This is a genomic window from Acidisoma sibiricum (assembly GCF_057837225.1).
The window spans coordinates 2554249-2667081 of sequence record NZ_CM174445.1 but is presented as its reverse complement, the minus strand read 5'-3'; the positions used below and the strand labels follow the sequence as shown (position 1 = coordinate 2667081).

Genomic DNA, 112833 nt, shown 5'->3' with positions numbered 1-112833 from the left:
CCTCCCCCCGCTCCGATGCGGCGCTCTTCGCGGTCGCGCTCGGTCTGATCACGCTGCTGCGGCTCACGGTCGCGGCGGTGACGCCGGTGTCGCCCGACGAGGCCTATTACTGGCTTTGGGCGCAGGCGACGGCGGCGGGCTATTACGATCATCCCTTCATGGTCGCTGTCTGGGTGCATATCGGCACCGCACTCTTCGGCCAGACGGCCCTCGGCATCCGCCTGCTGGGGCCCGTCAGCGCCGCCCTCGCCTCGCTCCTGATCCTCGATGCCGCACGCCGCCTTGGGCTTGGCCGTGGCTATGCTGCCGCCATCCTGCTCAATGCGACGCTCATTTTCGGCGCCGGCAGCGTGCTGATGACACCGGATGCGCCGCTGCTGTTTTTCTGGATTCTGACGCTTTGGGCGATGGCCCGAATCGTCACCGGCGGTTCCGGGTGGTGGTGGCTCATGGCGGGGCTGGGCGCCGGCCTCGCACTCGACAGCAAGTATACGGCCGCCTTGCTGCTGGCCGGCATCGGCCTCTGGCTGCTGCTGACGCCCGCCGGGCGCCGCTGGCTTTGGCGCGATCTGCGTCCCTGGATCGGCCTCCTTGCGGCGCTGCTGCTCTTTCTGCCGGTCATTCTGTGGAACGCCGACCATCACTGGGTGAGCTTCGCCAAACAGGGCGGCCGCACGGCGGATTTCCACCCGGCCCGCGCCCTGCAGTTCCTGGGCGAGCTGATCGGCGGCCAGATCGGGCTCGCGACCCCCATCATCTTCGCGCTCTGCATGGTCGGGCTTTTGCGCGTGACGGTGCAGACCTGGCGGACGCGCGCCCCCGCCCCCAGCCTGCTGGCCGCGCTGGGCGTGCTGCCCGCTGTGGTCTTCCTGCAGCATGCGCTGGGCGACCGGGTGCAGGGCAATTGGCCCGAAATCCTCTATCCCGCCGGCGTCATCGCCGCGGCCGGCCTGCCGGCTTGCGCACGCTGGCTAAAGCCCGGCGCGATCCTCGGCTTCGCACTCACGCTCCTGGTCTATGTCCAGGCGATCGCGAGCCCCCTGCCGCTCGGCGGCGTCAGCGACCCCACCATCCGCCTGCTCGGCGGCTGGCATAAGCTCGGCAGCGTGGCCGAACTTCACGCCCGGCAGATCGGCGCGCGCTTTATCGCGGTTGACGAATACGGTCTCGGTTCGGAACTGGCGCTACGCCTGCCGCAGTCGATGCCGCTGCTGGCCGACGACCCCCGCTGGCAGTATTTTTCACTCCCCCACCCGGCCACGGCCGCGCTGCCGGAGGGAAGCACGGGTCTGCTGATCCGCACCACCCGGCGGCGCGATGCGCCTGACGCCACGCCCTGGACCAGCATCCGCGCCATTGGCACCATCGCGCGCGGCCGCAATGGCCGGGTCGGCGAGACCTATACGCTCTATGCCGTCATCCTGGGCCCGCTCGCCGCCACCCGTCTCGCCCGCCTTCCTACCGGAGCATCACCGTGACTGACCGTCTGCCCATGATCGAGGATATCCTGTCCGCCCGCGCCCGCTGTGGCGCGCGTCTGCGCCATACGCCGCTGCTGCGCAGTGCCGTGCTGGATCGTGCGGTGGGCGGCAACGTGCTGCTGAAAGCAGACAACCTCCAGCATACCGGCAGTTTCAAGCTGCGTGGCGCCATGAATGCCGTGCTGTCCCTGATCGAGCAGGGCCATAAGGGCGGCATCGTCGCCTTCTCCTCCGGCAATCATGCCCAGGCGACGGCTTATGCCGCGGCCGCCGCTGGCCTGCCCGCGACCATCTTCATGCCGGCGGATGCGCCCGCCATCAAAACCCGCCTGACCAAATCCTGGGGCGCGCGCGTGGTGCCCTTCAACCGCCTGACGGACGACCGCGAGGCGCTCGCGGGCGCGGAATGCGAAGCGACCGGCGCCGCCCTCATCCCGCCCTATGACCATGCGGACGTCATGGCCGGCCAGGGCACGGCGGGGCTGGAGATTGCGGCCGATGCGGCGGCTGAGGGCCTTACCATCGACGCGCTGCTGGTGCCCGTCAGCGGCGGCGGCCTGCTGGCAGGGGCCACACTCGCGGTGCAGACGCGCTTTCCCGGCGCCAAAACCTATGCGGTCGAGCCTGAGGGGCGCGACGACATGCGCCGCTCGCTGCTGTCCGGGCAGCGGGAGGTGAATGGTCCAGGCGGCTCCACGCTCTGCGACGGCTTGCTGTCACCCAGCCAGGGCGTGCTGACCTTCGCGGTTAACAAGGACCGTGTGGCGGGCGGCATCGTGGTGACGGATGAGGCCGTGCTGCGCGCCATGGCCTTCGCCTTCCTGCATCTGAAACTCGTCCTGGAACCATCAGGCGCGATCTGCCTCGCGGCCCTGCTCTCCGGCGCCTTCGACGGGCGGGACAGGACGACGGCCATCATCCTCTCGGGCGGCAATGTCGATCCCGAGACATTTGAGCGCGCGCTCGCCTATACCGATAGCGTCTGAAAAATTCGGCGGAACACCCTGGTGCCGCGATCATGGACGAGGACGGCAAGACAACGTCATTCGCGGACTTGTTCCGCGAACTCACCCGCTATAGCACCCAGATGGCCGGTGGGGCCGCCACGGGGGTAGACCCGCGTCACGAGTACGCGGGTGACGCGGTTAGGCGAGCGATTCCGGTTGAAGTCGGACATGCGCTAGCCGTGCGCAGCCAGCTCATTGACCATCCTGCCGTTGGGATAAAGCGGCACGATCCTGGACGTCTGTCTCGGCGCTGAACGCGCTACATGGTTTGATAGTTCAAAACTGGCGACCAGCTCAGCCAGTGCCGCGGCCTGCTCACCCAGAGACATGGCCGCGGCCGAAGTTTCCTCGACCATGGCGGCGTTGCGCTGGGTAACGCCGTCCATCTCGTTCACCGCCGTCGTCACTTCGGCAATCGCCGTGGATTGTTCCTGTGTGGACGCCGCCATTTCCGAAATGATCTGGTCGATCTGGGCGATCTTTTCGGCAATCACGCCAAGGGACGCGCTGGTATCCGTCACCAGCCGTGCCCCCTGCTTGACCTGGCCCGAACTTGTACTGATCAGGGCCTTGATCTCCTTCGCCGCCTCCGCCGAACGCTGCGCGAGCGCCCGCACTTCGGAGGCAACCACCGCGAAGCCCCGCCCCGCCTCTCCAGCGCGGGCGGCTTCAACCCCGGCATTGAGCGCCAGCAGATTCGTCTGGAAGGCAATCTCGTCGATGACGCCGATGATCTGGTTGATTTTGGCAGAGCTATTTTCGATATCGGCCATGGCGCTCGTCGCCTGGGCCATGACGGTGCCGGAATTGCCGGCATCCGCCTTGGCGCCGTTGGCCGTGCCGCTTGCCTCCTTGGTATTGCGGGCGCCGCGCTGCACGGCACTGCTGATCTCATGCAGAGCGGCCGCCGTCTGCTCAAGGCTCGCGGCCTGCTGCTCGGTGCGGCGCGACAGATCGCCCGATGCCTTCGCGATCTCGGAGACGCCCTCGTGGATCGTAGTCGTGGCGTCCGACAGCTGCAGCATCGCAGCCTCGACCTGATTCATCGAGGTATTGAAATTCACCTTCAGCGTCTCAAACGCCGGTGCGAAGGTCTGCGTGATGCGATGCGTCAGCTTCTTGTCCGCGAGCTTGGCCAGCCCCTCCGCGACCGCATTGACGGAGATGACGCGGCCGGTCGTGACGGTTGCGAATTTCACGATCTTATAGACCCGGCCAGCGAGGTCAAAAATCGGATTGTAGGAAGCTTCGATCCAGACGGGCGTGCCGTCCTTGCTCAGGCGCTTGAACTCGGCCGCGACGAACTCCCCACGGTTGAGCTTCTCCCAAAAGGATTGGTAATCCGCACTGGCGACGAAGTCGGGCTCGACGAAGATGCGGTGATGCCGGCCGACGATCTCATCCAGCCGATAGCCGAAGGCATTGAGGAAGTTGTCATTGGCCGTCAGCACGGTGCCGGACGGGTCGAATTCAATGATGGCCTGGGCGCGGGAAATCGCCGTTACCTTGGCTTCGTATTCGGCATTGCGCAGCTTCGTCTCTGTGACGACGCTCGCGATTTTGGTCACACCGCGCACCCGGCCCCGCCCATCGCGAACCGGGTTATAGGACCCCTGAATCCAGACTTCTTTTCCGTTTTTGCCAAAGCGCTGAAATTCTTCGACGAAGAATTCGCCTTTGCGCAGCCGGTTCCAGAACTCTGCATAAGGTTGGCTCTGCGCATAGGCGGGATCGACGAAGATGCTATGGTGTCGGCCACGGATTTCCTCTTCCGCATAGCCCATCGCGTCGCAAAAGATCTTATTGGCGCTGAGAATTTTGCCTGTGACGTCAAAGTTGATGATCGCCAGAGAGCGATCAAATGCCTGGAGCGTGCGCGAGGCATTCACGCCGGAACCAAAGAAGCCCATGGGTCACCCGATAGAGTTGGCCGACGTTATGGTGCCATAACGATTAACCGGTCCCTAATGGCCTGGTGAGCCTGCGCGGAACAGCGCGGAATGTTCTGCAACGTCCCTGTCAGCCGTCCTCTGCCCAAAAAGAAAGGGCGGCCATCGGTGGTACCGGTGGCCGCCCTTTTGTCCACACAGGGAGGTTAAAGCTCTCCCTCCGGGCGCTTGTGGAATTCCAGCGGCGGCAGGCGGAAGATTTTCACCCGCGCCCATTCCCGCATGTATTGGAAGCAGGCGTAGAGCATCGGGATCACGAAGATACCGACGAAGCTTGCCGCCAGCATGCCGAAGAAGACCGGCGTGCCGACCGAGCGGCGGCTGATCTGCGCCGCCCCCGTCGCAATCACCAGCGGCACCAGGCCGAGGATGAAGGCGAAGGAGGTCATCATCACCGCGCGGAACCGCAGGCGCGCGCCGGCCACCGCCGCTTCCTGGATGGGCACGCCCATCTCGCGCTGCTCCTTCGAGAACTCGACGATCAGAATGCCGTTCTTGGCCGCGAGCGCGATGAGTGTGACGAGCCCGATCTGGGCATAGAGGTTCAGCGGCAGCTGCGTCACCAGCAAGCCGATGAACGCGCCGACGCCGGCGACCACCACCGAAATCAGCACCGACATCGGAATGGTCCAGCTCTCGTAGAGCGCCACCAGGAACAGGTAGGCGAAGAGCACGGCGAAGGCCAGAACCACGCCCGTCTGCCCGCCGGCCTGGATTTCCTGATAGGCCGTGCCGGTCCATTCATAGCTGTAGCCGGACGGCAGAACCTTGTCGGAAATCTCCGACATCGCCGCCAATGCCTGGCTGGAGGACACGCCCGGCGCGGGCGAACCGTCGATGGTGATGGAGCGGACGTTGTTGTAGCGCGTGATGACCTGCGGTCCGGTGATTACCCGCATGGTCGCCAGGCTCCGCAGCGGCACCATATTGCCGCCCGCATTGCGCACATAGACCTTCCATAGCGAGGAGAAGTCGTTGCGGTCGGAGGACTGGCTCTGCACGTTCACCTGCCAGACGCGGCCATAGAGGTTGAACTCATTGACATAGTAGCCGCCCATCGTCGCTTCGAGCGCGGTGAAGATGTCGCTGATATTCACGCCCAGGGCCTGCGCCTTGTCACGGTCGATATCGAGATAGATCGAGGGGTTCGCGGCCGAGAAGGTCGAGAAGACGCGGCTCAGGCGCGGATCGGTATTGGCCGCCACCAGCAGGCTGCCCAGCACGGAGGACATATCCTGCGGGTCCTGCCCTTCCAGCGCGTCCAGCTGATATTCAAAGCCGCCGCCGGTCGAGAGGCCGATGATGGGCGGTAGATTGAACGGAAAGACGGTCGCGCCCATGATCTGCTGCGACAAGCCGAACATGCGGCCGATCAGCGTCTGCACATTGTTCGCAACCCCCGGCCGGTCGGCGAAGTCCTTCAGTCGCGCAACCACGAAGGCGCCGTTGGGCTCCGCCGCACCGTCAAGAATGGAATAGCCGACGATCGAGATGGTGTGCGCCACCTGCGGCATCTGTTTGAGCATGCCGGCAACGCGATCGACCACTTCCTGGGTGCGGTTGATGGACGCACCGTCCGGCAGTTCCACGGCGGTGAAGAAGGCGCCCTGATCCTCTTCCGGCAGGAAGCCGCCCGGAGTGCGGCCGGCCAGGAAGACCAGCACGCCGACACCGATGAGGATCACCGGCACCACGAGGATCGCGAAACGCACCAGCCGGGCCACGACATTGCCGTAGCCGTTGCGCACGCTGTCGATGCCGCGGCTGAGGCGTGAGAAGGGACCCTTGCGCGTCGCCTTATTGGTGACGGGCCGCAGGAACAGCGCGCACAGCGCCGGTGACAGCGTCAGCGCATTGGTCGCCGAAATCAGCATGGTGCAGCTGATGGTGACGGCGAACTGCTTGAACAGCTGTCCCGACAGGCCGGGAATGAAGCCCACCGGCACGAAGACCGACAGCAGCACGAGGGAGATCGCGATAATCGGGCCCGTGATCTGCCGCATGGCGATTTTCGTCGCCTGCCGCGGGTCCATGCCGGGATTTTCCTCCATCACGCGCTCGACATTCTCCACCACCACGATCGCGTCATCGACGACGACGCCGATGGCGACGACAAGTGCCAGAAGCGAAATGGTATTGGCCGAATAGCCGAGAGCCACGAGGAAGGCGAAGGCACCGACCAGGCTGACCGGCACGGCCAGCGTCGGAATGATGGTCGCGCGGATATTGCCGCCCAGGAACAGGAAGACGACGATCACGACCAGGATGAAGGCTTCGACGATGGTGCGGATAACCTCGTGGACCGTTTCGTTGACGAAGTCCGAGGTATCGTAGATGACGCCGGCCGACAGGCCTTTGGGGAAGTTCTTGCGCAGACCGGCGATGGTGTTCTTCACCCGCTGCGCGGTTTCCACCGCATTGGCGCCGGGTTCGAGATAGATGCCGATGCCGAGCGAGGGCGCGCCATCGAGCTGATCCTGGGTCGCCAGGCTTTGGGCGCCCAGCGCCACCCGCGCCACGTCGCGCACGCGCAACACCGATCCGTCGCTGTTCGCGCGCAGAATGATCTTGCCGAATTCCTCGGGCGTCGACAGACGGCCCTGGGTCTGGATATTGAGCTGGAACTGTTGGTTATGGCCGATCGGCTGGCCGCCGATGATGCCGACGGCGGCCTGCGTGTTCTGCGCCTGGATGGCGTTGATCACGTCGGTCGGCGACAGGCCGAGCTGGGTCAGACGGTCGGTATTGAGCCAGACGCGCATCGAGTAGTTCTGCGCACCGAACAGGAAGGCCTGTCCGACGCCCGGCGTGCGCGACAGCACGTCCAGCACGTTGATGGTGATGTAGTTCGAGATGAAGAGCGGCGTCAGCGATTTGTCGGGGCTGGAAAACAGCACGAACTGCAGAATCGCCGAGGATTTCTGGCGTAGCTGGACGCCTTCTGCCTGCACCTCGGTCGGCAGCTGCGACAAGGCGGCGGCGACGCGGTTCTGCACGTTGACGACGTCGATATTGGGATCGGTGCCCAGCGCGAAGCTGACCGTCAGGCTGTAGCTGCCGTCATTGCCGCTATAGGAGCGCATGTAGATCATCTTGTCGGCGCCGACGATCTGCGCCTCCAAGGGCTGCGCCACCGTGGCTTCGACAACGGCCGCAGATGCACCCGGATAGCTCGTCGTGACCGACACCTGCGGCGGCACGATATCGGGGAACTGCGCAATGGGAATGCGCGTGAGCGCGATCAACCCCGCAAGCGAAATGAGGACCGCGATGACAATCGCCAGTCGCGGTCTATCGATGAAGACGGATGAAATCATGGCGGGGCTTCTGTTCCTGCCTTAGTCGGCTGACCCGTCGCCATTGGCGGACGGGGGCATGACAGGCGCCTGATAGGGGACGGGCTTGACCGGCGCGCCGGGATGGACGCGCTGCACGCCGTCGGCCACCACCTGCTCCCCGGCTTTGAGACCGGTGCTGACCACCGCCAGCAGCGGATCGGGCGACTGGCCCATGGTGATATTCCGGCGCTCAGCCACGTTCTTCGCGTCGATAACATAGACATAGAAGCCCTGCTGGTCGGCCAGCACGGCGGCGCGCGGAATGGTAATGCTCTGAACCGGATCGGTGGACTGCAGGATCACGGTCACGAACCCGCCATCGACCAGCGTGCGATTGCCGCCGGCATCACTCGCGGTTCCACGCGCCGGATTCGGGATCGATGCGCGCAGATTGATCGTATCGGTTGATGAACTGACCGAAATATCGCTGAAATCGATCTTGCCCGACTGGTCGTACATCTGGCCGTTCGGCAGGCGCAGCTTCACGCTGAGCTTGTCCAGGCCGCCCTTGCCTTCGCCCACCAGCTTCATCGCATCGACTTCAGACACCGGAAACAGAACATATTCCGGGTCTTCACTGACGACGGTGACGAGCGGCGCATCGGTGAAGGCCACGACATTGCCGGGATCGGTGGAAATGCCGATGCGCCCGTCGATCGGGGAGCGGATGGTCGTATAGCCGAGGTTGATCTGCGCGGTCTGCAACTGCGCTTCCGCGACCAGAAGCTGACCCTGGCTCTGGCCCTGGGTCGCGACATCGGTATCGACGGTCGAGCGCTGACCCGCCGGCGTATTGAGCAGGGTGGCCGAGCGGCTGAGATTCTGCTTGGCGTTTTTCAGCGATGCCTCGGCCTGGATAACGGAACCCTGGGCCTGCAGCACGGCCGCCTGATAGGGTGGCTGCTCGATCAGGAACAGCTGCTGGCCCTGCTTGACCTCGTCGCCTTCCTTGAAGTCGCGCTCTTCCAGCAGGCCGGTGACGCGGGCGCGGACCGTTACCTTGCTGACGGCCTGGATACGGCCGACATATTCATTGGACTGGTAGATCGGTGTCACCGCGGCTTTGGTGACACCCACGGCCGGCGGGCCGCCCGGCCCCATCTGGGCGCGGGCAGCGGTCGCGCCGCCCGCCAGAAGGCCTGCGAAAACAATCGCGGAATAGGGGAGTCTCATCAGGTGTTCCTGGCTGGAGCCGTCGCTCTGGCGGGTGCGTCAAAGGAGAGCCGATCGCGATGGAGAGACCATGACGGATCGTTCATCATATTTGTGAGGCTTGCTTAACGGTCGGTCAACCTCGCCTTCGCACCGCACCATAGGCCCCGGTTTCCGGGCGATTCCCGCGAAGCAATTGACGGGCTGGCGGGATACGGGGAAAAGCCCCTCGAGAGGCCGCTTCGCGGCTGAGACTTATACACCAAGGGTATGAGACTTATCCGTACCCCGCCTGACGAAAGGTGCTTCGATGCAGCGCGTTTTCTCCGGGATTCAGCCCTCCGGCATCCCCACGCTCGGCAATTATCTCGGGGCGATCCGCAACTGGGTGGCGCTGCAGGCCGATCATGACTGCCTTTATTGCGTCGTCGATCTGCACGCGATCACCACCTGGCAGGACCCGGAGGGGCTGCGCCGCCAGACGCGGGAGATGGCGGCCACCATCATCGCCTGCGGCATCGACCCCGACCGCCACATCCTGTTCCAGCAATCCGCGGTGCCGGCCCATGCCCGCCTCGCCTGGATCTTCAACTGCGTCGCCCGCATCGGCTGGCTGAACCGCATGACCCAGTTCAAGGACAAGGCCGGCAAGGACCGGGAAGCCGCCTCCGCCGGGCTTTATGTCTATCCGAACCTGATGGCGGCGGACATTCTGGCCTATCACGCGACCCGCGTGCCGGTGGGCGACGATCAGAAGCAGCATCTGGAACTGGCGAACGACATCGCGCAGAAGTTCAATCACGATTACGGGGTCAGTTTTTTCCCCCAGATCCAGCCGCTGATCCTGCCGGAGGCGGCCCGCGTCATGAGCTTGCGCGACGGCAGCAAGAAAATGTCGAAATCCGATCCGTCGGACCAGAGCCGCATCAATCTGAGTGACGATTCCGAGACCATCGCGGGCAAGGTCCGCCGCGCCCGCACCGATGCGGAGCCGCTGCCGAGCGAGGCCGCCGGGCTGGAAGGCCGGGCCGAGGCGCGCAACCTCGTCGGCATCTACGCGGCTCTGTCGGGGATGAACCAGGCCGCCGTGCTGGCGCAGTTCGGCGGCCAGGGTTTTTCCACATTCAAGAATGACCTGGCCGATCTTATGGTTGAGAAGCTCGGGCCGATCGCCGCCGAAACGCGCCGTCTTCTGGCCGAACCCGGCCATGTCGACCGCATCCTCTTCGCGGGTGCCGCGCGGGCCGAGGCGATCGCCAATCCGATCGTGGCCGAGGCCGAGCGGCTCGTTGGCTTTCTGCAACGGCCAGCAGTGTAATTTGGTCCAGGGATAGGCTATTGGGCACAGACATGGACGCGCACCCTTCCCCCTTCCCCGCCAGCCCCCGCACGGCCGCTTTGTCGCGCAAAACGTCGGAGACCGAGATCACCATCAGCCTCAACCTGGACGGCACCGGCCAGGTCAGGACCGATACCGGCATCGGCTTCTTCGACCACATGCTGACGGCCCTCGGCCGCCACGCTCTGTTCGATCTGGAAATCCAGGCGAAGGGCGATCTGCATGTCGACGACCATCACACGGTCGAGGATGTCGGCATCGTGCTCGGCCAGCTCATCCTCAAGACGCTGGGCGACAAGCGTGGCATCAGCCGCTACGGCCAGTCGCTGCTGCCGATGGATGAGGCTCTGGTCGAATGCGGGATTGATCTGTCGGGCCGCGCCGCCCTCGGCTGGCAGGTCGCCTTCACGGCTGAGAAGATCGGGACTTTCGATACCCAGCTGGCAGAGGAATTCTTCCGCGCGCTCTCCGCCAACGGTCTGTTCAACCTGCATCTGGTGCAGAAGGCCGGACGCAACGACCATCATATCGCCGAAGCCTGTTTCAAGGCGACGGCGCGCGCTTTGCGCATGGCGGTGGCCATCGACCCCCGCCAGGCCGGCGCCATCCCCTCCACCAAGGGTTCGCTGGCCGGATGAAGGTCTATACCGCCCATCTCCGCGCCGGCAGGATGCCGCATCTGGTGCGCGAGGGCTTCTCCCTTGGCGCCTTCCTGTTCGGCCCGCTCTGGCTTTTCGCCCACCGCGCCTGGATCGCCGGCATCATCGCCCTCGCTATGCTGCTGGGCATTCTGAGCCTCGGCAGCGCCCTGCCGGGCAGTGCCGCGCCCGGCCTGTTGGTGATCGCCTATGCGGTCCTGCTTGGCTGCAGCGGGCGTGACCTGCAGCGCTGGTCGCTCGGCCGCCGCGGCTTCGCCGAAACCTATGTCGTGGCCGGCCGCAACGCCGAGGCCGCCTATGGCCGGCTGCTCGCCCGTGACCCGGCCCTCGCCGGGGAGGATCTGCCATGAAGGTCGCGGTGGTCGATTACGGCAGCGGCAATCTCGCCTCCGCCTCGCGCGCCGTGCAGCTGGCGGCCGACCGCGCCGGCATCGCCGCCGACGTTCTGGTCACCAGCGATCCGGCCGCGATCCGCGCCGCCTCCCGCATTGTGCTGCCCGGCCAGGGTGCTTTCGCCGATTGCATGGGCGGGCTGGACGCCGTGCCCGGCCTGCGCGACTCGCTGCAGGAAACGGTCGATGGCGGCACGCCCTTCCTCGGGATTTGCGTCGGCATGCAGTTGATGGCCGAGCGCGGCCTCGAATACGGCGCGACCGACGGGCTCGGCTGGGTCCATGGCGAGATCACGCGCATCAATGCGCCGGGTTTGCGCCTGCCGCAGATGGGCTGGAACGCGCTGGAATTCGCGCCCGGCGCGCATCCGCTGCTGGACGGTCTCTCGCCCGGCGACCACGTCTATTTCACCCATAGTTTCGCGCTCAGCGACGGAAAGCCGGATGAGATTCTGGCGACCACGGATTACGGCGGTCCCGTCGTCGCCATGGTCGCCACCGGCAATCGCGCCGGCACGCAGTTTCACCCGGAAAAAAGCCAGGAGGTCGGATTGACCATCGTCGGCAATTTTCTGCGGTGGAGACCATGATCATGGGCAATGAGAGCAGCGGCGAAAAGACCCCGCATCGGTCCCTTCCCCAGGCCAAGGCGAAACTGACGGTCGAGCGCATCACCAGCTTCAACGAGGAAGATCTTCTGGCCCTGTGCGAGGCGACAGACGCCGCCATTATCGAAGGCGGCGGCTTTGGCTGGGTCACGTCGCCGGGCCGCCAGGTGATGGAGAGCTATTTCAAGGGCCTGGTTCTCGTGCCCGAGCGCGAACTCTATGTCGGGCGCGCCGACGGCATCATCGTGGGCTCCACCCAGCTCGTGCGTCCGCCGCGCAATAACGAGGCCCAGGCCATGGCCGCGACGCTGACCCAGACCTTTGTCGCGCCCTATGCCCGCCGTCTGGGCCTGGCCCGCCTGCTGGTGACGCGGGCCGAGGAGCGCGCGCGCGCCATGGGCTATCAGGTCCTCAATCTCGATGTGCGGGAGACCCATAGCGGCGCCATCGCCCTCTATGAGCAGCTTGGCTTCCAGCGCTGGGGCACCCATCCGGCCTATGCCAGGATCGGCGGACAGCTGATTGCGGGCGCCTATTTCTACAAGCTTTTGCAGCGGAAGAGCTGAGACCGGACCATGACCGCCCTTGCCCTCTACCCGGCGATCGACCTAAAGGGCGGCGCCTGCGTGCGGCTGCGCCGCGGCGACATGGATCAAGCGACCGTCTATGGCGATGATCCCGGCGCCCAGGCGCGCGCCTGGCAGGAAGCCGGCTGTGCCTGGCTGCATGTCGTGGATCTCGACGGCGCCTTCGCCGGCCGCTCGGTTAATACCGCGGCTGTGCAGTCGATCCTCGCGGCCGCGACCGTCCCCGTGCAGCTGGGCGGCGGCATCCGCGACATCGCGTCCATCGAAGCCTGGCTGGCGGCTGGCGTCAGCCGTATCATTCTTGGCTCCATCGCGGCCAAAAACCCGGATCTGGTGCGCGAAGCCTGCCGCCTGTTTCCCGGCCGCATCGCCGTCGGCATTGACGCGCGCGACGGGTTCGTCGCGACCGAAGGCTGGGCCGAGACCTCCACCGTTTCGACCGAAGCGCTGGCCCTGCGGTTTGAGGATGCGGGGGCGGCCGCGATCATCTTCACCGATATCGGCCGGGACGGCATGCTGAAGGGGCTGAATCTCGACGCGACAGCCGCCCTCGCCCGTGCAGTCACCACGCCCGTCATCGCCTCGGGCGGTGTCGGCAGCCTCGCCCATCTCGAAGCGCTCCGCGCCATCGCGGACCAGACGCCGGGCATCGCGGGCGTCATCGTCGGCCGCGCGCTGTATGACGGGCGCATCACGCCGGGCGACGCACTCCGCGTCCTTGGCTGACGACGCCGCACGGACCGAGGCCACGAGCGCTGTCGTTCAGCGCTGTCACGAGGCCTGGGCGCGGCGTGACGCGCAGGGCGTGCTCGCCTGCTATCATCCCGATATCGAATATTTCGATTACTTCCAGAACCTTATGCTGACGCTGCCGCAGTTGCGGGACTATGTGTCCCGCAGCATGCCCGCGGCACCGGCGGCCTATCTGCACCACCGCGACCGCATCCGCGCCGATGGCGACACGGCCTTCATCCAATATGAAATCGCCGTCCCGGTCGGCCGCGGCATGGCGCGGTTCCATGCCAGTGAGGCGGTGACCGTGCGCGACGGGCTGATCTGGCGCATTCGCGAATATGCCACACCGTCCCGCACCGATAGTCCGGTCCCCGACCGCACGTCCGTCACGCCGCCCGCACAAAGGCTTGGCCTTTCGGCCCGGCAGCTCGGCCAGATGGCCGCCGATCTCGACGCTTATTTTGACGGCCGCAAACCCTATCTCGATCCCGCGCTGGATCTGCCGCTGGTCGCGCGGGAGACGGGCTATACCCGCAACCAGATTTCCTTCCTGCTCAATCAGGTCCTGGGGGTGAGCTTCTACCAGTATGTCACGCAGAAGCGGCTCGCCCGGGTGCGAGCGGCGCTGGATGCGGGCACAAGCGGGCCGATGGAGGCCCTGGCCTCTGCCGCCGGCTTTAATTCGCTCTCTTCCTTCTATCGCGCCTTCCGCCAGGAAACGGGCCTGTCGCCGCGGGCCTATCTCCGACAGGAACGGTGAAGACGCTGCTGCACACTCTCAGGCCCGCAGTTTAATCCGTCATACCCGCGACAGCGGGTATCGTGTTGCACGTCACGAGCGGCACCTCGCCGAAAATGGCGCTTCGCCATCAGGAGACGCCCGCTTGCGCGGGCATGACGGTCTGGGACTATCAATTCCCACCGAAGTTCACGCAAATCCACCGTCCACCGCCTGCTGTCAGATCGGCACCTGCTTGGCATCCGCGCCGCCTGAGCCCGGCGCGGGCGATGATTGCGGCGCAGAGTGTGGCGCCGGTGTATCCCCGCCCGCGGCTGGCGCCTTTTTCCATCGATCCGGGTTCCAGGTCGCATCATCCGCATCGAGGTTTTTGTCGATACTGTCGATCACCTGGCGGATGGACTTCGCGTTGACGCTCGCGCCAGGCAAGGCAATTTGCATGAACAATTCGGTCTTGTCGCCATCTTCCGGGTGCAGCGAGAAGAATTCCGGCACCGAATCGTTTTCTTCCAAAAGCTTCTGCATATTCACCTGCGCCATCTGCGCCGCGGTATATTCGTAGACCAGCGTATAGACCCACAGATAGGTCTTATCTTCTGACTGGGCAAAATCGATCGTGTAGTCATAATATCCGTGGACTTCGATATAGAAATGCCCACCCGTCGGCGAGAGATGCGTCACGTAACCCATGCTTTCCAGAATCTTCCGGTAGGGTTTCAGCGCCGCACCTGCGGGAGCATTGACGCCCGTCTGGGCGGCGGCCAGGCTGGGTGACCCCGCAAGGCCGAAGGCACCAAGGGCAAGCGCACAGCAGGCTGCTGAGAATGATGGGATCATTGCACACGTACTCCGTGGATCTGAACAGGCAGAGGAGTAAATCACGGTTCTGCGAAAACGTGAGGGTGCGACGGATTTGTGAAAGAGCATCAACGACACGACTTGCGGCCATATAACGCCTTCGTGAACAGTGGGAGCGGATATCCCTCCGGGCACGCTGCGACGACAGGCCGGCGGCCGGGCGCTAAAACGTCGATCGATACGCGGGGGCGCAGCGGGGAAGACGTCGGTGGCGGACTGGAAAAACATCAGCCTTTGGACATCCCAACTCGATGACGCCTTTGCCGCGCGCCCGGCGCTCGCGGCTGAAATCACAGTCGATGTTGCGATCATCGGGGCCGGCTATACCGGCCTCTGGACCGCCTATTACCTCAAGACCCGCGCACCCAGCCTGCGCATCGCCGTGCTGGAAGCCCAGACCGCAGGCTTCGGCGCCTCGTCGCGCAATGGCGGCTGGGTCATCGGCGGCCTGCTCGGCGAAGATCGCCTGGTGGGCGGTCTGGCCGAACCCCGCCGCCGGGAAAGCTGGTCCCTGCTGCACGCGATCCCCGATGAAGTGGCGCGCGTTACCGCGGCCGAAGGCATCGATTGCGACTTCCGGCAGGCGGGCATGCTCTATTGCGCCGCGCGCTACCCCGAACAGGAAACCCGCCTCCGCGCCTATCTCAGCAGCCTGCATCATGAAGGCCTGACGGACGCCGACTATCGCTGGCTGTCTCCGGCCGAACTCGCGTCCCACGTGCGGATTGCGGGTGCCCTGGGTGGACTCTTTTCCCCCCATTGCGCGACCATCCAGCCAGCAAAACTCGCCCGCGGCCTCGCCCGCGCGGTCGAACGTCTGGGCGTCCCGATCTACGAAAAGAGCGCCGTCACGGACTGGCAGCCGGGCCTGCTTCGCACTGCGGGCGGACAGGTCAAGGCTGACTGGATCGTGCCGGCGGTCGAAAGCTTCGCCGGCACATTGCCGCCGCTGGGCGGTGCATCCCTCGGGCGCTACCAGCTGCCGGTCCATAGCCTCCTGGTCGCGACCGAACCGCTGCCGTCGTCGGTCTGGGACAGGATAGGCCTCGATCAGGGCCAGGCTTTTGGCGAATACAGCCGGCAGGTCACCTACGGCCAGCGCACGCGGGACAACCGGCTGGTCTTCGGCGCCCGCGGCGGCTACCGCTTCGGCGGCCGCATCCGCCAGGATTTCACCCTGACAGAGGCCGAGATCGCCCTCAGGCGCGGTTTGTTTGCCGATCTTTTCCCGGAACTCCGCGATGTCCGCATCACCCATAGCTGGGGCGGCAATCTGGGCATGGGGCGGCGGTTTCAGGCGCATATGCTGGCAGACCGGCACAACCGCATCGCGCTCGCCGGCGGCTATGGCGGCGAAGGCGTGGGCGCCACCAATCTGGCCGGCCGCACGCTGGCCGACCTCATCCTCGGCCGCGACACGCTGGAAACGCGCCAGCCCTGGGTCATCCAGCACCGGCCCGTGGCGCAGGCCCTGACAGCCTGGGAGCCCGAGCCGCTGCGCTGGCTCGGCTACAATGCCATCGTCCGCAGCTTCGGCCACGAAGACAGCGTGCTCGCCAATCCGCGAACGCCGCCCTGGCGCCGTCGCATGGCCCAGACCCTGGCCGAGCGCATGGAAGCGCTCATGACCTGGAAAATCGGCTGACCCTCGCCGCACCCGAAAGGAAGACCATGACCATCAGCCATATCAAAAGCGCCCTCGCGGAGACGCTCAGCACGCCAAGCCCGGTGGGTTCACCGGTCGGCGAACCCGTGGCCCATGTCAGCTACAAGGAATGGGACCGCGCCGATGCGGTCGAAACCGGCATCTGGGAATGCACGCCCGGCCGCTGGCACCGTGCCGTCAAGGATCAGGAATTCTGCCATTTCATTGCGGGCGCCGGCACCTTCACGCCGACGGGCGGCGCGCCTATTGCCTTCAAGGCCGGCGACGCCTTCATGATGTCGGAAAACACTACCGGCGTCTGGGATATCCAGGAGACCGTCCGCAAGACCTACGTCATCATCAAGCGGTGAACGTGCGTCTGCTGCCGCATGCCTCCCCCGCCATGATCGCAACGGGCCAATAAACGGCCCTTAATCTTTCCGATGCTAGGTGACCGGCCCGGCGTTATCACGGCCCCGTGATGACGCCGGGCCTCTGCGATTCCTGTCCGCATGTCACGCGAGCATCCGTCATGACCGTCACTCTGACCAAAACCGCCTTCGCGTCGTCCGGCGCGCAAAGCGTGGCGCTGTCGACCGTCCTGTCCGTCACCAATGACGGCAAAGATCCGACCTACCTCATCATCAACGGGCTGGACCGCAACGAATATACGGCATCCAGCACCGGCAAGCTGGGTACGCTGGCCGGGAATAATGCGGTCGCCCGCTTTACCCAGGGAAATGATGATGGACGTGGCCTCGGCATCGTCTTCACCTGGAACGCGGCGACCGGCAGTTACGTCAATGCCACCTATGGCAACCTGCTCAATCTGACGATGAATACCTCCGCCAGTCCCAATGAACTGGCCGATCTCAGCGTCTACGGCACCAATAGCCAGACCGCCGTCACCGCCTACGGCGCCTATCTCAGCGACGCCGGCAGCATGTGCCAGCTGTCGGACACGGCCTCTGCGCCGTTTGCCTATCTCGGCACCGCGAGTTTCGCGACGCAAAGCGTGGGCGCGCCCTCACCCGCCACGCAGCCGATCCAGGCCACGCCGAATTCGATCTGCGCCACGGCGATGAAATTCATCGGCGCCACCTGGAACATTGACGGATGCTGGGTCTTGGCCAGCACGATCGATGCCGAGGCCGGCGCCGCACTCCCGGTCTCCAGCTCCTTCGCGGCGATTCCCGGCCAGCCGGGCGGCGAGTGGAAGGTCGCCTATAACGGTCCGGTCTCGGCGAATGCCAACTGGCAGTCCCTGGTGCGGGCGGGCGACCAGGTGGCCCTCATTACGGCCAGCGGATCGGGCCATATCACCACCGTCGTCTCCGGCGCGGGGACGAGTGCGCAGCTGGTCGACAACATTGACTACGGCAGCAATTATGTGAATGACAGCACCGGCAACGATCTGACGATCGCCCCGGCCCACAGCGTCTCGCAGGAATTCCCGGGCGCCAGCCCGGCCAATGTCGTCATCTACCGTCTTGATACGCCAACTATCACCGTCGTCTCCGCAACGCAGACGGTGGCGGCGAGCGCAAGCGTCGCTTTTGCGGGTCTCTTCTCAGCCAGTGACTGGGCCGGCACTGCCGTCACGGCGTATCAGGCCTATGAGACGACGGCGGCCGACAGCCTGGTCGTCAACGGCATTGCCTGCACCACGGATACGTCCGCCACCGCCTGCGCCACCGTCTCAAGCCTTTCGGCGCTGGGCCTCCTCGCCGGCACCACGGCGGGCACGGATACGCTCTATCTGCGGGCACTGAATGCGGGCGGCTATTGGGGCGATTGGACCAGCACCACGCTGACGGTCAGCGCTGCCAAAGTAGCCGCACCCCCGACCCTCGTCGCCCAGACGCCGGCGCTCACCGTCTCTGCGGGACAGGCCGTCACCTTTTCCACAATCGGCGTCTTCCGAGACCCCACCGGCGCCGCCCTGACCGAGACCGCGACCCTTGCCTCCGGCGCGGCCCTGCCGAGCTGGCTCAAGTTCAATGCCGCCACCGACCGGTTCAGCGGCACCGCGCCGATCACGCCGCAGACGCTCAGCCTGAAAGTCACCGCCACCAATCCAGGCGGACAAAGCGCGTCGGAGGTTTTTTCGCTCTTTATCAAGCAGCCGGCAGCCACCAGCGGCGCGGGCGCGGGCCGCCAGACCATCCTCGCGGGCCTGCAGCGCGAATGGGCCGGCGCTGCGACCAGCGGAGACATGGTGCGGACGCAATGGACCGTCACGACGGGTATGCTGCGGGGGACGGTCCCGGTTACGGGTGCCACGTCCGATCCATTCGGCGCGGAGTCACAGCGGCCGGTCGGCTTCTGGCCGGATCTGCATCACGCCTCAACCGCGCCGCTCGGCGATAACGGCCTGTTCGGCCTCCACGCCTGACGTCTCGGCCTAGTCCGCGCCGGGCAGCAGCGTCACCACAGGCGCGCTCGCCCGCGCCGCAGCGATGGTCGCATTGGTCCAGGAAACCTGCCCCACCGTGCCGCAGACCGGGCAGGCAGGATGCCATGCCTCCTGCTCGGCCGAACAGGAGGCGCAGCGCCAGCGCGGATCGGGTGCCGCCGTCTGGCTGCGCCGCAATGCCTCATGGGCCGCGAAGGTCGCCGCCTCACCGCCGCCCGCGGCGGCGTCCGCCTCCTCGATATCGGCGAGCAGCACCCAGACGCGCCGCTGATCCAGCCCCGCCGCGACGGCCGCCTGGGCTTCCCGCCGCGCCTGCCCGGTCAGCTTCGCGGCAAGCGCCGCCTGGGCCAGGAGAAAATGGCTTTCGCCATGCTCCGGGTTGCACTTGGCCAGCTTATCGGCGGCCCTCAATCGGGCCATCGGATCACGCTCGGTCTCCAGATAGAAGGCCGCCAGATCCGGGTGCGGTCCGCGCGTCCAGGCCTTCTCAATAATGCCGTCGGCTTTCCGCTTCTCACTCGCCGCCCGCAGCCGGCTGGCATAGGCGATGGCCGCCGGCGCCAGGCTCGGGTCGGCCGCAAAGGCGTCGCGCGCCAGGCGCAGTGCCTGGGCGGGGTCGCCGGAGGCATCGGCCGCGGCGGTCGCAATCACGGCACGCGGCGCTTCCGGGCCCGCCAGCGCCAAAGCCTCGGCCCAGGCGCCGGTGCGGAGCGCCAGGCGCGCCCGTTCCGCGCGCAGCCAGGGTGCGCCAGGATGGGTGAGTTCGGCGCGGCGCGCGAGGTCGGCAGCCAGCGTCCAGTCTTGGGCATCCAGCGCCTGGCGCAACAGCCCGCGCAGGCCGAGAAAGGCTGAATCGGATTGCTCCGCCAGGCGCCGGTAGCTCGCGTCCGCGACCTCCGGCTTGCCCGACAGCCGCGCGGCCTCGGCCGAAATCAGCAACGCCATGGAGGATTGCGGCAGCAGACGCAGCGCGCGCTCGGCCTCGCGCTGGGCGGCCTTGGGGTCGGCAGCGGCCAGCGCGGCGAAAGCGCGGGTCACCGCGCGGTCGCCCTGGCGCAACTGACGCTGATGGCGTCCGCGCCCAAATCGGCCGGGGGCGGAGACGATCGTCGCCAGCAGACGGATGACGCCATACAGCAGACCGAACAGGACCAACGCCGCCAGCAGCACGATGGGCACCGACGCCGCGAAGGTGAATGTGCCGATGGTCGCCGTAATGTCACCCGGCAGGGTGCCCAGGCCAAAGGCCACGGCCAGAAGAATGACTGCCAGCAGGAGAAAGCCGATAACGCGGCGCATCAGCCGGCCGCCATCTGCGCCAGGGCCTGACGCGCATCGATCAGCGATTGCGCCTGCGCGATCCAATCCGCCATCGCGGCAGCAGCCGGTCCCTGCAAGGTCTTCAGCACCGTCACGGCTCCCGGCAGATCACCCGCCACCAGCAGGCGCTGGGCATGGGCAAGCACGCCGGCGGTCGGGTCACCCACCAGCACGCGGTCACCCTGCCGCACGGTCACCAGAGTCTGCACGCGCAGCCAGATATTCCGCCAGAAGCCGCGATTGTCGATGGCAGGTCCCCCCGCCTTCGCTGCCGCCTGGGCGGCATCCGGGTATGACAGAACCAGCGCCGCTTCCGTCGGCGGCGCGGCAGTCGCGAAGCGCGACAGGGCGGCGGGCGCGTTCGGGATGTCACCAAGCGGTGCCCCGGCGCTCAGCGCGGCCTCGACCCGCAGCAGCCGTGTGAGGCGGTCGGACTGAGCTGACAGCTGGGGCAGTGACTTTGTGCTTTGGGTCAAGGATTGCGCCTGGGTATCCAAGGCGCCGATCTGGCTTTTCAGCCCGTCCAGCTGCTGGCGCAGGGCATCGGCATCCGACCCTTGCTTCTGCGCGACGGAATCGAGCCGGGACGAGAGTGTCGCCACCGCGGATGCCGAGGGCATGGTCTGCGCGGCCTGTGTCTGCGCCGCCTGCAATTGAGCGAGCTGGGATTTGAGCGCCGCGATCGCGTCATCCGTCCCCGCCACAGGCTGGACGGAGGGCGCGGACAGCGCCGGGGCAGCCGCGGCCGCCTGGCCGCCGCCGCCCCACGAATTGGCTGGCAGGTTCGCGATCGCCTCATGCAGGGCGGCCACATCGGCGCGCTCCCGCGTGTCGAGCGCATAAAGGGCCGATTGGACCGAGGAGACTTCGGATTTGAGCGCCGCGACCACGCCGCTCTGATCGGGCGGGATCGGCGGCATCGCGGGCATGGGCAAAGGCCGCGTCCACAGATACGCTATGCCACCGGCCAGGATGACAAAGCCCGCCAAAGTCAGCAGCGGCAGCAGCCGCTGGCGGTCATCAGCCCGCGCGGGCTGAGACGGCGGGACTGTCTCGCCGACGGGCCTGGCCGCTTGCGGCAGGGTGTCAGACGGGCCGGTTTCGGGCCGCGGGGTGATTTCGGTCTCGTCAGTCATTCAGAAGGGCCAATACCGCTTTCTCAGTGGGTTGCATTGCCACATGGATCGCCGCCCAGGGCAAGCCTTTGACCGCATCCGCGACGACCGAACTGATCGCTGCCAGCTTGAACCGCCGAAGTTCCTCGGTCAGCCTCGCCGCGATGCAGACGCGCTGAAAGCAAAGTGCGGTCTCGCGCGAAAAGAGCAAGACCCAGCCGTCCGCGCCGGAGGCGAGCAGACTGGCTGCCGCCGGCGGCAGCGCGACCACAGAATGCGCCGCGTAGACTTCTTCTTTTAATACTGCAAAACCAAAGGCTTGGAGAATCGTCTTTAACCGTTCCCCCTGATTGGCGCCCGTGGCCAGCAGAAGCGGCAGGCCATCCCGCGGCAAGTCCCGGATGATGAATGCTGCAAGATCCTCAGCTTTGCCGCCAGCGCTCTCAACCTGGGTGAACCCCTGGGCGCGGGCGGCGGCGGCGGTCGCATCCCCCACCGCATAAAGCGGCAGGGCGTGATAGAGCGCTGGCAGAGCCGGCAGGGCCTGCTGGCTGGCCACCAAAACGCCGCGCAGGCTTTCCGGCGCCGGCAGGGTTCGCACAAAGGTTTCCACGCGCAGCAAGGGCGACACGATCGGCTGAAAGCCAAGATGTGCCAGGCGTTTGGCGGTCGCCGTGGCGCCAGGCTGCGGCCGCGTCACGAGGATCGGGACGGGCATGGGCGTGCTATGCCTTAGTCGAGGAAAATATCAGAGGGGGACTGGCGGCGTAGCTCTGCGCCCAGACTGCGGCCCAGCGCCTCCGCCTGGCGCGGATGGCCATGCGCCTCGGCGCGCAGCAGGAAAGACCCGTCTTCCCGTGCCACCAGGCCGGTCAGATGCAGCACCCCGTTGCACAGCCGCGCATAGCCGCCGATCGGCGTGCGGCAGGACCCGTCCAGCGCTGCCAGCAAGCCGCGTTCGGCCGACGACACGGCGCGGGCATCGGGGTCTTCTATCGCTGCCAGCAATTCGCGCAATTCAAGATCGTCTTCCCGCACGGTGACGCCGACGATGCCTTGGCCCGCGGCCGGCACCATGATTTCCGGCTCGATCACCACCGCTGCCTCATGAGCCAGGCCCAGACGGCGCAAACCCGCCAGCGCTAGCAGACTGCCGTCAAACTCGCCCGATTTCACCCGGCCGAGGCGCGTCTGCACATTGCCGCGGATAGTACGGACCGTCAGATCCGGCCGGGCATGCAGCAGCTGCGCCTGACGGCGGACGGAAGCCGAGCCGATGATCGCGCCCGCCGGCAGTGTGGCAAACGGGTCCAGCGGATCGGGCCGTTCCACACTATCGTTCAGGATCAGCACGTCGCGCGCATCCTCCCGCTTCAGCGTGCAGGCCAGTACGATACCCGGTGGCAGGTCGGTTTCCAGATCCTTCAGGCTATGCACGGCGAAATCGATGCGACCGTCGCTGAGTGCCTCATGAATTTCTTTTGAAAACAGTCCCTTGCCACCAATATCTGTCAGCCGCTTATCCAGAATGCGGTCGCCTGTGGTGGTGATGATATGCTCCTCAAAGACATTCAAGGAGTCGAGCACCGGACAGAAGCGGCTCAGCTGCACCTGGAAAGCCCGCGTCTGCGCCAAAGCGAGCGGAGATCCGCGTGTACCGACACGCAGGGGCAGCGTCCGGCGATGGGGTTTTACGCGCGGTTCATGCGATAAAACGTCTGGAGACCTCATTTGCGCGTGGTAATGCCAGACTTGTCCAAAGAAAAGACTATTGCACTGCACACCGGCCCTGACCGTAGCGCGAATGCTATGATGCATCCGGGTCCGCTGCTGGCCATCGAAAGCTCCTGCGATGAGACGGCGGTCGCCATTCTGGCGGCCGACGGCCGGGTCATTACCGAGCATGTGCTGAGCCAATTCGCCGATCACGCGGCCTTCGGCGGGGTGGTGCCGGAAATTGCCGCGCGCGCGCATCTTCTCCATCTGCCGGCGCTGGTCGGACACGCGTTGGCCCAGGCACAGCTCTCCAGCGGGGATCTCAGCGCCATCGCCGCCACCACGGGCCCGGGGCTGATCGGCGGCCTGCTCGTCGGTGCCGGTTTCGGCAAGGGCTTGGCGCTTGCGACGGCCAGGCCCTTCATCGCCGTGAACCATCTGGAAGGCCATGCGCTAACGGCTCGTCTGCCAGGGCTGGTGCCCGGGGGCCTTGCCTTCCCTTATCTCTTGCTTCTGCTGTCCGGTGGCCACTGCCAATGCGTCGCGGTGGAAGGGGTCGGCCGCTACCGGCGGCTTGGCGGCACCATCGACGACGCCGTCGGCGAGGCCTTCGACAAGGTCGCAAAACTGCTCGGCCTGCCCCTGCCCGGCGGCCCTGGCATCGAGCGTCTGGCAGCACAAGGCAATCCGACCGCCTTCCCCTTTCCCCGGCCTCTGGCCGGACGTGCAGGCTGCGATTTCAGCTTTTCCGGCCTCAAAACGGCTGTCGCGCAGGCGGTCGGCACACTGCCATCTGGCGCCATTGCGGCGGCAACCGCGGCCGATATCGCCGCGAGCTTTCAGGCGGCGGTGGTCGATGTGCTGGCAGACCGCGCGGCCCAGGCGCTGAAGGCCCTGCCGCAGGCAACGGCCCTCGTGGTGGCGGGCGGCGTCGCCGCCAATCTCGCCATTCGCGCGGCCCTTCAGCAGACCGCCGGGCGCCATGGCATTCCCATGGTCGCGCCGCCGCTGCGCTACTGCGGGGATAACGCCGTGATGATCGGCTGGGCGGCGCTGGAGCGGCTGCGCGCGGGTCTCGCGACGGACGGGATTGATCAGCGTCCGCAGCCGCGCTGGCCGCTGACGGAGCTGTCGATGCATAGTCCCGAAAACGTGAGAGCACCGATCTAAATTTGCCGCAGAAACATTGCTAACAATTAATAAGGCCATGCTTACATCCTGTCAGGACAATCGCTTGCAACAGGATCTTCGCGCGTCATGGCCATGGTTTTTCGCGCCCGTCTGCGCCGGTCCGCCGCTGCTATTGCGCTGATCGGCGGACTGTCGGGCTGCGCCGATGCGATCACGCTGCCTGAGCCCAATACCATCGTGGATGACATTTTTGGGCCCCGTGATCTGAAAGCCCATAACCCGGTCGTCGCCCCCGCTCAGCCTGCGCCACCCGCCGCCAATGCCGCGCCCGTAGCCCCCATGATCGTGGGCGGCGCGGCGCAATCCTTCAATGTCATGCGCCCGGCCCTGATCGGAGCCCGTGTCTATGACGCCAGTTACACAGAACCGTCTGCCGGGACCGATACAGAGCTGCTGTCTCCGCCCCAGGTCGCAGAGAATGCCGCGCTCGTGAGGGCTGCCCTGGCCGCGGAGGTGCCGCATGCCGTCACCCTGTCTGCTACGCGCCAGGATCAGCTTATCGGCCTGGCCAAAACCATGGCTGAGGACAGCAACTTCATCATCCGCCGGCCGCAGCTCGTTCTGATTGTCGATCGTGCGCTGAAGGGACAGACGCTGTCCCTGGCGCTCGCGAAACCCGATGGCGACTGGCAGATTCTGGGCACGCGGTCGGTCTCTACCGGCAAGCCCGGCCGCAAGGAGCATTTCAAGACACCCGTGGGCGTATTGCTCAATGACGGGTCGGAACTCGGCTACCGTGCGCAGGGCACCTATAACGAGAACCATATCCGCGGCCTCGGCGTGAAAGGTATGCGGGTGTGGGATTTCGGCTGGCAGACCAGCGATGACTGGCGCACGCCAGGCGCCACCATGCAGGTGCGGGTTGAGATGCATGCGACTGATCCGGCCGTGCTCGCGCAGCGACTGGGCCGGGCCGATTCCGAAGGCTGCATCCGTGTGCCCGAAGCGGTGAACCGCTTTCTGGATCGCCACGGCATTATCGACGCCGATATCGAAAAGCTGGCGCGGACCGATGCCGGCTATCGCGCCCTGCTCTCCCGCTATTTGACGCCGACGCCGCTGGCCGGCGACGCCGTCATCGTGGTCGATAGCGGAGAGCCATGGATCAAGCCCTTTCCGCCAGCGACGACCCTGTCGCTGAGCGGCTAGCTCATAGGCTCAGACGCCGTGGCGCAGCGTCAGCCGGGCCAATTCAGCGCGGACAAGGCGTTCGACGATGGCAGGCAGGTTTTCATCCAGCCAGGATTTCAGCAGCGGACGCAGCTCGGCGCGGACAAATTCCTCCATAGTCGGTGAGGATGAGACCGGCTGCAGCAGCGCCTGACGCTCCTCGGCTAGCCTCCGCAGAAGCGCATCAACCGATGCGGCGGCGGCGGCGGCGGCGGCCGGGGCCAACATATCTTCGATCGCCTGGGCGGTCAGACCGGTGATGAGCGGGGTCGCGGCCGTCTCACTGCCAACAGTCTGCTCTGCCCTGTCCTCGGTGTCTCGCTCCACGGGAAGCGCATGGTCGATAGCAGATTCGTGGGCGACAACGTCCACAGGGTCTGGCGCGAAAAGGGTCGCGGCAGGTGCGGCAGCCGGTTGCACCACCATGCTGTCGTCCAGAACCAGCACGCTTTCAGACTCGCCCACTGCCTCGGCCGGCACGGCGGGAAGAACGAAGGACGACACCCGCGGACCATCTCCCCCGCCCGCATCCTTCAGCCGCGCTTGCTCATCCAGCATAATCCGCCGGATGGAGGCGAGGATGTCGTCCATCGATTGTTCTGGCTGCGGGCCTTCGTCCTCAGCAGCGGTCATGGGCTTTCCCGTCGAATGCGTGCCGTGTGCGGCGGTTACTGGTTATCGTGGCTCAGGTTGTCCGAGGGGCTGCCATTGGCATCACCCACCGAATTGGCAGTCGGATCGCCGGTGCCGGCCCAGGCATTCTTGACGGCGTTATAATAGTTATTGTCGTCATACAGCGGCACATTGAGCCCGATATCGCGCGCTGTCAGGCGGCCCATCGCCGAGCCCACATTGTAGGACGCGGTGACCAGGCTGGCGAGATTCTGCACCAGCGTGACCTGGGACTGCAACAGCAGCTGCTGGGCGTTCAGGACATCCAGCGTAGTACGGCTGCCAACGATCGCTTCACGCTCGGTGCCGTCCAGCGCAATTTCGTTGGCGGCGATTTCCGCCCGCGTGCTGCTGATCGTCGCGCGCGTGGCAACCAGCGTCTCCCAATACTGCTCGGCGTTCTGGATCGCCGTGCGGCGCTGCAAATCGACCTGCTGCCGGGAATATTCACGCTCCTGCACGGCCTGCCGGATGCCGGCATATTCCGACCCGCCCTGATACAGCGGGACGGTCAGCGACGCCAAAATCTCAGCCCCATTGGAGACGTAGTTTGCTTCGGACTGATTGATCTGCTTGTAGAGCTGGCCCTGGATCGAGAGCTGCGGCATCAGCTTGCTCCAGGCAAGATCAACACCGTCGGAGGCCGCCGCCTGGCTGAACAACGCCTGCACGACCAGCGGATTATTGGCGGCGGCATAGGACGCAACCTGATGCTTGTTTTGCACAGGCAAAGCGAGCGGCTGCGGCGGCGTCAGATGCTGCGGCTCCAGCCCCACGACAGCGCGAAACTGCGCGCGCGCCGTTTGCAGATTGCCACGTGCCGTCTGCACCTGCGCCTCGGCCTGGGCCAAGGCGCTCTCGCTTTGCGCGACGTCGGTGCGGGTGATTTCACCGACCGAAAAACGGTCCTGGGTCGCCTTCAGCTGTTCCTTGAGCACCTGGGCGTTGTTGATGGACAGCGCCAGCAACTGCTGGTCCTCGATCACCGTGACATAGGACTGCACCACGTTGGCGAAGACCGTCTGCTCGACATTGATCAGATTGGCGCGTTCGGCCATGACCTTGTTCTTGGCCTGAGCGACCGTCGCCTTGGTGCCCCCGCCATTATAGATATTTTCCGTAATCTGGGCTGAGAGCGATGCGGCGTCACGATTTTCGGTGACCGTCGTGCTTTGCGATCCACCGGTCAGCGAGGATGTGCCGCCGGCCACGACATTGCCCTGGATATAACCGGCCGTGCCCTGCAGCGTGACGGTCGGGCGCCAGCCCGCGAGGGCCGTCGGCACGTTTTCATCGGTCGCCCGCAAATTCGCCCGCTCGGATTGCAGCGTCGGGTTATTGGCATAGGCCGCCGCCAGCGACTGGTCCAGGGTCTGAGCTGCCGCCGGCACCGCCGTGGCAAGAAAGCCCAGACCGATCAGAATGCTAATGCGTGAAACCATGAACCCCATTCCAATCTTCGACACCACCCTGCCAGAGCAAGGATGCCTCTCGTTCTAGACTAAACGGCAAGGCGGGCAGGATGACCAGCCCCTGGGCAGGGGCAACATGCCTGAAACGCGACCGCACGACCAGCGTCCTTGCGACATTTTACCGCAAGATCAAAGGCCAACGTCACGGGTTTGCAAAGATCCGAACCCGAGCCGGGTGATGAGTCACATCATCCGCTGCCGCGCCGGCGCTCAGAATTCAAATTCAGGCACGCGCCCGAAGCCCGGCAATGGCGCCGTTGTGCAATCGAAAGCAGGGGTCAGCGCCAGAGCCTCGCCCTGGCGCTCGCCGATGACGGCGACACCGGTGGAGAGGGCGCCGGGCACCGATTGCGACGCGCGCACGGTGACCAGGCGGCCCGCACCAGGCCGCAGATGCAGCGCCAAGCCCGCGGGAATGGCCGCGACCATGCCCTCGATGAAAATCCCGTCCCAGGCCTGGACACCCGGCAGCTCCGCCGCCGGGTCGCCCAGCTGGCTGGTGATGCTCAGACCCAGTGACTGGTGAGCGGCGCGCCCGGCCGCCAGCAATGTCTCATCGGAATCGAGCGCCGTGACCCGGGCGCCGCAGGCCGCCAGAACGGCGGCCCCATAGCCGACCCCGGACCCGATGACGAGGATACGCTCACCGTCCACGGGGGCCAGCAACTGTGCCAGCCGGGCGAAGGCCAAGGGCGCCATCAGCACCCGGCCGCCGCCGAGGTCCACATCCTGATCGGCATAGGCGAGTGCCGCGAGATTGGCGGGCAAAAACTGTTCGCGCGGGATGCGGCGCATGGCATCCAGCACACCGGCATGGGTCACCCTTGTGGGACGAAGCTGGCTATCAACCATGAACTGCCGCGCCGTTGAGAAAGAAAGTGCCGTGCTCGCCATAATCTCCACCGCGCTCCAAGCCTTACGTGGCGGGCAACATAGCGGGCCGCGGGGCACGCGCCAAGCAGGCAGGCCATTCCTGACCGTGCAGAGGCGGGCTTGACCAACCGAACCGGTGTATGGATAAGCCGCGTCAGGCGCACCATGGTCCCGTGGCAGAGTGGTGATGCAACGGACTGCAAATCCGTGAATCCCGGTTCGATTCCGGGCGGGACCTCCAAAGGCCGCGCGCGCCGCGGTCCCCAGGCCGCGTCTGGCCGCTATGCCCGGAAAATCATTGACTTTTTAGCCTCTGACCAGCGATACCGCGCTGCAACGTTACCGGATGATTGGCACCGGCCAGTGGCTTTTTCGAGCCTTCCGGCGATTTTCCGTGTAATCACATCATCGGCGCTGGATATCCGGCATCGGTCCCATCACGACCCAAGACCACCACAGGATCAGATCCTCTTTGTCTCTTCACGCAGCGCCTTCGACCGACGCAAACACCCAAGGGGCCGCCGCGGCCCCTGATGACACGACCCATGCCGCGGCGCCTGCCCCGGCTGACACCGTGTCCGCAGACACCGTGCCTGCCACGGATGACGTAGCAGCGCCGCGCACCACCTTCGCCGATCTTGGCCTGTCGGACGATCTGCTCCGCGCCATCATCGAAAAGGGCTATATCCACCCGACGCCGATCCAGGAACAGGCGATTCCGATCGTCCTCCAGGGCCGTGACGTCATGGGCGTCGCCCAGACCGGCACCGGCAAAACGGCAGGCTTTACACTGCCGATGTGCGAAATCCTCTCCGGGTCCCGCGCCCGGGCGCGCATGCCGCGCAGCCTGATCCTGGAACCGACCCGCGAACTCGCCCTTCAGGTCGCCGAGAACTTCGTTCAATACGGCAAATATCTGAAGCTCACCCACGCGCTTCTCATCGGCGGCGAAAGCATGTCCGATCAGAAGGAAGTTCTCATGCGCGGCGTGGACGTGCTGATCGCCACCCCCGGCCGGCTGATCGACATGTTCGAGCGCGGCGGATTGCTGCTGAGCGATACCCGTATCCTCGTCATCGACGAGGCGGACCGCATGCTGGACATGGGCTTCATCCCCGACGTCGAACGCATCGTCGCCATGCTGCCCTCGACCCGGCAGACATTGCTGTTCAGCGCGACCATGGCGAAAGAGATCCGCCGGCTGGCCGATGCCTTCCTGCAGAATCCGAAAGAAATCCGTACGACCGCCGCGGCCTCTGTCGCGACCACCATTACCAGCGGCCTGGTCATCGTCGAAGAGGCCGACAAGCGGCGCGCCCTGCGCCAGTTGATCAAGTCCGAGGAAGTGCAGAACGCGCTCATCTTCTGCAACCGCAAGCGCGACGTGGACATCCTCTACAAGTCCCTGCAGCGCCATGGCTTCAGCGTCGGCGCTCTGCATGGCGACATGCCGCAATCCGCCCGCTTCACGACGCTTGAGAAGTTCCGCGCCAATGAGCTGCGGCTGCTGGTCTGCAGCGATGTCGCCGCCCGCGGCATCGACATTGGCGGCCTCAGCCACGTCTTCAACTTCGATGTGCCGCATCATTCCGAAGACTATGTCCATCGCATCGGCCGCACCGGCCGCGCTGGCCGCGAAGGCCGCGCCTTTACCTTCGCGACTCCGGCTCAGGCGGAAGCGGTCGCCGCGATCGAGAAGCTGACCGGCAAGACGATCCCGCATATTCAGGTCGAAGGCTTCGCGGCGCTGGAATGGGCCGAAGGCGGCGACCGGGGTGGACGCGGTCGTGGCCGCGGTCGCGGCAAAGATGCCAAGCCTGCCGCTGACGCGGCCGCGGCTGCGCCGCCGAAGGGGCGCCAGAGGACGAAGGAAAAGCCCGCCGCTGCGGAAGCCGTGCCAGAGGCGGCCGTCGCTGATAAGGTCCCGGCAGAGACCCGTCAGGCCGAACCGCGCCAGCCTGAATCGCGGAAAGCCGAGCCGCGCCAGGCCGAGCCTCGTCACGCCGCCGAGCCGCGGGCCAAGTCCGACCGTCATGAGCGCAGCGATGCTGCGCCCCGCCGCGATCGGGGTAATGATCTTGGCCCCTCCGTCGTCGGCTTCGGCGACGACATTCCGGCCTTCATGCTCAGCCGGCGCCGCAGCCAGGGTGTCGCTAGTCTCGACGCGCCCGATTTCGTCGTTGTCGAGGATGTGGCGCGGACCGACGCGCCCGAGAATGGCGCGTAGAGCCGCCCAGGGTCTGCCGCCGCCTGTACCCTCTCAGTTAGAACATAACGCCATGACGATTGGTTCGGACGCGCCGACCTTCACCGCCCGCATTCACGGCATCGGCGCGGATGGGGACGGCCTCTCTCGCATGGCGGACGGGCGCGCGTTGTTCCTGCCTTTTACGCTCCCCGGCGAAAGCGTCGAAGCCAGGCCGGTGATGCGGCATGGCAAGGGCGTTGCCGGCATCGCCGAAACCATTCTGGAGCCCAGTACCGAGCGCGCCGAGCCTCCCTGCCCCCATTTCGGCATCTGTGGCGGCTGCACCCTGCAGCATTGGCAGGACGAGGCGATCGCGCGCTGGAAGACCGGGGCGCTGGTGCAAGCGCTGGAACATGCGGGATTCTACAATCCCGCCGTAACACCCATCCATACCACGGCGCCGGGCAGCCGCCGCCGGGTCGATCTGGCCATCCGCAAACAGGCCGGCATCGCCATCATCGGCTTCCATCAGGTGCGCTCGGATACGATCGTGCCGATCGAGACCTGCGTCGTCGCAGACCCCGCGATCGTCGCCATCCTCCCCGCACTCCGCTACCTCGTGCCGCGGCTTGAGGCCATCCATCGCGATGCGAGCTGCATCATCAACGCGCTCGACAGCGGTCTTGACCTGCTGCTGCGGGTCGATGCCGAGCTGACCGCCGGTGACCGCCGGCTGATCGCGGCCTTTGCGGCCGAGCACCAGATTCCCCGCATCGCCTGGGGCCTGAAGGACGGTGTGGTCGAGATCGCCGCCCAGCTGTCGCCTGTGCGCATCGCCTTGTCGGGCGTCGCCGTGCCGCCGCCGCCCGGTGGCTTCCTGCAGGCCACGCCCGACGGCGAGGCAGCCATCATCGCAGCCGTTCTGGCCGGGCTGCCGGACAAGCTCAAACCCCGTGACCGCATCATCGAGCTGCATGCGGGCTGTGGCACCTTGACCTTCGCTCTGGCCCGCCGCGCGCACGTCATCGCCTATGAGGGCGATGGGGTGGCGGTCACCGCCTTGCAAAAGGGCGCCAGCGACGCCGGGCTGCATGGTCCGGTCATGGCCCATAAGCGCGACCTCATGCGCCAGCCGCTCCTGCCGACCGAGTTCAAGGATGCGGCGGTCGTCGTGCTTGATCCGCCCTTTGGTGGCGCGCTGCCGCAGATCGAGGCGATCGCGGCGTCCACCATCACCCGCGTTATCTATGTCAGCTGCAATCCCCAGGCCCTGGCGCGTGACGCGGCCGTGCTGCACAGGGCCGGATTTGCCCTGGTTTCGGCTGCGCCGGTCGATCAGTTCCTGTGGTCCAGCCGCCTCGAAAGCGTCAGCGTCTACACGCGCGCCGCGCCACCCAGGGCCCGTGCGCGTCCGCCACGCTGACCGATCGGTCAGTGAGCGCAATTCCGTGCATTGACGGCGCCCTCTCCCCATCCCAAGAGTTATCGCCATATGCACAGCGGGCGATGACCGATCTCGGTATTACCCGCCTGCCCTCACCTGCTTGCCAGCAGAACTCAAGGACTTCGCCCCTGCAGCCCATTGAGAGAGCCGGATGGCCGCGCCCGATCTAGCCGAAGCCCGCGCGGTCTATCGGCTGGACCATTGGCGGGAATGCCCGGATTGCGGATTGCTCTCCGCATTGCCCGACATGGAGCCCGGCCTGGTCGCGGAATGTCCGCGCTGCCATAAGACGCTATGGCGGATGCTGCGCGCGCCCTTCAGCTTTTCCATCGCCTGCGGCATGGCGGCGGCGCTGTTCTATGCCTTCGCGCTGGTCGCCCCCTTCCTGGAAATCTCGGCCTATGGCCGCTTCCAGCTGGCACGCCTGGAAACCGGACCTGACGCCTTGATGGGCCAGGGCTATCTCGTGCTCGGGATGCTCGTTCTGGCAGTCACCGCGATCTTTCCCGGCATCAAGCTCGGCATCATGCTGACGACGCTGATCGGACTGGAAACGGGGTTCGTGCCCCCGCGCATCTCGATCGCCCTGTTTCGCATCTATCACCGCATCACCCCCTGGTCGATGATCGACGTGTACCTTCTTGGCTTCATGGTGGCCTATACGCGGCTCATCGCCATTGCCCATGTCAGTCTCGATACGTCGCTCTATGCGCTCATCGGCCTGATGGTTTCGATGGCCGCGGCGGACGGCGCGCTGGATCATGAAGCGGTCTGGCGCGGCCTGGAGCGCGCCGATCTTGCCGCCGACGTGCGCTATCGGCGCCGCCACCCGAAAGTCAAACTCGGGCCGACCCCGGCCGAGCAGGAAGCCGCCGAACCGCAGGTGATCGGCTGCCACACCTGCCATCTGGTCAATCATGCCTCCGCCGGCGGCCATTGCCGGCGGTGCGACACCGTGCTGCATCCTCGCAAGCACGACAGCACCTCCCGCACCTGGGCCTTCCTGATCTCAGCGGCCTGCCTTTACATCCCCGCCAATATTTACCCGGTGATGATCATCACCCAGCTTGGCCAGACCCAAAGCTTCACCATTTTCGGCGGCATCAAAGAACTGATCGATTACGGCCTGTGGCCCCTGGCCGGATTGGTCTTTCTGGCCTCCATCACCATCCCGATCGCCAAGCTCATCACGCTCGGGTTTCTGCTTCTGCAAACGCAGCGCGGACGGGTGACGCAGCTGCGCGGTCGCACGCGCGCCTTCCGCGTGATCGACTTCATCGGCCGCTGGTCGATGATCGACATCTTCATGATTTCGATTCTCGTGGCGCTGGTGCGTTTCGACCAATTCGCTCAGATCAAGGCCGAGGTCGGCGCCCCCTGCTTTGCCGCAGTGGTGGTGCTGACCATGTTCGCGGTGATGACATTCGACCCCCGCACCATGTGGGATGTGGCGCGCGGCCAGACCGTCGCCATCCCGCCGGTCGGTCCACACACGCCCGCCTCTCCCCCGCCCGTGCCCGCGCCCGAAAAAGGCATGGACGCCAAGGATGCAACTGCATGACCGACCCTGACCACCCGCCACGCGTCGACGACCAGCCCGCTCAGCCGGCCATGCCACCGCCACCGGTGCATATCCGGCGGCGGCATTTTTCGTTCGTCTGGATCATCCCGATTCTGGCGGCGCTCATCGCCATCTATCTGGGCTACCGCACGATCATCGAGCAGGGGCCGCTCGTCACCATCACCTTCAGCACGGCGCAGGGCCTGGCGGCGGGACAGACCCAGGTCAAATACAAGGCCGTGGCCCTGGGCACGGTCGAGAGTATCGATCTCAGCCCTGATAACGAGCATGTCGTGGTGCGCGTGCGCATGAACAATCTGGGCACCCGCTTCCTGACCAACCATGCCCGCTTCTGGGTGGTGCGTCCGCGTTTCTCGGTGACCAATCTCTCAGGCCTCGATACCCTCGTCTCGGGTGCCTTCATCGGCGTCGATCCCGGCAGCAATGGCGGCCGCTACGAGACCCATTTCAAAGGTCTGGAAGAGCCGCCAGGCGTGCGCTCCGACGTCCCCGGCAGCACCTATGTGCTGCGGGCGAATACCATCGGATCGCTGTCCAGCGGTTCGCCCGTCTTCTACCGCGACGTCGTCGTGGGTGAAGTGCTGGGCTATGATCTCGGTGACGGCATCGGCCCCGTGACGGTCAATATTTTCATCCGCGCGCCGTATAACAAGCTCGTCAAGCCGCAGAGCCATTTCTGGAACTCCTCAGGCCTGTCGCTGGGCTTCCAGAATGGCGGCTTTCACGTCGAGGTGCAGAGCCTGGAGGCGCTGCTCGCGGGCGGCGTGACCTATGATCTGCCACCGGACGCGATCAGCGCGGATGCAAGCCCGAACAACGCGACCTTCCACCTTTTCGACAACAAGGAAGATGCGGATTCCTCGGGCTACTCGCATAAGGTCGAGGCCGTCGCGTATTTTGAGACCTCAGTCGCGGGCATCAGCCGCGGCACGCCGGTCACGATCTTCGGCATGCAGGTGGGTGAAGTGACGGCCGTCAAGCTTCTGGTCGATCCTGGCACGGGCAAGGCCCGTGTCCGTGTGGCGCTGGAATTGCAGCCCGAGCGGGTCTTCAGCGACTCCGAATTCCCCAAGGGTCTGGACCCGCTGGTGGTGCTGCAGCACATGGTCAATGCGGGGCTGCGCATTTCCATCGCCAGCAGCAATTTCATCACCGGCCAGAAGGAACTGGCGCTGACCATCGATGCGCATGCGCCGCCGGTCACGCTGACGCGGGAGGGTGACGCCATCCTGCTGCCGAATTCAGACGGCAGCGGCGACCCGCTGACCGCGCTGTCCACCATCACGGCCAAACTCTCCGCGATTCCCTTCGAGCAGATCGGCGACAATCTGAACAAGCTGCTGGTGACGTCGAACAACACCCTGGGCGGCGAACAGGTGAAGAAGGCGATCGCGTCGCTGTCGGAGACGCTGCAAAGCGTCCAGTCCCTGGTCGACAACACCAATCGCGGCCTGCAGCCGACCTTGAAGCAGCTGCCGGTGATGACGGCCAATCTGAACGCGACGCTGCGCGAGGCGAACCAGACGCTGGGGCAGCTCAGCCGCAGCTATGGTGGCAATTCGGACTTCTCCCGCAGCCTCGGCCAGCTGCTCTCCCAGGCTGACGGCGCGCTGCGGTCGGTCAAGGAACTGGCGGATTATCTGGATCGCCATCCCGAAGCTCTCATTCTCGGCCGCACCGGCCATGCGACAGGTGGACAATGATGCCTCCACGCCGACAGTTTCTTTGTCTTGTTCTGGGCGCCGCGCCGCTGGCGGTGGGCCTCAGCGGCTGCGCCTCGGCCGATCCAAACTACTACCGGATCGGCGCGGTGCCTGGCACGGCGGTGGCCGGCGGGCCACCTTCGGTTGAGGTGCGCACGATCAGCATTCCCGGCTATCTCGACCGCGCCGGAATCATCAAGCGATCGCAGGACTTCAAGCTTGATATCCATAGCAACGATATCTGGGCCGAGCCCCTGGCCGATATGCTGCAGGCGACCATGGTGCAGGATTTGTCGACCCGGCTGACGGGCACGACCGTCATCGGCTCGGGCGGCTCGATCGGCGCCAATGCCAATCTGCTGATCGAGATCAACGTGCTGCGCTTCGATCCTGACAGTTCCGGGCAGATGATACTGCAATTGCAGGTCGGCCTGCGCGACGGGCAAAGCATGACGCTGCTCGCCACCCGCAGCATCCAGCATCAGGCATCCGCCGGCAGCCCGGTGGTCTCGGCCATCGCCGGCAGCATGAGCACACTATGGGGACAGGCCGCGGATGATATTGCGGGTTTCCTGGTGCAGAGCTGGGCCACCCATCCGCCCGCCACCGGCACCGCCGGCTGATGACGGCGCGCGCCCTGGCAGAGGCGGTCGGGCCCGATCATGTCGTGCCGGCCGCCGCTGTCACGGATCTGCTGTCGGCAACCGGCCTCGCCGATATCGACGCGCTGATGCTCGCCTTCCTGCCCGCAGCGCAGCACTTGGCACGCCCGCCGATCTCCCGTTTCCATGTCGGCGCCGTGGGTCTCGCGGCTGAGACCGGGGACCTCATCTTCGGCGCCAATGTCGAGTTTCCGGCCGCCGGGTCGGGCGACACCATCCATGCCGAGCAATTCCTGTTCACCCGCGCCTATCACCGCGGCGTCACGCTCGCGCGTATCGCGGTGTCGGCCCGGCCCTGCGGCCATTGCCGTCAGTTCATGAACGAATTCGCCGGGCGCGAGAGGCTCACGATCCTCGATCCAGGCGGTGACCGCCAGTCTCTCGCGACCCTCCTGCCCTTCAGCTTCGGCCCTGCCGATCTGGGACAGATCGGCGCTGGCCCCGACAGTGGCCAAAAGCTGGTCATCACGGAAGACGCGCTGGCGGTGGCCGATACCGCGACGCTCGCTGCCCTTCGGGCTGCGGGGGAGCGCGCCTATACGCCCTATAGCGGCTGCCCGTCCGCCCTGCTGCTGAAGCTGGCGGACGGCCGCATCGTTACCGGCAGCGCCATCGAGAATGCCGCCTATAATCCCGGCATTCCGCCGGTCCAGGCGGCCCTGATCAATCTGATCGCGAAGGGTGGCGATTACGCCGCTATCGAGACGGCACTCCTCGGGGCCGTTCCCGGCGGCGGCTTCGACCACTTTGCCGCGACTGCACGGCTGCTTTCGATCATTGCGCCAGGCGCATTGCTTGAGACGCTGTCCTGGCAGCCGGCCCAGTCCTCCTGACGCCGCCGCTCTGATATGAAGGCGGTATGACCGCGCCATTCTGGAAGACCAAGACGCTTGACGAGATGACCCAGGCAGAATGGGAATCGCTCTGCGATGGCTGTGGCCGCTGCTGTTTGCACAAGCTGCGCGACGAGGAGACGGAGGCCCTGTCCTTCACCAATGTCTCCTGCAGGCTTTTGAACAGCGAAGACTGCCACTGCACCGATTATGCGAACCGCTTCGCGAAGGTGCCAGACTGCGTGCAGCTGACGCCCACGGTCCTGCGCGACATCGATTGGCTGCCGCCCTCCTGCGCCTATCGGCTGCTGGAGGAAGGCCAGGATCTGCCGGACTGGCACCCTCTCGTCAGCGGCACCTATGAGACCGTTATCTCCTCCGGCGCCTCGGCCGCCGGCCGCATCGTGAACGAGCGTGACGCGGGACCGCTGGAGCATCACGTCGTCGATTGGCCTGGACATTTGCCGCGGGTGCCCCGCCGCAAGCGCGCCAAGGGTTGAGGGCCGCCGAAGTCAGCATGTCATGAACCTGGACGCCACTCTATCCTGGAGGCGCCTGTTCGCGCCGCCCTATGGTGCGTATCTCGCGACCTTCAGCCTGGGCTCGGCGCTGTACGCCTTTGCGGCCTTTCTGGTCTCGGCCTGCATGCCCTCGGCCGTGCAGGTGCTGGGCCATCTGACGCTGATCAGCTGGAGCTTCACCTTCTATCTGATCGCCGCCATCGTGGCCGGCATTCTCGCCTCTCCCCTCAAATGGCGTCTGGGCACGCCCACCGTGCTGCAGGGCGCGGGACTCGCCTATCTGGTGGGGTCACTCGCCTGTGGCCTCGCACCCAATATCTGGACCCTGCTGGGCGGCCGCGTGCTCCAGGGCCTGGGCGAAGGTGCCGTTTCCAGCATCACCTATATTCTGATCCCGGAAGTCTTTCCGCCGCTGATGATCCCCGCGATCTTCGGCATCGAGGCCACGATCTGGGCCGCAGGGTCGCTCGCAGGCCCCGTCATCGGCGGTTTCCTGACCCAGGCGATTTCCTGGCGGGCGGCTTTTCTGGTCGAGATTCCGCCCATCCTGCTCTTCATGGGCCTGGTCTGGGCGGTCATCCCCGAAGGTGGACAGCGCAAGGAAGCCGCGCATCGGATTCCTGTTCTGCGGGTCGCTGGAGTCGCCTTCGGCATCCTGCTGCTGGCACTCGCCGCGATCGAACCCGGCCTCTATCCGCGCCTGGCCAGTCTGCTCCTGTCCATGCTGGTCCTGGCGGCAGTGGCGCGGGCCGATCTGGCGTCCACCAACCGGATGCTGCCGCGCGGCGCCTTCTCATTGCGCAAGCCGGCGGGCCTTGCCTTCTGGGTCGTGCTGCTGCTGCCCGCCGCCCATACCGGCCCCGGCACCTATGCCATCCTGCTCATCGAGAAGGTGTGGGGCTATGACCCGCTGACGGCGAGCGTTTTGGGCGCCGCCATGGTCGCCTTCTGGGGCGGCGTCGGTCTGGCCGTCAGCCATGTGCCACCGCGCTTCACGCGCATCGGCCTCTGGCTCGGTCCCTGCCTGCTCGCCGCCGGTCTGGGACTGGGATGGATCGGCATGGCGCATGCGACGCTCTGGATCGTGCTCGTCGGCCAGGCCATCGTCGGCACCGGCAACGGTTTCTGCTGGGGCGTGCTGAGCCAGGTCATCATGACGGGGTCGGAAGCGGCCGACCGCGACCGGGCCTCGGCGATGCTGCCCTCCGTGCTCTCGGCCGGGCTCGCCATCGGTGCGGCGCTCGGCGGCATCGCGGCGAACGCCGCCGGTCTCGCCGAAGGCGTGCCGCGTGCGACGGTCATTCAAGCCGGGACCGCCTGCTTCGCGGTCGCGACCATCGTCGGCCTGCTGGCGGCCGCAGCCAGCCTGCGCCTCGTCATTGCGCAACGCAGTTCGCTGTAAACCCACGACTGATACTGCGGCGCACAAAACGCCTCGATCTGGCCATCAAGCCGCGCTAGGTGAAGGAATATCGCCTTCCCCGGAGCCGCGCGTCTTGAAACTATCCCCTGCTTTGCTGGCTTTGGCTGCCGCCGCCTTCGGCATCGGCACCACGGAATTCGTCATCATGGGCCTGCTGCCGGAAATCGGACGCAGTCTGAGCGTCTCGATCCCCCAGGCCGGGCAGCTCGTATCCGGCTATGCCCTGTCGGTCACGCTCGGCTCGCCCATCATGGCCGTGCTGATGAGCCGCTTTCCCCGCCGCCAATCCCTGCTGACGCTGATGGTCATCTTCGTGCTCGGCAACTGCCTCTGCGCGCTCGCCGGCAGCTATGAGACGCTGATGGCGGCACGCATCTTCACCGCCCTCGCCCATGGCGCCTTCTTCGGCATCGGCGCCATCGTCGCCGCCGACGTCGTGCCGAAACATCAGCGCGCCCTGGCGATTTCGCTCATGTTTTCAGGGCTGACACTCGCCAATGTGCTCGGCGTGCCGCTCGGCACGCTGCTCGGCCAGGCCTATGGCTGGCGCATGACCTTCTGGGCGGTCTGCATCATCGGTGTGGTCGCCTTCGCTGCCCTCTTCGTCTGGGTGCCGGCCGTGCGGCAAGGCCGGCGCATGAAGCTTCGGCGCGAATTGCTGGCGATCGTCCATCCCCAGGTGCAGCTGGCCATGGCGACCAGCACGCTCTGCTCGGCGGCCCTGTTCACGGTCTTCACCTACATCACCCCCCTGCTGGAACATGTCACCGGCATCTCCCCGCATGGCGTCAGCATCGCCCTGCTGCTCTTCGGCGTCGGCATCACGCTCGGCAATCTGGCCGGCGGGCGCGCCGCCGACTGGCGGCTGATGGCGGCGATCGTCGTCATGCTGTGTTCGCTGATCGTCATCCAGGCGCTGTTCACCTGGACCAGTCTGAGCCCGGTGCCGGCGATCATCACCATGATGATCTGGGGCGCGCTCGCCTTCGGCGTCGCCTCGCCGCTGCAGATGCGGGTGGTCGATCAGGCGCGGGCTGCCCCCAGCCTCGCCTCCACGCTCAATCAGAGTGCCTTCAACCTTGGCAATGCCATGGGCGCGCTGTTCGGCGGCCTGATGGTCTCAGCCGGCATTTCCTACCGCTACCTGCCCTGGCTGGGGTCGGGCCTCAGCCTGATGGCGCTTGGCACGATCGTTGTCGCGATCTGGCTGGAGCGACGCACCCAGCAGCGCCGGCAGGACCGCCGCGTGATGATGCGCGCGTCGTCGGCCGCTGCTGCCACCATCAGCGACGGCGGCATCTGAGCGGCGCAAACAAAAAGGCCGGCCCCATCCGGGACCGGCCTTTTCAATCGTCATGACCGCGGCAGCGATCAGGCGGCGATGCGCGCCGTCTCGGCGCCCGTGGTGATCTGCTGGCGGCGATCGGCGATCTGCGCCTTCATCGACTTCTGCAGCTTTTCAAAGGCCCGAACCTCGATCTGGCGCACCCGCTCCCGCGAGATGCGGTAGCGCTGCGACAGATCTTCCAGCGTCGTCGCCTCTTCGGTCAGGCGGCGCTCAATCAGAATATGCCGCTCGCGCTCGTTCAAGCTCTTCAGGGCGGTCGCGAGCAGCGCCTTGCGGTCGGTCAGCTCCTCGCGGTCGGCCAGCATATCCTCCTGGCTGTCGCTGTCATCGACCAGCCAGTCCTGCCACTCGCCCTCGCTATCGGCGCGGACCGGCGCATTCAGGCTGTGGTCGGGCGCGGACAGGCGGCGGTTCATATTGACCACGTCCTGTTCGGGCACGCCGAGCACGCGGGAGATTTCGGCAACATGCTCGGGGCGCAGATCGCCGTCCTCGATGGCCTGCATCTGGCCCTTCAGCCGGCGCAGGTTGAAGAACAGCTTCTTCTGAGCGGCCGTAGTACCCATTTTGACCAGCGACCAGCTATGCAGGATGTATTCCTGAATGGCGGCGCGTATCCACCACATGGCGTAGGTGGCGAGACGGAAGCCGCGCTCCGGGTCGAAGCGCTTCACCGCCTGCATCATGCCGACATTGCCTTCACTGATCAGCTCGCCGATCGGCAGGCCATAGCCGCGATAGCCCATCGCGATCTTGGCGACGAGGCGCAGATGGGAGGTGACCAGCTTATGGGCTGCGTCGAGGTCGTTCTTTTCAAGCCAGGCTTTCGAGAGGCTCAGCTCGTCCTCAGCCGTCAGCATCGGAAATTTGCGGATCTCTTGCAGATAGCGGGAGAGATTACCCTCGGGCGCAAGGTTCAGCATCGTAAGGGCCATCACAGACTCCTTTTCCTTCGGAAGCAGCCCTTAAAGGCGCTGCTTTGGTGCGAAGATGGTCGTTTCGTTGACCATTTATAAAAACGGGATCGGCAATTCGTCTCTTCACGAGCCAGCGATTACCCCGACTGCGGCAGTAACCGTTGAGTGATGACTGAGGGGTCTCAAGATGCCGTGATAGTCATGCGACGATCCGTGGCTGGCCTGGCGACCCGATGTCCGACGAATGTTGCCACCCGCGAACCGGATAATACGTCGCTCACGCACTAGACTTCATTAAAATCTTGAAATTCAGATCCGCCATGTGGCGGCGGAATAACCGGCCCCTTGAACCTGGCCCTGCGCATCACCTGCGGATGATACGAAGGGCCAGGCGCGCGGGTTACTGCGAGTCGCGCGGCCGGCGGCCACGCCCGCGGCCCCGGAACAGATCCTGGCCCATGACCAGGCCCACGACCGCGGCGCCGAGCAGGAAGGCACCCTTGTGGCGGGCGAAGACGCCGCGCCCGACGGCCGCGCCGGCGGCCGCCGCTTTTTTCGGCGCCTGCATCAGCGCAATCGCGGCTGGTGCAGCCGCGGCCGCGACATCCAGGATCGACGGACCGGCACCGGCACCACGCGAGTCGCGGGCGGCATCAGCCCGCCGCGCGCGGTGCCCCTGCCGGCTGCGCGACACGATCAGGCCGATGATCAGGACGATCACCGCGACCAGGGCGAGGCCCGCCGCCGTGATGAAGGCCGCCCAGACCGGACCTAGACGATGCTGCACAAAGATCCATACACCGGCCGCCGCACAGCCCAGTGCCGGCAGCAGCACGAAGGCCGCGAAGATGGTGCAGGCGATCAGGATCGTCGTGCGGCGCGCGGCGGCGGCGGCATCCTCGACGATGCGGACAGGGTTGAAGGCCAGCGACAGGCCGAAGCGGAGCAATTGCTGCAGCATGCTCAGCGCGTCACGATTTTGCTGAAGATGAAGCCGGCCGCGAATGCGATGAGCAGGCTGGTGACGGGCTTGTCTTCGATATGAGCCGTCACCTTGTCGGCGCCGCGCCGGCCGGTGTCAGACACCGTTTCGTACAGATCAGCCGCACGGTCGGAAATGGTCTCAGCCGCATCCTGGCTGAAGCGGCCCGCCTCGCGCAGAGCCAGTTCCTTGATCTGGCGGACGAGTGACGCGACATCATCCTTCAGCGCCGCAATATCATCGGACACACGCTTCGCCTGTGCGGCCGGGTCTGACTGGAAGTCGCTCATGATGGCACCTCTGGCTTGCAGGCATTGATGGAGAAACAGCCCCGGACCGGGGGTTGCGCGCTGACACGATCATTTGGGGCAGAGAACTGAAAAGGCAATGACCTTCGGGCCAACCGGCACCGTCAGCCGGCTGGCAGTGCGAGCGAGCGGCGGACGAGCGGTGTCAGCGCACCCATCACCAGACCATAGAGGACGACGGCCAGAACCTGGATGACGAGAGCCAGGAGCAGCGCCTGCAGCCAGAGCGGGCGCAGTGTCTGCGGTCCCCACTGCATCCAGGCGAGCAGGACTGCCGGCTGCACCAGCGCGAAGGCGAGCGCCGTGCGTGACCAGGCAAGCACACCGCGCTCGCCGATCAGATACCAACTGCGCTCACCCACCGCCATGCCGCTCAGGATCATGACAAAGCCGATGAAGAACAGAGCCGGCCCTTCCAGGATCGCGCCGGCCAGCAGGGCGACCCAGCCCAGGATGATGGCGGGTCCGCGCACCGCCGACAGATATTCAACGCCGCGAAACAGGGAGGCGCAGAGGGAGACGCCCAGGGCGAAATCAAGGAATGCGTTGAAGGGCCATAGCCATAGGTAATGGTGGAAGCCGACGTGGAAGCTTATGCCGTAGAACGCGAAACTGATCGCGATGCCCGCCCAGCAGACGTCGGAGACGCAGGTCCAGGTCCAATAGACCAGCGGCGGCAGCAGGATCAGCGCGAGCACCATCGTCGCCATGATCCAGAAGGCAGGCGCGAACACCGACGGGGACCAGGGCAGTGCCAGGCGATGCCCGGGCATGCGCAAAGCCACAAGCTCGAACAAGACCAGAGCAACAAGCAGATAGGCCAGAAGCGGCGCCAGAAGGCGCAGATAGAGTCTGATCGCGACCGCCCGATCCCATTCCAGCTTCAGGCCGCGCTCAAAATGGAACGCCGCGAAACCCGCGATGATGAGTCCGAAATCCGGCATGTAGCGGCCCTTGGCGAGGGCGAAGCGCAGCAGCGGCGGCAGATCGGCCTGCACCGGCAAGAGACCCGGCAGGCTCAGCCATTGCCAGAGAAACCAGAGGGCCGCGACCGGCAGAGCCATGATTAAGGGACCACGGAAATCGCTGGTCGCCGCGATCGTTTTATTCTGCCATCGCACAATGGATATATCAGCCATAGACGATCTCATCTCCCGGCGCGCGACCCGGACGCGGGTTGCGCGCGGCCCATCGCTAGCAGACCGCCGCGCCACCGCCAACGCGGCATGGCTGCCAACACGGGCCGAGGGCTTTTGCCCGAAAACAAGGGCTTGCTCCGCCCGGCGCTTGCCCTTAGAGAACCCACCACCAACCGCGGACTGGGTGCGTAGCTCAGCGGTAGAGCATCGCCTTCACACGGCGGGGGTCACAGGTTCAATCCCTGTCGCACCCACCAGTCCAACCTCTCCTGCCCATGCAAAAGACCTTCAGCTCAGCGACATGACCGCAATAGGGCATGGACGCTGCCTGAGTTGACATCTGGCAACTCTCTGACTTTAGTCAGACATCATGACGCCCGACGCCATCCCCCGCATCCGCCGCTTCACCCGTGCCGTGGCCGCCGCCCGCGATGCTCTCGACACCGCCTTCCTGAGTCGCGGCCGCCCTTTGGGTGCTTCCCGCGTGCTGACGGCGATCGGCCATGGCCAGACCGATATCGGGGCGATTCGCATTGAACTTGACCTCGATTCCGGCCTGATGAGCCGCCTGCTGCGCAGCCTGGAAGCGGAAGGGCTGATCGACACCCGGCGCGACAGGTATGACGCCCGGCGCCGCATCGCGCACCTGACCCCGGCGGGCCAGGCCGAATGCGCGGCCTATGATGATCTCGCCCATGCCCAGGCGCGGGCGATGATCGCAGGCCATGCCGACCCGGACAGCCTGCTGGCCGCGATGGATCTGATCGCCGCCGCGCTGGCGCGGCTTCCCGGCCCGGTCTGAGAGGGGCCGAACGGGCCGGCGCTGGTGTCAGAAGCCGAACATATGGTCGAGCGAAAAGCGCCCGCCTTCATCCGCCAGGCCGTGATAGCCAAACAAGCGGCAGGTCTTATCGCGGATGATGACATAGCCGCGCGGACCGGCCTGGGCGATCTGGGCGGCACTGAAGATCAGGTCCGGCCGCACCAGCATGGAGCCGGAATGGGCGAGATGGATCATGTCTTCGGCGATGATGATGCCCTCCCCGTCATGCAGCTGCAGGCAGGTCTCTGACCGCGCATGCCACGGCCCCGAGGCCGGATAGATGAGGTGGCAAAAGCTGTGCCGTCCCTCCCCGCCCAGCTTCAGAAACAGGCGCGTCGAGAGGCCCGGCGGCGGCCCGGAATAGGATTGCGGCTCACCCTTATAGGTCATCAGCGTATTGAAGATATGCGCGCCGAAACTGGTCTCGGCGGCATGCGCCTCGTCCCGCCGCTCATAGCGCATCAGCGCATGCAGCCAGCCATTGGCATCGCCACCATCCTGAAAGTCATAGACCAGATCGGCATGACCGCCGATCTCCTGCAGCGCCCCAGCCGGCAGAAGGTCATCTAGGTCGACCAGCGTTGCGTGGTCACGCGGCAGGCAGCCGAGGAATTTCGAGGCTAGTTGCTGACCCTCGTGATCAAAGACATCGATACGCAGAGGAAGCGTGGTTTCGGCCTCGGCCATCGGCGTCGGCAGAACCTGGCTGCGATACTGGCTGCGCGGGAGGATGGGAAAAGGCAGCAGAAAGCCGCGGCCCATCTGCGGCGGCAGGGTTTTGATGCCGGGATCGTTAGGCAGCGCCTCGCGCTCGACATTGACATGCGCGATGCGGGTGCGGCCCTGGCGGGTAACCTCATAGCGCGGGCGCACGACATGCCGCCCGGTGCGGATTTCGATCTGCGCCGGCCAGCGCAGATCGGGCAGCAGCTCCGCGACATCCAGCGCGCGCGTGGCGAAAGGCGGAATTTCCTCATCCAGCGGCACCGGCTGTTCAGCGCCCATCCGGTCCAGCGCGATGCCGCCGCGGGGAATGGCCGAGCCGTGGCTGTTCTGCACCCAGAGAATCACCCGCTCATCCGCGCGTGGCGCCGGCAGGCCGGCATAGCGGGCCGAGGGCCAGGCATTGGCGTCATGCGTGCAGGAGAGGCTGTGTTCATTGCCCGAGCCAAGCGTATCGACGGCGTATTTGACGACGTCATGACCCGCCACACCGACCGCATGGATGAAAAGCTGGCCGGTGAATTCCCTCAGGCCGAAGCGCGCCCGCACGTCACGGCTGTCAAACGCCACGCCACCCGGACCTTTCGGCGCGGCCTCGCTCCATTCCGCCAGGATCTGTCCCGCACGATCATAGAGGCGCAGCCAGAAGCGGACGTCCTTCGCGCCATAGCTCGCCCAGTAATTGGCGGTGACCAGACGGGTGGAGAGCCCGTCCTCGTCCCGGAAGAAGGCGTAGTTCATGGCGAAGTTGAGCGGATCGAGATAGCGGCGGGGATTGGTCACGCGCTCGACCGGAATGCGCACCTCGTCCAGACTCAGAATCGCGATGCCGTCCGGCAGAAAGGCGCGCAGCAGGGCGACCGTGCGGTCTGCATCGAAGCCTGCGACCAGCAGCGTCGCGATGCCGCTATCGGCGATCTCGGTCATCGGCTGGGCGACGAGACCGGCCCGCGTCTCCCCCACCTGGCGGACGTCCTGGACGAAGAGCGCCGTGATGGGCAGGGCCGGATACATGGTGAGCAGCGGGGGCGCCACCGAGTCAGGGTCGAACAGGCCCACGGGACCGGCCGAAGCAAGGCGCACCGCCAGCCGCTCCATCGCCTCTGCGGCCAGGGGGTGGGCCAGCGCCTTATAGAGGACGTTGCCACCCTTCACGGCGTCGAAGGTCTGAATATCGAGCATCGTCGCGGCCTCTTGTGATGAGAGGTTAAAAGCCAAGCCTGCGGCGCATGTCCTGCGCCGCTTCGGCGGTATCGTCCAGGGGCGCGACCGGCCAATGCTCGTAGCGTCCCTGGAAGGGCCGCACGCGTCCATCGGCGATCAGCCCATCCGTGAAAATGCCGATGCGACGGGACCGGCCGGGCAGTGGCGCGAGCATGACGGGCGCCGTCGTCGCCGCCGCTTCCGAGACCATGGAGACGGAATCGATGGTGACGATGATCATGTCAGCCAAAGCCAGCATGCCGAAATAGGGATTCTCGCCGGTGCCGTCCCAGACATAGGCGCCGCGCGGCGACAGGATCTGCTGGAAGGCGGCGGTCGCCTTCGGGTCGGTGCGGCGGGAGGGCGTCAGCATCAGGCCGACGCGGTCGCCCTCCATCATGCCGGCCAGCGACTGCGCCAGATCCGCGGCCACCGGCGCATCCAGGCGGAAGCGGCCATTGGTGCCGCCGACCAGCACGGCGACCAGCGGGCGCGGCAAATGGGCGAAGACCGGGGCCCATTGGGCGCGCGCTGCCGCTAGCCGCGCTTGCGTCACGCGATGCAGCGCCGTGCGGGTGACGATGACGTTCTTCCCCGTCACCTCGTCATGCCGGTTGACGACGATGAGATCGAACTTGCTGAAGGCCATGCGCGGGTTCTGGATATGGACGACGCGATGGTCTGGACTGCGCAGCGCAGAGCCCACGGCCGCCGCCATGCCGCCGCAGGACAGCATGAGGCCGGGCCTGTCTCCGGCGATGGCCGCAGGCTCAACCGCACGCAGCGGCCAGGGCCAGCGCGGGGCGGAAACGTAGTTCCAGGGAAAGCGCGCCTGCAGCGTGCGCGTCTCAGGCGAGAGGCCGGCGGCTTCCGCCAGGCCAAGCGCCTGGGATTGCAGCCCGGCATAGGGTTCGGTGAGAATCCAGCTCGACGGGGTCAGGCCAGAGGTGAAGCTCTCGGATTGGGGCGCCATGAACGACATCAGCGCCTTGTGGTCTGCGCGCAACTTGGCGTCAACGCCCAGCCCTGCCACCGTGACGGCGCAGATGCCCCGTTGCCTCGGCGACTGGCCGGTATAGGATTGGTCCCATGCAAACTGTAACATTGGCCGAGGTCGCCTCTGCCGCGCCGACCGCGCTCCCCGCGACGGTCGATCTGCTGACGCGGCTGATTGGTTTCGACACCACCAGCGACCGCAGCAATCTGCCCCTCATCGCCTTCATCACCGGCTATCTGGATGAGCTGGGCGTGCCCTACCGGCTCAGCCATGACGAGACGCGGGAGAAAGCCAATATCCATGCCGTGATCGGCAAGCCGGGTCCGGGCGGCCTGGCGCTGTCCGGCCATGTCGATACCGTGCCGGTGGAGGGGCAGCACTGGACCTCGGACCCGTTCACGCTGCGCCGCGCGGATGGCAAATTCTATGGCCGCGGCACCGCCGACATGAAGGGGTTCGTGGCGAGCTGTCTGGCGGCCATCCCGGACCTGCAGGCGGCCCATCTATCTCGGCCCGTGCATCTCTTCATCAGCTATGACGAGGAGATCAGCTGCAACGGCGCGCGCCGCCTGATCGAGGACATGCAGGATAGCGGCTGGACACCCGATGTCTGCCTGGTCGGCGAGCCGAGCCTGCTGGGCCCCATCACCGGCCATAAGGGGCGGCTGGCCATGCGGGTGACGGTACGCGGCCGCGCCGGCCACTCCGCCATTCCCGAACGCGGCGTCAATGCCGTGCAGGCCCTGGCGCGGGCGATGGCCTGGGTGGCCGCCGAGGCGCGGCGCTTTGCCGTGGAAGGCCCTTTCGTGCCCGGCTATGACCCGCCGCACAGCACCTGCCAGGTCGGGCGGATGGGCGGCGGCACCGGCATTAACATCATCCCCGACCTTGCCTGGTGCGAGATGGAATGGCGCACCGTGCCGGGCGACGACTTCTTCGCAGAAGTAGAGCGCCTGCGCGCCTTCGTGGCAGCCGAGATCGAGCCCGCGATGCAGGCAGTCGATCCCGAAGCCGGTTTCACCTTTGAGGTGCTGAACTGGATTCCCGGCCTGTCTCTGCCCGAGGACCACCCGCTGACCGATACCGTGCGGCAGGTGACGGGCCGCAACAGTGCCGGGCGCGTCAGCTACGGGACGGAGGCTGGCCTCTATCAGCAGGCGGGCATTCCCACCATCGTTTGCGGGCCCGGCGATATCAATCAGGCCCATCAGGGCGATGAATGGATTTCGGAAAGCGAACTGGCCGCCTGCGACCGCTTTATCCGCCGGATGGCGGAGCAGATGTGCCGATGACCGCCCTGCGGACACCGACGAACGGCGCCATGGCGCTGCCGCAGTTCGCGGTGGAACTCGCGGCCCCCGACCTGACGCCCTGGCTTGCCGGCAATACCGGCGTGCCGGGCTTCACAACCCGGGACAGCGGCCGGACGGGACCGCATCTGCTGCTGGTCTCTCTCATCCATGGCAATGAGATTGCCGGCGCGATCGCGATGGAGCGGCTGCTGGCCAGCGGCTTCATGCCCAGCCGCGGGCGTGTGACCTTCGGCTTCGCCAATCTTTCGGCCTTCGCCCGTTTCGACCCTGAGGACCCGATCGCGTCCCGCTATATCGACGAAGACCTCAACCGCGTCTGGGACACGGAGCTGCTGGACGGTCCGCGCCATTCGACCGAGCTGGACCGCGCGCGCGCGATGCGGCCGATGGTCGAGACCGCCGATGTGCTGCTGGACCTGCATTCCATGCTGTGGCCGTCCGACCCGCTGATCCTCTGCGGCGAGACGGCGCGCGGACGCGCCTTGGGCCAGGCGATCGGCGTGCCGGAATGCGTGATCTCGGACCATGGGCATAATAACGGGCGGCGGCTGATCGACTACCACCGCTTCGCCGATGACGCGGGGGCGCCGGTCGCCAATCTGATCGAGGGTGGGCAGCACTGGCTGGCCGAGACCGTGGCGACGATGCATCTCTCGGTCGCCGGATTGCTGCGGGCGCTGGACATGGCCGATCCTGCCGAGCCGCTGCTGCCGCAGCCGCCCGCGCCGCGGCGGCCGGTGTTTGCGGAAGTGACGAGCGTGGTGACGGCCAAGACAGCGGGCTTCACCTTCATGCAGCCCTATCGCGGGGGTGAGATCATCCGGCACCGCAATACGCTGCTGGCGATCGACGGACCGACCGACATCCGCACGCCCTATGACAATTGTCTTCTGGTGATGCCGAGCCTGCGGCCAAGCCGCGGGCATACGGCCGTGCGGCTGGCACGGATGGGGTGAACGCGATCGCCGCTTGCGATCAATCCACGGACACGTTGAACAGGATCTTCGGCGCGTCGCCATCCGGGAAGAAGATCTGCAACAGGGTTGAATCATCACCGCTAAAGTCCGGCGCGGACCGGTAGGTGATGATCGTGGCCGGGCTGCGCTTGCCGTTGCAGGCATAAGGCGGATCGCCCGGCACATAATGGGGGAATGCGGTTCCCGGCGCGGCATGAACGACGCCATGCTGTGGTGGCACAATCACTTTGACCTCCACCGGTCCGAGAGGCGTGCAGTCAGAGGCCAGCGATGCCGGGCTGGCGAGTATCAAAATCGCCCCGGATGTCGTCGTCTTATGCGTGATGATTTCCCTGGCCTTCGCCATTCTCTCGGTCGATGTCATGGCGACCGCGCTAGTCATGGTTCCGGCGGACGTCATCGTCATGGCGGGTTCAGCCGGTGCGGCTGACGGCTGCACATCCACGGCCGTCGCACGCGAGGCGCTGAGCGCGGCGCTGTCGGTTGTGACATCATTCTGGACGCAGCCACCGAGTGCGAGGAGCACGCAAGCGATGAGGTAGGAACGGACCATCGGAGTCTCCCGGTATGACGTTTCTATCCTGTCATTGTTGCGATAGGCCGGCAACCGGCGCGACGGTCGGCCGCCGGCGCCAAACGTCATTTTTCTCATTCAGTCCGGGCAAATGCAGCTTGTTTTCCACCAGCCACGGATTGGGTAGGCGCATACGGCCGTAAGGTTCGTGAGGATGGGGTGAGTGTCGCTCCGAGCGTCGCTAACCGAGAAGCGATCTCAGCCAGGGACCGATGTCCGGACCCAAGGCTGCGGCAGTGATCACAAGCGCGATCAGGGCGATGGCCATCGTCCACATGCCCGCGATCCCGGGTTTGGTCGCTAGCTTTTCATTTATTTTGCCGATCTCTACGGCCAGCTCAGCCTTCGTCGCCAGATGAGAGAGCTTCTCATCCATGCGTGCCAAGGTCACTTCAATGCGACCGACGGCGCCTTCCAGGGCAGTGATCCGCGTGTCCATACCTCCAGAATCACCCCCTCCACCGCCTTTTTCAAGTGCTTTTGTCGCAAGATCCTGCTTGGCTGAAGCATCAGCGAAGCGGGCGGCCGACTCTGCCATGCGCGCCTTCCACACCTCCTCAGCGCTCGAATTCATTCGCGATCTCTTTGAAGGTATTGTTGATCGCTTCCCGCACCATTTTCGAATCTTCGCGAAATCGTTGCGCTTCTTCGACTTTTGTCTCTGGATCATTCGTCATCGCGACAATCGCCGACTGGGAAATGAGCGACAAAAGTTCCATTTGATTTGAGCTAATATCAGCTAACAGGGACAGAAGCTTGGCCCTTTGTTCAGCCGTTATTTCCACGTCCAATGGCCTACCCCCCGTTAATCGTCGCTTCACCCAATCAGCACTGCACATTCCTTCGGCGTCACGCTAAACCTGCCAAGGATTGATGAGCGGGACACCACAATCGGCGAAGCCGCCGAGGTCACGCGTCACCACGCAGGCGCCGTGAACGCGCGCGACGGCTGCAATCATGAGATCAAAGGACGCCGCCGCCCGGCCAACCTTGCGGCGGGCCGCTAAAATCTTGGCATAGGCAGCCGCCGCTGCGCTATCGAATGGCAATACACGGCCGCCAAATTCTTCGCTGAAGATGGCGTTTGCCGCCTCTTCCAGGGCCAAGCGGCGCCGGCCTTCCGGCATGATGGCGAGGCCGGAAAGAATTTCCGCCTGACAGATCGTCGTTGTGAACAGACCGTCTTCCCGTTCACCCGCAATCCAGGCCGCGACCTCAGGCACCGGCCGGGCGCCCATGATCGCGGAGAGCACGTTGGTATCCAGGATGAACATCAGTCGAAACGGGGTGGATCACGACCGACCATGCGCGGGGGTATTTCAAGATCGTCCGCGCCGCCAAGCGGCTCGAAGCGAGCACGAATACGATCGTAGAGATTGCGCTCAGGCCGCGGGGCAGGCTCCGTCAACACGGTCTGCAGGATGGCGCGGGCCTCTGCTTCCATAGAATGGCCGCGCTCGGCTGCACGCACGCGCAGCTTCTCTTTCAGGGTGGCGTCGAGCTTGCGGATGGTGATGCTGGCATGACTGTTCATCCGTCATACTGTAATCAATGATATCATTGATTACAACTTTTCCGTCTTCCCCTCATCGCTTTCCCTCTATCACCCCCACCAGCCGCGGATTGGCCAGCGCCAGCGGCACGGCGATGCCGATGGTGATGGCACCGGTGATCATCACGACCGTCACAGCCAGCGCGATCGTCGCATCCACCAGACCAGCGGGCGGCGCGCCGCCTGCACCGACGATCTGCATGGCCCCCGCGATGGTGCGAAAGCCGTAGATGCCCGGCACCATGGCGACGACGCCGGGAAAGGCGAAGGTCGCGGCCGGGGCGTCCAGCTTGCGGGCGAAGATCTGCGCCAGGCCCCCGGCCAGCAGCGCGCCGATGAGGGTTCCGAGCACGATGCTGGCCCCCGTCGTCTCCATCACAGCAAGGCGGACGGTGTGGCTGGCGAGGCCGCAGAGCGCCGCCGCCCAGGCCAGGCGCAGCGGCACCGAGAAGAGCAGCACGAAGCCGAGAGCGGCGAGCGCCGCGAAAACCGCATCCTCAGGGATGGGCACGCTGCCCGAAGGAATGTCGATCGGCAGCGGCACGCCCGAGATGACGGAGGCAATCTCCAGCCCCAGGCCGATGGCCGCGATGACAAAGAACGAAAACCCAAGCCGCGCCATGCCGACGCCGGCATGATTGCGCAGCATGTCCTGCACACCGTTGATGAGCGGCACGCCGGGCACGATGACCATGCCGGGGGCGACCAGACAGAGCGCGGTGGTGTGACTGCCGAGCAGCCGAGCACCGAAGCCGCCGAGCACGCCGCTGACGATCGCTGCCAGGAAGGAGACCACAACCGGGCTGAAGCCGCGCTTGCCGGCCTCCTGCCGGACCAGCGTGCCGATGGCGGTCGCGATCCAGCAGGTGAAGAACGCCGCCCAGTCCCCGCCGAAGAGCCGGCTGAGAGAGGCGGCCGTCATGCCCAGCGCGATCGCGACCAGGTAGCGGTTATATTCCGGCGGGCTATGCTCCAGCCGGTCCAGCTCGGCCGAAGCCCGGGCCAGATCGAAGCGCCCATCCTCCACCTTGTGCAGCACATGCAGCGCGGCGGCGGCCTGGCTCATGCCTACATTCATCGCCGGAATGCGGCTGCCGATTTTGGTGGTGAAGCCCTGGGTGGTGACCAGGGTGAGGACCAGCCCCTCATAGGAAATCAGCAGCCGCGCCTCATGCCCCAAGGCGGTCGCGAAACGGCGCACGGCGATCTGCACGCGGCCGGTATCGGCGCCGTTCTGCAGCAGCACGCGGCCGAATTGCAGCAGGCAATGGGCGGCGGCCTCGGTCTCGGCGCTGGTCGGGGTGGCGGCCATGGGCGCGCGCTTTCCCGCGTCAGGCGGCCGGTTCGCCCTGGATCGGCGCGAGGCCGAGCTTTTCCATCAGGGCGGTGACTTCGGCGGTCGCGGCTTCGGCGGCGTCCACATCGGTGCCCTTGGAGACGATGGCCACGCCATGCCCGGCCTCCCGCGCGAAGGGATAGCTGCCGACATCGAGCTGCGGATAGCGCTTCTGCACGGCTTCCAGATCGGCCGCGATGGCGCCTTCCAGCAGGCCGAGCGCATAGACCGCGCGGGAGATGATGGGCGGCCCGCCTTCCAGCGTCGGCGCCAGACAGTCGAACATCGCCTGCATGATGCGCGGCACGCCGGCCATGACATGGACATTGCCGATGGTGAAGCCGGGCGCGGCGGAGACCGGATTTTCGATCAGCGTGACGCCGCGCGGCATCGTCGCCATACGCTGGCGGGCGGCGTTGAACTCACCCTTCGGATAGCGCGCCTCCATGATGGCGAAGGCCTCCGCGTTGATCTCCCACGGCACGCCAAAGGCGGCCGCGATGCATTCGGCGGTGATGTCATCATGAGTCGGGCCGATGCCGCCGGTGGTGAAGACATGGTCGAAGCTCGCCCGCACCTCGTTGACGGTGCGGATGATGGTCTCGGGCACGTCCGGGATGACGCGGACCTCGCGCAGCGGAATGCCGATCTGGCCGAGCCGGCGGGCCAGGAAATTGATGTTCACATCCTGGGTGCGGCCGGAGAGGATTTCATTGCCGATTACGAGCAGGCAGGCGGTTGGATTGGTCATCGGCAGATCCCCTTCTTGGACTCGTCCTGTGGACGTAACGGGGAAGCTTACAGCAGGTCCCGCAGCATGGGGAGCAGCGGACGGTCGGCCGGCAGCATCTGGAAGTCAGAAAGTTCGGCGGCCGTCACCCAGCGGATGGTCTGGCCTTCGCGCGGAGAGGCGATGCCCTGCCAGCGCCGGCAGAGGAAGAGCGGCATCAGCAGGTGAAACTTCTCGTAGGTGTGGGACGCAAAGACAAAGGGCGCGAGGCAGCTGCGCGCGACATCGACGCCCAATTCCTCCCGCAGCTCGCGGATCAGCGCCGTCTCGGGGCTTTCGCCGGGCTCCAGCTTGCCGCCGGGAAACTCCCACAGGCCCGCCATGGCGCGGCCTTCCGGGCGGCGGGCGATGAGGACGCGGCCTTGCGCGTCGATCAGCACGCAGGCCGCGACCAGCAGCAGCGGCAGGCCGCTGGGCGGCGCCATGCTCGCCGTGACCGGCTTGGTCAGATCCGGCACGGGGGCGAGATCGGCCCGCGCGGCCTCGAAAAGCAGAACGGCATGGCTGCCGCCGCCGCGCGACAGGAAGGCTTCCCGCCCCGCGCCGGTCTCGCGAAAGCCGATGGCCCGCAGCACGGCGGTCGAGGCCGGATTGTCGGTGGCGACGGTCGCTTCCACCACATCGAGATCGAGATTGGCCAGCGCCCAGCGCAGCACCCGGCCGGTGGCCTCCCGCGCCACGCCATGGCCCCAGAATTTGCGGCCGACCCAGTAGCCGATGGTGGCGCGCCGGCGGCCGCGCAGCAGTTTCAGCCCGACGGCCCCGACCAGCACCTCCCGCCCCGCTTCCTGGCCGGTGACGGCGAAGTGGTAGGCCTGGCCGTCCAGCCGCTGGGAGACGGAATCGGCGATGAACTGGTCTGCGATCAGGCGCGGATAGGGAAAGGGCACGGTCTGCAGCATGCGGCAGACCTCCCAGTCATTGAGCAGGCGGTGAAGCTGTTCGGCATCATCCGGCGTGATGGCCCTGAGCGTCAGCCGTTCCGTGCTCAGCCGAACGTCCGGCGTGGCCGGCGCCTCAGCTTCGGTAGCTGCCATTGATGTCGATATATCCATGGGTGAGGTCGCAGGTCCAAACCGTCGCGGCACCATCGCCGAGGCCGATATCGACCGTAACCTCAACCTCGCGCCCTTTCATATGGGCGACGACGGGGGCTTCGTCATAACCCGGCACGACGGTGCCGGCGCGCGCCATCCAGGTGCCGCCGACACCGACCGCCAGCCGGTCGCGATCTGCGGGCTCGCCGGATTTGCCGACCGCCATGACGATGCGGCCCCAATTGGCGTCCTCACCCGCAATGGCGGTCTTGACGAGAGGGGAATTGGCGATGGCGAAGGCGATGGTGCGGGCCGATTTTTTCGACACCGCGCCGGTGACGTCAATGCGCACCAGCTTCTGCGCACCCTCCCCGTCCCGCGCGACCTGAAGGGCGAGGTCGAGCAGCAGTTCGTCCAGGGCGCGGCGGAAATCCTTCAAGACCGCGCCGCCCGTCTCAGGCACTCTCGGATTGCCGGCGGCCCCTGTCGCGAACAGCAGGACGGTGTCGGAGGTGGAGGTGTCGCTATCGACCGTCACCGCGTTGAAGCTGGGCTGCACGCCGCGGGACAGAAGGCTTTGCAGGGCAGCCGCGGGAATGGCGGCGTCGGTCGCGATGAAGCACAGCATGGTCGCCATATCAGGCGCGATCATGCCGCTGCCCTTGGCGATGCCGTTGATCGTCACCGTGGTGCCGCCGATCACGGCGGTGCGGGTGGCACCTTTGGGAAAGGTATCGGTCGTCATGATGGCGCGGGCGGCGGCGTCCCACCCATCTTCCACCAAAGTTTCATGCAAGGCGGGCAAGGCGGCGGTGATGCGCTCGGCAGGCAGAACCTCACCGATCACGCCGGTGGAGGCGAGAAAGACCTGCTTCGCCGGACAGCCCGCCAGCGCGGCCGCGGCCTTGGCCGTCGCCTTGACGGTCGCGACCCCGGCCTTGCCCGTGAAGACATTGGCATTGCCGGCATTGACGACCAGCGCCTGGGCGCGGCCGCCATCCAGCGCCGCACGGCACCAGTCGATCGGCGCACCCGGACACTTGTTCTGGGTGAAGACGCCGGCGACGGTGGTGCCGCGGGGAAAGACCATCATCATGAGGTCGGTCCGCCCCTGATAGCGGATGCCGGCCGCCGCGGAGCCGAGGCGGACACCCGCGATCGGACCCATCTCCGGCAGCGGCACCGCCAGCGGAGAGACGCTCGTGATGCTGGCCATGGCGCTTAGTTGGCCGGGGCGGCGGGGGCGGCGCCGGCCGGCGGCAGCGGCGACCCGTCGGGGGCGAATTCCTTCACCGTGACGGCGCTGCGCGCCTGCGTGAGCAGGTTATGAATACCCTGCTGAATCAGCTGGTTGCGGATCTTGTCCTGGACATCAGCGAGGGTCGGTGTCGGGTCGACGCGATGACCCAGAACCTGGATCACATGCCAGCCGAACTGGCTGTGGACCGGCGCCTGGCTGATCTCATTATCCTTCATGGCGAAGGCCGCATTCGCGAAGTCCGGCACCATGTCGGTCTTTTTGAACCAGCCGAGGTCGCCACCATTCACGCTGCCCGGATCGGTGGAATACTTCTTCGCCAGATCGGCGAAATTGGCACCGTTGTCCTTTTGGAGCTGCTTGATGATGTCCTGGGCCTGCGATTCGGAGGCCACCAGGATGTGGCGGGCATGGATTTCCTCGACGCCCGGCTTGTTGGCGTAGTCCTTGTCATAGACCGCCTGGATGGCCGCCTGCGAGATATCCGGGCCGATCGCCTTGCGGATCAGGGCCCCCTGCAGCACCTGCTCGGTGCCGACTTCGATCTGATGCTTGACGCCCGGATCGTTCAGCATGCCGTCCTTGGTGGCCTGAATGGCCATCGCCTTCTGGTCAACCAACTGGTCGAGAAGGATGGGATAAAGCTGCTCGGGCGACATGTTCTGCAGCTGCTGCGGCAGGTTATGCGTCATGTCCTGCATGTCGGACAGATAGATATCCTGCCCGTCCACCGTCGCGATGATGGGGTTCTTCGGCTTGGCATCAGCCGCAGGGGCGGCGGGCGCCGCGCTGCTGGACTGCGCCCGGGCCATGGGCCCGGCCAGCGGAAAAGCGAGGGCCGTACTGGCCAGAATTGCGAGCGTCAAACGAGAAAGGCGCATAAAAACCTCTAATCCGGCGGGTGTGCCAAGGGCGGCGGAGAATGGCCGAAGCGGCGGCCATCCACAAGAAGGGGCGACCATCCGTCATGATAAAGCCACGCGTTGACCCCATCTTGTGGCAGTCCTATCACTGGCACCCCATTTCAGGCTATTGCGGCCCGCCTACTCCAGGGCATTCCGCCAGCCGGCGGCCGGCTTTTGGCCGGCCAACTGACCCAAGGTTCTCATGTTCGGATCTCTCGCCCGCGTCTTTTTCGGAACCAGCAACGAGCGCACGCTCCGCGGCTATCGGCGCATCGTGCCGCAGGTCAATGCCCTTGAACCGCAGATTGCGGCGCTGACGGACGAGGCGCTGCGCGCCAAGACGGCCGAGTTCAAAAGCCGGCTGGAGGGGGGCGAGGGCCTCGACAATATCATGGCGGAGGCTTTTGCCGTGGTGCGCGAGGCGTCCAAGCGCGTCCTCGGCCTGCGCCATTTCGACGTCCAGCTGGTGGGCGGCCTGGTGCTGCATAGCGGCCGCATCGCCGAGATGAAGACCGGCGAGGGCAAGACCTTGGTCGGCACCCTGCCCGTCTATCTCAATGCGCTGTCCGGCCGGGGCGTGCATGTGGTGACCGTGAACGACTATCTGGCCCGCCGCGACGCCGAGACCATGGGCGAGCTGTATTCGTTCCTGGGCCTGTCCACCGGCATCATCGTCCATGGCATGGAAGACAGCCAGCGCCGCGCGGCCTATGCCTGCGACATCACCTACGGCACCAATAACGAATTCGGTTTCGACTATCTGCGCGACAATATGAAATACCGGCTGGAAGACATGGTCCAGCGCGACTTCCACTATGCGATCGTCGACGAGGTCGACAGCATCCTGATCGACGAGGCGCGCACGCCACTGATCATCTCAGGCCCGGCCGAGGACAGTTCCGACCTCTACCGCCAGGTGGACGAGGTCGTGAAAATCCTGGTGCAAGACCCCGAGACCTTCGACAAGGACGAGAAGCAGAAGGCCGTCACGCTCACCGAACCGGGGGCCGAGCGGGTGGAGGAGATGCTGCGCGAGGCCGGCATCATAGAGGAAGGCAATCTTTACGACGTCTTCAATATCTCGATCCTGCACCACACCCAGCAGAGCCTGCGGGCGCATACCCTGTTCACCCGCGATGTCGATTACATCACGCGCGACGACAAGGTCATCATCATCGACGAGTTCACCGGCCGCATGATGGAAGGCCGCCGCTATTCGGAAGGCCTGCATCAGGCGCTGGAGGCCAAGGAACACGTCACCATCCAGCCTGAGAACCAAACGCTGGCCTCCATCACCTTCCAGAACTATTTCCGCCTCTATCCCAAGCTTGCCGGCATGACCGGCACGGCGATGACGGAAGCGGACGAGTTCGAGGAGATCTACAAACTCTCGACCGTCGAAATTCCGACCAATGTGCCGGTTGCGCGCCTGGACGAGAATGACGAGGTCTACCGGACGGCGACCGAGAAATACATGGCGCTGGCGACCCTGATCGCCGAGACGCGCAAGAAGGGCCAGCCGGTTCTGGTCGGCACCACCAGCATCGAAAAGAGCGAAATCCTCAGCGAACTGCTGAAGCGCGAGGGCGTGCCGCATGCCGTGCTGAACGCGCGCTTCCATGAGCAAGAAGCAACCATCGTGTCGCAGGCCGGCGCCCCGGGCGCTGTGACGATCGCGACCAATATGGCCGGCCGCGGCACCGACATCAAACTCGGCGGCAATATCGACATGCGCCGTCGCCTGGAACTGTCGACCATTGCCGACCCGGCAGAATATGCCGAGCGTGACCGCGCCCTGGTCGCGGAAGTGGCGCAGGCGCATGACGCGGTGGTGGCGGCCGGCGGGCTTTTCGTGATCGGCACCGAGCGGCATGAAAGCCGCCGCATCGACAACCAGCTGCGCGGCCGTTCGGGCCGCCAGGGCGATCCGGGGCATTCGCGCTTCTTCCTGAGCCTGGAAGACGACCTGATGCGCATCTTCGGCTCGGACCGGATGGGCGGCATGCTGCAGCGCCTTGGCCTGAAGGATGGCGAGGCGATCACCCATCCCTGGATCAACCGGGCGCTGGAAAAGGCGCAGAAGAAGGTGGAGGCGCGGAACTTCGATATCCGCAAGAATCTGCTGAAATATGACGACGTCATGAACGACCAGCGGCGCGAGGTTTATGCGCAGCGCCGCGAATTCATGATGCTGGAGGATGTGTCCGAGGTCGTCGCGCAGATGCGCAACGAGGTGGTCGGCGAACTCGTCTCCGCCCGCATTCCCGAAAAGGCCTTTGCCGAACAGTGGCAGACGGCGGAACTGGCCGAGGATATCGAGCGCGTGCTGGGCCTGGCTTTGCCGATCGAGGATTGGGGCCGCGAGGAAGGCATCGACGAAAGCCATATCCGCGAGCGGATCGAGGAAGCCGGTGACGCGCTGATGGCGGCGAAAGCCGCCAATTTCGGCCCCGAACTGATGCGCATGGTGGAAAAGTCGCTGCTGCTGCAGACGCTGGACCAGGTCTGGAAGGAGCATCTGCTCAATCTGGACCATATGCGCCAGGGCATCGGCCTGCGCGCCTATGGCCAGCTTGATCCGCTGCGCGAATACAAGTCCGAAGCCTTCGCGCTGTTCGGCGCCATGCTGGAAGACCTCAAGGAGCGGGTGACCGCGACACTGTGCCGGGTCGACTTCACTCAGCCGGCCGAGCCCGTGCCGCCGCCGCCGGGCCTGATGTTTGAGAACAATCCCGAGGACATGCTGAACCAGAGTTTCGGCCATGATACCGGCATGGGGGCGGGGCTGACGCTGGAAGCGACGGCGCCGGTGGAGGTGGCGGGCGGCGCGGTGGCGACGGCGCTGGCCGATCTGCCGGCCTCCTGGCGGGATACGCCGCGCAACGCCCCCTGCCCCTGCGGCTCGGGCAAGAAGTTCAAGCAGTGCCACGGACGGCTGGCGTAAGAGCCTGAGAGAGGCTTCGGCCTCCCGTAAGGCGGTCACCGCCCGTGACGTTCTGGTTCTCGTGAAACCCTTCCGACCTCATTCGGCGTCGTAGGGTGGGCTTAAGCCCACCCTACCTAGGGTGGTGGTGGATATCCCTGGACATCGTCATCCGCGCACTTGTTGCGCGGACCCACCCGTTGCGGCGCCTGTCCCTTTCGGCGCCACGCGGGGTAGATGCCCGCTTGCGCGGGCATGACGCGTTTTTGGGCACGGGCCACTAAATATTTAGCGGCCGCCGTCACATCCGCCCCGGCTGCCTCGTCTTGGGAGTGAACCCCAAACGAGGAGATGCAGAATGCAACCCCGTCTCGATTATTTCGCCGCCGCACCCGAGGTCATGAAGGCCATGGTGGGCCTGGAACGCGCCGTCGTCAGCTCCGGCCTGGAGATGAGTCTGATCGAGCTGGTGAAGACCCGCGCCAGCCAGATCAACGGCTGCGCCTATTGCATCGACATGCATACGCGCGACGCGATCAAGGCCGGCGAGAGCCCGGCCCGGCTGTTTCTGCTCGACGCCTGGCGCGAGGCGCCGTTTTATACGGATCGGGAGCGTGCGGCGCTGGCCTGGACCGAGGCGCTGACGCTGATCGCCGACACTCATGCGCCCGACGCGGATTACGCCGCGCTGACTGAACAGTTTGCGGAGACGGAGATCGTGAAACTCTCCCTGCTGATTGCCACCATCAATGCCTGGAACCGCATCGCCATCGGCTTCCGCTCCGTGCCCGCGGGCCATTGACCATGCCGGCGGAAGCGGCTGCGTCCTTCCTGGCCGTGCGCGCCGACCTCATCGGGCTCGCCTACCGGATGACGGGGTCGCGCGCGACGGCCGAGGATATCGCGCAGGATGTTTTCCTCCGCTGGCAGGACGCTGACCGCGCGGCCATCATCACGCCGCGCGCCTGGCTGATGAAGGCCACGGCGCGGCTGGCCCTCGACCATCTCAAATCAGCGCAGGTGCGGCGGGAGCAGTATGTCGGCCCCTGGCTGCCGGAGCCGGTGCTGGAGGACGCGGCGCCGCCGCAGGAGAGCGCCTATGCGCGGTCCGAATCCCTCTCCATCGCCTTTCTGCTGACGCTGCAACGCCTGTCACCGGCCGAGCGGGCCATCTTTATTCTGCATGATCTGTTCGACACGCCCTTCAGCGAGCTGGCGGCGTTGCTGGGGCGCACCGACGCCGCCTGCCGCCAGATGGCGGTGCGGGCGCGGGCAAGGCTGGGCGAGGCGCAGGTCCGGCAGCCTGCGGCGGCTGAGGATGGCGCGCGGCTGGCGCGGGCCTTTTTTGCCGCCGCGCAGTCCGGCGATGAGGACGGTTTGCGCCGCCTGCTGGCGCAGGATGTGGTGGTGCATGCCGATGGCGGCGGCATCCGCCCGGCCTCCATCAACCTTATCCATGGCGGTGACAAGGCCGCGCGGATGTTCGCGCGCCTGGCCGCCAAGCGCGGCGATGCCGCGCGGCCGCTGCTCTATCTGGGGCGGATCAATGCGGGCCCGGGCTTTGTCACGCTGGAGCCTGACGGATTGCCGCAGGCGACCGTGCTGGATGTGGCCGAGGGGCGCATCACCGCCGTCTATATTATCCGCAATCCTGAGAAACTGCGGTCACTCGCCGGGCAATTGGGCCTCGGCCTGTAGGGCAGGCACACCGCGCGGGACGTTCGATCCTTTCGTTGATAAGTCCTTTTTCGTAGAAGACATCGTCTTTGTCCGTGTGCAGGACGGGCAGTCCCCCTGCCGCGACACGTACAGGCTGTCGGCCTCTCAGTCTGGCTCATGCGCCATCGACCGGGCAAAGCCAGAGACAACAACCCGCTTTGCGCGAATCTTCATCATGCCATGGAAGAACTTCCTCTAACGCCCTAGAATTTTCTGATCGTGACGCATCCCAGGTCAAAGGCGGCGCGACATCGCCGGATTTCTGCGTCTGTTCAAAGGACAGTAGCGCCACCCAAATAAAATCGTTTCATACTCACCCCTATGTCCAAAGGCGCTGTCAATTCGATTTGACAATGGAATTTGTCATGCTTATGCTGACTTGATAGAGGAAATTAAACGCCAGACGTCAGTTTTGACTTTGCTTCGGCAACACCTAGAAATAAAACAAAATATAGGGAACTCGCCATGACGGGCATCGCCTCTTTTGAAATTCTGGCTCAGCCGATCGTTCCCGGCGTGCCGAACGTGCCCTATGTCCAACAGGGTTCTTTCTTTCAGATCACGAATATCGTAGCCAATCCACTGATCGTGAATCTGTACTACTACCCGTCACCCGCCTTCGTCGCCTCCAGCGGCGCAGTCAGCCTTTTCGTCAATTACATCGACAACAATGGAACGGTGACGCAAATTCCTGCCGCGACCTTCATCGCGCAGGGCGGAATTTTCAATATCTCCATTCCGCAACTGGCTACATTCATTTTTGGTGTGCAGTATATCATCACGCCCGGCCAATCCACCCAATTGGTGGGGTCCACGCCGCAGGACAGCCTTGCCACACGCGGCATCATCTTTCTCGACGCCAGCGCCGACCCGGTGATTTCGCCTGTGCCGACGATCCGGCAGGTCTTCAACAATTATGACACCGCCGGAAATCTTCTCGATATTTCGGAATCGGCCTATGCGGTTCCGTACGAGAAATATCCGTCATCCACCAATCTCCGTAAGTAATTGTTGCCATGGCAACAGATCCCCTCGCTCCCGTCCTGATGACGCTGGCGGGCCTGGCCTATGCCACGCCCGCCTATATCACGGCCCATCTCGCCGCCGGCCCGGTCGCCGGCGCGACCTGGACCCTGCTGTGGATGGCTGACGACGTCCCCGTTCCGGTCAATTTCGCCTATCTGGTGCGGGACGCTTCGGGCCGGCATGTCGTGGCTATCCGCGGCACCTATCCCAACCCGTTTTCCTCCGCCTATTGGGAGGATGCACAGCAGGACAGTCCCTTCGGCACCATGCAGCCATGGCCGGGTGCGCGTGTGCCGGATGCGAAGGTCTCGGCCGGGACCTGGGCGGGATTGCAGGGGCTGCTGGCGCTGTCGGGCGGCGGCCAGACGCTGTCATCCGTGCTGACCGGGCTCGGCGCCGTCGATCTCTATGTGACCGGTCACAGCCTGGGCGGCACGCTGGCGCCGGTACTGGGCCTATGGACCGCGAGCGCCAATCCGGCCCCCGCCCTCTCGGTCTATGCCTTTGCCGGGATGACACCGGGCAATACTGGCTTTGCCCAGGAATACGCGGATCAGGCGAGGCTTGCCGGCCGCACCTGGCGCTATAACAACACGCTGGATACCGTGCCTTACGGCTGGGACCGGGTGCTGGAGACGCTGTCCTTCTATCAGCCGAAGCCCCAGGGCGGGGTGGTGGTTCAGGCCCTGCAGCTGGGGATGGCGCTTCGGCTTGTGCCCTACGACTATGCCGCCGTCGGCGCGGAGGTGAAGCTCACGGGCGTGCTGTTCCCGCCCGCGGTCTCCGTCGATATCCTTGCTTATCTGATCGAGAATCTGTCCCAGCATTTGCCGGATACCTATCTGGCCCTGCTCGATGCGCCGGCCTTGCCCTTCGAGATCGGCTTCGGGCCCTTTATCCGCCAGCGGACGGAGGGCACCCTGTCCTCCGGCCTGACGGACCGCGTGACCGTGGATCTGTAGCCGGCCCGAAGCCGGTCAATCCCCGTGACCGGGCGTGGGCTGGGCCGTCGGCGGCTCAGCCGCGGGCGGCGCGGCCGCCGTCTTCCTGGAACCTCGCAGCCATTCATCGAAGCGCTGCAGCACGATGAAGAAGGACGGCACGAAGAGCACGGCCAGGCAGGTCGAGGCCGCCATGCCGCTGAAGACGGTGATGCCGATGGATTTGCGCGAATTGGCACCGGCGCCTGTCGCGAGGATCAGGGGCACCACGCCCAGCATGAAGGCGAAGGAGGTCATCAGGATCGGCCGGAAACGCGCGCGAGAGGCGTCGCGCGCGGCATCCAGAATGGACCGGCCGGCCATGCGATGCTCGCGCGCCACCTCCACGATCAGAATGGCGTTCTTGGCGGCGAGCGCGATGAGCAGCAGCAGACCGATCTGGACATAGAGGTTGTTATCGACCCCCAGCAGCCCGAGCACGAGACCGGGCCCGATCAACGCCAGCGGCACCGCCAGCAGCACGGCCACCGGCGTGACCCAGCTCTCATACTGGCCGCAGAGCACCAGATAGACGAGGACGAGCGCGAAGCCGAAGGCATAGATGATCTGCCCGCCGGCCGCCTTCTCCTGATAGGACATCGCCGTCCAGTCATAGCCGGTGCCGCGCGGCATGTTATGCACCGCGACCTGATCCATCAGGTCCAGCGCCTGTCCTGAACTGAAGCCGGGCGCATTGCTGCCGATGATCGTCGCCGCCGGATAGAGATTGTAGAGGCTGATGAGCGACGGGCCCACCGTCGGCTTGATCCGCACCAGCGTGCCGACGGGAATCATCAGCCCGTCCTGGCTTTTCACATAGAGATTGTTGAGCTGGTCGATCGTCAGCCGGTATTTGGAATCCGCCTGCGCATAAACCTGGAAGGTCAGGCCGAATTCATTGAACTGGTTGATGAAGGTCGAGCCGACATAGGAGGAGATGGTCGAGAAGACATCGCCCACATTCACATGCAGGGTTTCCGCCTTCACGCGGTCAATCACCACGTCATATTGCGGCACTTCGGCGCGGAAGGTGGTGAAGCCGCCGGAGATGCCGGTCTGACCGTTGGCGGTCGCGACGATGGTGCGCGCCACGCTCTGCAGCTTGGCATAGTCGTTGCTGCCGTCACGCTGTTCCAGCATCATGGTGAAGCCGCTGGCATTGCCGATGCCCTGGATGGCGGGCGGCGGCACCACGGTCAGCGCCGCGGATTGAACCCCGGCCAGCGCCTTCTTGAGATTCATGTACAACGGCAGCAGCGTCTCGCCCTTGCCGCGCTCGCTCCAGGGCTTGAGCATGATGTAGTCGACGCCGGCATTGGCAAGCTGGGCGCTGTTATCGAGCACCGATATGCCGCCGATGCCGATGACCTGCTGCACGCCGGGCACTTTCTGTGCCAGCGCGCCGACCTCTGCCACGACCTGCTGGGTGCGGCCGAGCGAGGCGCCGTCGGGCAACTGGATCGCGACGATGAGGTAGCCCTGATCCTCGATCGGCAGGAAGCCGGTGGGCAGACGCGCGATGCCCCAGAGGGCACCGCCGATCATGATCAGCGCGGCGATGACGGCAATGCCGGCATGATTGGTCATGCCGCGAATGATCCGGGCATAGCCGCCGGCGACCCGGTCATAGCCGCGGTTGAAGCCGCGGGCGAGAATGTTGCGCTGCTCCGGCGGTTTCGGCACGCGCAGGAACAGCGCGCATTGCGTGGGCGTCAGCGTGGTCGCGTTCATGGCCGAGATCAGGGCGGTCGCCGCGATCACCAGGGCGAACTGCGCATACATCTGTCCGGTCAGACCCGGCGTCAGCGAGGCCGGAATGAAGACCGACATCAGCACCAAAGTGATGCCGATGATGGGGCCGAACAGTTCCTTCATCGCCTGGATGGCGGCGGCCTGGCTGCCCAGCCCATGTTCCAGCTGCTGGGCGGAGCCTTCCACCACCACGATCGAATCATCGACGACGATGCCGATGGAGAGCACGATCGCGAAGAGGGTCGAGAGATTGATGGTGAAACCCAAAGCCGCCATGGCGGCGAAGGCGCCGATGACGGTGATGGGGATCGTGGTTGCCGGCACCAGCGTCGCCCGCCAATCCTGCAGGAAGACCAGGATGACGATCAGAACCAGCACGCCCGCTTCGATCAGCGTCTTGTAGACTTCATCGACGGAGGCAGTGACAAACAGCGTGGTGTCGAAGGGCACGCTATAGGTCAGACCCTGCGGAAAGCTTTTTGCGAGCGTCGCCATGGTATTGCGCACCTCGGTCGCGACCTGAAGCGCATTCGCACCGGGCTGCTGGTAGATGGCGATGCCGGCAGACGGATTATTGTCGAGCGTGAAGGTCTGGGCGTAGTTCTGCGCGCCCAGTTCGATCCGCGCGACATCCCGCACGCGCGTGATCAGCCCGCCCGTCCCCTGCCCGCTTTTGACGATGATATTGCCGAACTGTTCCGGCGTCGTCAGCAGGCCCTGGATATTGATCGTGTACTGGAAGGCCTGGTTGGCCGGTGCGGGCGGCGTGCCGGTCTGCCCGGCGGTGACCGCCTGGCTTTGGCTTTTCACCGCGTTGATGACATCCGTGGGCGTCAGGCCCCGCGCCTTGAGCGCGTTCGGATCAAGCCACAGACGCATGGCATAGGAGCCGGCGCCGAAGACCGCGACATTGCCGACGCCCGGCAGGCGGGCCAGCACATTGGTGATGTTGATGCCGGCATAGTTGCTCATATAGAGGCTGTCGTACTGCCCCGTCGGCGAGGTCAGCGTCACGATCTGCAGGATCGAGGTCGATTTCTGCTGCACGACGACGCCCTGCGCCTGCACCGAAGCCGGCAGCGACGCGAGTGCGGCGGAGACGCGGTTCTGCACCAGAACCTGGGCGAAGTTCAGGTCCGTGCCGATCTTGAAGGTCACCGTCAGCGTATAGGCGCCGCTGCTGGTGGAGGACGACTGCATGTACAGCATGTCCTGCACACCATTGACCTGCTGCTCGATCGGCAGGGCCACGGTATCGACCAGCGTCTTGGCGGAGGCGCCCGGATAGCTTGTCGTCACCTGCACGGTGGGCGGCACGACATTGGGATACTGCGCGATCGGCAGGCCGACCATGGCGACCAAGCCGATCAGCACCACGACGATGGAGAGGACGTTCGCGAGAACCGGCCTCTCGATAAAGAATTTCGAGAACATCCCCTGCGCCCCTTTACTGGGCGCTGTCGATGTCGGCGGGCGCGGTCAAGGCCGGGGCTGCCTGGGGCGACACCTTTTCGCCGGGGATCGCCCGCTGCAAGCCATTGACGACGATCTTGTCGGTGGGGGCCAGACCCTTGTCGACGACGGTGAGATCACCCGTCACCGTGCTGGTGGTGATGCTCTTTTCCTGCACCACGTTCTGATCGTCGACCGTCAGCACGTAGGAGCCGCCCTGGTCCGAGCCGATGGCAGTGGTGGGGACGAGGATCGCATTCTGGTCGGTGCCGGCGGGCACCTGCACGCGCACGAACATGCCGGGCAGCAAGGTGACATCGGTATTGGGCATCAGCGCACGGGCGGTGAGCGTGCCGGTATTGGCATCGACCGTTGGCGCCACGTAATCGAGCTGGCCGACATGAGGATAGCCGGTCTCGGTCTGCAGGCCGATGGCGATGGGAATATTGTGGACGTCGGCCAGCGTCTTGCCCATGGCCTGAAGGGCCGCGCGGATGCGCTGCACGACCGGTTCGCTGAGCGAGAAATACACGTAGATCGGCTTGAGCTGCACGATGGTGGAGAGCTTCGTCTTCTCTCCACCGGTGCCGACCATCTGGCCAACCGAGACGAGATGGGTCGAGACCAGCCCGTCGAAGGGCGCCTTCACCTGGGTATAGGAATAGTTGATGGCGGCCAGCTGCGTGCTGGCGATGGCATTGTCGAGATCGGCCTGGGCCGCATCCTGCTTGGCCTGGGCATTGTCGTAATCGGCCTGGGAATTCACGCCCTGCTGCCGCAGGGTTGCCTGCCGCTGAAAGGCCTGTTGCGCCTGCACCAGATTGGCCTGGGCCGCGGCCTGCTGCGCCTGGGCCTGCTGCAACTGGGCGAAATAGGGTGGCGGCTCGATGGTAAAGAGCGTCGTGCCGCTTTTGACCATGGCGCCGTCGGTGTAATTCTGGCTGTAGAGAAACCCTTGAATACGCGCAACGAGATCGACGGAGTTCAGCGCCTCGACCGTGCCGGTCGTTTCCAGATGGCGGCGCACGTCATGGACGAGCGGGGCTGCGACCGAGACCTCGGGCGGGGGCGGCGCCACATAGGTGTTGCTTTTCTTGCAGGCAGAAAGCCCTACGGCCAGCGCAAGGGCGGAGGCGGCAGCGCCCCGCTTAACAACACCGTTTAACATCATGATCTTATAACGATCTCATTCGAGGAATGGCGTCCGGCCTACCATCGCTTCTAGAGGCTTTGCGACGCCATCCGCAAGACGGATTCAAAGGCAGAACGATCGGTTTCCATCTTCTGCGCGCTTAAGTCATGGCCCTGACATAGGCGAAGGGGCGGCTGCCACCGGCAACCGCCCCTTCGCCCGTACCGGGTCAGCGACGTTTCGATCATTGCGCCACCGAACTTAGCGCAGGCGGAACTCAGTCATCCGCGTCTTCCTGCTCGACGCTCTCTGTCTCCGCGGCGCGGCCGGAAGCGGCCTTGCTGCCGCGCGATCCGATGATGGGCAGCCGGTTCTTCAGCTCCAGCAGACGGACGATGCGGCCGCCCATGCGAATAAGCTCCACCAGCTGCGTCGTTTCGAGCTTCTGGATATCGGCCGACCATTTGGTGATGAGTTCGAGCTGATCATGCATCTGCTGCATGCGCAGATAGGCATGCTCGTCATCGGGATTGGATCTCTCGGTGAGCAGCAGATCCCGCAGAACGGAGAGCGTCGGGTCAAGCTCGCGCTTGCGCCGCTCCTCGGCCAGAATGCGGACGATCTGCCAGACATCGTCGGGCGTCGAGAAATGCTCCCGACGGTCGCCCGGCAGATGCTGCAGGCGGACAAGCCGCCAGGATTGCAGCTCCTTCAGACCCATCGAGACATTGGAGCGGGAAAACCCGAGCGCCTCGGCGATTTCATCGGCCGGCAGCGGCCGGGCCGAGAGGAACAGCAAAGCGTAGATCTGGCCGACCGTCCGGTTGATGCCCCACCGGCTACCCATTTCGCCGAAATGCAGAACGAAAGCCTGAGTGACTGGAGAGAGGTCCAACTAACGCACTTTCAACATTGTCCGAGATCTACACCAATAGGGCAAAGCCCGGCTGGAACCAAAAACGGCGCGCGACCGGGATTAGATGACGTCAGCCGGGGCAAGGCGACAGGCGCCGGCGGCGTCAATTTCAATCTGCAGCGTGGCATGGCCGATGCGGAAGCGCCGCTGCAACTGCTCGCAGGCGCTGCGCAGGAAGCCGTCCCCCGGATGGGCGCCGGGGATGACCAGGTGGCCGGTCAGCGCCGTTTCCGTGGTGCTCATGGCCCAGATATGGAGGTCATGCACCTCGGCCACGCCCGGCAGCGTTTCCAGATAGCCGCGCACCGCCAGAGGATCGACGCCTTCCGGCACTGCATCCATGGACATGCCGACGGATTGCCGCAGCAGGCCCCAGGTGCCGACCACGATGACCACGGCGATGACGATGGAAATGGCCGGATCAAGCCGGTTCCAGCCGGTGAAGCTGATCACCAGGGCGGCCACGACGACGCCGACCGAGACCAGGGCATCGGCCAGCATATGCTGGAAGGCGCCCTTGATATTGAGGTCGTCCTTGGCGCCCGACATGAACAGAAAGGCGGTGAAGCCGTTGATGGCGATGCCGATGGCGGCCACGATCATGACTGTGACGCCGGCGACCGGCGACGGGCTGATCAGCCGCTGCACCGCTTCCAGCAGGATGGCGCCGGTAGCGACCAGCAGCAGCACCCCGTTGGTCAAGGCGGCCAGAATGGTGGAACGGCCCAGCCCATAGGTGAAGCGTGGGCTGGGCGGACGGCGGGCGAGCACGCTGGCCAGCCAGGCGGCGGCCAGGCCCAGCACATCCGTCAGATTATGCGCGCCATCGGCAATCAGCGCCATGGAATGGCCGAGAAGGCCATAGACCACCTCCGCCACGACAAAGCCGACATTGAGGACGATGCCGACCAGGAAAGCGGTGCCGAAATTCGCCGGGGCATGCACATGGCCGCCCGCGCCATGGGAATGCCCGGCATGGGCGTGCCCCTCATGCGCGTGACCGGCATGAGCCTCATGATCATGCCCGTCATTGTCATCGTCATCATGGTCGTTGTCGTGGTCGTGGTCGTGGTCGTGGTCGTGGTGGTCGTGACCGCCCGTGCCGTGCATCATGCTCATCATTCAGCTCCCATGAGGCGCAAACGCCATGCTGTCCCTTGCGCGAACGCTGTGTCTTGCCCAAAAGACCGGCACGATGAGAAGTCCGATGCCATGTTGAAGCTGCGCGTGATTCCCTGCCTGGACGTCAAAGACGGGCGGGTGGTGAAAGGTGTCAATTTCGTCTCTCTCCGCGACGCCGGCGACCCTGTCGAGCAGGCGGCGCTTTATGATGCCGCCGGGGCGGACGAGCTTACATTTCTGGATATTACCGCAAGCCACGAAAATCGCGATACGATCCTCGATGTTGTTTCCAAAACCGCCGAGCGGATTTTTCTGCCCCTGACGGTGGGCGGCGGCATCCGCTCCACCGCCGATATGCGGCGGCTGCTGCTGGCCGGCGCCGATAAATGCAGCATCAACTCGGCCGCCATCTCCCGTCCCGACCTGGTGTCGGAGGCAGCCGAAAAATTCGGCAATCAATGCGTCGTGGTCGCCGTCGATGCGCGCACGGCCGGCCCCGGCCGCTGGGAGGTCTATAGCCATGGCGGGCGCACGCCCACGGGGCTGGACGCCGTCGCCTGGTGCCAGCGCATGGCGATCATGGGCGCAGGAGAGATCCTGCTGACCAGCATGGACCGCGACGGTACCGGCCGCGGCTTTGACCTGGACCTGCTGCGGGCCGTCTGCAGTTCCGTCACGATCCCGGTCGTCGCCTCAGGCGGCGTCGGCAGCCTGCATCATTTCGTGGAAGGCGCGCAGGCCGGCGCCACCGGCCTGCTGGCCGCCAGCGTGTTCCATTTCGGCCAGTTCAAGATCGCCGAGGTCAAACAGGCTTTGGCCGATGCGCAATTGCCCGTCCGCCTACCCCGCCTGCCCCAAGGAATGTGACGCATGGCTAAATCCACCAAGCTTGGCGCCCTGGCCCGCAAGGCCAAGAGCGAGAAGCCGAAGGCTGCCAAGAAAACCAGTGTCAAGAAGGCCGCCGTTAAGAAGGCGGCCGTCAAGACGGCCGCGCCCAAGCCGCCGCCGGTCGCGGGCCGGGATGCGGCGGTGCTCGACCGGCTGTGGGCGACGATCGACAGCCGGCGTGACGCCGATCCGGCGGCCAGCCATTCGGCCCGGCTGATGTCGCGCGGCACCGCCAAAATCGCCCAGAAGTTCGGCGAGGAGGCGGTGGAATGCCTGATCGAGGCGGTGCGCGGCGACAGCAAAGCCGCGCTTATCGCCGAGAGTGCGGACGTGCTGTATCATCTGCTGGTTCTCTGGGTTGATGCCGATGTCCGCCCGGATGAGGTCTGGGCCGAACTCACCCGGCGCGAAGGCGTCAGCGGCATTGCCGAAAAAGCCTCCCGTCTGCGCGCGTTGCGCGTGTCCCAAGCTGTGGAGACAAAGAAAATCCCATGACCCTGACCCGTTTTTCGGTCCCGCACCTGTCCACCGTCACCCGCCACCTGGCCGGCGTGGCCCATGGCCGCGTCGCGCCTGACCTTGTCATCCGCGATGCGCGCATCCTCTCGACCTATTCCGAGCGGATCATTCCCAATCGTGAAATCTGGGTCTCTCAGGGGCGCATCGCCGCGGTAAAGCCTGCCGGCAGCTGGCGTGGCGAAGGTGCCGCGCTTTATGACGCCGCGGGCGGCATTCTGGCCCCCGGCCTCGTCGACAGCCATGTGCATATCGAGAGCAGTCTGCTCACGGCCTGCGCCTTCGCCGAGGCCGCGCTGCTGAACGGCGTGACTACGATTTTCTGCGACAGCCATGAGATCGGCAATGTCCTGGACCGCGACGGCGTCGAATGGATGCTGGAAGATGCCCGCGCCGCGCCGCTGAATATTTTCCTGACGGTGCCGAGCACGGTGCCGGCGACCTCGCCCGAATTCGAGACCGCGGGGGGCGATCTGACGCCCGAGAAGATCGGCGCCATTTTCGATGCCTGGCCGGAAGCCGCCGCCCTTGGCGAGAAGATGGATTTCGTCCATGTCGTGATGGGCGATGCGCGCAGCCATGCCATCATCGCCGAAGCCCTGAAGCGCGGCCGGCCGGTCAGCGGCCATTGCTATGGCCGCGAATTCGTCGCCGCCTATGCCGCGAGTGGCATCACCGACACGCATGAAGCGATCGACCGGGACATTGCCAATGACTTCCTGGAGGCCGGCATCTGGGTGTTTTTGCGCGGCGGGCCGCCGACCACACCCTGGCATTCCCTGCCCCAGGCCATCAAGGCGGTGACGGAACTGGGTGCTTCGGCCAAGCGCGTCTGCATCTGCACCGATGACCGCGAGGCGGATGATCTCGCCCTGTTCGGCCTCGACTGGGTCGCGCGCGAGGCCGTGCGCGCCGGTGTTTCTCGCGAAGTCGCCTGGTCGATGGGCTCGCTGCATGGCGCCACGCGCTACGGGATGGACAGCGAGTTCGGCGCGCTGGGCCATAGCCGCCGCGCCGATATCGTGCTGCTGAATGACGCGCTGGAGCCGCAGAGCACCTGGTATGGCGGTGTCCTGGCCGTCGATCAGCGCCGCATCACCCCAGAACTCGAAGCCCAGCTGGAGAGTGAGCGCTACGTCTATCCGAAGCGCGCCTATGAGACTGTGACCGTGCCGGACGGGCTGACGCTCACGCCGGCGCTGCCGACCACACCCGTCATCGTCAATACGGTGAAGACGGAGCTGCCGGGCATCATCCTCATCCATGAGCAGGTCCAGCTTGACCCCGCCGATGGCGATTGGAACGCGCAGCTCGACAAGCACGGCCTCTGCTTCACCGCGGTGATCGAACGCCATGGAAAATCGGCCGGCAATGTCGGCCTTGGCCTGCTCAAGGATTTCGGTCTCAAAAGCGGTGCGGTCGCCAGCAGCATCGGGCATGACGCGCATAACATCATCGTCGCCGGCCGCACCGAGGCCGATATGCAGGTGGCGCTGGCCGCTGTGCGCGAGAGCCAGGGCGGGCTGGTGGTGGTGAAAGACGGCCAGGTGGTCGCAAAAGTCGATCTGCCGGTCGCCGGGCTGCTGTCGGACAAGCGGGTCGGTGTCGTCGCGGAAGAAGCCGCCGCCCTGAAGGCGGCCTGGGCCGATCTCGGCTGCACCCTGCCCTTCATGGGTTTTAATCTCGTACCGCTGGCCGTGATCCCGGAAATCAGACTCACGGACAAGGGGCTTGTCACGGTGCCCGGCATGGAAATTCTGCCGCTCTTCCAGCCCATCACGGCCGGCGCGAATATCTGAAGGGAGTTTTCACCTGGCTGCGCGAGCGCCGCTCGGCTTTGCTCCTGATTCCCTCGGCCGTGGTGCCGGAGGAACAGAACATTCTCATCAATCCGCTGCACCAGAACAGCCGCACCATCACGGCGACGAAGCAGCGCCGCTGGCTGTATGACCCGCGCGTCAGACGACCGGCGCCTTAGGGTCTCTCAGACTTTGACTGAAACAGTTACCCCGTCATGCCCACCAAAGTGGGCATCTTCTTGGAGGTAGCAGGCGATCCCGCCCGGAATGGCGCCGCGCCGTCAGAAGATACCCGCTTGCGCGGGTATGACGGTGTGATTCTGACCGAAACTGACACACTCTAAAGAAGAGAGCCTTGGGCGGCGCCCTTGCGCAGGCGGGGTTTGGACGGAGGCCTGCCCGCACCGCCGGCGCCGGCTGTGACATCGACCGCGCCATCGGCGAAGCGCAGGCTGAGCGCATCGCCCTCAGCCACGCCCGCCGCCCGCGTCACCGGATGCCCTGCCTGATCCGAGACGAGCACGAAGCCACGTTCGAGCACGGATTTGTAGGAGACCGAATCGAGCCGTGCCGCGAAACCTTCGAGTCGGGCACGCGCCTCGCGCTGGCCCGAGAACACGGGCGCCGGAGAGAGACGCGCGCTGATCCGCGCCTCGGCCTGGCGCAGAAGCGCGATGCGATGCCGCAAGCCGGTGGGCAGCCCTTGGACAGAGAGCGCCAGCGCATTTCGGCGCAGGGAGAGCAACTGCGGCAGGCCGAGGGAGAGGCGTCGCCCTTCCTCCACCAGACGGGCGCGCAGCCCGTCCAGCCAGACCTTGGGATGAGGCAGCCGCTCAGCCGCGTGCCGCCATTCGGCCCGGCGCAGGCGGAGCAGGCTGTCGGGCGCCAGCGCCAGACGTTCCGCGCGATCATCCAGCCGTATCCGCGCCTGGCCGAGCAGGCCGGCAATGTCGGGCAGGCCGCGGCCCGCACCGGTGACGCGCAGCCGGCCTTCCGCCATCAGCCGCGCGATGGCGGCCGTGAGCCGCCCACCTTTCTGGGTCACGTCGGCGATCAGTTCCAGCCGCGACGGTACCGCCATTTCGGCGGCGGCGGTCGGTGTCGGCGCCCGGCGGTCAGAGACGAAATCGATCAGCGTGGTGTCCGTCTCATGGCCCACGGCCGAAATCAGCGGGATGGTGCAATCGGCCACGGCGCGCAGCACGGCTTCATCGTTGAAGGCCATGAGGTCTTCCAGACTGCCGCCGCCGCGCGCGATAATGAGCACGTCCGGCCGCGGCACCGGTCCGTCCGCCGGCATGGCCGAAAAGCCGCGGATGGCGGCGGCGATCTTCTCGGCCGAGCCCTCGCCCTGGACGGCCACCGGCCAGAGCAGGAGGTCACGGGGAAAGCGCCGCGCGATGGTGGTGCGGATATCCTGCAGCACCGCGCCCTGGGGACTGGTGACGAGGCCGACCAGGCGCGGCAGCACCGGGATGGGGCGCTTGCGCGACTCGGCGAAGAGCCCCTCCTCGGCGAGGTGCACCCGCAGCATCTCGATCTTGGCGAGCAGCGCGCCGGCGCCCGCGAATTCCATCTTCTCGACGATGAGCTGGTAGGAGGAGCGCTCGCCATAGGCGGTGACGCGGCCGGTGGCGATGACCTCAATCCCGTTCTCGGGCACCAGGCCGAGGCGGGAGACGGCCGACTTCCAGACGATGCCGGCGATCTTGCCCTGTTCGTCCTTGAGCGAAAAATAGATATGGCCGGAGGGGTAGCGCTTCATCTCCGTCACCTCCCCCCGCACCCGCACGCGGCTGAAGGCGCCCTCCAGCGTGCGCTTCACGGCAGAAGAGATTTCACTGACCGAATATTCGGGGATATTCGAGGGAGCGGGAGCGTCTAGCGTGTCGGTCATGGTCACAGACTATGCTAGAGCCGCCCAGGTTTGAAGCAGTGGCGGAGTAGGGCGATGCGCGTCTTGGTAGTGGGGTCTGGCGGACGGGAGCATGCGCTGGTGCGCGCCATCGCGAAAAGCCCGCTGGTGACTGAGCTTTTCTGTGCGCCGGGCAATCCCGGCATCGCCAAGCTCGCCAAACTCGTTCCGATCGCGGTGACTGAAATTGAGGCGCTTGCCCGTTTCGCGGCCAGTAACGCCATCGACCTCGTGGTGCCCGGGCCGGAAGCGCCGCTGGTCGCCGGTCTTTGGGACCGGCTGCATGAGCAGGGCATCCGTTGCGCGGGACCGAGCCAGGCCGCTGCCCAATTGGAAGGCAGCAAGCAGTTTACCAAGGAAGTGGCGGATGCCGCCGGCATCCCGACCGCGCGCTGGGAAGCCTTCACCGATACCCATGCCGCACTCGATTTCATCCAGCGGCGCGGTGCGCCGATCGTGGTGAAGGCCGATGGACTGGCGGCCGGCAAGGGCGTTGTTGTCGCCCAGACCGTGGCCGAAGCCGAGGAAGCGGTCATCGCCTGCCTGCGCGAGGGCACATTCGGGGCGGCCGGCGCCCGCGTGGTGATCGAAGAATTCCTGGAAGGCCCTGAAGTCTCGGTCTTCGCGCTATGCGACGGCGAGAACGCCATCTTCCTGGGTGCCGCGCGCGACCATAAGCGCGTCGGCGACGGCGATACCGGCCCCAATACCGGCGGCATGGGGGCGATCGCGCCGCCGCCCGGCTTTACGCATGAGCTGCGCGATCAGGTGATGGCGCATATTATCCGTCCGACCCTGACAGAGATGGCGCATCGCGGCACGCCCTTCCGCGGCGTGCTGTTTGCCGGTCTGATGCTGACGGCGGATGGCCCCAAGCTGATCGAATATAATGTGCGCTTCGGCGACCCCGAGGCGGAGACCCTGCTGCCGCTGCTGGACAGTGACATCGTGCCAGCCCTGCTCGCCGTCTGCGACGGCGGCATTGCGGACGTCGCCCCGCGCTGGCGGCCGGAGGCTTCGGTCTCCATCGTCATGGCGGCGCGCGGCTATCCCGGTGACTATCTGCGCGGCACGGTGATCCAGGGTCTGGACACGGCTGCCGCCGACCCGGAAGTGACCATCTTTCACGCCGGCACCACGGCAGAGGACGGGCAGGTTCTGGCGAATGGCGGCCGCGTGCTGGTGATCAACGCAACGGCCCCCACCCTCGCCGCAGCAAGAAGCCGGGCTTATCAAACAGTTGATGCGATCGACTGGCCGGAGGGTTTTTGCCGCCGCGATATCGGCGCGCACTTCACCTGATCCGCGCGGCCGGGGCGCCGCTCGCATAAATCGCGTTTTCGGTGGCAAAGCACTTGCATTGCGTCGCTCGGCCATGAAAACTGATCACATTGCAACCGGGAGACTTCTCTCAAATGCCCTCTGAAGTGCTGAGTGACGCGCCCGCGGCGATCACACCCGCAATCCGGCCAGTCCCATCGCGCCATTTGATTGAAGTGATCGGAGTCGAGAAGGTCTTTGGCGACCCCGCCACCGGTCATCGGGCTCTGGAGGCGATCAATGTTCTGATCGAAGAAAAGGAATTCTTCACGCTGCTGGGCCCGTCAGGCTGCGGCAAGACGACGCTGCTGCGCATGCTGGCCGGGTTTGAACATCCGACGACCGGCGAAATTCGCCTCCATGGCAAGGATGTCGCCAATCTGCCGCCGCGCGAGCGGCCGGTGAACATGGTCTTCCAGAACTACGCGCTGTTTCCGCATTTGACGGTATCCCAGAACGTCGCCTTCGGGTTGGAGATGCTGCGCTGGAAAAAGGCCGATATCACGGCGCGCGTGCAGGAGACTTTGTCCCTGGTGAAGCTTGGGCATTTCGCCAACCGCAAGCCCGCGCAGCTCTCGGGCGGCCAGCAGCAGCGCGTCGCACTCGCCCGCGCGCTGGCCCCGCGCCCGCAAGTGCTGCTGCTGGATGAACCGCTTTCGGCGCTTGATCTCAAGCTGCGCAAGGAGATGCAGTTCGAGCTGAAGCGCCTGCAGCGCGAGACCGGCATCACCTTCATTCTGGTGACGCATGATCAGGAAGAAGCGCTGGCCATGTCTGACCGCATCGCGGTCATGAATACCGGCCGCATTCAGCAGATCGGCACGCCGGAAGACATCTACGATCATCCGACCAATCGTTTCGTCGCCGACTTCATCGGCGAAGCCAATCTCATTCCCGGTGCCACGCTGGGCCGGCGTGCGGATGCCATCATCGCCATTCGCCCCGAGCGGATCGAAATGGCCGCGCCCGGCGTCACGCCCCGCATCAGCGGCATCGTCGACAACGCGACCTTCCTCGGCTCGGACACGCTGATGGAGGTCACGATACCGGACGGCAGCCGGCTGCGCGCGCGCATCCGCGGTGCGGCGAAACTGCCCCATGGCACGGAGGTCGGCCTCGTCTGGGAAACGGGGGCTGAACGCGAGCTGCTGGATTGATGCCATCATGCTGAACAAACGCTCCGCCTATTGGCTGATCTTTCCCGCGGTCTTCGTCATCGGCATATTCGGTGCCATTCCGCTTCTCATCTCCCTCGTTTATTCCTTCCTGTCTGCCAATCCGTACGGCGGCGTGGCGATGCCCCCCACCTTCGGCGCCTATGTGCAGATGCTGTTCGATCAGGACTTCGACGGCAGCCTGATCTTCATGCCGGATTATTTCTGGATCGCCTTCCGCTCGCTCTATCTTGCGCTGGCAACGACGATCCTCAGCCTCGTCATCGGCTTTCCGGTGGCCTGGTATATCGTCTGCCAGTCACCGGGGCGCCGCAAAATACTGTTGACGCTGGTGTCGCTGCCGTTCTGGATCAATACCCTGATCCGCACCTATTGCTGGATTCTCATTCTGCGCGACGAGGGTCTGGCCAATAAGCTGTTCGGCTGGCTGGGGTTTATCGCCCACCCGCTGCCGCTGCTGTATAACCAGGGTTCCGTGCTGCTCGGTCTGGTCTATACCTTCCTGCCCTTCATGGTGCTGCCGATCTACGCGACGCTGGAACGGCTTGATCCGCGTCTGATCGAAGCCGCCTATGATCTCTATTCCAACCGCTATCAGCTGTTCCGTCGGGTCATCTGGCCGCTGACCAAGCCCGGCATCGCCGCCGGCACCGTGCTGGTCTTCGCACCCGCCCTTGGCTCCTTCCTGCAGCCCGACCTGCTGGGCGGCGGCAAGCAGCTTCTCATCGGCAGCCTGATCGAGATGCAGTTCACCTCATCCCGCAACTGGCCCTTCGGCGCCGCGCTGTCGATGCTGGTGACCTTCGCGGTCATTCTGTCCCTCGCCTGGCAACGCTGGCGATCCAAACGCGCGGCAGCGGCACAGGCGGCATGACGATGGCACCGACAATGCAAACAGCGACCATGCCGACCGCCGCACGCCGCAAGATCCGCCCCTTCGACTGGCGGCATAACCCCGGCTTCGGCATCTTCAGCCTGGCCGTGATGGCCTTCCTCTATCTCCCGCTCGTCATTCTTGTGGTCTATTCCTTCAACGCCAATCGCTTCGTCACCGTCTGGACCGGGTTCAGCCTGCATTGGTTCTCCCGCGTCGCCAATAACGGCGATATCCGCCATGCGGCCTATGTCTCCGTACTGGTGGGTGTGCTGGCGACGATCTGTTCGACCGCGATCGCGATCGCGGCGGCGCTGGGTTTCGAGCGCGGCGGCCGCTTCAAGGGCGAGGCGGCGGCGACCAGTCTGGTCATGATGCCCCTGGTGGTGCCGGAAATCGTCACCGCCATCACGACGCTGATTTTCTTTTCGTCGATCGGCTTTCATTATGGCGTGCTCAATCTGGTGCTCGCCCATACGGTCTTCTGCATTCCCTTCGCCATGCTACCCATCCAGGCGCGGCTGAGTGCAGTGGGCACGGCGTACGAAGATGCCGGACGGGACCTTTATGGAAACGAATGGCGGATATTTCTGCGCATCACCCTGCCGCTGATGGTGCCGGGCATCATGGCCGGTGCCATTCTGGCCTTCGTGACCTCGCTGGATGACTTTCTGATCAGCTTCATGGTGAGCAGCGCCGGTACGACCACCCTGCCCGTCTATGTCTATGGCATGATGCGGCTGGGCGTGACGCCAGAGGTGAATGCGATTTCGACCATCCTGCTGGTGATTTCAGGGGCGCTTGCCCTTGTGGCCTTCGTCATCAGCCGGCCGAACGAGGCGGGGGCCGCAGCCGGCGGCACCGCCGCTGCGACCACACCGGCCACGGCTACGACCTGAACCCCCACCTTCCATACCGGAGGAAGTTTCAATGAGCCTCAAGACTGCCCTGATGGCCTTTGGCCTGGGTGCCGCCGCTGTTGCGGCCGCCCCCCTGGCCCAGCCGGCCCATGCCGCCGATGCGGGGGTTCTGCATATCTTTAACTGGACGGATTACACCGCCCCGGATCTGCTCAAGAAGTTCACCGCCGAAACCGGCATCAAGGTGACGCTCGATACCTATGATTCGAACGAGACCCTGCTCGCCAAGCTGAAGGCCGGCACCACGGGCTACGATCTGGTCGTCGTCTCCGATGACTTCGTGAAGATCTTCGTCAATCAGAACCTGCTGGAGAAGGTTGATGCCTCCTCCATGCCGAACTTCAAGAATCTGGAGCCGCGCTGGCAGAAGCGCGACTGGGACCCGAGTGCGGACTATACGGTGCCGTGGCAGTGGGGCACGACGTCCTTCACCTATGACACCAAGGTCTATCCGCAGCCGGTCGACAGCCTCGGCACCCTGTTCCGGCCGCCGGCGGTCTTCAAAGGCCAGGTCGGCATGTTCGGCTCGCCGAGCGAGGTCATCAATCTCGCCCTGCTGTATCTCGGCCATCCGCCTTGCGACACCGATCCGGCCGATCTGAAAGAGACGCTGGCGCTGCTGCAGGCACAGAAGCCTTTCGTGAAGCTGTACAATTCGGACGGCATCATCGACCGCCTGACGGCGGGCGAAGTGACGATGAGCGAGCAGTGGTCGGGTGACGCGATGCGCGCCCGCCAGGCCAAGGCGAGCCTGCACTATGTCTATGCCAAGGAAGGTGGCGCAGGCTGGATGGACAACCTCGCCATCCCGGTTGGCGCCCCCGACGTGGATAACGCCAAGAAGTTCATCAACTTCATGATGGACCCGCAGAATGCCGCGATCGAAAGCAATTTCGCGGGCTATCAGAACGGCGTTGCCGGCTCCAACAAGTATCTGCAGCCGGCCATGGCAACCGCGCCGGAATTCAATCCGCCGGCGGATTACAAGATCGTCTTCTCGCCGGGCTGCGACGCCAAGGCGACGAAGGACTTCGACCGCATCTGGACGCTGATCCGTAAATAACCGACAACTCCCCCCAAGCCACGCTTGGGGGGAGTCTTTCCATGGACGTCATCTATTCGCCTGATCACGCTCTGCACCAAAGCCCCGGCGAACTGAATTCCGGCGAATTTGTCCCCGCCTTTGAAAAGCCTGAACGCGCCCACATCATTCTGGACCGCGCCCGCGCGGTGGGTCTCGGCCCGATCCTGGCGCCTGATCATTTCCCCGACGACGCGCTGACCCGCATCCACGATCCGCGCATGGTGGACCTGCTGCGCCACGGTTATGCGGAATGGGAGAAGCTCGGCCGCACGGGTGGCGCCTTTCCCTTCACCTTCTTCACCCGCGGCTTCCGCACCGACCGCGTGCCCGAGACACTGGAAGGCCGCCTCGCCTGGTTCTGCTTCGATGCCGGCACGCCGCTGATGGCGACGAGCTGGCAGGCGATCCGAAGCTCGGCAGATGTCGCGCTGACCGGTGCTGCGGCGATCGTCGCCGGTGCCCGCTCGGTCTTCTCGCTGTGCCGCCCGCCAGGGCACCATGCGGGGTCCGACCATTACGGCGGCTATTGCTTCCTCAACAATGCCGCGATTGCGGCCCAGCACCTGCTGGACCAAGGCGCCAAGCGCGTCGCCATTCTTGACGTCGACTACCATCACGGCAACGGCACGCAGCAGATTTTCTATCAGCGCAGCGACGTGCTGCTGGTGAATATTCATGCGACGCCGGACCAGGAATATCCCTATCTCCTCGGCTTCGCGGATGAGCCGGGGGCGGGTGCGGGAGAAGGCTTCAACCTCAACCTGCCGCTGCCCTGGGGCACGGATTGGCCGGAGTGGAGTGCGGCGCTGGAAACCGGCTGCCGGCGCGTGGCCGATTACGCACCCGACGTGCTGCTGGTCTCTCTCGGCGTCGATACCTACAAGAACGATCCGATTTCCCAGTTCAAGCTGGACCATGAGCATTTCACGCGCATGGGCGAGCGCATCGCGGCCCTTGGCCTGCCGACGCTGTTCGTCATGGAAGGCGGCTATGCGGTGGCCGAGATCGGCATCAATGCCGTGAATGTTCTGACCGGCTTCGAGGGACGCTGACCGCCCCTGATGCAAGACAAGCGGCGCCCCATCCGGCTGATCGAGCTATGGCGCATTCCAGCGGCGATTGCGCTGGTCCTCTGCGCCATTGCCGCGCGTCTGGCTTTGGGTGCGATCGTCCCGCATGCGGTCAGTGGCGGCAATGCGCTGAGCACGCTCGAAGCCGCCATGGTGATCTGCGGACCGGGCAGCCCGCAGACGCCCTTGGCGCCCCGGCCGGCCCCCCGCGGGCCATCTTTCGACGACCAGCTTCTGCTCGATATCGCCGAAGCCGCCATGGTGCTGCCACCGGTGGGCGTTGCCCTGCCGCCGGCCCCCGTCCTGATTTCGGACGATCAGGGCTCCGCCCTCTGGCGCGTCCTGGCGCCGCGCCCGCCGCACCACATCCGGCCTGCGCCGCGCGCGCCGCCGCGGGCGACATAAGCGCGCGAGCCTGCGCGCCTCTGTTCCACCGTCCATCCGTAAGACTGATGCGCTGCGCGCCCGCAAAGGACGCGCCTCTAGAGGGGTTTACCCATGTTTACACGTATGCTCACGACAGCCTCGCTGCTGTCCCTGCTCGCTTCCGGTGCGGCCTTCGCCCATGCCTATCCGCAGCATGAATCCCCGGCCAAGGGTGCGACCGTCACCACGGCGCCGACCACGCTTTGGATTGAATTCGACGACGAATTGGAACCGGCCTTTACCGGCGTAACGGTGCTGGATGCCAAAGGCGCGCGGGTTGATGACGGCAATGCCACCGTCTCCAAGACCGACGTCCATCACCTCAGCGTCGGGCTGAAGCCGCTTGCGGCCGGCACCTACACCGTGAAGTGGCATGCGACGGATACGGACACGCATAAGACCCACGGCAGCTACACCTTCACGGTCGCCGGCTAAGCGGCAGAGACAGGCCGATGCCCCCTTTCGATCTCTCGGATAGCGGCGGCATCGGCCTGGTTGCACTGCGCGGGATCGTCGATATCGCCGTGCTGACGGTCTTCGGCACGGCGGCCCTGCGCCTGCTGGTTCTGCCCGCGGCCCTGGCGCCGCTGGCGGAGGCGGACGCCGCTTTTTTGTCCCGGCGGCTGCGGCGTAGTCTGCAGGCCCTGGCCGTCGCGACGATCGCGATCCTGGGACTGTGGCTGGTCGGCGTTGCGCAGTCGCTGTCCGGCGCCGCGGACTGGCCCAGTCTGCTGAGCGCGATCGGCACCGTGCTGGGCGGCACTGCCTTCGGCACCGCCGTGCTGGGCCAGGTCAGCACGCTGGCGATCCTTGCCACCGTGCTGCTGCAGACGGGGATTTTCGCGGAACTGATGGCGGGACTGGCGGCCACGGCGCTGATCGCGCTTCAAGCCAGCCATGGCCATGCCGTGAGCATGGGCAGCACCGGCCTGTATCTGGTAAACGTGCTGCATCTGATGGCGGCAGGCGCCTGGATCGGCAGCCTGCCGGCAATCCTCTGGCTGGCGTGGCGGTTGCCGCCAGCGGCCGTCGCCGCGTTGCTGCGCGCCTTTTCGCCGCTCGGGCAGGTCTGCGTGCTGCTGATCGCGGTGACGGCGATGCTGCAGGGTTTAGCGATGATCCAGACCCTGCATAGCCTGTTCACGACCGCCTATGGTTGGACCGCGATGCTGAAACTGCTGCTGTTCGCGGCATTGCTTGTTCTGGCGGCGGTCAATCGCTGGCTATGGACGCCCCGCCTGGCGCGGGATGGCCATGACAGTGCTACCCGCCGGGGATTGCTTGTCACTCTGGGCATCGAAATCGGCGCGGGCCTGGGCGTGCTGCTGGCAGCCGGACTGCTGGCGAGCCTGCCGCCCGTGATGGCGATGTAGGCCGCTACCGCCGCTCGCGGAAGAAATCCCGCAGCAGGCCAGCACATTCCGTCTCGCGCAGGCCGCCGATGACCTCAGGCGCATGGTGGCAGGAGCTTGCGGCGAAGATGCGGGCGCCATGCTCGACCCCGCCGCCCTTCGGGTCATAGGCGCCGAAGACGAGTTTGCGCACGCGGAAGGCGCTGATCGCCGCCGCGCACATGGGACAGGGTTCCAGCGTCACCACCAGCGTGCAATCGGGCAGCCGGGGGGAGCCGCGGAGACGGGCGGCCTCCCGCAGCGCCAGGATCTCGGCATGGGCGGAGGCGTCCTGCGTGGCTTCCGTGCGGTTGCCGGCCGCGGCGATAACCGCGCCGGAGGCATCGAGCACCACGGCACCGACCGGCACCTCGCCGCGCGCTCCAGCCGCGCGGGCTTCGTCCAAGGCCAGGTCCATCGGCGTTTTGGTCAGGGTCATGCGGCTTGATGCCTCCTGGCAGGCGCATGCGTCCAGTGGACCGGAAGGCGCATCTCATGCCATCAGCACATTATGGCAATACGACCCGACAAACCGAAGCCCAGTACCCTTCAACGTCCGCTGAGCCACGCGATCATGGATCTGCACCGCGCCCTGATCCAGGCCGAGGCGCGTGCTTACGGCCTGGATACCAGTCCCTATAAGCTGCTGCAGTCCGTGATGAGCGATGAGCGCTTCGCCTGGCTGCGGGCCTTCAGCGACCTCATTGTCGCGATGGATGAGGCCGGCGACCGCGGCGAACTGTCTGACGTGACCGCCCTCGCCCCCTATCTGGAGACGCTGCACGGCCTGGTGGCACCGACGAGCGAGGCCGGCCGGCGCGTGGCCACCCTCTCGGCCGATGCGCCGGACGTGCAGGCAGCCCAGGACAAGCTGGTGCATGTTCTGGCGGGCTTCAGCCAATGATCGGTGAGCCGCGCCGGCCGCTGGTCGGCATTACGCTGGATAGCGAGGAGCCGGGCGGCTGGTCCCGCTATCCCTGGTATGCGCTGCGCCAGAATTACGCTTCCGCCGTAGCGGCGGCCGGCGGCCTGCCGGTCGCTTTGCCGCATGACCCGGAGCTGACGGACGAATGGCTGGACCGGCTGGATGCCGTGGTGGTGACGGGTGGCGCCTTCGACATCGACCCGTCGATGTATGGCGAGACCGATACGCATGAGACGGTGACGCTGAAGCAAGGCCGCACGGCCGCGGAACTCTCTCTGCTGCGCGGCGCGCTGGCGCGCAATCTGCCGGTTTTGGGCATTTGCGGCGGCGAGCAGCTGCTGGCCGTGGCGCTGGGCGGCACGCTGATCCAGCATATCCCGGACAGCATCCCCGACGCCCTGGCGCATGAGCAGAAGACGCAGCATGACGAGCCCGGCCATAGCGTCGCGGTGACGCCGGGCAGTCTGCTGGCGCGCATCACCGGCGGCGCCGCGATGCTGGTCAATACCTCCCACCATCAGGCGGTGCGGACGGCCGGACCCGGCGTGGTGGTGAATGCGGTGGCCCCGGACGGCGTCATCGAAGGCATCGAAGACCCGCGCTACCGCTTTTGCCTGGGCGTGCAGTGGCACCCGGAATTCCATACCGATCCGGGCGACGCCCGCATCTTTTCAGCCCTGATCGAGGCCTGCCGATGACCGAGATAGAAACCGGCGCCGAGGCGGACGAGGACGCCGCCCGCGGCGAGCGCATCGCCAAATGGGCGGCGCGCGCGGGGGTGGCCTCCCGCCGCGATATCGAACGCATGATCGCGGAAGGCCGCATCAAGCTGAACGGCCGCTCGGTCGAGCATCCGGCGACCTTCGTGACCGACGGCGATGTCGTGCAGGTCGATGGCAAGGTCGTGGATGCGCCGGCACGCACGCGCCTGTTCCGCTATCACAAGCCCGCCGGGCTGGTGACGACGCATAAGGACCCGGAAGGCCGGCCAACCGTTTTCGAGAAGCTGCCGCCGGGGCTGCCGCGGCTGATCTCGGTCGGGCGGCTCGATCTCAATTCCGAGGGGCTGCTGCTGCTGACCAATGACGGCGAGCTTGCGCGCAAGCTGGAGCGGCCGGAAAACGGCTGGGTGCGGCGCTATCGCGTGCGCGTCAACGGCTGGGTGGATGAGAAGGCGCTGGCGGCGCTATCGCAGGGTGTGACCATCGAGGGCATGCGCTATGGCGCGATCGAGGCCGGGCTGGACAGCCGCAAGGGCGACAATAGCTGGCTATCCATCAGCCTGAAGGAAGGCCGCAACCGGGAAGTCCGCCGCGTCATGGCGCATCTGGGCCTCGAGACCTCGCGCCTGATCCGCATTGCCTATGGGCCCTTTCAGCTCGGCGTACTGCCCAAGCGTGCGGCCGAGGAAGTGCCGGGCAAGATCCTGAAAGAGCAGATGCCGAAGGCCGGCGAGCCCGCGAAACCGGCCGCGCCGCGCCGCCGGGGATGAGGGGTTGAGGATCATTGCCGGGCGGCTGCGCGGACGCAGGCTCACCGCACCGTTAGGCGACGGCACCCGCCCGACCAGTGACCGCGCGCGCCAGGCTTTGTTCGACATGCTGATGCATAGTCCCTGGGCTGAGGGCAGCCTGCGCGACGCGCATGTGCTGGATGTCTTCGCCGGCACCGGCGCCCTGGGGCTGGAAGCGCTGTCGCGCGGTGCCTCGCGGGTGACCTTCATCGAAAACGGCAAGCCGGCGGTCGCCGCTTTGCGGGCCAATATCGCCGCCTGCAAGGCCGAGGACGGCGCGACCGTTATCGTGGCCGATGCGCGGAAAGCCCCGCGGGGTCAGCCCGCGAGCGTTGTCTTTTTAGACCCGCCCTATGGTCTGGGTCTTGTGCCCGCCGCTCTCACCGCGCTCGCCGCATCAGGATGGATCGCGCCCGGCGCGCTGATCGTCGCGGAAGTCGGTGCAGACGAGCCGCCCCCGGTCGAAGCCGATCTGCTTGCCGACCGGAGTTTCGGCGCGGCCAGGGTGTGCGTGTGGCGGTGGTGATGGCCAATATCCGTCATTGACGGATATGCGTCACTGACGTAGTTTCGCCTATGATCTTCGAGTGGGATCAAGCGAAGAGCGACAGGAATCTGGCCGAGCGCGGGCTACCCTTCGATCTGGCCATGGCGATGTTCGATGGTCCGACCTTGGAGATGGTCGACGCGCGACGGGATTATGGCGAACAGCGTGTCAAAGCGATCGGTGCGGTCAGAGGTCTTTGCCTCGTCTGTGTCTATACCGATCGTCAGGAGTGTCGCCGGATCATCAGTTTGAGACTGGCAAATCGGAGGGAGAGAGATGGCTATCGTGCGGCGCCAGCGGGCTGAGGTCGATCTCGACACGATTGATTGGACCAAGCTGCGGCAAACGACAGATGCCGAGATTGCTGTTCAGATCGCGCAGGATGGGGACACAGCTTTTACTGATGCGGAGCTGGCTCAGGCGCAGCTGGTGCATCCTGGCGATGCGGCGCGCGAGGTGCGCGGCCTGCGGGAACGTCTGGGCCTCAGTCAGGCAGAGTTCGCCCGGCGTTTCGGTTTCAGTGTCGATACGATCCGCAACTATGAACAAGGGCATCGTCAGCCCACAGGCCCCGCACGCGTGTTGTTGCGCGTGATCGCGGCCGAGCCTGAAGCGGTCACGCGCGCGCTGGCACGCTAAGTCTTCAGTTTGACGCCTTAGCGCGCCGTGATTGCCTTTACACCATCAGGTTTTCGACCGGCACCCGGAGTACACGGGCGATGGCGGTCATGGCGGCGAGACTTCCGGGCTTTTTGCCCGTCTCACTCTCGGCCAGACAGCTCGGACTGATCCCTGCTGCTTCCGCCAGGGCTCGCTGAGTTAGCCCTGCGCGCTCACGCCGGATCGTACTGGGCGAAACACCATCGAGCATTCTGGGCGCTTCCGGGCCGGTATGGTTGAGGTGGCGGACCTCATCCATGCCGATGCTTTCAACAAAGGCTTTGGAACTTCGCCACCGATGCCAGATCATCGGAGGCTTCGACAAAGCTCTGCCACTCGTGACGGTCAAGGGTGACGGTGCTGTCATCGGCAGCGATGATCTTCGGGCGCGTCAGACCGGCGTTCATTCGTAAATGTCCTACTCAATCCCATTCCGTCGGCAGAGAGCGATCGTGCCAATGGGCGAACATGCGGCTGATCTGGCGCGGCAGGATGCGCCCGAGCGACAGGTCGGCGGGAATCTCATCCTCCGCAAAGAAAGAAATCTCGGAAGTTTCCAGGCTGGTCTGCGCGGCGCCGCCGGTGAGTTCGCAGAGAAAGAAATGCTTCACGATGGAATAGAAGCCGGGCGGCCAATGGCCCTGGGTTGCGTGGTCCCAGACGGCGGCGAGCTTGACGGCGCGGGCGTGAAAACCGGTTTCCTCGAACACCTCCCGCACCACACTTTGCGCCGGGGTCTGGCTGACATCGGCCCAGCCGCCCGGCAGTGTCCAACGGTTGCTGTCCATCACCTCCCGCACCATCAGGATGCGGCCCGCTGCGTCAAAGACCGCGCCGCGGACGTCGATCTTGGGCGTGGCATATCCGGCCTCAGAGGCGAAGAGCGTGGCGTAGCCTTCGGCCGATCCATCCGTCCGGGCGGCCAGCATACGGCCCGCCAGCGCCCGCAGCGCCTCATACCGCTCACGGTCATAGGGGTCGCGGGTGAAAGCGAGACCGGTCTGCGCCGTCGCCTGCACTTCCCGCGCCCAGAGCAGCCAGTCCGGTTCCAGATCGCTCATTCAGCCGCGCTCGCGGCCGTCAGGGCCTCGGCATGCTGCGCCTCGTACTGGCGCGCGTAGCGCTTGGCGAGGACCGCGCAGACCATGAGCTGCATCTGATGGAAGATGATCAGCGGCAGCACGATCAGCCCGACGGTGGAGGCACCGAACAGCACATTGGCCATGGGCACGCCGGTCGCGGCACTTTTCTTGGAGCCGCAGAAGACGATGGCGATCTCTTCCGGCCGGCGGAAGCCGAGCAGCCGGCTGCCGAAGGTGGTGATGAGCAGCACCAGGGCCAGCAGGACTGCGTTGGAGATGATGATTTCGGCAAAGCCCGAGAGCGGCAGGGAATGCCACAGGCCGCGCATGACGGCGGCGCTGAAGGCGGTATAGACGACCAGGATGATCGAGCCGCGATCGGTATATTTCAGAATATGCTTGTTGCGCGCGGCCCAGCCGCCGACCCAGGGCCGCAGCAATTGGCCCGCCACGAAGGGCAGCAGCAGTTCGAGAAAGATGGAGCCCACGCTTTCCAGACCCCCGCCGCCGCTGCCATGGGTGCGGAGCAGCAGGCTTGCCATGATCGGCGTCACGATCACGCCGAGCAGCGTGGAAAAGGTCGCCGAGCAGATCGCCGCCGGGACATTGCCATGGGCGATGGAGGTAAAGGCGATGGAGGACTGCACGGTGGAGGGCAGCAGGCAGATATAGAGCAGGCCCATGAGCAGCGCCGGGCTCATGAGATGCGGAAACAGCGCGCGGAAGCCGAAGCCCAGAAGCGGAAACATCACGAAGGTCGCGGCCAGGATGGTCAGATGCAGCCGCCAATGCCCAAGGCCCGCGACCACGGCCTCCCGCGACAATCGCGCGCCCTGCATGAAGAACATCACCGCAATGGCGAGCGTGGTCAGGGCGCTGAAGATCTTCGCGCCCTCGCCATAGCAAGGCAGGAAGGAGGCGACGATGACCGTCGCCACAATGGAGAGGGTGAAGGCGTCGGGGAGGAAGGCCATGATTTTTCGCATGGGCTGCACTCTAGTCGCGAGAGAGGACAGAGGTGAAGCCGCTCTACCCGTTTGTGACAGGCGGTGCGCCAAAGGCTGGCATGCGTGTCCCCGATGGTTTCCAGCGGCCCTGCTTGCCGGGGCGGAATGGGAGGATTACGTTGCAGGAACAGAAGATTAGGGTGGTAGACGTGAAGCTTGATCGTCGGTCTTTCCTGGGCGCGGCAGCGATCGGTCTGCCGGCCTTAGCGATGACGGGTGCGGGCGCCCATGCCGCCGCCCCGGCCGGCGCCGTGCCGATGGGTGCCTGGCCGCATACCATCAGGACCGCCAACGGTGCGACCGTCATCATCTATGAGCCGCAGACGATCGACTGGGTGAATCACGCGACGCTGCGGGCGCGGGCTGCTATTTCCATCACGCCGCCCGGCCAGGCCAAGCCCTTCATGGGCACGATCGAGGTCTCAGGCGCGACCCAGGTCGATACCGACACTAATGTCGTCTATTTTTCACAGCCCACGCTGATCTCCTCCAGCTTCCCGTCGCTCGATACCAGCCAGGCCTATCAGCTGCAGACGCGCATCTCGGCTTTCCTCACCCAGATGCCGACAAAGATCATTCCGCTGAACACGGTGCTGCTGAGCCTGGACGAGAAGCCGGTGGCGGCCGCGCCGATCAACAACACGCCGCCTACCATCTTTTACAGCGCCCAGCCCGCCAGCCTGCTGATCTTCGACGGCGAGCCGACGCTGGCGCCGCTGGCCGGAACCGGCCTGACCTATGCCGTCAATACCAATTGGGACGTCATTCAGGATGCCGCCAATGGCGGCGCCTGGTATCTGCTCAACAATGGCACCTGGCTGGTGGCGCAGGCCTATACCGGCCCCTATGAGCCGGCCGGCCCCCTGCCCGCTGCCTTCACCAAGATTCCCAATGACGCCAATTTCGGCAATATCCGCAAGAACGTGCCCGGCAAGCCACCGGCGCCGGGACTGGTGCCGATCATTTTCGTCTCCACCAAGCCCGCCGAAATCATCGTGACCGCCGGCGCCCCGCAATTCACGCCCGTGCCGCAGACATCGCTGCAGGCGGTGACCAATAGCGGTGCCGTGCTGTTCCGCTACACGCCCACCGGCACCTTTTATTACCTCGTCTCAGGCCGCTGGTTCTCCGCCGCCAGCCTGTACGGACCCTGGACCTTTGCCACGCCCAATCTGCCGGCCGACTTCTCCCGCCTGTCACCGGACGGCAGCTATGGCAATCTGCTCGCCTCCGTCCCCGGCACGGCGGCGGCGCAGGCCGCCGTGCTGAAGGCGCAGGTGCCGACCCAGGCGACGCTGCCGCGCAGCACGACCAAAGTGGCGGTCACCTATTCGGGCGCGCCCAATTTCGCGCCCATTCCGGGCACGACCCTGCTGTACGCGACCAATACGCCCTATCAGGTGATCAATGTCGCGGGCGTCTACTACTGCTGCTATCAGGGCGCCTGGTTTGTTGCCAAATCACCCAACGGTCCCTGGGCGCTGGCGACATCCGTGCCGCCCGTCATCTACACCATTCCGCCGACCAGCCCGGTCTATAACGTGACCTATGTGCAGGTTTACAGCGCAACCCCGGCAGCCGTGACCTACGGCTATACGGCAGGCTATATGATGGGCTTTGTGACCGCAGGGGTTCTCGCCTATGGCACGGGCTATTACTATCCGCCCTATGTCGCCTATGGCCATGTGCCGGTCTATTACCCCTACCCGTATTCCTATGCCGGCAATGTTCATTACAACACCGCGACCGGCGCCTGGGCCAATACCGGCACCGTCTATGGCGCCTATGGCCGCACCGCGACCGCGGGCTACGGCTACAACCCCTCGACCGGCACCTATGCGCGCGGCGCCGCCGTCTATGGACCCTATGGCGGGGCGGCCGCAGGCTCACGCTACAACCCCTCGACCGGCGCCTATGCCCATGGCAGCGCCGTCTGGGGCAATGGCAGCGCCAGCGCCCATGCCTATGGCTATAATCCCTCCACCGGGGTCGCCGGCAGCACCACGCAGAACGCCAATGCCTATGGGCGCTGGGGATCAAGCACCGTGTCAGGCCCGAACGGCACGGTGAATACGGCGAGTGCAAGCAACGCCCGTGGCACGGCCGGGGCCTTCAATGCCAGCAACGGCGCGCAGGGTGCGGCGGTCCATACCTCCAGCGGCAGCAATGCGGCGGCCGTCCAGACCAAGAACGGCAATGTCTATGCCGGCAAGGACGGCAATGTGTACCAGCATTCGAGCAGCGGCTGGTCGCAATACAATAACGGGTCCTGGCAGCAGGTGCAGAAGCCCACGACGACGAGCGCGCAGGCCAACCACCCGAACTATCAGAAGCCGGCGACGACGAGCAGCCAGAACTGGAGCCAGCTCAACCGTGACCAGACGGCCCGGCAATATGGCGGCTATAATCGCGGCAGCTACGGCGGCGGCGGTGGCGGGACACGTCGCCGCTGGTAGGCCGCGCGCGTCTCGGGTAGGTGGTCGCGCATGACCGCGCATCCCGAGACTCATCCCACTCTGCTGACGCCACGCCTGCGGCTGCGGCCGCCGACGATCGACCATTTTCCGCAATGCCTGGCGCTATGGAGCGACCCGGCGGTGACGCAGTATATCGGCGGCGCGCCGCACGCCGGCGAGCAGATCTGGGCGCGGCTGCTGCGCTATATCGGTCATTGGCAGGCGCTGGGCTTCGGCTATTGGGTTGTCGAGACAATCGCGGATAACCGCTTCGTGGGCGAAGTGGGCTTCTCCGATTACCGGCGTGACATCGAGCCGCGGTTTGACGGCACGCCTGAAATGGGCTGGGTGCTGAGCCCGTCGGCGCAGGGACAGGGCTTTGCTGGCGAGGCGACTGAGGCGGCACTCGCCTGGCGTGACGCGACCCTGCCGGGTGATGAGACCGTTGCCATCATCCAGCCCGAGCACGCGGCGTCACTGCGGGTCGCGGCGAAACTCGGTTTCGTGGTGGAGCAGACCGCGCTCTATCACCGCGACCCGATCCTGCTGCTGCGGCGGGTTACAGGAACAGTTTGACCGCTGAGAGGATGACGCAGGTGATGATGGCGTTGAGCGCCATGCCGAGGCTGGCGAAAGCCCCGGCCGTCGGATCGACCTGAAAGGCGCGCGCGGCCCCGAAACCATGGGCGGTGACGCCGATCGCGAGGCCCCGCGCCCGGAAATCGCGAATGCCCAGGCGGTTGAAGATGGGTGTGGCGACCATCGCCCCCACGACGCCCGCGAAAAGCACAATGACGGCGGCGAGTGACGGCACGCCGCCCAACTCAGAGGCCATTTGCATGGCAACCGGCGTCGTCGTTGCCCGCGGCGCGATGGAGGCCAGCATTGCCCGCGGCGCGCCGAACAGCGAGAGGATGCCGACGGCGCTGACGATGGCGGTGACGGCCCCGGCGCAGAGGGCGAGCGTGATCGGCAGCGCCAATTGCCGCACCAGCCGCGCCCGCGTCCAGATGGGCACGGCGAGGCCCACGACCGCCGGGCCGAGCAGAAAGGCGAGCACCGAGGTGGCGCTGTAATAGGTCGCGTAAGGCGTGTGCGTCGCCAGCAGAATGGCGATGATCACAGGGGTTGAGAGCAGCACCGGATGGCACAGAGGATGCCGCATGCTGCGGCGGGAGAGCCGATCCGCGCCTTCAAACACCACCAGCGTCACTGCCAGCCAAAAGGCCTGGGTGGTGAGCAGGCCGTTCATGCCGGCACCTCGACAGGGCCTGACCCCACCCGTTTGACGACGAGGCGAAAGACCGCGACGGTCACCAGCATGGTGAGGAGGGTGGAGATGGTGGTGGCCACCACAAGGCCGATGCCATAGCGCGCCAGCGCCGGACCCTGGTTGATCAGGCCCACGGCGGCCGGCACGAACATGATGGAGAGATGCGCGGTCAACCACCCCGACACACCATCCAGCATCGGACGCTCCCGCCGCGCCATCGCCAGCCAGAGCAGGAGCACCAGAAGCCCGATCACGGAGGCCGGCAGCGGGATGCCCGCCAGCCGGTGCAGGGCTTCGCCGGCGCCAAGGCAGACGAAGAGCAGAGCGATGGCGCCGATCATGGTCACGGGAGAAAGGCCTTTGCTGGATAGTCGCGATGGCAGAGCGCGACGAAGCGCAGACCTTAGAGCCTGGCCGGATTACAGGACAAGCGCCCGCGCCGATCAGGGCTGGCCGCTGCCGCCCGCCGCGCCGTAGACCTGGCCGTTGGCGTAGCTCGCATCCTCCGCCGCCAGCTGCACATAGATCGATGCCAGTTCCACCGGCTGGCCGGCACGGCCGAGCGGCGTAATACTGCCGAATTTCTGCAGCTTCTCCTGGCTGGCCCCACCCGAGACCTGCAGCGGCGTCCAGATCGGACCCGGTGCGACGCCATTCACGCGAATGCCTTTCGGCCCCAGCTGCTTCGCCAGCGATTTGACGTAATTCATCGTCGCGGCCTTAGTCTGCGCATAGTGATAGAGTTCCGGCGACGGGTCATAGGCCTGCTCCGAGGTCGTCGCGATGATGGTGGAACCGGGCGGCATATGCGGCAGGGCTGCCTTGATGATCCAGAAGGGCGCGTAGATGTTCGTCTTCATCGTCGCATCGAACTCCTCCGTGCTCAGATCCAGGATCGACTCGCGCGATTGTTGACGCCCGGCATTGCTGACGAGAATGTCGAGCCCGCCGAGCTGCTGGATGGCGCTTGCCACCATCGACTTGCAGAAGGCCTCATCCCGGATATCGCCCGGAAGTGCCACCGCCTTGCGACCGGCCTTGCGGATGAGGTCGACCACCTCGCGCGCATCCGGCTCCTCGGTCGGGTAATAGGAAATGGCGACATCCGCGCCTTCGCGGGCATAGGCGATGGCCGCCGCCCGGCCCATGCCGGAATCGCCGCCCGTGATCAGGGCACGCCGGCCGAGCAGGCGGCCGGAGCCTTTGTAGCTGGTCTCGCCATGGTCGGGCTTGGGGTCCATCTTGCTGGCAAGGCCCGGCCAGGGCTGCGACTGCTTCGGGTAAGGCGGCCGCGGATATTTGGTGGTCGGGTTCTGCAAGGGGGCGGCGGTCGCACCCTCGGCGCCCGCCACGGTATCGGCCCGCGCTGTCTCTGCCGTCACGGAAACGGCCGCCGCCGCAGCGGCCAGACCCAGGCCCGCAGTGCCGACCAGACCGCGCCGGGACAATTCTGTTTTATCCGTCATGATGCTCTCCTCAATTCGCGGACGGCAGGTGAGAGCCGGGCGCGGCCGGTTCAATGGTCAGATGAAGCCGCGCGCGGCATCGTCATCTGCCGGCCTGGCTGTGGCCTGGCGACCCGGCTTGCCAAGGCTTGGCACCCGGCGCCACGATGACCGCAGGCCGAGGATTGGGGGCATGATGACCGTCGAGACATTCCGGGAGAGTTTGGGGCAGAGCGCGCCACCCGCGGACCTGCCCCCGGTCCTGCTCGCCCTGTGGTGGGCGGGACGCGGTGACTGGGACCGCGCGCATGACGTGGTGCAGGGCCATGAGGGCGAGGCCGATTGCGATGTCATCCATGCCCATCTGCACCGGCAGGAGGGCGATATGATGAACGCCCGCTACTGGTATCGCCGCGCGGGCCGCGACGTGCCCGTTATGTCCGTCGCCGACGAATGGACCGCGCTGGCTGCGGAAATGCTCAGGCGGTAAGCCGCGCCACCCAGTCCGTCACCGCATCGCCGCTGGACAAGGCCGGGTCGATCAGCCCGTCCACCATGAAGGTGGGCGAAACATGGATGCCATTCTGGCGGGCATATTTGCTGTGCCATTTGATTTCGCGGTCAAGATCGGGAATGGCGAAGGCATCCGCCAGGCTGACGCCGCTGTAGCGCTCGATGCGCGCGATGATGTCATGCGGCGTCGCGTCCATATTGGGGCCGCCGGCGTGATTCTCGAACTCGAATTCCGCGCGGTGATCGCCCACCGCCTGCATGACGGCACGGGCGGCGGCCTTGCCTTCGGGCAGCGTGGAGGCCGCGATGATGCAACGGGTGATGACGCCGGAATACATGTGCCAGGGCTGGGACTGCAGGCGGATCTTGATGGTGATCCGGTCCTCGCCGGCCTCGTTCAGCAGCGCATCCAGCTTGTTGAAGGCCTTGACCGAATAGGGGCAGGTCAGTTCGAGAAAAACCTCAAATATCCGCGGCCCGTGGCCCCAGACCAGCGGATCGGCTTTCCAGGAAGCTTGGCTCATAGGATGGTCCTTTTTATGACGGCATTCACGACGTTGTGTGCGCGCGCGACGCCGCCACGTAACCGTCGCGCTCTCTTCCGCGTAGACTAGCCTGCCCGCCGAGAGATACCGGGACGTGAGGCCGAATGATATGGGGTTGGAATGACGATACCAGGAGCGAAGCGTAAGCGGAGCGCCATCGGCGCCTTCATGGTGATCGGCGGCGTGATGGTGCTCAGCGCAGGCGCCTTCGCCTATACGGCCGGGTGGCTTTCCCCCAATCGGCTGACGCCGGCCAAAATCGTCGATGTGCTGGCGCCCCCCGGTGGGCCGGCGCTTGGCCATCGGCGCAATCACACCAAGGGCATCTGCTTCACCGGCGATTTCCAGGCCAATGGTGCCGGGAGCGCCCTCTCCTCCGCCGCGGTTCTCGCAACCGGCACCTATCCCGCCATCGGCCGCTTCAATCTGGCGACCGCGGAGCTGGGCGCGCCGGACGGCACGGTGCCGATCCGCGGCCTTGGGCTACAGATTGCGGCACCGGGTGCGACCTGGCGCATGGCGATGATCACCGCCCCCTTTTTCCCCGTCTCTACGCCGCAGGGCTTCTACGATCTGCAGCAGGCGGTGAAGTCCAAGGCGCCCGATGCGATGAAGAATTTCATCGGCGCGCACCCGAGCTTTCTCACCTTCGTCACATGGATCAAAAGCGCGACCTGGACCGCAAGCTATGCCGGGGACCGGTTCAATAGCCTGGACAGTTTCGCCTTCACCAATGCGGGCGGCCAGACAAGCATCGTCCGCTGGTCCTGGATTCCGCAGGCGACGCCCGTGCCGATCACCCCCGATGCGCTCACCAAGCTTGGGCCTGACGCTCTGGAGCAGGAGATCACCGAACGCGTTGCCAAATCGCCGCAGCGCTGGACGCTGGCCGTGACGGTGGCCGGCACCGGTGACCAGACATCCGATCCGTCGAAGGCCTGGCCGGCCGACCGGCGCACCATCGATGTCGGCACGCTCACCGTGCAGACGATCGAGCCCGAGCCGGACGGGCCGTGCCGCGACCTCAATTTCGATCCCACCATCTTGCCGCACGGCATGGCGACATCGGATGACCCGTTCCCCGCGGCCCGTTCCGCCGCCTACGCCGTCTCCTACGACCGGCGCACAGCGGAAGCGGCGCATTATCCCCATACCAATGCTGGAGCCACGCCATGACCGTGCGAACCGGGCGCTTTGCAGCGCCGCAACGCGTGCTCCATTGGCTGATGGCGATCTGCATCCTCGCCATGCTGTTCATCGGCGTGGGCATGGTCTCCACCGTCACGCAGACATATCTGACGCTGGTGCAGATTCATGAGCCGCTCGGCATCGCCATCCTGATCCTGGTGCTGATCCGCATCGGGTTGCGCCTGCGCTACGGCGCGCCGGCCTTGCCCGCCGATTTTCCGACACCGATGAAGCTCGCGGCCCATCTGTCGCATGTCGTCTTCTACGGATTGATGATCGCGATGCCGCTTCTGGGCTGGGCGATGCTCTCGGCCGCGGCCTATCCCATCGTGCTGTTCGGCTGGCTGACCGTGCCGCCCATCCTGCCGCTGAACAATGGGCTGCACAGCCTGCTGTGGGATGCGCACCGCTATCTCGCCTTTCTCTTCTTCGCGCTCATCCTGCTGCATGTGGCCGCCGCGCTGTTTCATGCCCTGGTGCGGCAGGACGGGGTTTTTGAAGCCATGGGACCCGATCTGCACGGCCGGCCGCGCAAGGGCTGAGAGGCGACCCGCCGATAAAGCGCTGGACATCGCGGACCCGATTGCACAAAGGGGGGCATGGCGAAACCCGATATCCCCGAAGATCTTCTCTGCGCGGCCCTGCCTTACCGGCTGGGCCGGCATGGGCTTGAGATTTTGCTTGTGACCAGCCGCGAGACGCGGGGCTGGGGCATTCCCAGGGGCGTGCCCACGGAAGAACGCCATCCGCATCGCACCGCTGAGATCGAAGCCTTTCACGCGGCCGGGGTGAAGGGCGCCATCTCACGCACGCCGATCGGCGACTATGCCGATACGCGGGCCCTGCCCGATGGCAAGACGGCGCCCGCGCTGGTGGAGGTCTATCCGCTACTTGTCTCCCACGAGGCCGCCACCTGGCCGGACAAGAACCAGCGCCGGCGGGTGTGGTTCCCGGGGCTGGAAGCGGCCGAGAAGCTGGGCGAGAGCGGCTTGGCAACGGTGATCCGGGAGTGGCAGGAGACGCGGGTGACGTCCGGCCGCGGCACCGCCAAGATGGCGCGGGGACGCGGCGGCAGCCGTCACGGGTAGTGGTGGCGGCTAGCGCGCAGACTCCGCCAGATCGCGTTTGTAGCGGCTGATCCAGTCAAGACTGATGTCGTCCGACAATTTGGCCAGCGGCGGCGTGATCGTCTCCGCTTGCGGGGGCGCGACGCCCAGGGAATTGCAGATGCCGATGATCGTCTCCGCTGGATGATCGGCAAATGTCTCATAGGACACAAGCAAAGGGTGGATGTGATGACGGTCGAACCACGCGGCCCAGGCATCGTCATCCCGCTGTAGCTCTACAACCTCCCGGTGGATGGACTGAAAACTGTAGACGGGCTCCTGTGGCGCTGCCTGTCTCTCAAGCTCAGTGCCATCGGCGTTGACATGCCAAAGCCCGCTCTGCTGCGCTTTCACGAGCGACACCGCCTGCGCCACTTTGTCAGACCGCGTAAGATGGATATAGAGACTGTCCCCGAACGCCCGGGCGAAGCGATGGGCATCGGACGGAAGACCGGGATAGACGCGACCCAGCGTCTCGGACAGCAAGCCCAGATAGTCATGCTGCAGGCGAAGACCAAAGATGTCGGTCCCCGCTTTTCCTGCTTTGATGGCAGCCGTCAGATAGGCCGTGTCGAAGTCGGGGCCGGAGACCCTGCCGCTTTCCGCCAGTCCCCACTCAACGGCCCATTCGCGCATGAACTCAGCCCGGTGGTAGAAGGAATCCGGGTTGCCGGTGCGTCCTGTGGACGCCAGAAGCTTGCATAACAGCGTGCTGCCGCTTCTGGGCGTTGTGCCTATGATGTAGCTTTTGATCATCAGCCGCTAGCGTCCTGGCTCATGCTTTCCTCGCCGCACGGCGGAGGCTCGATGTCACCACAAGCCGGTGGAAAGGCAGGATGGCGCGCAGATAGGCGCGGCCGAGCCGGTTATGGCAATGCACGACGGTTGTCATCACAAGCTCCTGCCCGCCGCCTGCTCTGTCGCGCACGAGGATGGAGGCGCGGAAATCAAGATGGCGGTCATCCTCGCCCAGGATGATCTCATCCGCCGTCTGCGACAGGATCGGGAAGAAATTGACCCGCGCGGCCCCTGTGCCGAGGGCGCGGGCGCGCAGCATGGCCGTGGTCTTGACGCCAAACCGCACCATCACCCCGTCCCGCAGCGCGAGCAGGGAGCGCAGCCAGACGGGCGGATTGCCCAGCACGGCCTCGGCCAGATCCTCAATCTTGCGCCCGGCGGCCGCGGGCGACAGCGGGACGGCAAACGCATCCGCCAGGTCGGCGCCGGGATAGAGGCCCGCGATGGTACTGTCGGCCGGCAGAGACGTCGCATACATCGCCAGCGCTCCCACTTGTCGGCTAAGCTTACGTCGGCCGGCCGGCTGCCACAATGCGAGGCCGGCAAACGACCCAGCGGGAGCGACGCGCATGACAGCCCAAGACCCCTCGCCGACCCCATCCATCCCGGCGGATGACCCGGTCCGCAGGCTGACCCTGGCCCGGCCCGACGACCCGGCCCTCACCCATCTCTCGGTCGCGGGCGGCACCTATACCATTCTGGTGACGGGCGCGCAGACCGCCGGCCGCTATTGCCTGATCGAAATGCTGGTGCCGCCGGGCGGCGGCCCGCCGCATCACCGGCATGATTTCGAGGAGATGTTCACGCTGCTGGAAGGCGCGCTGGACTTCACCTTTCGCGGCGAGACGACAACCGTAGAGGCGGGTTCCACCATCAACGTGCCGGCCAATGCGCCGCATTTCTTCATCAATGCCTCGGACAAGCCGGCCCGCATGCTGTGCCTGGCGTCACCGGCCGGGCTGGATGCCTTCTTCATCGCGGTCGGTGACAAGGTCGCTAGCCGCACATCGCCACCGCCGCTTCTGTCGCCAGAGGAAAAGGCGGAGCGCGGCCGCCGCGCGCAGGCGCTGTCCGCCCAATACGTGACGGAGATCATCAAAGCCTGACGGGATTTAAGCCGTCTTCTCCTTAAGCCGCCTTCTCCTGGGCTGCGATGCGCGCCCTCTAACCGCAGGCCTCTTCGATACGCTTGCGGTTTTCTATTTGACGCTCGATCACCACCGGAGAGACATGGAATTCCTCGGCTATCGAGGCGATGTCACGCCCGCTGTCCGCCATCGACCTTATCTCGCTGATCGGGGCGAGGAATTCGGCCGCACACGCACGCTGAGCCGCCTGTCGATAGGCATCACGCAAGTCATTCACGGGAGCGCGGCATTCCTCTGGAAAGCAGACCACATCGCCCACGCCGCGAGCGAGGCGAAAGAGATGTGACACGGCTGCGTTCTGCCCGCCCACGCGACTGCCACGCACGTGCAGACGAACGCCATCAGGCTGATCGTCCCGCAGCGCGGCAATGCCATCCACGTCACCCGCTAGACGAAATTCCGTGCTGCCCCCAAGTTTTTGCGCAAGCGCCTTGTAGGAGGTAAAGGCCGAACCCGCCTGCAGCGCCAAAACCTGGCGCAGCTTCTGGGCACGGCGATAGCCTCTGGCCCAAGCCGGCTCATCCTCGCGGGCCGGTGCCGACCGGGCGACCTGATGAGCGATCGCTCGCAAGTCGACCAGGCGCGTTTGATAGCGTGGGCGACGCTCAGCCTGATTGATCCAGTCGAGGAGACGGGCCTGATCGACAGTCCGGGAGCCCGCGAGAAACTCCGTCAGAGGCTCCCCTGCAAAAACGGCGGATGCCTGGTCGATAATATCGGCCGTTTGCTCAGGAATGTCGTAAGGGTCATGACCTAACGCACCGGCCGCCTCGCAGAACGCGGCTTCCTCGGAATCCTGCCTGGACCGCATGACGCGCTCCCACCGCAGCCCGGCGCTGGTCTTGGTGATGCCTTTCTTGGCCACACGAGCTAGAATCTCATCCACGATGGCTGCCAGTTGCGCCTCAGCCTCAGCGCGACCCATGATCTCAACCGGACCGCTCCAGAACCGGATATCGGGTCGATCATAGTTCTTCTGATGGGCTGCGATCTCAAACACGGCGCCGTCGAAGGACATCCGCAGATCGGGAATCACATAACCTGCGCGGGCGTCGAGAAGCGAAAAATACCGGTCCCTGCCGCCGAAGATCTGCCACCAATGATACGCGATGCCTTCCGCGATGGGATAGAGCGCGACAGTGACGTGATCGACAGCCGCCGAGGTATCCAGGTGAAGAGTGACATTTTGCTCGGCCAGCCATAGGCGCAGATCGGCCACCGTGACCCGCTCCTCGGGCACGGCATTCCCGGCATCTTCCTGCCAGTCAGCCGAAAATCGCATGGCGCTCAGCCTCCTCAATCGGCCAGCCCTTGTAATGGCCGGCCACCGTGTTGATGCAGTAGCCGAGCCAGAGCTGTCCCGTCTCGGGCTGCTTATACCAGATGCGGCTTGGAAACGCCTGATCCGCTTCCAAAAAGCGGTAGCGGCCAGAGCGTAGAGCCTCCTGCACCCAACCGCTTGCCATCGCCCGATCTTGCGTGGCGACAAGCGGGCATATCGTGGTGTGCTGCTTCCTGGGCCGTGTCGCCTCACCGTCTGCGCCACGATGGGCCCGCGGCAGGCCGCCCCACCAGCGCCGCTCCTTATGCTCGGCACTGCCGACATAGGTTGCGTGGCGGATTTGCTCCTCTGCGGGAGGCGAACGAGGCGCGACCTGTGCCGGACGTCTCATCTTCCTGCCGTCCTCTCCCTAAGCCGCCTTCTCCTGGGCTGCGATGCGCGCCAGATTGCCGAGGATGTCCTTGGCCAGACGGATGCGGCGACCGATGTCCATGTCGGCCACCACGACCAGCTTATGGTCGGGACGCAGCTTGATCGATCCACCCCGGCTGCCGATCCAGGGCACGAGGCCCGCGACATTGCCGAAGGCATTGCCGCGGAAGCTCAGCACCATGCCCTTGGGCCCGGCATCCAGCTTCTCGACCCCCGCCTCGCGGCAGATGCGCTTCAGCGTCATCACCTGCAGCAGGTTGTCGACCTCCTCCGGCAGCGGCCCGAAGCGGTCGACCAGTTCGGCCGCCATGGCTTCCGTTTCCTCGACCGATGACAGGCCACCGATGCGGCGATAAAGGCCGAGGCGGACGGGCAGATCGCGCACATAGGTTTCCGGGATCAGCACCGGCAGGCCAAGGCCGATGGTGGGCGTCCAGTCGCGCTCGGCGGCGCGGCTTTTCTTGCCGCGTTCGGCGCGAAGGTCGGCAACGGCATCTTCCAGCATCTGCTGATACAGCTCGATGCCGACTTCGCGGATATGGCCCGACTGCTCGTCGCCCAGCAGATTGCCCGCACCACGAATATCGAGATCATGGCTGGCGAGGGTGAAGCCCGCGCCCAGCGTATCCAGCGTCTGCATCACATCCAGCCGCTTTTCGGCCGCGGCCGAGAGGCGGAAATTCGGCGGCCAGGTGAGATAGGCGTAGCCGCGCTGCTTGCCGCGGCCGACGCGCCCGCGCAGCTGATAGAGCTGGCCGAGACCGAAGAGATCGGCGCGATGAATGATCAACGTATTCACCGCCGGCATGTCGAGACCGCTTTCAACGATATTGGTCGATAGCAGGACATCGTATTTGCCGTCGCCGAATTCCGTCATGACGCGTTCCAGATCGGTCGGCGACAGACGGCCATGGGCTTCGACGACGCGCAGATCGGGCACCAGTTCCACCAGCCGCTTGCCGACGCGCTCCATATCCTCAAGCCTGGGGCAGACGCAGAAGATCTGGCCGCCACGGAAACGCTCCCGCTGGATGGCCTCGCGGATGACAAGACCGTCGAAGGGCATGATGAAGGTGCGGACGGCGAGACGATCGACCGGCGGGGTTGCGATGATGCTCATTTCACGCACGCCCGTCAGCGCGAGCTGCAACGTTCGCGGAATGGGCGTGGCGGTGAGCGTGAGCACATGCACATCGGCCTTGAGCGACTTCAGACGCTCCTTATGAGCGACACCGAAATGCTGCTCCTCATCGACGATGACGAGGCCGATGTCGGCGAAGGTGACGGATTTGGCGAGCAGTGCATGGGTGCCGACCACGATATTGATGGTGCCGTCGGCGAGACCTGCCTTGACCGCCGTCGCTTCCTTGGCGGTGACCATGCGCGACAGCTGGGCGACATTGATGGGCAGGCCCGCGAACCGCGCGGAGAAGCTGCGGAAATGCTGGCGCGCGAGCAGCGTGGTTGGCACCACAACCGCCACCTGGGCGCCGGACATGGCCGCGACGAAGGCGGCGCGGAGAGCCACTTCCGTTTTGCCGAAGCCGACATCGCCGCAGATGAGACGGTCCATCGGCTTGCCTGAGGCCATGTCTTCCAGCACATCGGCGATGGCACGGGACTGATCCTCGGTCTCCACAAAGGGAAACTTGGCGCAGAACTCATCCCACATGCCTTCGGGGGGTGCGAGGCTCGGCGCCTCATGCAACCGGCGTTCGGCGGCGATGCGGATGAGGCCCGCGGCCATGTCGCGAATGCGCGTCTTGGCCTTCGCCTTGCGGTTCTGCCAGGAGGCGCCGCCCAGCTTGTCGAGCGTGACGCCCGCCGTCTCGGTTCCGAAACGCGTGAGCATTTCGATATTCTCGACCGGCAGAAACAGCTTGTGGTCGCCATCATAGATGATGCGCAGACAATCATGTGGCGCTTCATTGACGCGGATGGTGACGAGACCGTCGTAGCGGCCGATGCCGTGATCCTCATGCACCACCAGATCGCCCTCGGCGATGTCGGTGGCTTCCGCAATGAACTGGTCGGCGCGCTTGCGCTTGCGCGGCGGCCGGGCGAGGCGCCGGCCGAGCAGGTCCTGCTCGCCCACCACCGCCATGCGGTCACCGATGAAGCCGCGCTCCATGCCGAGGGTGACGAGGGCGATGGCATGGGGCGGCAGCTTGCGCACCGCATCCGCATTGGCCGCGACCTTGAGCTGATCAAAACCGTGCTCACGCAGCAGCCCACCGAGACGCTCACGCGAACCATCGGTCCAGGCCGCGATGACGAGGCGCTTTTTCTCCGCGCCCCAAGACGCCGCCTGCGCGCGCAGCTTGTCGAATATATCGGGTTGCATCTCCCCGCCCGGGGCGAAGATAGGCGCGGGCCGGCCGCCGCCATCGACGCCCTGCGCGCCTTCCGGCCGGCCGAAGGGACTGAAGGTGAAATTCGGCACCGCGCCCAGCATGCCGGACCAATCGGAAGAATCGAGATAGAGCCGTTCGGCCGGAATGGGCCGGTAGGGCGTTTCGCCATCGCGCGGCGGCACGCGCCGCGCCTGATAATGGTCGGCGATCAATTCCAGGCGGGAGGAGAGCACTTCCTCGGCCTGGTGATCGAGGCTGATGGTGACGCCCGGCATGTAATCGACCAGGGTTTCCATCGCATCGTAAAACAGCGGCACCCAATGCTCCATGCCGGCATGGCGGCGCCGTTCGGAGATGGAGAGATAGAGCGGGTCATCGGTCGCGGCCTGCCCGAACAGCTCGCGCCAGCTGGTGCGGAAGCGAGCGACCGATTCGGGGTCCAGCGGCACTTCCGACACCGGATGCAGCGTCAGGCCTTGCACCGCCTCGCCGCTGCGCTGGCTGTCAGTATCGAAACGCCGCATGCTTTCGATACTGTCGCCAAACAGATCGAGGCGGATGGGATCGGGCTCGCCCGCCGGAAAAAGGTCGATAATGCCGCCGCGCATGGCAAACTCGCCCGGTTCCATCACGGTCGAGGCGCGGGCATAGCCATGGGCTTCCAGAAACACGGCCAGCTTCTCAGGCTCGACGGTGGCGCCCGGCTTGAGATTGAGGCTGGTGCCCTGGAACATCGACCGCGGCGGCACGCGCTGGACGAGACCATTGACGGTCGTCAGCACCACGCCGCGCTTGAAGTCTCCGCCCGCCAGCTGGGCGAGTGCGGCAATGCGTTCCGAGACGATCGCCGGATTGGGCGAGACGCGGTCATAAGGCAGGCAGTCCCAGGCGGGAAAGCGCAGCACCCCAAGTTCAGGCGCGAAGAAGGCCAGCGCTTCGGCCATCCGCGCCATGCGCGCATCATCCCGCGCGACATGGATGATGGGGCCGGACGCATCCAGCGCCTGACGCACCAGCAGCGCCGCGTCCCAGCCCTCGGGCGCGCCATAGACTGTCAGACGGCTCATTTGCCACCCGCGGCGATCATCGCCTGGAGCAGCGGATGGTCATGCACGGCCGGCACGGGTTGACGCCGCGTCAGCCAGTCGGCCAGATCGGGCTCAGGCAGTTCGAGGAGTCGCTCGATCTCCGTCAGCTCCTCGGCCGTGAAGGCATGAAGCCGGGATGAGACAAAGCCGCCTATCAGAAGGTCAAGCTCATGCGTGCCGCGATGGCTGGCTCGGAACAGAAGGCGCTTGCGGCGCTGGTCGAGGTCGGGTGCGGAATCGCTCATGGCTGATCAAAGCTATAGTCACCCCAGCCACAAGAGTCAGCCGGTGAGCGTGGATCTCCTGTCGCAAATCCGCGCGCCGCTGACCCTCCTCCCCGGCATAGGCCCGCGGCTGGCGACACCCTTGTCGCGGCTCGCCGGCGGCCCGCGCATCCGCGATCTGCTGCTGCATCTACCGGATAGTTACGTGGACCGGCGGGAGCGGCCGAAACTGGCCCATGCGAAGCCCGGCGGCATCGTGACGCTGGAAGTCCAGGTGATGAGCCACGAGAGCCCGCGCAGCCGCACCCAGCCCTGGCGCGCGGTGGTGACGGATGGCTCGGCCTTCGCCGAGATCGTGCTGTTCCATCAGGCGCGCCTCAGCCAGATGCCGGTGGGTGCGACCGTCATCGTCTCGGGCAAGCTGGAAAGCTTCGCGGACCGGCTGACCCTGCCGCACCCGGATTACGTGCTGCCGGTCGCCCGCGCCCATGAAATGCCGGATATCGAGCCGGTCTGGCCGCTGACCGCCGGCATCACCAATCGCGTCGTCGGGAAGGCCATGTCCGGCGCCCTGGCGCGCCTGCCCGAGCTGCCGGAATGGATCGAGCCGAGCTTGCTGCGCCGCCGGCAATGGCCGAGTTTCGCGGCTGGCCTGCGGCGGGTTCAGGCGCCGGATACGGATACCGGCGCGCGCGAGGTGGCGCGCAAGCGGCTGGCCTATGACGAGCTGCTGGCCGAGCAGATCGCGCTCGGCCTCAGGCGGCTGGCGCTGAAGAGGCGGCCCGGCCGGGTGCTGAAGGGCGACGGCCATCTGCGCGCCGAGGCCCTGCAGCGCTTCGGCTTTCAGCCGACCGCGAGCCAGACCCGCGCGCTGGCCGAAATCGACGCCGATATGGCCGCCCCCTTCCCCATGGTCCGGCTGCTGCAGGGCGATGTCGGGTCAGGCAAGACGCTGGTGGCGCTGCTGGCCATGCTGCGTGCGGCCGAGGCCGGGGCGCAGGCCGCGCTGATGGCGCCCACGGAAATTCTGGTGCAGCAGCATTTCCGCACGCTCTCCGCCCTGTCGCCTGTGCCGGTCGGGCTGCTGACGGGGTCGATGCCCGCCGCCGCGCGGCGGCAGGTGCTGGCGGGCCTCGCCGATGGGTCATTGCCGCTGGTCGTGGGCACGCATGCGCTGTTCCAGAAGGCCGTCGACTTCCAGGATCTGGGCCTGGCCGTCATCGACGAGCAGCATCGCTTCGGCGTCGATCAGCGCATCAGCCTGGGCGACAAGGGCGACAAGACCGATGTGCTGGTGATGACGGCGACACCCATTCCACGCTCCCTCCGCCTCACCCAATATGGCGAGATGGATCTCAGCCAGCTGACCGAGAAGCCGCGCGGCCGCGGCGCCATCCGCACGACGCTGCATGGGCTGGGTGCGATGGGCCAGGTGATCGGCGGCATCACCCGCGCGCTGGACCGCGGCGCCCGCATCTACTGGGTGTGTCCGCTCGTCAGCGAAAGCGAAGCGATGGATCTGTCGGCCGCCGAATTCCGCTTCGACATGCTGCGCAAGCGCTTCCCCGGCCTTGTCGGCCTCGCCCATGGCCAGCAGGACAGCAAGACGCGCGAAGAGGCTTTGGCGGATTTCGCGGCCGGGCGGACGCGCCTGCTGGTGGCGACGACCGTGGTGGAGGTCGGCGTCGATGTGCCGGAAGCGACCGTCATGGTGATCGAACATGCCGAGCGCTTCGGCCTGGCCCAGCTGCATCAGCTGCGCGGGCGCGTGGGGCGCGGCGCGGAGGAGAGTTTCTGCCTGCTGCTGCATGAGGACGGGCTGACCAAAGTGGCACAGGAGCGGCTGCTGCTGATGCGCGACACGACGGACGGTTTCGTCATTGCGGACGCCGATTTCCGCATCCGCGGCCATGGCGACGTCACCGGCACCAAGCAATCAGGCCTGCCCGGCTATCGCCTGGCCGATATCCCCGAGCAGGAGAAGCTGCGGGAAGTGGCCGTCAAGGATGCGACGATGCTGCTGGACCAGGACCCGCAGCTGCGCTCCCCGCGCGGTCAGGCGGCGGATGTGCTGCTGCGCCTGTTCGACAAGGAGGACAGCGTGCGCAGGCTGCAGGCCGGATGATCGGGCGGGAATATCCGGCGCGGCCGATCGTGGGCATTGGCGTCGTGCTGCTGAAGCCGCCGTCAGAGGTGCTGCTCATCCGCCGCGGCCACGCGCCGATGCTGGGCGCCTGGGGGCTGCCCGGCGGCGCGCAGGACCTGGGTGAAACGGCGGAAGAGGCCGCGCGGCGGGAATTGCAGGAGGAGACGGGGCTGACGGTCGGCCGCCTGATTCTGGCGGGGACTGTCGATAGCATCGACCGTGATCCGCAAGGCCGCGTGCGCTACCACTATACGATTCTGGATTTTGCGGGGCTTTGGCAAGGCGGCGAGCCAGAGGCGCTGTCAGACGCGGCGGACGTGACTTGGGCCGATTTGCAGGACCTGGGGCGCTACGATTTATGGAGCGAGGCGCATCGCATCATCGCCCTCGCCCGGCAGGCGTTGGGGGTGTGAGACCATGTCATGCCCGGCTTTATGCCGGGCACCTACCCGTGCCGGCGCCTGAACGGTGTGCGGGCACCTGAACGGGTAGGTCCCCGGGACAAGCCCGGGGATGACGATGGTGTTGGGGTGCTTTGGTCGCTCAGACTTCGGAAGCGGGAACGTCCGGGCGGCCGAAATCACCCAGCGTCTGCGTGCCGGTGGTGGCGACCGGGGCCGGCGCCGGTGACGCGGCCGGCGGCGCATCGTTCAGCATTTCGATCTGGCCGGTGATCTGACCACCATCTTCGACCTGCAGGCGGCGGCAGCGCGCCTTGCCCAGCACACGGCCGGTGGCGCGCACGATGAGGCTGGTGCGGGCCGTCACGACACCGTCGATGACGCCGGCGATCTCAGCCTCTTCGACCTCGATCTCACCCTTGAAGATGCCGCCGTCGATGACCGACAGCTCGGCCGCGTGGATGAGCGTGGCTTCGACCGTGCCTTCGACGACGAGGCGTTCGGCGTCATTGATGGTGCCCTGCACGCTGATGCCACGGCCGACCACGAGGGTGCGGCGCTCGGCCGAGTCGGGCAGGCCGGCATTGCGGCCTTGCGGGGCCAGGCCCGGACGCAGCGCGCCGGGCGCCGGCGGCATGGACGGCACGGTTGACGAGTTAGGGGCGAAGGGCGGTCGGGCCATAGGGGAAGGGTCCTTATCCTTGGGCGGGGCTGGGCGGAAAGGCGGCACGCCAAGGCCATTATCGGCCGGTTTGGCGGCAGGTGCGCTTCCACCTTGTCCCACGGGTTTGAGACCAGTGGCCGGCGCCGACGCGGCGCCCCCCTGGATCTCATCTTCGGGTCTGGTGCTGCGGCGTTTAAACACGATCGTCTCGTCCCTGCCATGACGGAGCGGTTCGCCTATCATGAACGCGGCGCTGTTAACAACCCGATGAGGCATTTTAGTTAAACCATTGTCAGGCAATGTCAGTTTGCGTCGTTATCGCGCCGCTGCTACCGGAACCGAAACTCATTGGGAAAGCGCATGACCTCCCCCCGCTACGACATTCTCTCCATCGGCAATGCCATTGTCGATATTCTGGCCGAAGTCGATGAAGCCTTTCTCGGCGAGCAGGAGATGATCAAGGGTTCGATGGAATTGATCGACGCCCGGCAGACGGACAGCCTGTACGCGATCATGCCGCCTGCGGTGCAGACCAGTGGCGGGTCGGTGGCCAATACGGCGGCCGTCGCCGGACAGATGGGCGCGAAAGCGGCCTTCATCGGCGTCGTCGCCGACGATCAGTTCGGCGGCATCTTCCGCCACGACATCCGCGGCTCCGGCGTGCAGTATCTGACGCCGCCGGCAGCCGGTGGCGACCCGACGGCGCGCTGCCTCATTCTGGTGACGCCGGACGGCCAGCGCACGATGAATACCTATCTCGGCGTCTCCAGCACGCTGGCGCCGCATCATCTCGATCCTCAGCTGATCGCGGATTCCGCCATCAGCTATCTGGAAGGCTTTCTGTTCTATGTGCCGCATTCGCGCGATGCGGCGATTGCCGCCGCCGGGATTGCGCATCAGGCGGGGCGGCGCGTGGCCATTTCCCTGTCGGACTTCCTGTGCGTGGAGCGCAATCTGGAGGCTTTCCGCGCCATGGTGCGCGATCATGTCGATATTCTGTTCGCCAATGAGAAGGAATTGGCGGCGCTGACCGGGCTTGATGATTTCGAGGCCGGGGCCGAAGCCGTGCGCGGCCAGGTGGAGATTGCGGCGCTGACGCGCGGCGAACTGGGCAGCGTCATCCTGCGTGGCGATGAGCGTGTCACGGTGGCAGCGGAACCGACCGAGGTGGTCGATACAACCGGCGCGGGCGATGCCTATGCCGCCGGGTTCATGGCCGCGCTGGTTGCGGGCGAAAATCTCGCGACCTGCGGTCTATGGGCATCCCGCGCCGCGGCGGAGACGATCAGCCGCATGGGCGCACGTCCGCCGGGCGATCTGACTTACCTGCGTAAGTAAGCTTTCACGCCCGGCTTGGTCTCCGCACAGCATCGACGGCGACCTGCCGGGCGTCAGTCACCCGCGAGGGACACCCCCGCGAGAAGCGGGGCGTGGGCGGCGAGCCTGCGGGATACGAAATCCGTAAAGAGCCGCACGCGCTTCGTCTTGCGTGTCTCCCCCTGGGTGAGAAGCCAGAGCGTTCCGTACAGGTGCAGGCCGGTGCCCGGCACCCGCACCAGCAGGGGGTCCGCATCTCCGACGAAACACGGCAGCGCCGTGATCCCGATCCCTTGCCGAACAGCGACGATCTCCGCCGCGGCGTCCGTGACCCTGAATGGAACGCCCGTGGTGCGAACTTCGCCCTCGCTGGCCCAGTCTGGAATGCCGTGCATGCTGATGACGATCCAGCGGATGGGATCAGGCGCGCCTGCACGCCACGCGGCGAGCCGCTCGCGGGAGATGTAGACGCCGCCGAACAGCTCCGGCCCCGTCAGGCCGTGAAGATTGAGCGGCAGGGTTTTGCGGTCATAGACAACGCGGATCGCGACGTCGGCCTCGCGGTTGGTCAAATTTGCCAGATCGCCGGACGACAGGATTTCCATCTCGATGTCTGGATGCAGACGCGCGAACGCGGCGAAGTCCGGGATGAGCAGGTGTGTCGCGAGGATCGGTGTCAACGTCACCCGCAGAAGCCCGCGCACGCTTTGGTCGCGCCCGAAAACGCGCGTCTCGAGCTGGTGGGACGACGCTTGCATCTGGTCCGCGAACTCGAGCACCTCCTCGCCCGCGGCTGTCAGGCGGTAGCCGGACGGCCGCTTTTCAAACATCTGCGCCCCGAGGCGTTCCTCAAGCTGGGCGATGCGCCGCAGTACGGTCGCGTGGTTCACACCCAGGCGTGCGGCGGCAGCCCGCACTGAGCCTCCGCGGGCCGCTGCAAGAAAATAGCGAACGTCATCCCAGTCGATCATGGTGCATTCCCGCGCCGGCAGCTGCGCCTTCCGAAGCACAGCCTACCACGCTGAGGCTTAGTGCGCGCGACCGTCCCGGCGTTCAATCTTCTGACTGGATCGTTTTCGCACCACCAATGTGCAGGATTCCCCACTGACGGCCGGCCTTCGGCAAACCCATGTTGAGGCTCTCGGGGGTCCTCCCCGTACCGCCAACGATCCGAGGCGGCAAAATAAGGACTGCACGACATGACCAGATTGAATGGAAAGACCGCCGTCATCACCGGTGGCGCCACCGGCATCGGCCTTGCCGCAGCACAGCGATTTATCGCGGAAGGCGCCTTCGTCTTCATCTTTGGCCGCCGGCAGGATGCGCTTGACACCGCTGTGGCTGACCTCGGGCCCAATGCCCGAGCAGTGAAGGGCTCGGTCTCGGATGAGGCCGACCTCGACCGCCTCTACGCGGCGGTGAAGGCCGAACGCGGAACGCTGGACATCGTCTTCGCCAATGCCGGCACGGGAAGCCCGCTTCCGCTCGGCCAGATCACCGCCGCGCATATTGATGAGACCTTCGACACGAATGTGAAGGGCACGATCTTCACGGTCCAGAAGGCGCTGCCGCTGATGGGCGCCGGCGGTTCGGTCATCCTGACCGGATCGAGCGCCGGCACCACGGGAGCACCGGGATTCACGGCCTACAGCGCGAGCAAGGCGGCCGTGCGCAATCTCGCGCGGACCTGGGCAGAGGACCTGAAGGGCACCGGCATCCGGGTGAACGTGCTGTCGCCCGGGGCGACGGCGACCGAACTCGCGAAGGCCGCGCTGGGCGAGGAAGGCCAGAAGGCCTACGGCGCGATGACGCCGCTGCAGCGGATGGCCGATCCGGCGGAGATCGGGGCGGTGGCCGCCTTTCTGGCGTCGTCGGACAGCAGCTTCATGACCGCCAGCGAGGTCGCCGTTGATGGCGGCCTGGCGCAACTCTGACAGGCGACGCCCGGCCGGTCACTCCCGTGATCGGATGACGCGCACAATCACGAAAGACAATATAATGGACCAGCCTCTTAAAGGAAAAACGGCTCTTGTGACCGGAGCATCGCGAGGCATTGGCCGCGCCATTGCCGAACGTCTTGCCAGGGATGGTGCGACGGTCGCGCTCACTTACAACGCCAGCAAATCCGGCGCAGACGAGGCGGTCGCGGCCATCGAGACAGCGGGCGGCACTGCCTTCGCGATCCACGCGGATCTTATTGACCCGGCAACCGTCCCGACCTTGTTCGCCAGGCTGGATGACGAGTTCACCAAGCGGCATGGCAGCAAGGCCCTCGACATTCTGGTCAACAACGCGGGCAATGCCGGCTTTGTTGGCTTCACAGACGCGACGCCGGACAGTTGGGACACTCTGATCGCGGTCTACGCTCGCGCGCCCTTCTTCATCGTCCAGGCCGCGCTGGGTCGTCTCGCCGATGGCGGACGCATCATCAACATCTCTTCCGCGGCCGCCACCAAGCCCGTGACATCCGCGCCGATTTACTCAATGGCCAAAGCGGCCATCAACAACCTGACCCATACGCTTGCGTTGGAGCTGGGGCCGCGCGGCATTACCGCGAACGCCGTCGCGCCGGGCTTCACGCGAACCGACGCGAACGCCGCCTTCCGGGAGAATCCCGAACTCGTCAAAGCAGTCGAGGCTCAAATCGCGCTGGGACGCTTCGGCGAGCCGTCGGAAATCGCCGCCGTCGTGGCGTTCCTGGCGTCCGACGACGGCCATTGGGTGACAGGCCAGACGATTGAGGCGAGCGGCGGTTACAAGCTGTGACCACAACGACAAAAGCAAAGGAAAATACATGAGCTACGCCATTATCGGCTTCGGCAAGATCGGCCACGCTCTTGCCAAGGCATTTGCACGCAAGGGCATCGCAGTCTCGGTCGCCACCACGCGCGACCCGGACAGCTTTGCCTCCGATGCGGCCGCGATCGGACCCACGATCATTCCCAGAACACTCGCGGAAGCGGTTAAGGCGGACATCATTTTTTTGGCCGTTCGTTTCGAGTCTCACCGGGATGTCGCGATGGCGCTGCCCAGCTGGCAGGGCAAGACCATCGTCGATGTGACCAATGCCTATGGCGTGTCTCCCGATGAACTGGGCGGACAGCCGTCCTCCCAGGTCATCGCGCACGCTTTTCCCGGTGCAAGGCTGGTCAAGGGCTTCAACCATTTGATCGCAGCCACCCTGGGCCAAGATCCGGCCGTGCATGGTGGCAGGCGAGTGGTCTTTCTGGCGAGCGACGATGACGCGGCGGCGGCTGAGATTGGCACACTCGCAGAAACGCTCGGTTTCGCGCCGATCAACCTTGGCGGACTGTCGGACGGCGGCCTGCTTGTGCAGGGGCGCGGCA

At 65.5% G+C, this 112833-nt stretch carries 110 protein-coding genes, 2 tRNA genes and 1 pseudogene (2 of these 113 cut by a window edge); 64 read left to right on the top strand and 49 right to left on the bottom strand.

Annotated elements, in window-relative coordinates; all coding sequences use genetic code 11:
- Both AC3G7M_RS12700 and AC3G7M_RS12695 read left to right on the top strand, forming a co-directional pair.
- Nucleotides 1–1478 carry the 3' portion of a glycosyltransferase family 39 protein gene (locus AC3G7M_RS12700; RefSeq protein WP_489212387.1) on the top strand. It extends 13 nt beyond the left edge of the window, so 1478 of the gene's 1491 nt are visible here — the last part of the coding sequence; the start codon falls outside the window, past its left edge; the stop codon is at nt 1476–1478.
- Nucleotides 1475–2467: a threonine ammonia-lyase gene (locus tag AC3G7M_RS12695; protein WP_489212386.1), complete on the top strand. Its 993-nt coding sequence runs from the start codon at nt 1475–1477 to the stop codon at nt 2465–2467. The genes AC3G7M_RS12700 and AC3G7M_RS12695 overlap by 4 nt, the downstream gene beginning before the upstream one ends.
- A gap of 194 nt (nt 2468–2661) precedes the next feature.
- Here the strand turns inward: AC3G7M_RS12695 and AC3G7M_RS12690 are convergent, their stop codons facing one another.
- The 3 genes from AC3G7M_RS12690 to AC3G7M_RS12680 all read right to left on the bottom strand — a co-directional run bounded on the left by AC3G7M_RS12690 (nt 2662) and on the right by AC3G7M_RS12680 (nt 8948).
- Nucleotides 2662–4398 carry a methyl-accepting chemotaxis protein gene (locus AC3G7M_RS12690; RefSeq protein WP_489212385.1) on the bottom strand — a complete coding sequence of 579 codons (1737 nt, stop codon included), beginning with the start codon at nt 4396–4398 and terminating at the stop codon, nt 2662–2664.
- A 185-nt stretch (nt 4399–4583) separates the two neighbouring features.
- Nucleotides 4584–7754 carry an efflux RND transporter permease subunit gene (locus AC3G7M_RS12685; protein WP_489212384.1) on the bottom strand — a complete coding sequence of 1057 codons (3171 nt, stop codon included), beginning with the start codon at nt 7752–7754 and terminating at the stop codon, nt 4584–4586.
- A gap of 21 nt (nt 7755–7775) precedes the next feature.
- The gene (locus tag AC3G7M_RS12680) at nt 7776–8948 is read right to left on the bottom strand and encodes an efflux RND transporter periplasmic adaptor subunit (RefSeq protein WP_489212383.1); all 1173 of its coding nucleotides are present in this window, start codon (nt 8946–8948) and stop codon (nt 7776–7778) included.
- A gap of 289 nt (nt 8949–9237) precedes the next feature.
- Here AC3G7M_RS12680 and trpS point away from each other — a divergent pair, with 289 nt between their 5' ends.
- From trpS to AC3G7M_RS12650, 6 genes and pseudogenes are all read left to right on the top strand, one after another.
- Nucleotides 9238–10245, top strand: a complete 1008-nt coding sequence (gene trpS / locus AC3G7M_RS12675) for a tryptophan--tRNA ligase (RefSeq protein WP_489212382.1) — start codon at nt 9238–9240, stop codon at nt 10243–10245.
- Nucleotides 10246–10277: 32 nt separating this feature from the next.
- Nucleotides 10278–10904 (top strand): imidazoleglycerol-phosphate dehydratase HisB, encoded by a 627-nt coding sequence (gene hisB, locus AC3G7M_RS12670; protein WP_489212381.1) that lies wholly within the window; start codon nt 10278–10280, stop codon nt 10902–10904.
- A complete protein-coding gene (locus AC3G7M_RS12665; RefSeq protein ID WP_489212380.1) occupies nt 10901–11275 on the top strand; it encodes a DUF2628 domain-containing protein in 375 nt (124 codons plus the stop codon). The genes hisB and AC3G7M_RS12665 overlap by 4 nt, the downstream gene beginning before the upstream one ends.
- Nucleotides 11272–11907, top strand: coding sequence for an imidazole glycerol phosphate synthase subunit HisH (hisH, locus tag AC3G7M_RS12660; protein ID WP_489212379.1), 636 nt, complete (start codon nt 11272–11274; stop codon nt 11905–11907). The genes AC3G7M_RS12665 and hisH overlap by 4 nt, the downstream gene beginning before the upstream one ends.
- 2 nt (nt 11908–11909) lie before the next feature.
- Nucleotides 11910–13238 (top strand): annotated as a pseudogene (gene hisA, locus AC3G7M_RS12655) (1-(5-phosphoribosyl)-5-[(5-phosphoribosylamino)methylideneamino]imidazole-4-carboxamide isomerase).
- A complete protein-coding gene (locus AC3G7M_RS12650; protein WP_489212378.1) occupies nt 13231–14007 on the top strand; it encodes a helix-turn-helix domain-containing protein in 777 nt (258 codons plus the stop codon). The pseudogene hisA and the gene AC3G7M_RS12650 overlap by 8 nt, the downstream one beginning before the upstream one ends.
- 198 nt (nt 14008–14205) lie before the next feature.
- Here AC3G7M_RS12650 and AC3G7M_RS12645 read toward each other — a convergent pair whose 3' ends face one another.
- Nucleotides 14206–14823, bottom strand: a complete 618-nt coding sequence (locus tag AC3G7M_RS12645; RefSeq protein ID WP_489212376.1) for a hypothetical protein — start codon at nt 14821–14823, stop codon at nt 14206–14208.
- A gap of 229 nt (nt 14824–15052) precedes the next feature.
- Between AC3G7M_RS12645 and AC3G7M_RS12640 the strand changes: the two genes are divergently transcribed.
- From AC3G7M_RS12640 to AC3G7M_RS12630, 3 genes are all read left to right on the top strand, one after another.
- Nucleotides 15053–16489, top strand: a complete 1437-nt coding sequence (locus AC3G7M_RS12640) for an NAD(P)/FAD-dependent oxidoreductase (RefSeq protein ID WP_489212375.1) — start codon at nt 15053–15055, stop codon at nt 16487–16489.
- A gap of 26 nt (nt 16490–16515) precedes the next feature.
- Complete coding sequence (locus tag AC3G7M_RS12635) at nt 16516–16860, top strand: cupin domain-containing protein (protein ID WP_489212374.1); 345 nt, start codon at nt 16516–16518, stop codon at nt 16858–16860.
- A 161-nt stretch (nt 16861–17021) separates the two neighbouring features.
- The gene (locus tag AC3G7M_RS12630) at nt 17022–18884 is read left to right on the top strand and encodes a putative Ig domain-containing protein (RefSeq protein ID WP_489212373.1); all 1863 of its coding nucleotides are present in this window, start codon (nt 17022–17024) and stop codon (nt 18882–18884) included.
- A gap of 9 nt (nt 18885–18893) precedes the next feature.
- Here AC3G7M_RS12630 and AC3G7M_RS12625 read toward each other — a convergent pair whose 3' ends face one another.
- The 4 genes from AC3G7M_RS12625 to hemC are packed head-to-tail and all read right to left on the bottom strand — an operon-like array spanning nt 18894 to nt 23071.
- Nucleotides 18894–20204 carry a heme biosynthesis HemY N-terminal domain-containing protein gene (locus AC3G7M_RS12625; protein ID WP_489212372.1) on the bottom strand — a complete coding sequence of 437 codons (1311 nt, stop codon included), beginning with the start codon at nt 20202–20204 and terminating at the stop codon, nt 18894–18896.
- Nucleotides 20204–21361 (bottom strand): mitofilin family membrane protein, encoded by a 1158-nt coding sequence (locus AC3G7M_RS12620; RefSeq protein ID WP_489212370.1) that lies wholly within the window; start codon nt 21359–21361, stop codon nt 20204–20206. Before AC3G7M_RS12620 ends, AC3G7M_RS12625 begins: the two co-directional genes overlap by 1 nt.
- Nucleotides 21354–22058, bottom strand: coding sequence for a uroporphyrinogen-III synthase (locus AC3G7M_RS12615; RefSeq protein ID WP_489212368.1), 705 nt, complete (start codon nt 22056–22058; stop codon nt 21354–21356). Before AC3G7M_RS12615 ends, AC3G7M_RS12620 begins: the two co-directional genes overlap by 8 nt.
- 14 nt (nt 22059–22072) lie before the next feature.
- Nucleotides 22073–23071, bottom strand: coding sequence for a hydroxymethylbilane synthase (gene hemC / locus AC3G7M_RS12610; protein ID WP_489212366.1), 999 nt, complete (start codon nt 23069–23071; stop codon nt 22073–22075).
- An 81-nt stretch (nt 23072–23152) separates the two neighbouring features.
- Between hemC and tsaD the strand changes: the two genes are divergently transcribed.
- Complete coding sequence (gene tsaD, locus AC3G7M_RS12605; protein ID WP_489216044.1) at nt 23153–24226, top strand: tRNA (adenosine(37)-N6)-threonylcarbamoyltransferase complex transferase subunit TsaD; 1074 nt, start codon at nt 23153–23155, stop codon at nt 24224–24226.
- An 87-nt stretch (nt 24227–24313) separates the two neighbouring features.
- The gene (locus AC3G7M_RS12600; protein ID WP_489212365.1) at nt 24314–25396 is read left to right on the top strand and encodes a L,D-transpeptidase; all 1083 of its coding nucleotides are present in this window, start codon (nt 24314–24316) and stop codon (nt 25394–25396) included.
- Nucleotides 25397–25405: 9 nt separating this feature from the next.
- Here AC3G7M_RS12600 and AC3G7M_RS12595 read toward each other — a convergent pair whose 3' ends face one another.
- From AC3G7M_RS12595 to AC3G7M_RS12585, 3 genes are all read right to left on the bottom strand, one after another.
- Nucleotides 25406–26050: a DUF2497 domain-containing protein gene (locus AC3G7M_RS12595; protein WP_489212364.1), complete on the bottom strand. Its 645-nt coding sequence runs from the start codon at nt 26048–26050 to the stop codon at nt 25406–25408.
- Between the two features lie 35 nt (nt 26051–26085).
- Nucleotides 26086–27531, bottom strand: coding sequence for a TolC family outer membrane protein (locus AC3G7M_RS12590; protein ID WP_489212363.1), 1446 nt, complete (start codon nt 27529–27531; stop codon nt 26086–26088).
- Between the two features lie 240 nt (nt 27532–27771).
- Nucleotides 27772–28413, bottom strand: a complete 642-nt coding sequence (locus AC3G7M_RS12585) for a protein-L-isoaspartate O-methyltransferase family protein (RefSeq protein ID WP_489212362.1) — start codon at nt 28411–28413, stop codon at nt 27772–27774.
- A gap of 188 nt (nt 28414–28601) precedes the next feature.
- Here AC3G7M_RS12585 and AC3G7M_RS12580 point away from each other — a divergent pair.
- The 10 genes from AC3G7M_RS12580 to AC3G7M_RS12535 all read left to right on the top strand — a co-directional run bounded on the left by AC3G7M_RS12580 (nt 28602) and on the right by AC3G7M_RS12535 (nt 40093).
- Nucleotides 28602–28675 (top strand) — tRNA-Cys (locus AC3G7M_RS12580).
- Nucleotides 28676–28906: 231 nt separating this feature from the next.
- On the top strand, nt 28907–30661 hold the full coding sequence (locus tag AC3G7M_RS12575) for a DEAD/DEAH box helicase (protein WP_489212360.1): 1755 nt from the start codon (nt 28907–28909) through the stop codon (nt 30659–30661).
- Between the two features lie 52 nt (nt 30662–30713).
- Nucleotides 30714–32045: a class I SAM-dependent RNA methyltransferase gene (locus AC3G7M_RS12570; protein WP_489212359.1), complete on the top strand. Its 1332-nt coding sequence runs from the start codon at nt 30714–30716 to the stop codon at nt 32043–32045.
- A gap of 172 nt (nt 32046–32217) precedes the next feature.
- Nucleotides 32218–33627, top strand: a complete 1410-nt coding sequence (locus AC3G7M_RS12565; protein WP_489212358.1) for a paraquat-inducible protein A — start codon at nt 32218–32220, stop codon at nt 33625–33627.
- The gene (locus tag AC3G7M_RS12560; protein WP_489212357.1) at nt 33624–35351 is read left to right on the top strand and encodes a PqiB family protein; all 1728 of its coding nucleotides are present in this window, start codon (nt 33624–33626) and stop codon (nt 35349–35351) included. The genes AC3G7M_RS12565 and AC3G7M_RS12560 overlap by 4 nt, the downstream gene beginning before the upstream one ends.
- Nucleotides 35348–35974 (top strand): PqiC family protein, encoded by a 627-nt coding sequence (locus AC3G7M_RS12555; protein ID WP_489212356.1) that lies wholly within the window; start codon nt 35348–35350, stop codon nt 35972–35974. The genes AC3G7M_RS12560 and AC3G7M_RS12555 overlap by 4 nt, the downstream gene beginning before the upstream one ends.
- The gene (gene cdd, locus AC3G7M_RS12550) at nt 35974–36846 is read left to right on the top strand and encodes a cytidine deaminase (RefSeq protein WP_489212355.1); all 873 of its coding nucleotides are present in this window, start codon (nt 35974–35976) and stop codon (nt 36844–36846) included. Before AC3G7M_RS12555 ends, cdd begins: the two co-directional genes overlap by 1 nt.
- A gap of 26 nt (nt 36847–36872) precedes the next feature.
- Entirely contained in the window at nt 36873–37346 is a 474-nt protein-coding gene (locus tag AC3G7M_RS12545; RefSeq protein ID WP_489212354.1) for a YcgN family cysteine cluster protein, read from the top strand.
- 22 nt (nt 37347–37368) lie between these two features.
- The gene (locus tag AC3G7M_RS12540; protein WP_489212353.1) at nt 37369–38769 is read left to right on the top strand and encodes an MFS transporter; all 1401 of its coding nucleotides are present in this window, start codon (nt 37369–37371) and stop codon (nt 38767–38769) included.
- A gap of 94 nt (nt 38770–38863) precedes the next feature.
- Nucleotides 38864–40093, top strand: a complete 1230-nt coding sequence (locus AC3G7M_RS12535) for an MFS transporter (RefSeq protein ID WP_489212352.1) — start codon at nt 38864–38866, stop codon at nt 40091–40093.
- Nucleotides 40094–40161: 68 nt separating this feature from the next.
- On the opposite strand, the gene rpoH is transcribed toward AC3G7M_RS12535, so the two are convergent.
- From rpoH to AC3G7M_RS12515, 4 genes are all read right to left on the bottom strand, one after another.
- Complete coding sequence (gene rpoH / locus AC3G7M_RS12530) at nt 40162–41073, bottom strand: RNA polymerase sigma factor RpoH (RefSeq protein WP_489212351.1); 912 nt, start codon at nt 41071–41073, stop codon at nt 40162–40164.
- Between the two features lie 382 nt (nt 41074–41455).
- Nucleotides 41456–42016 carry a hypothetical protein gene (locus tag AC3G7M_RS12525; RefSeq protein WP_489212350.1) on the bottom strand — a complete coding sequence of 187 codons (561 nt, stop codon included), beginning with the start codon at nt 42014–42016 and terminating at the stop codon, nt 41456–41458.
- Nucleotides 42017–42018: 2 nt separating this feature from the next.
- Nucleotides 42019–42327 (bottom strand): ElaB/YgaM/YqjD family protein, encoded by a 309-nt coding sequence (locus tag AC3G7M_RS12520; RefSeq protein ID WP_489212349.1) that lies wholly within the window; start codon nt 42325–42327, stop codon nt 42019–42021.
- 122 nt (nt 42328–42449) lie between these two features.
- Nucleotides 42450–43484 (bottom strand): hypothetical protein, encoded by a 1035-nt coding sequence (locus AC3G7M_RS12515; RefSeq protein ID WP_489212348.1) that lies wholly within the window; start codon nt 43482–43484, stop codon nt 42450–42452.
- Nucleotides 43485–43666: 182 nt separating this feature from the next.
- On the opposite strand from AC3G7M_RS12515, the gene AC3G7M_RS12510 reads away from it, so the two are divergent.
- Both AC3G7M_RS12510 and AC3G7M_RS12505 read left to right on the top strand, forming a co-directional pair.
- Nucleotides 43667–43741, top strand: a tRNA-Val gene (locus tag AC3G7M_RS12510).
- A gap of 113 nt (nt 43742–43854) precedes the next feature.
- The gene (locus AC3G7M_RS12505; protein WP_489212347.1) at nt 43855–44286 is read left to right on the top strand and encodes a MarR family transcriptional regulator; all 432 of its coding nucleotides are present in this window, start codon (nt 43855–43857) and stop codon (nt 44284–44286) included.
- Between the two features lie 27 nt (nt 44287–44313).
- Here AC3G7M_RS12505 and AC3G7M_RS12500 read toward each other — a convergent pair whose 3' ends face one another.
- The gene (locus AC3G7M_RS12500; protein ID WP_489212345.1) at nt 44314–46212 is read right to left on the bottom strand and encodes a hypothetical protein; all 1899 of its coding nucleotides are present in this window, start codon (nt 46210–46212) and stop codon (nt 44314–44316) included.
- Nucleotides 46213–46237: 25 nt separating this feature from the next.
- On the bottom strand, nt 46238–47338 hold the full coding sequence (locus AC3G7M_RS12495; protein ID WP_489212343.1) for a mitochondrial fission ELM1 family protein: 1101 nt from the start codon (nt 47336–47338) through the stop codon (nt 46238–46240).
- Between AC3G7M_RS12495 and argE the strand changes: the two genes are divergently transcribed.
- The gene (gene argE, locus AC3G7M_RS12490) at nt 47323–48522 is read left to right on the top strand and encodes an acetylornithine deacetylase (RefSeq protein ID WP_489212342.1); all 1200 of its coding nucleotides are present in this window, start codon (nt 47323–47325) and stop codon (nt 48520–48522) included. The genes AC3G7M_RS12495 and argE overlap by 16 nt on opposite strands.
- On the top strand, nt 48519–49499 hold the full coding sequence (locus AC3G7M_RS12485) for a M14 family metallopeptidase (protein ID WP_489212341.1): 981 nt from the start codon (nt 48519–48521) through the stop codon (nt 49497–49499). Before argE ends, AC3G7M_RS12485 begins: the two co-directional genes overlap by 4 nt.
- A gap of 19 nt (nt 49500–49518) precedes the next feature.
- Here AC3G7M_RS12485 and AC3G7M_RS12480 read toward each other — a convergent pair whose 3' ends face one another.
- From AC3G7M_RS12480 to AC3G7M_RS12435, 10 genes are all read right to left on the bottom strand, one after another.
- Complete coding sequence (locus AC3G7M_RS12480; RefSeq protein ID WP_489212340.1) at nt 49519–50163, bottom strand: hypothetical protein; 645 nt, start codon at nt 50161–50163, stop codon at nt 49519–49521.
- Between the two features lie 112 nt (nt 50164–50275).
- Nucleotides 50276–50668: a hypothetical protein gene (locus AC3G7M_RS12475; RefSeq protein ID WP_489212338.1), complete on the bottom strand. Its 393-nt coding sequence runs from the start codon at nt 50666–50668 to the stop codon at nt 50276–50278.
- Nucleotides 50652–50879, bottom strand: coding sequence for a hypothetical protein (locus tag AC3G7M_RS12470; protein WP_489212337.1), 228 nt, complete (start codon nt 50877–50879; stop codon nt 50652–50654). Before AC3G7M_RS12470 ends, AC3G7M_RS12475 begins: the two co-directional genes overlap by 17 nt.
- 69 nt (nt 50880–50948) lie before the next feature.
- Nucleotides 50949–51368: a type II toxin-antitoxin system VapC family toxin gene (locus AC3G7M_RS12465; RefSeq protein WP_489212336.1), complete on the bottom strand. Its 420-nt coding sequence runs from the start codon at nt 51366–51368 to the stop codon at nt 50949–50951.
- A complete protein-coding gene (locus AC3G7M_RS12460; protein WP_489212335.1) occupies nt 51368–51628 on the bottom strand; it encodes a FitA-like ribbon-helix-helix domain-containing protein in 261 nt (86 codons plus the stop codon). Before AC3G7M_RS12460 ends, AC3G7M_RS12465 begins: the two co-directional genes overlap by 1 nt.
- 52 nt (nt 51629–51680) lie before the next feature.
- Entirely contained in the window at nt 51681–52958 is a 1278-nt protein-coding gene (locus AC3G7M_RS12455) for a threonine/serine exporter family protein (RefSeq protein WP_489212334.1), read from the bottom strand.
- 19 nt (nt 52959–52977) lie between these two features.
- Nucleotides 52978–53733, bottom strand: coding sequence for a competence/damage-inducible protein A (locus tag AC3G7M_RS12450; RefSeq protein ID WP_489212333.1), 756 nt, complete (start codon nt 53731–53733; stop codon nt 52978–52980).
- Between the two features lie 47 nt (nt 53734–53780).
- Nucleotides 53781–54809 (bottom strand): bifunctional GNAT family N-acetyltransferase/(deoxy)nucleoside triphosphate pyrophosphohydrolase, encoded by a 1029-nt coding sequence (locus AC3G7M_RS12445; protein ID WP_489212331.1) that lies wholly within the window; start codon nt 54807–54809, stop codon nt 53781–53783.
- The gene (gene argJ / locus AC3G7M_RS12440) at nt 54790–56025 is read right to left on the bottom strand and encodes a bifunctional glutamate N-acetyltransferase/amino-acid acetyltransferase ArgJ (protein WP_489212330.1); all 1236 of its coding nucleotides are present in this window, start codon (nt 56023–56025) and stop codon (nt 54790–54792) included. Before argJ ends, AC3G7M_RS12445 begins: the two co-directional genes overlap by 20 nt.
- Before the next feature lie 5 nt (nt 56026–56030).
- Entirely contained in the window at nt 56031–56948 is a 918-nt protein-coding gene (locus AC3G7M_RS12435) for a peptidylprolyl isomerase (protein WP_489212329.1), read from the bottom strand.
- A gap of 226 nt (nt 56949–57174) precedes the next feature.
- Between AC3G7M_RS12435 and secA the strand changes: the two genes are divergently transcribed.
- From secA to AC3G7M_RS12410, 5 genes are all read left to right on the top strand, one after another.
- Nucleotides 57175–59916 (top strand): preprotein translocase subunit SecA, encoded by a 2742-nt coding sequence (gene secA / locus AC3G7M_RS12430; protein ID WP_489212328.1) that lies wholly within the window; start codon nt 57175–57177, stop codon nt 59914–59916.
- 337 nt (nt 59917–60253) lie between these two features.
- A complete protein-coding gene (locus AC3G7M_RS12425) occupies nt 60254–60697 on the top strand; it encodes a carboxymuconolactone decarboxylase family protein (RefSeq protein ID WP_489212327.1) in 444 nt (147 codons plus the stop codon).
- 2 nt (nt 60698–60699) lie between these two features.
- Nucleotides 60700–61593: an RNA polymerase sigma factor SigJ gene (gene sigJ, locus AC3G7M_RS12420; RefSeq protein WP_489212326.1), complete on the top strand. Its 894-nt coding sequence runs from the start codon at nt 60700–60702 to the stop codon at nt 61591–61593.
- Between the two features lie 486 nt (nt 61594–62079).
- On the top strand, nt 62080–62622 hold the full coding sequence (locus AC3G7M_RS12415) for a hypothetical protein (RefSeq protein WP_489212324.1): 543 nt from the start codon (nt 62080–62082) through the stop codon (nt 62620–62622).
- Nucleotides 62623–62630: 8 nt separating this feature from the next.
- Nucleotides 62631–63602, top strand: a complete 972-nt coding sequence (locus AC3G7M_RS12410) for a lipase family protein (protein WP_489212322.1) — start codon at nt 62631–62633, stop codon at nt 63600–63602.
- A gap of 15 nt (nt 63603–63617) precedes the next feature.
- On the opposite strand, the gene AC3G7M_RS12405 is transcribed toward AC3G7M_RS12410, so the two are convergent.
- The 4 genes from AC3G7M_RS12405 to AC3G7M_RS12390 all read right to left on the bottom strand — a co-directional run bounded on the left by AC3G7M_RS12405 (nt 63618) and on the right by AC3G7M_RS12390 (nt 69994).
- Entirely contained in the window at nt 63618–66806 is a 3189-nt protein-coding gene (locus AC3G7M_RS12405; RefSeq protein WP_489212321.1) for an efflux RND transporter permease subunit, read from the bottom strand.
- 13 nt (nt 66807–66819) lie between these two features.
- Nucleotides 66820–67902, bottom strand: a complete 1083-nt coding sequence (locus AC3G7M_RS12400; RefSeq protein ID WP_489212320.1) for an efflux RND transporter periplasmic adaptor subunit — start codon at nt 67900–67902, stop codon at nt 66820–66822.
- A gap of 331 nt (nt 67903–68233) precedes the next feature.
- On the bottom strand, nt 68234–68851 hold the full coding sequence (locus tag AC3G7M_RS12395) for a GbsR/MarR family transcriptional regulator (protein ID WP_489212318.1): 618 nt from the start codon (nt 68849–68851) through the stop codon (nt 68234–68236).
- Between the two features lie 81 nt (nt 68852–68932).
- Nucleotides 68933–69994, bottom strand: coding sequence for a cation diffusion facilitator family transporter (locus AC3G7M_RS12390; protein ID WP_489212317.1), 1062 nt, complete (start codon nt 69992–69994; stop codon nt 68933–68935).
- A 90-nt stretch (nt 69995–70084) separates the two neighbouring features.
- Between AC3G7M_RS12390 and hisF the strand changes: the two genes are divergently transcribed.
- The 4 genes from hisF to AC3G7M_RS12370 are packed head-to-tail and all read left to right on the top strand — an operon-like array spanning nt 70085 to nt 73376.
- Nucleotides 70085–70861, top strand: coding sequence for an imidazole glycerol phosphate synthase subunit HisF (gene hisF / locus AC3G7M_RS12385; protein ID WP_489212316.1), 777 nt, complete (start codon nt 70085–70087; stop codon nt 70859–70861).
- A 3-nt stretch (nt 70862–70864) separates the two neighbouring features.
- Entirely contained in the window at nt 70865–71377 is a 513-nt protein-coding gene (locus AC3G7M_RS12380; RefSeq protein ID WP_489212314.1) for a phosphoribosyl-ATP diphosphatase, read from the top strand.
- Nucleotides 71374–73197, top strand: coding sequence for an adenine deaminase (locus AC3G7M_RS12375; RefSeq protein ID WP_489212313.1), 1824 nt, complete (start codon nt 71374–71376; stop codon nt 73195–73197). Before AC3G7M_RS12380 ends, AC3G7M_RS12375 begins: the two co-directional genes overlap by 4 nt.
- Before the next feature lie 38 nt (nt 73198–73235).
- Nucleotides 73236–73376 (top strand): hypothetical protein, encoded by a 141-nt coding sequence (locus tag AC3G7M_RS12370; protein ID WP_489212311.1) that lies wholly within the window; start codon nt 73236–73238, stop codon nt 73374–73376.
- Between the two features lie 161 nt (nt 73377–73537).
- Here AC3G7M_RS12370 and xseA read toward each other — a convergent pair whose 3' ends face one another.
- Nucleotides 73538–75094 carry an exodeoxyribonuclease VII large subunit gene (xseA, locus tag AC3G7M_RS12365; protein WP_489212310.1) on the bottom strand — a complete coding sequence of 519 codons (1557 nt, stop codon included), beginning with the start codon at nt 75092–75094 and terminating at the stop codon, nt 73538–73540.
- Between the two features lie 54 nt (nt 75095–75148).
- Between xseA and purD the strand changes: the two genes are divergently transcribed.
- The 9 genes from purD (at nt 75149) to AC3G7M_RS12320 (ending at nt 83354) form a co-directional block, all read left to right on the top strand.
- Nucleotides 75149–76414 carry a phosphoribosylamine--glycine ligase gene (purD, locus tag AC3G7M_RS12360; RefSeq protein ID WP_489212308.1) on the top strand — a complete coding sequence of 422 codons (1266 nt, stop codon included), beginning with the start codon at nt 75149–75151 and terminating at the stop codon, nt 76412–76414.
- Between the two features lie 113 nt (nt 76415–76527).
- Nucleotides 76528–77589: an ABC transporter ATP-binding protein gene (locus tag AC3G7M_RS12355; protein ID WP_489212307.1), complete on the top strand. Its 1062-nt coding sequence runs from the start codon at nt 76528–76530 to the stop codon at nt 77587–77589.
- Between the two features lie 7 nt (nt 77590–77596).
- Nucleotides 77597–78481, top strand: a complete 885-nt coding sequence (locus AC3G7M_RS12350) for an ABC transporter permease (protein WP_489212306.1) — start codon at nt 77597–77599, stop codon at nt 78479–78481.
- Nucleotides 78482–78495: 14 nt separating this feature from the next.
- Entirely contained in the window at nt 78496–79380 is an 885-nt protein-coding gene (locus AC3G7M_RS12345; RefSeq protein WP_489212305.1) for an ABC transporter permease, read from the top strand.
- 31 nt (nt 79381–79411) lie between these two features.
- On the top strand, nt 79412–80464 hold the full coding sequence (locus AC3G7M_RS12340) for an extracellular solute-binding protein (protein ID WP_489212304.1): 1053 nt from the start codon (nt 79412–79414) through the stop codon (nt 80462–80464).
- 41 nt (nt 80465–80505) lie between these two features.
- Complete coding sequence (locus AC3G7M_RS12335) at nt 80506–81537, top strand: histone deacetylase family protein (protein WP_489212303.1); 1032 nt, start codon at nt 80506–80508, stop codon at nt 81535–81537.
- Between the two features lie 9 nt (nt 81538–81546).
- A complete protein-coding gene (locus tag AC3G7M_RS12330) occupies nt 81547–81960 on the top strand; it encodes a hypothetical protein (RefSeq protein WP_489212302.1) in 414 nt (137 codons plus the stop codon).
- Nucleotides 81961–82053: 93 nt separating this feature from the next.
- On the top strand, nt 82054–82416 hold the full coding sequence (locus AC3G7M_RS12325; RefSeq protein ID WP_489212301.1) for a copper resistance CopC family protein: 363 nt from the start codon (nt 82054–82056) through the stop codon (nt 82414–82416).
- 17 nt (nt 82417–82433) lie between these two features.
- Nucleotides 82434–83354 (top strand): CopD family protein, encoded by a 921-nt coding sequence (locus AC3G7M_RS12320; protein ID WP_489212300.1) that lies wholly within the window; start codon nt 82434–82436, stop codon nt 83352–83354.
- Between the two features lie 4 nt (nt 83355–83358).
- Here the strand turns inward: AC3G7M_RS12320 and AC3G7M_RS12315 are convergent, their stop codons facing one another.
- Complete coding sequence (locus AC3G7M_RS12315; RefSeq protein ID WP_489212299.1) at nt 83359–83811, bottom strand: nucleoside deaminase; 453 nt, start codon at nt 83809–83811, stop codon at nt 83359–83361.
- Nucleotides 83812–83946: 135 nt separating this feature from the next.
- Here AC3G7M_RS12315 and AC3G7M_RS12310 point away from each other — a divergent pair, with 135 nt between their 5' ends.
- Genes AC3G7M_RS12310 through AC3G7M_RS12285 form a run of 6 tightly spaced genes read left to right on the top strand, consistent with a single transcriptional unit; the run spans nt 83947 to nt 86996 of the window.
- Nucleotides 83947–84276 (top strand): hypothetical protein, encoded by a 330-nt coding sequence (locus tag AC3G7M_RS12310; RefSeq protein WP_489212298.1) that lies wholly within the window; start codon nt 83947–83949, stop codon nt 84274–84276.
- Nucleotides 84273–84995, top strand: a complete 723-nt coding sequence (locus tag AC3G7M_RS12305; RefSeq protein ID WP_489212297.1) for a gamma-glutamyl-gamma-aminobutyrate hydrolase family protein — start codon at nt 84273–84275, stop codon at nt 84993–84995. The genes AC3G7M_RS12310 and AC3G7M_RS12305 overlap by 4 nt, the downstream gene beginning before the upstream one ends.
- Entirely contained in the window at nt 84992–85789 is a 798-nt protein-coding gene (locus AC3G7M_RS12300; RefSeq protein ID WP_489212296.1) for a pseudouridine synthase, read from the top strand. Before AC3G7M_RS12305 ends, AC3G7M_RS12300 begins: the two co-directional genes overlap by 4 nt.
- Nucleotides 85790–85793: 4 nt before the next feature.
- Nucleotides 85794–86336, top strand: a complete 543-nt coding sequence (rsmD, locus tag AC3G7M_RS12295) for a 16S rRNA (guanine(966)-N(2))-methyltransferase RsmD (RefSeq protein ID WP_489212295.1) — start codon at nt 85794–85796, stop codon at nt 86334–86336.
- Nucleotides 86337–86386: 50 nt separating this feature from the next.
- Nucleotides 86387–86662 carry a BrnT family toxin gene (locus AC3G7M_RS12290; protein WP_489212294.1) on the top strand — a complete coding sequence of 92 codons (276 nt, stop codon included), beginning with the start codon at nt 86387–86389 and terminating at the stop codon, nt 86660–86662.
- Nucleotides 86634–86996, top strand: coding sequence for a helix-turn-helix domain-containing protein (locus AC3G7M_RS12285; protein WP_489212292.1), 363 nt, complete (start codon nt 86634–86636; stop codon nt 86994–86996). Before AC3G7M_RS12290 ends, AC3G7M_RS12285 begins: the two co-directional genes overlap by 29 nt.
- Nucleotides 86997–87033: 37 nt before the next feature.
- On the opposite strand, the gene AC3G7M_RS12280 is transcribed toward AC3G7M_RS12285, so the two are convergent.
- Genes AC3G7M_RS12280 through AC3G7M_RS12265 form a run of 4 tightly spaced genes read right to left on the bottom strand, consistent with a single transcriptional unit; the run spans nt 87034 to nt 89073 of the window.
- On the bottom strand, nt 87034–87276 hold the full coding sequence (locus AC3G7M_RS12280) for a helix-turn-helix domain-containing protein (RefSeq protein WP_489212291.1): 243 nt from the start codon (nt 87274–87276) through the stop codon (nt 87034–87036).
- Nucleotides 87277–87286: 10 nt separating this feature from the next.
- Nucleotides 87287–87424: a hypothetical protein gene (locus AC3G7M_RS12275; RefSeq protein ID WP_489212289.1), complete on the bottom strand. Its 138-nt coding sequence runs from the start codon at nt 87422–87424 to the stop codon at nt 87287–87289.
- Nucleotides 87425–87439: 15 nt separating this feature from the next.
- Nucleotides 87440–88078 carry an NUDIX hydrolase gene (locus AC3G7M_RS12270; RefSeq protein ID WP_489212288.1) on the bottom strand — a complete coding sequence of 213 codons (639 nt, stop codon included), beginning with the start codon at nt 88076–88078 and terminating at the stop codon, nt 87440–87442.
- Nucleotides 88075–89073: a bile acid:sodium symporter family protein gene (locus AC3G7M_RS12265; RefSeq protein ID WP_489212287.1), complete on the bottom strand. Its 999-nt coding sequence runs from the start codon at nt 89071–89073 to the stop codon at nt 88075–88077. Before AC3G7M_RS12265 ends, AC3G7M_RS12270 begins: the two co-directional genes overlap by 4 nt.
- 182 nt (nt 89074–89255) lie before the next feature.
- Here AC3G7M_RS12265 and AC3G7M_RS12260 point away from each other — a divergent pair, with 182 nt between their 5' ends.
- Nucleotides 89256–91562 (top strand): hypothetical protein, encoded by a 2307-nt coding sequence (locus AC3G7M_RS12260; RefSeq protein WP_489212286.1) that lies wholly within the window; start codon nt 89256–89258, stop codon nt 91560–91562.
- A 30-nt stretch (nt 91563–91592) separates the two neighbouring features.
- A complete protein-coding gene (locus AC3G7M_RS12255) occupies nt 91593–92138 on the top strand; it encodes a GNAT family N-acetyltransferase (protein ID WP_489212284.1) in 546 nt (181 codons plus the stop codon).
- On the opposite strand, the gene AC3G7M_RS12250 is transcribed toward AC3G7M_RS12255, so the two are convergent.
- The 3 genes from AC3G7M_RS12250 to AC3G7M_RS12240 all read right to left on the bottom strand — a co-directional run bounded on the left by AC3G7M_RS12250 (nt 92122) and on the right by AC3G7M_RS12240 (nt 94301).
- On the bottom strand, nt 92122–92814 hold the full coding sequence (locus AC3G7M_RS12250) for an LrgB family protein (protein ID WP_489212283.1): 693 nt from the start codon (nt 92812–92814) through the stop codon (nt 92122–92124). The genes AC3G7M_RS12255 and AC3G7M_RS12250 overlap by 17 nt on opposite strands.
- Nucleotides 92811–93176 (bottom strand): CidA/LrgA family protein, encoded by a 366-nt coding sequence (locus tag AC3G7M_RS12245; protein WP_489216042.1) that lies wholly within the window; start codon nt 93174–93176, stop codon nt 92811–92813. The genes AC3G7M_RS12250 and AC3G7M_RS12245 overlap by 4 nt, the downstream gene beginning before the upstream one ends.
- Before the next feature lie 102 nt (nt 93177–93278).
- Nucleotides 93279–94301, bottom strand: coding sequence for an SDR family oxidoreductase (locus tag AC3G7M_RS12240; protein WP_489212282.1), 1023 nt, complete (start codon nt 94299–94301; stop codon nt 93279–93281).
- 172 nt (nt 94302–94473) lie between these two features.
- Between AC3G7M_RS12240 and AC3G7M_RS12235 the strand changes: the two genes are divergently transcribed.
- A complete protein-coding gene (locus AC3G7M_RS12235) occupies nt 94474–94770 on the top strand; it encodes a hypothetical protein (protein WP_489212281.1) in 297 nt (98 codons plus the stop codon).
- Here the strand turns inward: AC3G7M_RS12235 and AC3G7M_RS12230 are convergent.
- The gene (locus AC3G7M_RS12230; protein ID WP_489212280.1) at nt 94760–95317 is read right to left on the bottom strand and encodes a DsbA family protein; all 558 of its coding nucleotides are present in this window, start codon (nt 95315–95317) and stop codon (nt 94760–94762) included. The genes AC3G7M_RS12235 and AC3G7M_RS12230 overlap by 11 nt on opposite strands.
- A gap of 141 nt (nt 95318–95458) precedes the next feature.
- On the opposite strand from AC3G7M_RS12230, the gene AC3G7M_RS12225 reads away from it, so the two are divergent.
- The 3 genes from AC3G7M_RS12225 to AC3G7M_RS12215 are packed head-to-tail and all read left to right on the top strand — an operon-like array spanning nt 95459 to nt 97614.
- Nucleotides 95459–96514: a catalase family peroxidase gene (locus AC3G7M_RS12225; RefSeq protein ID WP_489212279.1), complete on the top strand. Its 1056-nt coding sequence runs from the start codon at nt 95459–95461 to the stop codon at nt 96512–96514.
- Nucleotides 96511–97068, top strand: coding sequence for a cytochrome b (locus AC3G7M_RS12220; RefSeq protein WP_489212278.1), 558 nt, complete (start codon nt 96511–96513; stop codon nt 97066–97068). Before AC3G7M_RS12225 ends, AC3G7M_RS12220 begins: the two co-directional genes overlap by 4 nt.
- A gap of 57 nt (nt 97069–97125) precedes the next feature.
- Nucleotides 97126–97614 (top strand): NUDIX hydrolase, encoded by a 489-nt coding sequence (locus AC3G7M_RS12215; protein WP_489212277.1) that lies wholly within the window; start codon nt 97126–97128, stop codon nt 97612–97614.
- 9 nt (nt 97615–97623) lie between these two features.
- Here AC3G7M_RS12215 and AC3G7M_RS12210 read toward each other — a convergent pair whose 3' ends face one another.
- Entirely contained in the window at nt 97624–98388 is a 765-nt protein-coding gene (locus tag AC3G7M_RS12210; protein WP_489212276.1) for a Stf0 family sulfotransferase, read from the bottom strand.
- A gap of 19 nt (nt 98389–98407) precedes the next feature.
- Nucleotides 98408–98908: a DUF2867 domain-containing protein gene (locus AC3G7M_RS12205; protein ID WP_489212275.1), complete on the bottom strand. Its 501-nt coding sequence runs from the start codon at nt 98906–98908 to the stop codon at nt 98408–98410.
- A 91-nt stretch (nt 98909–98999) separates the two neighbouring features.
- Here AC3G7M_RS12205 and AC3G7M_RS12200 point away from each other — a divergent pair, with 91 nt between their 5' ends.
- Nucleotides 99000–99536, top strand: coding sequence for a cupin domain-containing protein (locus tag AC3G7M_RS12200; RefSeq protein ID WP_489212274.1), 537 nt, complete (start codon nt 99000–99002; stop codon nt 99534–99536).
- A gap of 58 nt (nt 99537–99594) precedes the next feature.
- Here the strand turns inward: AC3G7M_RS12200 and AC3G7M_RS12195 are convergent, their stop codons facing one another.
- From AC3G7M_RS12195 to AC3G7M_RS12180, 4 genes are read right to left on the bottom strand one after another with little or no spacing between them, the layout of a single operon-like run.
- Entirely contained in the window at nt 99595–100860 is a 1266-nt protein-coding gene (locus AC3G7M_RS12195; protein ID WP_489212273.1) for a hypothetical protein, read from the bottom strand.
- A complete protein-coding gene (locus tag AC3G7M_RS12190; RefSeq protein WP_489212272.1) occupies nt 100844–101251 on the bottom strand; it encodes a hypothetical protein in 408 nt (135 codons plus the stop codon). The genes AC3G7M_RS12195 and AC3G7M_RS12190 overlap by 17 nt, the downstream gene beginning before the upstream one ends.
- Before the next feature lie 18 nt (nt 101252–101269).
- Nucleotides 101270–104713 (bottom strand): transcription-repair coupling factor, encoded by a 3444-nt coding sequence (mfd, locus tag AC3G7M_RS12185; protein WP_489212271.1) that lies wholly within the window; start codon nt 104711–104713, stop codon nt 101270–101272.
- A complete protein-coding gene (locus AC3G7M_RS12180; protein WP_489212269.1) occupies nt 104710–104979 on the bottom strand; it encodes an FAD assembly factor SdhE in 270 nt (89 codons plus the stop codon). The genes mfd and AC3G7M_RS12180 overlap by 4 nt, the downstream gene beginning before the upstream one ends.
- Here AC3G7M_RS12180 and recG point away from each other — a divergent pair.
- Together recG and AC3G7M_RS12170 are read left to right on the top strand one after the other, a co-directional pair.
- A complete protein-coding gene (gene recG, locus AC3G7M_RS12175; protein ID WP_489212268.1) occupies nt 104978–107083 on the top strand; it encodes an ATP-dependent DNA helicase RecG in 2106 nt (701 codons plus the stop codon). The genes AC3G7M_RS12180 and recG overlap by 2 nt on opposite strands.
- Nucleotides 107080–107517 (top strand): NUDIX hydrolase, encoded by a 438-nt coding sequence (locus AC3G7M_RS12170; RefSeq protein ID WP_489212267.1) that lies wholly within the window; start codon nt 107080–107082, stop codon nt 107515–107517. Before recG ends, AC3G7M_RS12170 begins: the two co-directional genes overlap by 4 nt.
- Before the next feature lie 130 nt (nt 107518–107647).
- Here AC3G7M_RS12170 and AC3G7M_RS12165 read toward each other — a convergent pair whose 3' ends face one another.
- Nucleotides 107648–108187: a bactofilin family protein gene (locus AC3G7M_RS12165; protein ID WP_489212266.1), complete on the bottom strand. Its 540-nt coding sequence runs from the start codon at nt 108185–108187 to the stop codon at nt 107648–107650.
- 342 nt (nt 108188–108529) lie between these two features.
- Between AC3G7M_RS12165 and AC3G7M_RS12160 the strand changes: the two genes are divergently transcribed.
- Nucleotides 108530–109507 (top strand): adenosine kinase, encoded by a 978-nt coding sequence (locus AC3G7M_RS12160; protein WP_489212264.1) that lies wholly within the window; start codon nt 108530–108532, stop codon nt 109505–109507.
- A gap of 53 nt (nt 109508–109560) precedes the next feature.
- Here AC3G7M_RS12160 and AC3G7M_RS12155 read toward each other — a convergent pair whose 3' ends face one another.
- Nucleotides 109561–110457 (bottom strand): LysR family transcriptional regulator, encoded by an 897-nt coding sequence (locus AC3G7M_RS12155; RefSeq protein WP_489212263.1) that lies wholly within the window; start codon nt 110455–110457, stop codon nt 109561–109563.
- Nucleotides 110458–110685: 228 nt separating this feature from the next.
- Between AC3G7M_RS12155 and AC3G7M_RS12150 the strand changes: the two genes are divergently transcribed.
- The 3 genes from AC3G7M_RS12150 to AC3G7M_RS12140 all read left to right on the top strand — a co-directional run.
- Nucleotides 110686–111420 (top strand): SDR family NAD(P)-dependent oxidoreductase, encoded by a 735-nt coding sequence (locus AC3G7M_RS12150; protein WP_489212262.1) that lies wholly within the window; start codon nt 110686–110688, stop codon nt 111418–111420.
- A 64-nt stretch (nt 111421–111484) separates the two neighbouring features.
- Nucleotides 111485–112252, top strand: a complete 768-nt coding sequence (locus AC3G7M_RS12145; protein WP_489212261.1) for an SDR family NAD(P)-dependent oxidoreductase — start codon at nt 111485–111487, stop codon at nt 112250–112252.
- A 28-nt stretch (nt 112253–112280) separates the two neighbouring features.
- Nucleotides 112281–112833, top strand: partial view of an NADPH-dependent F420 reductase gene (locus AC3G7M_RS12140; protein WP_489212259.1) — the 5' portion only. The gene runs 50 nt beyond the window's last position; only the first 553 of its 603 coding nucleotides appear in the window; its start codon is at nt 112281–112283; the stop codon falls past the right edge of the window.

Coding starts and splice junctions, on each gene's coding strand:
- hisH (WP_489212379.1), top strand. CDS start 11,272: ATGAAGGTCGCGGTGGTCGATTACGGCAGCGGCAATCTCGCCTCCGCC.
- AC3G7M_RS12285 (WP_489212292.1), top strand. CDS start 86,634: ATGGCTATCGTGCGGCGCCAGCGGGCTGAGGTCGATCTCGACACGATT.
- AC3G7M_RS12235 (WP_489212281.1), top strand. CDS start 94,474: ATGATGACCGTCGAGACATTCCGGGAGAGTTTGGGGCAGAGCGCGCCA.
- AC3G7M_RS12155 (WP_489212263.1), bottom strand. CDS start 110,457: ATGATCGACTGGGATGACGTTCGCTATTTTCTTGCAGCGGCCCGCGGA.
- AC3G7M_RS12495 (WP_489212343.1), bottom strand. CDS start 47,338: ATGTTACAGTTTGCATGGGACCAATCCTATACCGGCCAGTCGCCGAGG.
- trpS (WP_489212382.1), top strand. CDS start 9,238: ATGCAGCGCGTTTTCTCCGGGATTCAGCCCTCCGGCATCCCCACGCTC.
- AC3G7M_RS12410 (WP_489212322.1), top strand. CDS start 62,631: ATGGCAACAGATCCCCTCGCTCCCGTCCTGATGACGCTGGCGGGCCTG.
- AC3G7M_RS12240 (WP_489212282.1), bottom strand. CDS start 94,301: ATGACGGATAAAACAGAATTGTCCCGGCGCGGTCTGGTCGGCACTGCG.
- AC3G7M_RS12615 (WP_489212368.1), bottom strand. CDS start 22,058: ATGCCCGTCCCGATCCTCGTGACGCGGCCGCAGCCTGGCGCCACGGCG.
- AC3G7M_RS12525 (WP_489212350.1), bottom strand. CDS start 42,016: ATGCTGCAGCAATTGCTCCGCTTCGGCCTGTCGCTGGCCTTCAACCCT.
- AC3G7M_RS12590 (WP_489212363.1), bottom strand. CDS start 27,531: ATGGTTTCACGCATTAGCATTCTGATCGGTCTGGGCTTTCTTGCCACG.
- rpoH (WP_489212351.1), bottom strand. CDS start 41,073: ATGGCCCTTACGATGCTGAACCTTGCGCCCGAGGGTAATCTCTCCCGC.
- AC3G7M_RS12415 (WP_489212324.1), top strand. CDS start 62,080: ATGACGGGCATCGCCTCTTTTGAAATTCTGGCTCAGCCGATCGTTCCC.
- AC3G7M_RS12220 (WP_489212278.1), top strand. CDS start 96,511: ATGACCGTGCGAACCGGGCGCTTTGCAGCGCCGCAACGCGTGCTCCAT.
- hisF (WP_489212316.1), top strand. CDS start 70,085: ATGTTGAAGCTGCGCGTGATTCCCTGCCTGGACGTCAAAGACGGGCGG.
- AC3G7M_RS12210 (WP_489212276.1), bottom strand. CDS start 98,388: ATGATCAAAAGCTACATCATAGGCACAACGCCCAGAAGCGGCAGCACG.
- AC3G7M_RS12455 (WP_489212334.1), bottom strand. CDS start 52,958: ATGGCCGCCACCCCGACCAGCGCCGAGACCGAGGCCGCCGCCCATTGC.
- AC3G7M_RS12150 (WP_489212262.1), top strand. CDS start 110,686: ATGACCAGATTGAATGGAAAGACCGCCGTCATCACCGGTGGCGCCACC.
- xseA (WP_489212310.1), bottom strand. CDS start 75,094: ATGACCGACACGCTAGACGCTCCCGCTCCCTCGAATATCCCCGAATAT.
- argJ (WP_489212330.1), bottom strand. CDS start 56,025: ATGGCCAGCATCACGAGCGTCTCTCCGCTGGCGGTGCCGCTGCCGGAG.
- AC3G7M_RS12190 (WP_489212272.1), bottom strand. CDS start 101,251: ATGAGACGTCCGGCACAGGTCGCGCCTCGTTCGCCTCCCGCAGAGGAG.
- cdd (WP_489212355.1), top strand. CDS start 35,974: ATGACGGCGCGCGCCCTGGCAGAGGCGGTCGGGCCCGATCATGTCGTG.
- AC3G7M_RS12300 (WP_489212296.1), top strand. CDS start 84,992: ATGACCGAGATAGAAACCGGCGCCGAGGCGGACGAGGACGCCGCCCGC.
- AC3G7M_RS12450 (WP_489212333.1), bottom strand. CDS start 53,733: ATGACCAATCCAACCGCCTGCCTGCTCGTAATCGGCAATGAAATCCTC.
- AC3G7M_RS12565 (WP_489212358.1), top strand. CDS start 32,218: ATGGCCGCGCCCGATCTAGCCGAAGCCCGCGCGGTCTATCGGCTGGAC.
- AC3G7M_RS12570 (WP_489212359.1), top strand. CDS start 30,714: ATGACGATTGGTTCGGACGCGCCGACCTTCACCGCCCGCATTCACGGC.
- AC3G7M_RS12170 (WP_489212267.1), top strand. CDS start 107,080: ATGATCGGGCGGGAATATCCGGCGCGGCCGATCGTGGGCATTGGCGTC.
- AC3G7M_RS12250 (WP_489212283.1), bottom strand. CDS start 92,814: ATGAACGGCCTGCTCACCACCCAGGCCTTTTGGCTGGCAGTGACGCTG.
- AC3G7M_RS12625 (WP_489212372.1), bottom strand. CDS start 20,204: ATGCGCCGCGTTATCGGCTTTCTCCTGCTGGCAGTCATTCTTCTGGCC.
- secA (WP_489212328.1), top strand. CDS start 57,175: ATGTTCGGATCTCTCGCCCGCGTCTTTTTCGGAACCAGCAACGAGCGC.
- AC3G7M_RS12690 (WP_489212385.1), bottom strand. CDS start 4,398: ATGGGCTTCTTTGGTTCCGGCGTGAATGCCTCGCGCACGCTCCAGGCA.
- AC3G7M_RS12485 (WP_489212341.1), top strand. CDS start 48,519: ATGACCGCCCTGCGGACACCGACGAACGGCGCCATGGCGCTGCCGCAG.
- AC3G7M_RS12225 (WP_489212279.1), top strand. CDS start 95,459: ATGACGATACCAGGAGCGAAGCGTAAGCGGAGCGCCATCGGCGCCTTC.
- AC3G7M_RS12280 (WP_489212291.1), bottom strand. CDS start 87,276: ATGGATGAGGTCCGCCACCTCAACCATACCGGCCCGGAAGCGCCCAGA.
- AC3G7M_RS12355 (WP_489212307.1), top strand. CDS start 76,528: ATGCCCTCTGAAGTGCTGAGTGACGCGCCCGCGGCGATCACACCCGCA.
- AC3G7M_RS12205 (WP_489212275.1), bottom strand. CDS start 98,908: ATGTATGCGACGTCTCTGCCGGCCGACAGTACCATCGCGGGCCTCTAT.
- AC3G7M_RS12520 (WP_489212349.1), bottom strand. CDS start 42,327: ATGAGCGACTTCCAGTCAGACCCGGCCGCACAGGCGAAGCGTGTGTCC.
- AC3G7M_RS12680 (WP_489212383.1), bottom strand. CDS start 8,948: ATGAGACTCCCCTATTCCGCGATTGTTTTCGCAGGCCTTCTGGCGGGC.
- purD (WP_489212308.1), top strand. CDS start 75,149: ATGCGCGTCTTGGTAGTGGGGTCTGGCGGACGGGAGCATGCGCTGGTG.
- AC3G7M_RS12445 (WP_489212331.1), bottom strand. CDS start 54,809: ATGGCAGCTACCGAAGCTGAGGCGCCGGCCACGCCGGACGTTCGGCTG.
- AC3G7M_RS12480 (WP_489212340.1), bottom strand. CDS start 50,163: ATGACGTTTGGCGCCGGCGGCCGACCGTCGCGCCGGTTGCCGGCCTAT.
- AC3G7M_RS12500 (WP_489212345.1), bottom strand. CDS start 46,212: ATGCTCGATATTCAGACCTTCGACGCCGTGAAGGGTGGCAACGTCCTC.
- AC3G7M_RS12540 (WP_489212353.1), top strand. CDS start 37,369: ATGAACCTGGACGCCACTCTATCCTGGAGGCGCCTGTTCGCGCCGCCC.
- AC3G7M_RS12255 (WP_489212284.1), top strand. CDS start 91,593: ATGACCGCGCATCCCGAGACTCATCCCACTCTGCTGACGCCACGCCTG.
- AC3G7M_RS12165 (WP_489212266.1), bottom strand. CDS start 108,187: ATGGCCCGACCGCCCTTCGCCCCTAACTCGTCAACCGTGCCGTCCATG.
- AC3G7M_RS12145 (WP_489212261.1), top strand. CDS start 111,485: ATGGACCAGCCTCTTAAAGGAAAAACGGCTCTTGTGACCGGAGCATCG.
- AC3G7M_RS12665 (WP_489212380.1), top strand. CDS start 10,901: ATGAAGGTCTATACCGCCCATCTCCGCGCCGGCAGGATGCCGCATCTG.
- AC3G7M_RS12375 (WP_489212313.1), top strand. CDS start 71,374: ATGACCCTGACCCGTTTTTCGGTCCCGCACCTGTCCACCGTCACCCGC.
- AC3G7M_RS12405 (WP_489212321.1), bottom strand. CDS start 66,806: ATGTTCTCGAAATTCTTTATCGAGAGGCCGGTTCTCGCGAACGTCCTC.
- AC3G7M_RS12270 (WP_489212288.1), bottom strand. CDS start 88,078: ATGAGCGATCTGGAACCGGACTGGCTGCTCTGGGCGCGGGAAGTGCAG.
- AC3G7M_RS12630 (WP_489212373.1), top strand. CDS start 17,022: ATGACCGTCACTCTGACCAAAACCGCCTTCGCGTCGTCCGGCGCGCAA.
- AC3G7M_RS12465 (WP_489212336.1), bottom strand. CDS start 51,368: ATGTTCATCCTGGATACCAACGTGCTCTCCGCGATCATGGGCGCCCGG.
- AC3G7M_RS12245 (WP_489216042.1), bottom strand. CDS start 93,176: ATGATCGGCGCCATCGCTCTGCTCTTCGTCTGCCTTGGCGCCGGCGAA.
- AC3G7M_RS12600 (WP_489212365.1), top strand. CDS start 24,314: ATGGCCATGGTTTTTCGCGCCCGTCTGCGCCGGTCCGCCGCTGCTATT.
- AC3G7M_RS12435 (WP_489212329.1), bottom strand. CDS start 56,948: ATGCGCCTTTCTCGTTTGACGCTCGCAATTCTGGCCAGTACGGCCCTC.
- AC3G7M_RS12325 (WP_489212301.1), top strand. CDS start 82,054: ATGTTTACACGTATGCTCACGACAGCCTCGCTGCTGTCCCTGCTCGCT.
- AC3G7M_RS12275 (WP_489212289.1), bottom strand. CDS start 87,424: ATGAACGCCGGTCTGACGCGCCCGAAGATCATCGCTGCCGATGACAGC.
- AC3G7M_RS12545 (WP_489212354.1), top strand. CDS start 36,873: ATGACCGCGCCATTCTGGAAGACCAAGACGCTTGACGAGATGACCCAG.
- AC3G7M_RS12335 (WP_489212303.1), top strand. CDS start 80,506: ATGGACGTCATCTATTCGCCTGATCACGCTCTGCACCAAAGCCCCGGC.
- hisB (WP_489212381.1), top strand. CDS start 10,278: ATGGACGCGCACCCTTCCCCCTTCCCCGCCAGCCCCCGCACGGCCGCT.
- tsaD (WP_489216044.1), top strand. CDS start 23,153: ATGCATCCGGGTCCGCTGCTGGCCATCGAAAGCTCCTGCGATGAGACG.
- AC3G7M_RS12380 (WP_489212314.1), top strand. CDS start 70,865: ATGGCTAAATCCACCAAGCTTGGCGCCCTGGCCCGCAAGGCCAAGAGC.
- AC3G7M_RS12425 (WP_489212327.1), top strand. CDS start 60,254: ATGCAACCCCGTCTCGATTATTTCGCCGCCGCACCCGAGGTCATGAAG.
- AC3G7M_RS12340 (WP_489212304.1), top strand. CDS start 79,412: ATGAGCCTCAAGACTGCCCTGATGGCCTTTGGCCTGGGTGCCGCCGCT.
- recG (WP_489212268.1), top strand. CDS start 104,978: ATGGCTGATCAAAGCTATAGTCACCCCAGCCACAAGAGTCAGCCGGTG.
- AC3G7M_RS12620 (WP_489212370.1), bottom strand. CDS start 21,361: ATGACTGACGAGACCGAAATCACCCCGCGGCCCGAAACCGGCCCGTCT.
- AC3G7M_RS12350 (WP_489212306.1), top strand. CDS start 77,597: ATGCTGAACAAACGCTCCGCCTATTGGCTGATCTTTCCCGCGGTCTTC.
- AC3G7M_RS12320 (WP_489212300.1), top strand. CDS start 82,434: ATGCCCCCTTTCGATCTCTCGGATAGCGGCGGCATCGGCCTGGTTGCA.
- AC3G7M_RS12265 (WP_489212287.1), bottom strand. CDS start 89,073: ATGGCCTTCCTCCCCGACGCCTTCACCCTCTCCATTGTGGCGACGGTC.
- AC3G7M_RS12180 (WP_489212269.1), bottom strand. CDS start 104,979: ATGAGCGATTCCGCACCCGACCTCGACCAGCGCCGCAAGCGCCTTCTG.
- AC3G7M_RS12505 (WP_489212347.1), top strand. CDS start 43,855: ATGACGCCCGACGCCATCCCCCGCATCCGCCGCTTCACCCGTGCCGTG.
- AC3G7M_RS12160 (WP_489212264.1), top strand. CDS start 108,530: ATGACCTCCCCCCGCTACGACATTCTCTCCATCGGCAATGCCATTGTC.
- hemC (WP_489212366.1), bottom strand. CDS start 23,071: ATGAGGTCTCCAGACGTTTTATCGCATGAACCGCGCGTAAAACCCCAT.
- argE (WP_489212342.1), top strand. CDS start 47,323: ATGCAAACTGTAACATTGGCCGAGGTCGCCTCTGCCGCGCCGACCGCG.
- AC3G7M_RS12310 (WP_489212298.1), top strand. CDS start 83,947: ATGGATCTGCACCGCGCCCTGATCCAGGCCGAGGCGCGTGCTTACGGC.
- AC3G7M_RS12595 (WP_489212364.1), bottom strand. CDS start 26,050: ATGACCGCTGCTGAGGACGAAGGCCCGCAGCCAGAACAATCGATGGAC.
- AC3G7M_RS12635 (WP_489212374.1), top strand. CDS start 16,516: ATGACCATCAGCCATATCAAAAGCGCCCTCGCGGAGACGCTCAGCACG.
- AC3G7M_RS12560 (WP_489212357.1), top strand. CDS start 33,624: ATGACCGACCCTGACCACCCGCCACGCGTCGACGACCAGCCCGCTCAG.
- AC3G7M_RS12515 (WP_489212348.1), bottom strand. CDS start 43,484: ATGGCTGATATATCCATTGTGCGATGGCAGAATAAAACGATCGCGGCG.
- AC3G7M_RS12390 (WP_489212317.1), bottom strand. CDS start 69,994: ATGATGAGCATGATGCACGGCACGGGCGGTCACGACCACCACGACCAC.
- AC3G7M_RS12195 (WP_489212273.1), bottom strand. CDS start 100,860: ATGCGATTTTCGGCTGACTGGCAGGAAGATGCCGGGAATGCCGTGCCC.
- AC3G7M_RS12460 (WP_489212335.1), bottom strand. CDS start 51,628: ATGAACAGTCATGCCAGCATCACCATCCGCAAGCTCGACGCCACCCTG.
- AC3G7M_RS12315 (WP_489212299.1), bottom strand. CDS start 83,811: ATGACCCTGACCAAAACGCCGATGGACCTGGCCTTGGACGAAGCCCGC.
- AC3G7M_RS12200 (WP_489212274.1), top strand. CDS start 99,000: ATGACAGCCCAAGACCCCTCGCCGACCCCATCCATCCCGGCGGATGAC.
- AC3G7M_RS12685 (WP_489212384.1), bottom strand. CDS start 7,754: ATGATTTCATCCGTCTTCATCGATAGACCGCGACTGGCGATTGTCATC.
- AC3G7M_RS12290 (WP_489212294.1), top strand. CDS start 86,387: ATGATCTTCGAGTGGGATCAAGCGAAGAGCGACAGGAATCTGGCCGAG.
- AC3G7M_RS12305 (WP_489212297.1), top strand. CDS start 84,273: ATGATCGGTGAGCCGCGCCGGCCGCTGGTCGGCATTACGCTGGATAGC.
- AC3G7M_RS12215 (WP_489212277.1), top strand. CDS start 97,126: ATGGCGAAACCCGATATCCCCGAAGATCTTCTCTGCGCGGCCCTGCCT.
- AC3G7M_RS12330 (WP_489212302.1), top strand. CDS start 81,547: ATGCAAGACAAGCGGCGCCCCATCCGGCTGATCGAGCTATGGCGCATT.
- AC3G7M_RS12585 (WP_489212362.1), bottom strand. CDS start 28,413: ATGGTTGATAGCCAGCTTCGTCCCACAAGGGTGACCCATGCCGGTGTG.
- AC3G7M_RS12230 (WP_489212280.1), bottom strand. CDS start 95,317: ATGAGCCAAGCTTCCTGGAAAGCCGATCCGCTGGTCTGGGGCCACGGG.
- mfd (WP_489212271.1), bottom strand. CDS start 104,713: ATGAGCCGTCTGACAGTCTATGGCGCGCCCGAGGGCTGGGACGCGGCG.
- AC3G7M_RS12475 (WP_489212338.1), bottom strand. CDS start 50,668: ATGAATTCGAGCGCTGAGGAGGTGTGGAAGGCGCGCATGGCAGAGTCG.
- AC3G7M_RS12555 (WP_489212356.1), top strand. CDS start 35,348: ATGATGCCTCCACGCCGACAGTTTCTTTGTCTTGTTCTGGGCGCCGCG.
- AC3G7M_RS12345 (WP_489212305.1), top strand. CDS start 78,496: ATGCAAACAGCGACCATGCCGACCGCCGCACGCCGCAAGATCCGCCCC.
- sigJ (WP_489212326.1), top strand. CDS start 60,700: ATGCCGGCGGAAGCGGCTGCGTCCTTCCTGGCCGTGCGCGCCGACCTC.
- AC3G7M_RS12645 (WP_489212376.1), bottom strand. CDS start 14,823: ATGATCCCATCATTCTCAGCAGCCTGCTGTGCGCTTGCCCTTGGTGCC.